Annotated in this window: 101 protein-coding genes, 4 tRNA genes, 1 other RNA gene, 1 pseudogene and 1 riboswitch (1 of these 108 running past the window's edge); of the genes and pseudogenes, 22 read left to right on the forward strand and 85 right to left on the reverse strand. The window is 65.7% G+C overall.

What is annotated here, in order from left to right; all coding sequences use genetic code 11:
* The 34 genes from rbfA to ASD68_RS06470 form a co-directional block, all read right to left on the reverse strand.
* Positions 1-47 carry the beginning of a 30S ribosome-binding factor RbfA gene (rbfA, locus tag ASD68_RS06305; RefSeq protein WP_056604622.1) on the reverse strand. It extends 334 nt beyond the left edge of the window, so the window shows 47 of its 381 coding nt (coding positions 1-47); its start codon is at positions 45-47; its stop codon lies off the left edge, out of view.
* 135 nt (positions 48-182) lie between these two features.
* Entirely contained in the window at positions 183-2,996 is a 2,814-nt protein-coding gene (gene infB / locus ASD68_RS06310) for a translation initiation factor IF-2 (protein ID WP_056604626.1), read from the reverse strand.
* 127 nt (positions 2,997-3,123) lie between these two features.
* Positions 3,124-4,629 (reverse strand): transcription termination factor NusA, encoded by a 1,506-nt coding sequence (nusA, locus tag ASD68_RS06315; protein ID WP_056080194.1) that lies wholly within the window; start codon positions 4,627-4,629, stop codon positions 3,124-3,126.
* A gap of 105 nt (positions 4,630-4,734) precedes the next feature.
* Entirely contained in the window at positions 4,735-5,268 is a 534-nt protein-coding gene (rimP, locus tag ASD68_RS06320) for a ribosome maturation factor RimP (protein WP_056080196.1), read from the reverse strand.
* Between the two features lie 196 nt (positions 5,269-5,464).
* Positions 5,465-5,541 (reverse strand) — tRNA-Met (locus ASD68_RS06325).
* Between the two features lie 80 nt (positions 5,542-5,621).
* Entirely contained in the window at positions 5,622-7,076 is a 1,455-nt protein-coding gene (gene nuoN / locus ASD68_RS06330) for an NADH-quinone oxidoreductase subunit NuoN (protein ID WP_056604629.1), read from the reverse strand.
* Positions 7,077-7,094: 18 nt separating this feature from the next.
* Complete coding sequence (locus ASD68_RS06335) at positions 7,095-8,603, reverse strand: NADH-quinone oxidoreductase subunit M (protein ID WP_056080203.1); 1,509 nt, start codon at positions 8,601-8,603, stop codon at positions 7,095-7,097.
* 14 nt (positions 8,604-8,617) lie between these two features.
* Entirely contained in the window at positions 8,618-10,657 is a 2,040-nt protein-coding gene (gene nuoL / locus ASD68_RS06340; RefSeq protein ID WP_056080206.1) for an NADH-quinone oxidoreductase subunit L, read from the reverse strand.
* 127 nt (positions 10,658-10,784) lie between these two features.
* Positions 10,785-11,090 carry an NADH-quinone oxidoreductase subunit NuoK gene (gene nuoK, locus ASD68_RS06345; protein ID WP_007081808.1) on the reverse strand — a complete coding sequence of 102 codons (306 nt, stop codon included), beginning with the start codon at positions 11,088-11,090 and terminating at the stop codon, positions 10,785-10,787.
* Complete coding sequence (locus tag ASD68_RS06350; protein ID WP_056604632.1) at positions 11,087-11,731, reverse strand: NADH-quinone oxidoreductase subunit J; 645 nt, start codon at positions 11,729-11,731, stop codon at positions 11,087-11,089. The genes nuoK and ASD68_RS06350 overlap by 4 nt, the downstream gene beginning before the upstream one ends.
* 9 nt (positions 11,732-11,740) lie before the next feature.
* Positions 11,741-12,232, reverse strand: a complete 492-nt coding sequence (nuoI, locus tag ASD68_RS06355; RefSeq protein WP_056080215.1) for an NADH-quinone oxidoreductase subunit NuoI — start codon at positions 12,230-12,232, stop codon at positions 11,741-11,743.
* Positions 12,233-12,235: 3 nt separating this feature from the next.
* Positions 12,236-13,264: an NADH-quinone oxidoreductase subunit NuoH gene (gene nuoH / locus ASD68_RS06360; RefSeq protein ID WP_056081034.1), complete on the reverse strand. Its 1,029-nt coding sequence runs from the start codon at positions 13,262-13,264 to the stop codon at positions 12,236-12,238.
* A 5-nt stretch (positions 13,265-13,269) separates the two neighbouring features.
* Positions 13,270-15,597 (reverse strand): NADH-quinone oxidoreductase subunit NuoG, encoded by a 2,328-nt coding sequence (gene nuoG, locus ASD68_RS06365; protein WP_056604634.1) that lies wholly within the window; start codon positions 15,595-15,597, stop codon positions 13,270-13,272.
* Complete coding sequence (gene nuoF, locus ASD68_RS06370; protein WP_056604636.1) at positions 15,594-16,904, reverse strand: NADH-quinone oxidoreductase subunit NuoF; 1,311 nt, start codon at positions 16,902-16,904, stop codon at positions 15,594-15,596. The genes nuoG and nuoF overlap by 4 nt, the downstream gene beginning before the upstream one ends.
* The gene (nuoE, locus tag ASD68_RS06375; RefSeq protein WP_056604637.1) at positions 16,904-17,470 is read right to left on the reverse strand and encodes an NADH-quinone oxidoreductase subunit NuoE; all 567 of its coding nucleotides are present in this window, start codon (positions 17,468-17,470) and stop codon (positions 16,904-16,906) included. The genes nuoF and nuoE overlap by 1 nt, the downstream gene beginning before the upstream one ends.
* A 187-nt stretch (positions 17,471-17,657) precedes the next feature.
* The gene (locus tag ASD68_RS06380) at positions 17,658-18,911 is read right to left on the reverse strand and encodes an NADH-quinone oxidoreductase subunit D (RefSeq protein ID WP_056604638.1); all 1,254 of its coding nucleotides are present in this window, start codon (positions 18,909-18,911) and stop codon (positions 17,658-17,660) included.
* 2 nt (positions 18,912-18,913) lie between these two features.
* On the reverse strand, positions 18,914-19,642 hold the full coding sequence (locus ASD68_RS06385) for an NADH-quinone oxidoreductase subunit C (protein ID WP_056604647.1): 729 nt from the start codon (positions 19,640-19,642) through the stop codon (positions 18,914-18,916).
* Positions 19,643-19,650: 8 nt separating this feature from the next.
* Positions 19,651-20,208 carry an NADH-quinone oxidoreductase subunit B gene (locus ASD68_RS06390; protein ID WP_056080241.1) on the reverse strand — a complete coding sequence of 186 codons (558 nt, stop codon included), beginning with the start codon at positions 20,206-20,208 and terminating at the stop codon, positions 19,651-19,653.
* Positions 20,199-20,555 carry an NADH-quinone oxidoreductase subunit A gene (locus ASD68_RS06395; RefSeq protein ID WP_007081798.1) on the reverse strand — a complete coding sequence of 119 codons (357 nt, stop codon included), beginning with the start codon at positions 20,553-20,555 and terminating at the stop codon, positions 20,199-20,201. Before ASD68_RS06395 ends, ASD68_RS06390 begins: the two co-directional genes overlap by 10 nt.
* Before the next feature lie 296 nt (positions 20,556-20,851).
* The gene (locus tag ASD68_RS06400) at positions 20,852-21,205 is read right to left on the reverse strand and encodes a PilZ domain-containing protein (protein ID WP_007081797.1); all 354 of its coding nucleotides are present in this window, start codon (positions 21,203-21,205) and stop codon (positions 20,852-20,854) included.
* A gap of 84 nt (positions 21,206-21,289) precedes the next feature.
* The gene (locus tag ASD68_RS06405) at positions 21,290-23,677 is read right to left on the reverse strand and encodes an EAL domain-containing protein (RefSeq protein WP_235577543.1); all 2,388 of its coding nucleotides are present in this window, start codon (positions 23,675-23,677) and stop codon (positions 21,290-21,292) included.
* Between the two features lie 176 nt (positions 23,678-23,853).
* Positions 23,854-24,795, reverse strand: a complete 942-nt coding sequence (locus ASD68_RS06410) for a PIG-L family deacetylase (RefSeq protein ID WP_156458367.1) — start codon at positions 24,793-24,795, stop codon at positions 23,854-23,856.
* A 2-nt stretch (positions 24,796-24,797) separates the two neighbouring features.
* On the reverse strand, positions 24,798-25,739 hold the full coding sequence (holB, locus tag ASD68_RS06415; protein WP_056604654.1) for a DNA polymerase III subunit delta': 942 nt from the start codon (positions 25,737-25,739) through the stop codon (positions 24,798-24,800).
* Positions 25,736-26,386 carry a dTMP kinase gene (gene tmk, locus ASD68_RS06420; RefSeq protein ID WP_056080250.1) on the reverse strand — a complete coding sequence of 217 codons (651 nt, stop codon included), beginning with the start codon at positions 26,384-26,386 and terminating at the stop codon, positions 25,736-25,738. The genes holB and tmk overlap by 4 nt, the downstream gene beginning before the upstream one ends.
* Complete coding sequence (gene mltG, locus ASD68_RS06425) at positions 26,383-27,420, reverse strand: endolytic transglycosylase MltG (RefSeq protein ID WP_056604657.1); 1,038 nt, start codon at positions 27,418-27,420, stop codon at positions 26,383-26,385. Before mltG ends, tmk begins: the two co-directional genes overlap by 4 nt.
* Positions 27,417-28,244: an aminodeoxychorismate lyase gene (pabC, locus tag ASD68_RS06430; protein WP_056604660.1), complete on the reverse strand. Its 828-nt coding sequence runs from the start codon at positions 28,242-28,244 to the stop codon at positions 27,417-27,419. The genes mltG and pabC overlap by 4 nt, the downstream gene beginning before the upstream one ends.
* Entirely contained in the window at positions 28,244-29,593 is a 1,350-nt protein-coding gene (locus ASD68_RS06435; RefSeq protein WP_056604662.1) for an aminodeoxychorismate synthase component I, read from the reverse strand. The genes pabC and ASD68_RS06435 overlap by 1 nt, the downstream gene beginning before the upstream one ends.
* A 2-nt stretch (positions 29,594-29,595) precedes the next feature.
* Positions 29,596-30,885 carry a beta-ketoacyl-ACP synthase II gene (gene fabF, locus ASD68_RS06440; RefSeq protein ID WP_056605237.1) on the reverse strand — a complete coding sequence of 430 codons (1,290 nt, stop codon included), beginning with the start codon at positions 30,883-30,885 and terminating at the stop codon, positions 29,596-29,598.
* 229 nt (positions 30,886-31,114) lie between these two features.
* A complete protein-coding gene (gene acpP, locus ASD68_RS06445) occupies positions 31,115-31,354 on the reverse strand; it encodes an acyl carrier protein (RefSeq protein WP_007081788.1) in 240 nt (79 codons plus the stop codon).
* 196 nt (positions 31,355-31,550) lie between these two features.
* Positions 31,551-32,294: a 3-oxoacyl-ACP reductase FabG gene (fabG, locus tag ASD68_RS06450; protein WP_056604665.1), complete on the reverse strand. Its 744-nt coding sequence runs from the start codon at positions 32,292-32,294 to the stop codon at positions 31,551-31,553.
* A 65-nt stretch (positions 32,295-32,359) separates the two neighbouring features.
* Complete coding sequence (gene fabD, locus ASD68_RS06455) at positions 32,360-33,307, reverse strand: ACP S-malonyltransferase (protein ID WP_056081042.1); 948 nt, start codon at positions 33,305-33,307, stop codon at positions 32,360-32,362.
* A 146-nt stretch (positions 33,308-33,453) separates the two neighbouring features.
* Positions 33,454-34,428: a beta-ketoacyl-ACP synthase III gene (locus ASD68_RS06460; protein WP_056604668.1), complete on the reverse strand. Its 975-nt coding sequence runs from the start codon at positions 34,426-34,428 to the stop codon at positions 33,454-33,456.
* A 158-nt stretch (positions 34,429-34,586) separates the two neighbouring features.
* The gene (gene rpmF / locus ASD68_RS06465; RefSeq protein WP_007081784.1) at positions 34,587-34,781 is read right to left on the reverse strand and encodes a 50S ribosomal protein L32; all 195 of its coding nucleotides are present in this window, start codon (positions 34,779-34,781) and stop codon (positions 34,587-34,589) included.
* A gap of 80 nt (positions 34,782-34,861) precedes the next feature.
* Positions 34,862-35,377, reverse strand: coding sequence for a YceD family protein (locus ASD68_RS06470; protein WP_235578649.1), 516 nt, complete (start codon positions 35,375-35,377; stop codon positions 34,862-34,864).
* Between the two features lie 152 nt (positions 35,378-35,529).
* On the opposite strand from ASD68_RS06470, the gene ASD68_RS06475 reads away from it, so the two are divergent.
* The 6 genes from ASD68_RS06475 (at position 35,530) to ASD68_RS06500 (ending at position 41,180) form a co-directional block, all read left to right on the forward strand.
* Positions 35,530-35,976: a hypothetical protein gene (locus tag ASD68_RS06475; protein WP_056081047.1), complete on the forward strand. Its 447-nt coding sequence runs from the start codon at positions 35,530-35,532 to the stop codon at positions 35,974-35,976.
* Positions 35,973-36,563: a Maf family nucleotide pyrophosphatase gene (locus ASD68_RS06480; protein WP_056604672.1), complete on the forward strand. Its 591-nt coding sequence runs from the start codon at positions 35,973-35,975 to the stop codon at positions 36,561-36,563. The genes ASD68_RS06475 and ASD68_RS06480 overlap by 4 nt, the downstream gene beginning before the upstream one ends.
* Before the next feature lie 96 nt (positions 36,564-36,659).
* Positions 36,660-37,601, forward strand: a complete 942-nt coding sequence (locus ASD68_RS06485; protein WP_056604675.1) for an AAA family ATPase — start codon at positions 36,660-36,662, stop codon at positions 37,599-37,601.
* Positions 37,601-38,554: a DUF58 domain-containing protein gene (locus tag ASD68_RS06490; RefSeq protein ID WP_056604678.1), complete on the forward strand. Its 954-nt coding sequence runs from the start codon at positions 37,601-37,603 to the stop codon at positions 38,552-38,554. Before ASD68_RS06485 ends, ASD68_RS06490 begins: the two co-directional genes overlap by 1 nt.
* Entirely contained in the window at positions 38,551-40,527 is a 1,977-nt protein-coding gene (locus tag ASD68_RS06495) for a DUF3488 and transglutaminase-like domain-containing protein (protein WP_056604681.1), read from the forward strand. The genes ASD68_RS06490 and ASD68_RS06495 overlap by 4 nt, the downstream gene beginning before the upstream one ends.
* Before the next feature lie 47 nt (positions 40,528-40,574).
* Positions 40,575-41,180, forward strand: coding sequence for a Slp family lipoprotein (locus ASD68_RS06500; RefSeq protein WP_056605243.1), 606 nt, complete (start codon positions 40,575-40,577; stop codon positions 41,178-41,180).
* A gap of 64 nt (positions 41,181-41,244) precedes the next feature.
* On the opposite strand, the gene ASD68_RS06505 is transcribed toward ASD68_RS06500, so the two are convergent.
* From ASD68_RS06505 to ASD68_RS06535, 8 genes are all read right to left on the reverse strand, one after another.
* Complete coding sequence (locus tag ASD68_RS06505; protein ID WP_056080280.1) at positions 41,245-41,589, reverse strand: histidine triad nucleotide-binding protein; 345 nt, start codon at positions 41,587-41,589, stop codon at positions 41,245-41,247.
* A gap of 16 nt (positions 41,590-41,605) precedes the next feature.
* Positions 41,606-42,205, reverse strand: coding sequence for a recombination mediator RecR (recR, locus tag ASD68_RS06510; RefSeq protein WP_056080282.1), 600 nt, complete (start codon positions 42,203-42,205; stop codon positions 41,606-41,608).
* A 96-nt stretch (positions 42,206-42,301) separates the two neighbouring features.
* Positions 42,302-42,625: a YbaB/EbfC family nucleoid-associated protein gene (locus ASD68_RS06515; protein ID WP_056080285.1), complete on the reverse strand. Its 324-nt coding sequence runs from the start codon at positions 42,623-42,625 to the stop codon at positions 42,302-42,304.
* Positions 42,626-42,645: 20 nt separating this feature from the next.
* Positions 42,646-44,337 (reverse strand): DNA polymerase III subunit gamma/tau, encoded by a 1,692-nt coding sequence (gene dnaX / locus ASD68_RS06520; protein WP_056604684.1) that lies wholly within the window; start codon positions 44,335-44,337, stop codon positions 42,646-42,648.
* Between the two features lie 324 nt (positions 44,338-44,661).
* Positions 44,662-44,758, reverse strand: an RNA gene (gene ffs, locus ASD68_RS16570) — signal recognition particle sRNA small type.
* 65 nt (positions 44,759-44,823) lie between these two features.
* Positions 44,824-44,913: transfer RNA gene (locus tag ASD68_RS06525), tRNA-Ser, on the reverse strand.
* 285 nt (positions 44,914-45,198) lie between these two features.
* A complete protein-coding gene (locus ASD68_RS06530) occupies positions 45,199-45,957 on the reverse strand; it encodes an MBL fold metallo-hydrolase (RefSeq protein ID WP_056604686.1) in 759 nt (252 codons plus the stop codon).
* Entirely contained in the window at positions 45,954-46,685 is a 732-nt protein-coding gene (locus ASD68_RS06535; protein WP_056604689.1) for a 3-deoxy-D-manno-octulosonic acid kinase, read from the reverse strand. Before ASD68_RS06535 ends, ASD68_RS06530 begins: the two co-directional genes overlap by 4 nt.
* 34 nt (positions 46,686-46,719) lie before the next feature.
* On the opposite strand from ASD68_RS06535, the gene ASD68_RS06540 reads away from it, so the two are divergent.
* Positions 46,720-47,775 carry a glycosyltransferase family 9 protein gene (locus tag ASD68_RS06540; RefSeq protein ID WP_056604692.1) on the forward strand — a complete coding sequence of 352 codons (1,056 nt, stop codon included), beginning with the start codon at positions 46,720-46,722 and terminating at the stop codon, positions 47,773-47,775.
* 81 nt (positions 47,776-47,856) lie between these two features.
* Here ASD68_RS06540 and ASD68_RS06545 read toward each other — a convergent pair whose 3' ends face one another.
* Positions 47,857-48,255, reverse strand: coding sequence for a DUF6165 family protein (locus ASD68_RS06545; RefSeq protein ID WP_056080301.1), 399 nt, complete (start codon positions 48,253-48,255; stop codon positions 47,857-47,859).
* A 104-nt stretch (positions 48,256-48,359) separates the two neighbouring features.
* Positions 48,360-49,733: a histidine--tRNA ligase gene (hisS, locus tag ASD68_RS06550; RefSeq protein WP_056604695.1), complete on the reverse strand. Its 1,374-nt coding sequence runs from the start codon at positions 49,731-49,733 to the stop codon at positions 48,360-48,362.
* Between the two features lie 163 nt (positions 49,734-49,896).
* On the opposite strand from hisS, the gene ASD68_RS06555 reads away from it, so the two are divergent.
* Positions 49,897-49,973 (forward strand) — tRNA-Pro (locus ASD68_RS06555).
* A gap of 77 nt (positions 49,974-50,050) precedes the next feature.
* Here the strand turns inward: ASD68_RS06555 and ispH are convergent.
* The 5 genes from ispH to murJ form a co-directional block, all read right to left on the reverse strand.
* Positions 50,051-51,013 carry a 4-hydroxy-3-methylbut-2-enyl diphosphate reductase gene (gene ispH, locus ASD68_RS06560; RefSeq protein WP_056604698.1) on the reverse strand — a complete coding sequence of 321 codons (963 nt, stop codon included), beginning with the start codon at positions 51,011-51,013 and terminating at the stop codon, positions 50,051-50,053.
* 98 nt (positions 51,014-51,111) lie between these two features.
* Positions 51,112-51,609, reverse strand: coding sequence for a signal peptidase II (gene lspA / locus ASD68_RS06565; RefSeq protein ID WP_056080307.1), 498 nt, complete (start codon positions 51,607-51,609; stop codon positions 51,112-51,114).
* Positions 51,610-51,785: 176 nt separating this feature from the next.
* A complete protein-coding gene (gene ileS, locus ASD68_RS06570; RefSeq protein WP_056604702.1) occupies positions 51,786-54,647 on the reverse strand; it encodes an isoleucine--tRNA ligase in 2,862 nt (953 codons plus the stop codon).
* A 98-nt stretch (positions 54,648-54,745) separates the two neighbouring features.
* Positions 54,746-55,696: a bifunctional riboflavin kinase/FAD synthetase gene (locus ASD68_RS06575; RefSeq protein ID WP_235578650.1), complete on the reverse strand. Its 951-nt coding sequence runs from the start codon at positions 55,694-55,696 to the stop codon at positions 54,746-54,748.
* A 61-nt stretch (positions 55,697-55,757) separates the two neighbouring features.
* Complete coding sequence (gene murJ / locus ASD68_RS06580; protein ID WP_056604708.1) at positions 55,758-57,368, reverse strand: murein biosynthesis integral membrane protein MurJ; 1,611 nt, start codon at positions 57,366-57,368, stop codon at positions 55,758-55,760.
* 249 nt (positions 57,369-57,617) lie between these two features.
* Here murJ and rpsT point away from each other — a divergent pair, with 249 nt between their 5' ends.
* The gene (gene rpsT, locus ASD68_RS06585; protein ID WP_007081762.1) at positions 57,618-57,881 is read left to right on the forward strand and encodes a 30S ribosomal protein S20; all 264 of its coding nucleotides are present in this window, start codon (positions 57,618-57,620) and stop codon (positions 57,879-57,881) included.
* Between the two features lie 155 nt (positions 57,882-58,036).
* Here rpsT and cgtA read toward each other — a convergent pair whose 3' ends face one another.
* The 3 genes from cgtA to rplU form a co-directional block, all read right to left on the reverse strand.
* Positions 58,037-59,116, reverse strand: coding sequence for an Obg family GTPase CgtA (gene cgtA, locus ASD68_RS06590; protein WP_056080319.1), 1,080 nt, complete (start codon positions 59,114-59,116; stop codon positions 58,037-58,039).
* Between the two features lie 200 nt (positions 59,117-59,316).
* On the reverse strand, positions 59,317-59,574 hold the full coding sequence (rpmA, locus tag ASD68_RS06595) for a 50S ribosomal protein L27 (protein WP_056080323.1): 258 nt from the start codon (positions 59,572-59,574) through the stop codon (positions 59,317-59,319).
* A gap of 19 nt (positions 59,575-59,593) precedes the next feature.
* Positions 59,594-59,908, reverse strand: a complete 315-nt coding sequence (gene rplU, locus ASD68_RS06600) for a 50S ribosomal protein L21 (protein WP_056384909.1) — start codon at positions 59,906-59,908, stop codon at positions 59,594-59,596.
* Between the two features lie 193 nt (positions 59,909-60,101).
* Here rplU and uvrA point away from each other — a divergent pair, with 193 nt between their 5' ends.
* The 4 genes from uvrA (at position 60,102) to ASD68_RS06620 (ending at position 65,822) form a co-directional block, all read left to right on the forward strand.
* Positions 60,102-63,053 carry an excinuclease ABC subunit UvrA gene (uvrA, locus tag ASD68_RS06605; protein WP_056604711.1) on the forward strand — a complete coding sequence of 984 codons (2,952 nt, stop codon included), beginning with the start codon at positions 60,102-60,104 and terminating at the stop codon, positions 63,051-63,053.
* Between the two features lie 35 nt (positions 63,054-63,088).
* Positions 63,089-63,502, forward strand: coding sequence for a thioesterase family protein (locus tag ASD68_RS06610; RefSeq protein ID WP_082545972.1), 414 nt, complete (start codon positions 63,089-63,091; stop codon positions 63,500-63,502).
* A gap of 98 nt (positions 63,503-63,600) precedes the next feature.
* On the forward strand, positions 63,601-65,055 hold the full coding sequence (locus tag ASD68_RS06615) for a DUF4139 domain-containing protein (RefSeq protein WP_056604716.1): 1,455 nt from the start codon (positions 63,601-63,603) through the stop codon (positions 65,053-65,055).
* A gap of 11 nt (positions 65,056-65,066) precedes the next feature.
* A complete protein-coding gene (locus ASD68_RS06620) occupies positions 65,067-65,822 on the forward strand; it encodes an enoyl-CoA hydratase/isomerase family protein (protein WP_056604717.1) in 756 nt (251 codons plus the stop codon).
* 153 nt (positions 65,823-65,975) lie between these two features.
* Here ASD68_RS06620 and ASD68_RS06625 read toward each other — a convergent pair whose 3' ends face one another.
* The 5 genes and pseudogenes from ASD68_RS06625 to ASD68_RS06650 all read right to left on the reverse strand — a co-directional run bounded on the left by ASD68_RS06625 (position 65,976) and on the right by ASD68_RS06650 (position 73,665).
* Positions 65,976-67,628, reverse strand: a complete 1,653-nt coding sequence (locus tag ASD68_RS06625; protein WP_200945332.1) for a DUF5597 domain-containing protein — start codon at positions 67,626-67,628, stop codon at positions 65,976-65,978.
* A gap of 271 nt (positions 67,629-67,899) precedes the next feature.
* Positions 67,900-70,881, reverse strand: a complete 2,982-nt coding sequence (locus ASD68_RS06630) for a TonB-dependent receptor (RefSeq protein ID WP_056605246.1) — start codon at positions 70,879-70,881, stop codon at positions 67,900-67,902.
* Positions 70,882-71,239: 358 nt separating this feature from the next.
* Positions 71,240-72,088, reverse strand: coding sequence for a sulfurtransferase (locus ASD68_RS06635; RefSeq protein ID WP_056604723.1), 849 nt, complete (start codon positions 72,086-72,088; stop codon positions 71,240-71,242).
* Positions 72,085-72,872 (reverse strand): annotated as a pseudogene (locus ASD68_RS06640) (DUF1289 domain-containing protein). The gene ASD68_RS06635 and the pseudogene ASD68_RS06640 overlap by 4 nt, the downstream one beginning before the upstream one ends.
* Positions 72,873-72,909: 37 nt before the next feature.
* Entirely contained in the window at positions 72,910-73,665 is a 756-nt protein-coding gene (locus tag ASD68_RS06650; protein WP_235577558.1) for an FKBP-type peptidyl-prolyl cis-trans isomerase, read from the reverse strand.
* Positions 73,666-73,806: 141 nt separating this feature from the next.
* Here ASD68_RS06650 and ASD68_RS06655 point away from each other — a divergent pair, with 141 nt between their 5' ends.
* The gene (locus tag ASD68_RS06655; RefSeq protein ID WP_056604729.1) at positions 73,807-74,589 is read left to right on the forward strand and encodes an enoyl-CoA hydratase-related protein; all 783 of its coding nucleotides are present in this window, start codon (positions 73,807-73,809) and stop codon (positions 74,587-74,589) included.
* A gap of 88 nt (positions 74,590-74,677) precedes the next feature.
* Here the strand turns inward: ASD68_RS06655 and ASD68_RS06660 are convergent, their stop codons facing one another.
* The 3 genes from ASD68_RS06660 to rnr are packed head-to-tail and all read right to left on the reverse strand — an operon-like array spanning position 74,678 to position 78,278.
* Positions 74,678-74,950 (reverse strand): hypothetical protein, encoded by a 273-nt coding sequence (locus ASD68_RS06660; protein ID WP_056604731.1) that lies wholly within the window; start codon positions 74,948-74,950, stop codon positions 74,678-74,680.
* Complete coding sequence (rlmB, locus tag ASD68_RS06665) at positions 74,947-75,693, reverse strand: 23S rRNA (guanosine(2251)-2'-O)-methyltransferase RlmB (RefSeq protein WP_056080357.1); 747 nt, start codon at positions 75,691-75,693, stop codon at positions 74,947-74,949. The genes ASD68_RS06660 and rlmB overlap by 4 nt, the downstream gene beginning before the upstream one ends.
* Entirely contained in the window at positions 75,690-78,278 is a 2,589-nt protein-coding gene (rnr, locus tag ASD68_RS06670) for a ribonuclease R (protein WP_056605249.1), read from the reverse strand. Before rnr ends, rlmB begins: the two co-directional genes overlap by 4 nt.
* 263 nt (positions 78,279-78,541) lie before the next feature.
* Here rnr and ASD68_RS06675 point away from each other — a divergent pair.
* A tRNA-Leu gene (locus ASD68_RS06675) sits at positions 78,542-78,628 on the forward strand.
* 233 nt (positions 78,629-78,861) lie between these two features.
* On the opposite strand, the gene ASD68_RS06680 is transcribed toward ASD68_RS06675, so the two are convergent.
* Positions 78,862-79,329 carry a VOC family protein gene (locus ASD68_RS06680; protein WP_056604734.1) on the reverse strand — a complete coding sequence of 156 codons (468 nt, stop codon included), beginning with the start codon at positions 79,327-79,329 and terminating at the stop codon, positions 78,862-78,864.
* A 168-nt stretch (positions 79,330-79,497) separates the two neighbouring features.
* A riboswitch (glycine riboswitch) is annotated at positions 79,498-79,599 on the forward strand.
* 37 nt (positions 79,600-79,636) lie between these two features.
* On the opposite strand from ASD68_RS06680, the gene gcvP reads away from it, so the two are divergent.
* Positions 79,637-82,561, forward strand: coding sequence for an aminomethyl-transferring glycine dehydrogenase (gene gcvP / locus ASD68_RS06685; protein WP_056604736.1), 2,925 nt, complete (start codon positions 79,637-79,639; stop codon positions 82,559-82,561).
* Between the two features lie 81 nt (positions 82,562-82,642).
* Here the strand turns inward: gcvP and ASD68_RS06690 are convergent, their stop codons facing one another.
* The 4 genes from ASD68_RS06690 to ASD68_RS06705 all read right to left on the reverse strand — a co-directional run bounded on the left by ASD68_RS06690 (position 82,643) and on the right by ASD68_RS06705 (position 87,425).
* Positions 82,643-83,590, reverse strand: coding sequence for a sensor domain-containing diguanylate cyclase (locus tag ASD68_RS06690; RefSeq protein ID WP_056604740.1), 948 nt, complete (start codon positions 83,588-83,590; stop codon positions 82,643-82,645).
* A 115-nt stretch (positions 83,591-83,705) separates the two neighbouring features.
* Positions 83,706-84,998, reverse strand: a complete 1,293-nt coding sequence (locus tag ASD68_RS06695; protein ID WP_056605252.1) for a hypothetical protein — start codon at positions 84,996-84,998, stop codon at positions 83,706-83,708.
* A 76-nt stretch (positions 84,999-85,074) separates the two neighbouring features.
* Positions 85,075-86,148, reverse strand: a complete 1,074-nt coding sequence (gene alr / locus ASD68_RS06700; RefSeq protein WP_056605255.1) for an alanine racemase — start codon at positions 86,146-86,148, stop codon at positions 85,075-85,077.
* Positions 86,148-87,425: a D-amino acid dehydrogenase gene (locus ASD68_RS06705; protein ID WP_056604742.1), complete on the reverse strand. Its 1,278-nt coding sequence runs from the start codon at positions 87,423-87,425 to the stop codon at positions 86,148-86,150. The genes alr and ASD68_RS06705 overlap by 1 nt, the downstream gene beginning before the upstream one ends.
* Before the next feature lie 141 nt (positions 87,426-87,566).
* On the opposite strand from ASD68_RS06705, the gene ASD68_RS06710 reads away from it, so the two are divergent.
* Positions 87,567-88,097, forward strand: coding sequence for a winged helix-turn-helix transcriptional regulator (locus ASD68_RS06710; protein ID WP_056080372.1), 531 nt, complete (start codon positions 87,567-87,569; stop codon positions 88,095-88,097).
* A 93-nt stretch (positions 88,098-88,190) separates the two neighbouring features.
* Here the strand turns inward: ASD68_RS06710 and ASD68_RS06715 are convergent, their stop codons facing one another.
* The 13 genes from ASD68_RS06715 to ASD68_RS06775 all read right to left on the reverse strand — a co-directional run bounded on the left by ASD68_RS06715 (position 88,191) and on the right by ASD68_RS06775 (position 101,384).
* The gene (locus tag ASD68_RS06715; RefSeq protein ID WP_082545973.1) at positions 88,191-89,492 is read right to left on the reverse strand and encodes a type II toxin-antitoxin system HipA family toxin; all 1,302 of its coding nucleotides are present in this window, start codon (positions 89,490-89,492) and stop codon (positions 88,191-88,193) included.
* Positions 89,422-89,676 (reverse strand): helix-turn-helix transcriptional regulator, encoded by a 255-nt coding sequence (locus ASD68_RS06720; protein WP_056604749.1) that lies wholly within the window; start codon positions 89,674-89,676, stop codon positions 89,422-89,424. The genes ASD68_RS06715 and ASD68_RS06720 overlap by 71 nt, the downstream gene beginning before the upstream one ends.
* A gap of 287 nt (positions 89,677-89,963) precedes the next feature.
* Positions 89,964-91,256, reverse strand: coding sequence for an adenylosuccinate synthase (locus ASD68_RS06725; RefSeq protein WP_056081068.1), 1,293 nt, complete (start codon positions 91,254-91,256; stop codon positions 89,964-89,966).
* An 80-nt stretch (positions 91,257-91,336) separates the two neighbouring features.
* Entirely contained in the window at positions 91,337-91,519 is a 183-nt protein-coding gene (locus ASD68_RS06730) for a DUF2065 domain-containing protein (RefSeq protein WP_056080380.1), read from the reverse strand.
* Positions 91,520-91,528: 9 nt separating this feature from the next.
* Positions 91,529-92,398: a protease modulator HflC gene (gene hflC / locus ASD68_RS06735; protein WP_007081727.1), complete on the reverse strand. Its 870-nt coding sequence runs from the start codon at positions 92,396-92,398 to the stop codon at positions 91,529-91,531.
* The gene (gene hflK / locus ASD68_RS06740) at positions 92,395-93,471 is read right to left on the reverse strand and encodes an FtsH protease activity modulator HflK (protein WP_056080384.1); all 1,077 of its coding nucleotides are present in this window, start codon (positions 93,469-93,471) and stop codon (positions 92,395-92,397) included. The genes hflC and hflK overlap by 4 nt, the downstream gene beginning before the upstream one ends.
* Before the next feature lie 228 nt (positions 93,472-93,699).
* Entirely contained in the window at positions 93,700-94,998 is a 1,299-nt protein-coding gene (gene hflX / locus ASD68_RS06745) for a ribosome rescue GTPase HflX (RefSeq protein WP_056080387.1), read from the reverse strand.
* A 58-nt stretch (positions 94,999-95,056) separates the two neighbouring features.
* Positions 95,057-95,350, reverse strand: coding sequence for an RNA chaperone Hfq (gene hfq / locus ASD68_RS06750; protein WP_056604752.1), 294 nt, complete (start codon positions 95,348-95,350; stop codon positions 95,057-95,059).
* Between the two features lie 148 nt (positions 95,351-95,498).
* Entirely contained in the window at positions 95,499-96,458 is a 960-nt protein-coding gene (gene miaA, locus ASD68_RS06755) for a tRNA (adenosine(37)-N6)-dimethylallyltransferase MiaA (RefSeq protein WP_056604754.1), read from the reverse strand.
* Between the two features lie 9 nt (positions 96,459-96,467).
* Positions 96,468-97,181: a pseudouridine synthase gene (locus ASD68_RS06760; protein WP_056604758.1), complete on the reverse strand. Its 714-nt coding sequence runs from the start codon at positions 97,179-97,181 to the stop codon at positions 96,468-96,470.
* A 13-nt stretch (positions 97,182-97,194) separates the two neighbouring features.
* Positions 97,195-98,265 carry a class I SAM-dependent methyltransferase gene (locus ASD68_RS06765; RefSeq protein ID WP_056604762.1) on the reverse strand — a complete coding sequence of 357 codons (1,071 nt, stop codon included), beginning with the start codon at positions 98,263-98,265 and terminating at the stop codon, positions 97,195-97,197.
* A gap of 149 nt (positions 98,266-98,414) precedes the next feature.
* Positions 98,415-100,418, reverse strand: coding sequence for an oligopeptide transporter, OPT family (locus ASD68_RS06770; RefSeq protein ID WP_056604765.1), 2,004 nt, complete (start codon positions 100,416-100,418; stop codon positions 98,415-98,417).
* A 51-nt stretch (positions 100,419-100,469) separates the two neighbouring features.
* Positions 100,470-101,384 (reverse strand): pseudouridine synthase, encoded by a 915-nt coding sequence (locus ASD68_RS06775; RefSeq protein WP_056605258.1) that lies wholly within the window; start codon positions 101,382-101,384, stop codon positions 100,470-100,472.
* A gap of 59 nt (positions 101,385-101,443) precedes the next feature.
* On the opposite strand from ASD68_RS06775, the gene ASD68_RS06780 reads away from it, so the two are divergent.
* Entirely contained in the window at positions 101,444-102,001 is a 558-nt protein-coding gene (locus ASD68_RS06780) for a YaeQ family protein (protein ID WP_056080408.1), read from the forward strand.
* 24 nt (positions 102,002-102,025) lie between these two features.
* Positions 102,026-102,460: an FKBP-type peptidyl-prolyl cis-trans isomerase gene (locus ASD68_RS06785; RefSeq protein WP_056080411.1), complete on the forward strand. Its 435-nt coding sequence runs from the start codon at positions 102,026-102,028 to the stop codon at positions 102,458-102,460.
* A gap of 121 nt (positions 102,461-102,581) precedes the next feature.
* On the opposite strand, the gene ASD68_RS06790 is transcribed toward ASD68_RS06785, so the two are convergent.
* Both ASD68_RS06790 and ASD68_RS06795 read right to left on the reverse strand, forming a co-directional pair.
* Positions 102,582-103,439, reverse strand: a complete 858-nt coding sequence (locus tag ASD68_RS06790; protein ID WP_056080414.1) for a PA4780 family RIO1-like protein kinase — start codon at positions 103,437-103,439, stop codon at positions 102,582-102,584.
* A 58-nt stretch (positions 103,440-103,497) separates the two neighbouring features.
* Positions 103,498-104,484, reverse strand: coding sequence for an LLM class flavin-dependent oxidoreductase (locus ASD68_RS06795; RefSeq protein ID WP_056604768.1), 987 nt, complete (start codon positions 104,482-104,484; stop codon positions 103,498-103,500).
* Positions 104,485-104,615: 131 nt separating this feature from the next.
* On the opposite strand from ASD68_RS06795, the gene ASD68_RS06800 reads away from it, so the two are divergent.
* Together ASD68_RS06800 and ASD68_RS06805 are read left to right on the forward strand one after the other, a co-directional pair.
* Positions 104,616-105,338 (forward strand): rRNA pseudouridine synthase, encoded by a 723-nt coding sequence (locus ASD68_RS06800; RefSeq protein WP_056604773.1) that lies wholly within the window; start codon positions 104,616-104,618, stop codon positions 105,336-105,338.
* Positions 105,339-105,851: 513 nt separating this feature from the next.
* Complete coding sequence (locus ASD68_RS06805) at positions 105,852-106,838, forward strand: HDOD domain-containing protein (RefSeq protein ID WP_235578651.1); 987 nt, start codon at positions 105,852-105,854, stop codon at positions 106,836-106,838.
* Between the two features lie 24 nt (positions 106,839-106,862).
* Here the strand turns inward: ASD68_RS06805 and ASD68_RS06810 are convergent, their stop codons facing one another.
* Together ASD68_RS06810 and ASD68_RS16575 are read right to left on the reverse strand one after the other, a co-directional pair.
* Positions 106,863-107,546 (reverse strand): ion channel, encoded by a 684-nt coding sequence (locus ASD68_RS06810; RefSeq protein ID WP_056080428.1) that lies wholly within the window; start codon positions 107,544-107,546, stop codon positions 106,863-106,865.
* A gap of 83 nt (positions 107,547-107,629) precedes the next feature.
* On the reverse strand, positions 107,630-107,830 hold the full coding sequence (locus tag ASD68_RS16575) for an oxidoreductase-like domain-containing protein (RefSeq protein WP_082545974.1): 201 nt from the start codon (positions 107,828-107,830) through the stop codon (positions 107,630-107,632).
* Between the two features lie 299 nt (positions 107,831-108,129).
* On the opposite strand from ASD68_RS16575, the gene ASD68_RS06815 reads away from it, so the two are divergent.
* A complete protein-coding gene (locus ASD68_RS06815; RefSeq protein WP_056080431.1) occupies positions 108,130-110,274 on the forward strand; it encodes an EAL domain-containing protein in 2,145 nt (714 codons plus the stop codon).
* Positions 110,275-110,298: 24 nt separating this feature from the next.
* On the opposite strand, the gene ASD68_RS06820 is transcribed toward ASD68_RS06815, so the two are convergent.
* The 3 genes from ASD68_RS06820 to ASD68_RS06830 all read right to left on the reverse strand — a co-directional run bounded on the left by ASD68_RS06820 (position 110,299) and on the right by ASD68_RS06830 (position 113,950).
* Positions 110,299-111,072: a pseudouridine synthase gene (locus tag ASD68_RS06820; RefSeq protein WP_056604779.1), complete on the reverse strand. Its 774-nt coding sequence runs from the start codon at positions 111,070-111,072 to the stop codon at positions 110,299-110,301.
* Positions 111,073-111,195: 123 nt separating this feature from the next.
* A complete protein-coding gene (locus ASD68_RS06825) occupies positions 111,196-112,314 on the reverse strand; it encodes an OmpA family protein (RefSeq protein ID WP_056604781.1) in 1,119 nt (372 codons plus the stop codon).
* 184 nt (positions 112,315-112,498) lie between these two features.
* Positions 112,499-113,950 carry a bifunctional 2-methylcitrate dehydratase/aconitate hydratase gene (locus ASD68_RS06830; RefSeq protein WP_056080440.1) on the reverse strand — a complete coding sequence of 484 codons (1,452 nt, stop codon included), beginning with the start codon at positions 113,948-113,950 and terminating at the stop codon, positions 112,499-112,501.
* Positions 113,951-114,191: the final 241 nt, after the last annotated feature.

The raw sequence follows: 114,191 nt of genomic DNA on the forward strand, positions 1-114,191 counted from the left end.
AGTTCGGCACCTATGCGGTCGGTACGTTTGAAATCGCGGGAGGGCATAGAGGGGCCGGGAATGGGGAATGGAGAATAGGGAATGGCAAGAGCCAGGAACGCGCGAAGCCGGGAATCGAGGGAGAACCGGCTTTTACGATTCCCGATTCCCCATTCCCGATTCCCACGCTGTAACGCTCCGCGTTACAGCGTACGAGCCACCTCGGTACGCTCGAAGCATTCGATCTGATCGCCGGCCTTGACGTCGTTGTATTGCTTGACGGCGATACCGCATTCCATGCCGTTGCGCACTTCGTCCACCAGCTCCTTGAAGCGGCGCAGCGATTCCAGTTCACCTTCGAAGATCACCACGTTGTCGCGCAACACGCGGATCGGCTTGCTGCGCTTGACCGTGCCTTCGGTGACCATGCAACCGGCCACGGCGCCGAACTTGGAGCTGCGGAACACGTCGCGCACCTCGGCGATGCCGATGATGTCCTCGCGCACTTCCATGCCCAGCAGGCCGGTAGCCGCCTGCGTCACCTGATCGATCACGTCATAGATGATCGAGAAGTAGCGCACGTCCAGGCCATTGGTTTCGATGACCTTGCGTGCCGACGCATCGGCGCGCACGTTGAAGCCGATGACCAGCGCCTTCGATGCGGCCGCCAGGGTGGCGTCCGACTCGGTGATGCCGCCGACGCCGGAGGAAACCACGTTGACGCGCACGCGCTCGTTGCCGATCTGCGTGAGCGACTCGCGCAACGCTTCGACCGAGCCCTGCACGTCGCCCTTGACCAGGATGTTGAGCGTCTGCTGCTCTTCGCCCTGACCCATCTTGGCAATGATGTCCTCGAGCCGGTTGGCCTTGCTGACCATGCGCGTTTCGCGACGCTTCTGCTGACGTTCCTCAGCCACTTCGCGGGCCAGCCGCTCGTCCTCGACGCAGACAAAGTCGTCGCCGGTTTCCGGCACGCCAGACAAGCCGAGCACCTGCACGGGAATCGACGGACCAGCTTCAGCAACCTGCTTGCCCGATTCGTCGATCAGCGCGCGCATGCGGCCGTATTCGATACCGCAGACGATGAAATCACCCTTCTTCAACGTGCCCTGCTGCACCAGCACGGTGGCCACCGGACCGCGGCCGCGATCGAGGCTGGACTCAATCACCACGCCCGAGGCGCGGCCATCGACTACGGCACTCAGCTCCATCACTTCAGCCTGGATCGAGATGGCGTCCAGCAGATCCTCCACGCCCATGCCGGTCTTGGCCGACACCGGCACGAACTGCACGTCGCCGCCCCAGTCTTCCGGCACCACTTCCTGCGCCACCAGACCCTGCTTCACGTTGTCCGGGTTGGCGCCGTCCTTGTCCATCTTGTTGACGGCCACGATCAGCGGCACCTTGGCGGCGCGCGCATGCTTGACCGCCTCGATCGTCTGCGGCTTCACGCCGTCGTCGGCGGCCACCACCAGGATCACGATGTCGGTCGATTGCGCACCACGGGCGCGCATCGAGGTGAACGCCGCGTGGCCCGGGGTATCGAGGAAGGTGATCACGCCCTTCGACGTTTTCACGTGATACGCGCCGATGTGCTGGGTAATGCCGCCGGCTTCACCGGAAGCCACCTTGGTGCGGCGGATGTAATCGAGCAACGAGGTCTTGCCGTGGTCGACGTGGCCCATGATGGTGACCACCGGCGGGCGAGTGCTCTTCTCGCCTTCCAGCTCCACGTTCTGGGTGTGTGCGGCCAGCGTTTCCTCGGCGTTGTTCTGCGTATCGGCCACTGGCACGTGACCGAGTTCTTCGACCACAAGCACCGCGGTGTCGTGGTCGATGGTCTGGTTGATGGTCGCCATGACGCCCATCTTGAACAGTGCCTTGACCACCTCCGAACCCTTGACCGCCATCTTCTGCGCCAGCTCGGCCACGATGTTGGCATCGCTGACGATCACCTCACGCACCACCGGCGCGGTGGGGCGCGAGAAGCCATGCGGGCCGCTGGGCGCGCTGTGGCTGCTGCGCATGGCATCGCGACCGCTGCTGCGGCCGGGCTTGCCACGCTTGTTGTTGCTGGAACGGCGGGCGCGATCGGCCTCGCTGAGGTGCAGCTCGCCGCCGGCGAAACGCTTGCCGCTCGCATCGCCACGCTCGCCGCCACGGGCGTGCTTGGCCTTGCCGCGCCCGGCATCGCTGGCGGGTGCTGCTGCCGTATCGCTCGCGCCGGCTGCGGGGCGCGTTGCCGCCGCACGCGCGGGGGCTGGCGCTGGCGCCGGAGCGGGTACCGGGGCCGGCTTGACCAGCTTTTCGCGCTTGCGCGGCTCGTGGATGCGCGGAAGGATCATGCCCAGCTCGCGCTGGTCCATCCGCTGGACCACGGACGAATCCGCGGCATCATGTGCGGGCTCGACCTCGGGAGCTTCAGGCGCCGCTGCGGCAGCCTCCGCTGCAACCGGTGCCTGCTCGGCGGCGGCTTCCGCCTCGGCCTGCGCCCGGCGCTGGGCTTCGGCAGCCTGCTGTTTCTGCTCTTCTTCCTGAGCGCGCTGCTGCGCTTCTTGCTGGCGCCGTGCTTCCTGCTCGCGACGATCGTTCTCTTCCTGCTCGCGCTGCTGCTGCGATTCCTGCAGCTTGCGCGTGGCCTCCTCGCGCTCGGGCTCGGCACTGGCTTCCTCGGCGATCACGCTGCGCTTGACGTAGGTGCGTTTGGCGCGCACTTCGACATTCACCGTCTTGGCGGTACCGGCAGCGCCGCGCGCACCGGGCGTGGCGACCTTCAATTCGCCAACCGTGCGTCGCTTCAGCGTGATCTGCCTGGGTGCACTGGCGTCGGCCTCCGCCGCGGTGTCGCCCTTGCCATGCGTGCGACGCAGGAAGCCCAGCAGCTTCACCTTCTCGGTGCTGCTGATGACCTGCTCCTGGTCGGAAAATTTCATGCCCGCTTCGCCAAGCTGCGTCAGCAGCTTGTCCACCGGCATGCCCAATACCTGGGCGAGTTGTTTGATCGTGACGTCCGACATCGTTTTGTTGCTCCGCCGTTCCCGCGCTTATCGTCTGTGCGGCATTGTCTGCGCCGCCACCTCCATCCGTGGTGAAAGGCCCGAAGGCCTTTCCTGGTGCGCCCGTCCAGGGCGCCGCCAACCGCGGTTAGCCGCCCTTCTCCAGTCGCTCGATCATCGGTGCGCGCGCGGACATGATCAGCGCCGCCGCGCGCGCCTCGTCCATGCCCTCGATATCGATCAGGTCGTCCACGGCCAGGTCGGCCAGGTCGTCCACCGTGAAAACTTCGCGCGCGGCCAGTGCCAGCGCCAGCGATTCGTCCATGCCTTCGAGCGCCAGCAGATCACCGGAGCCCTCGCCCTCATCGACACCCTCTTCCGCTGCCAGCGCCTCGGTCAGCAGGGCATCGCGGGCGCGCGCACGCAGTTCCTCGACGATGTCCTCGTCGAAGCCTTCCACGGCAAGCAGCTCGGCGCTGGGCACGTAGGCAATTTCCTCGACGCTGGAGAAGCCTTCCTGCACCAGGATGTTGGCGATTTCCTGATCCACTTCGAGCTTGTCCATGAACAACTGGCGGGCGGCGTCCTGCTCGCTCTCGCTCTTGGCGGTGACCTGGTCCTGCGTCATCACGTTGAGCTGCCAGCCGGTCAGCTTGCTGGCCAGGCGCACGTTCTGGCCACCGCGGCCGATCGCCTGGGACAGCTTGTCCTCGGCCACCGCGATATCCATCGAGTGCTTTTCCTCGTCCATGATGATGGACTGCACTTCGGCCGGCGCCATCGCATTGATGACGAACTGCGCCTGGTTCTCGTGCCACAGGATGATGTCGACGCGCTCGCCGTTGAGGTCGTTCGACACCGCCTGCACGCGCGAGCCGCGCATGCCGATGCAGGCGCCGATGGGATCAGTGCGGCTGTCGTGGGCCAGCACGGCGATCTTGGCGCGGTCGCCCGGATCACGGGCGCAACCCTTGATCTCGACCAGGCCCTGGCCGACTTCCGGCACTTCCAGCTTGAACAGCTCGATCATGAATTCCGGCGCCGCGCGCGACACGAACAGCTGCGGGCCGCGCGGTTCCGAACGCACTTCATACAGGTAACCGCGCACGCGATCGCCGACGCGGGCCGATTCACGCGGAATCGTCTTGTCGCGCGGAATGAAGGCCTCGGCGTTGCTGCCCAGATCCAGATAGATGTTGCCGCGCTCGACCCGCTTGACGATGCCGGTGACCAGCTCACCCACGCGATCGACAAACGCATCGACCACCTGCTGGCGCTCGGCTTCGCGTACGCGCTGCACGATCACCTGCTTGGCGGCCTGCGCTGCGATACGGCCGAACTCGGCGTTCTCGACCTGCTCCTCGATGTATTCACCCACCTGGGCATCCGCGCGCACGTCCAGCGCATCCATCAGGCGCAGTTGATACGACGGCGATTCCATCTCGCCATCGTCGGCAATGATTTCCCAGCGGCGGAACGTCTCGTACTCGCCGGTGTCATGGTCGATCGACACGCGCACGTCGGGCTCTTCTTCGGGGTAGCGCTTCTTCGCGGCCGAAGCCAGCGCGGCCTCCATCGCCTCGAAAATCACTTCCAGCGGCACGCCCTTTTCATTGGCGACCGCGTCGACGACCAGCAAAAGTTCTTTGCTCATTGCAGCAACTCCGTAGGCATCACGTGCGGATACCGATGGTTGAAATTGTTGTGTTCGTCCCGGAACACAAAACCTGGAACGCGGCCATGGTCAGGCCGCATCGAATCACTTTTTGCCGGACACCTTGCCGCCGGGCTTGGGCTGCGGCGCATAACCCAGCGCTACCCAGTCCGGCACCACACGCGCACTTTCCACCAGTGCATGATCGAATTCGAATGTCTTGCCTTCGGCTTCCAGCACGATGTGCTCGCCTTCCACCGATGCCAGCTTGCCGCGCAGGCGACGGCGCCCTTCCAGCGGTGCCTTCAGCAGCACCTTCACTTCCTGCCCATCGACCTTCGCAAATTGCGCGGCGGTGAACAGCGGGCGATCAATACCGGGCGAGGAAACCTCCAGCACGTAATGGCCGGGGATCGGATCCTCCACATCGAGCAGCGCCGACAACTCGCGGCTGGCGCTTTCGCAATCCTCGATGCCGACCTCACGACGCTCACCATCGGCGCCGCTCTTGTCCAGCAGGTCCACGTAGATGCGCAGGGTACTCTGCCCTTGCGACGGGTTGAACTCCACGCCAAGGCATTCCAGGCCCAGATCGGCCAGAACCTCGTTGAAACGCTGTGCCAGTGCCTGTGTATCCATGGGTCGTTATTCCCGGCTCACTCTCAGAACGGCAGAAACAAAAAATGGGCTCCAACGGCCCATTTCCCTGTGTCGCCGATGTTCCTCCTCGTGCAGCTCCTTCCGGTGCCCTGGCGAAACTTGCCGCCCGGCACTACGCATCCTTGCGCCCAACAAAAAAGCCTCACGAGGAGGCTTTCTTGCATCAAGAAAGATCTGGTAGCGGGGGCAGGATTCGAACCTGCGACCTTCGGGTTATGAGCCCGACGAGCTGCCAGACTGCTCCACCCCGCATCAGAGTCCGAAGATATTAACGTAATGGCCGGTTTCTTGCAAGCTTCAGTGCCATTATTTCCGCAAATCGCCGCATTCCCTTACACGCCGAACGCGCGACGGCACCAGGCCAGCAACGGCCCCCAGTACAGTCCCAGCGCCAGCAGCGAAAGTGCGTTCAGCGACAGCACCAGGCGCAGCGGCTTGTCCTGCTGCACCTGCAGTGCGCCACCCTCTTCCGGCGCATCGAAATACATCACCTTGATGACGTAGAGGTAGTAGTACAAGCCGACAATGGCGAACACGATGCCGACGATCGCCAGCCACAGCATGTCCGCATGGATGGCCGCTTCCAGCACCAGCACTTTGGCCCAGAATCCGAACAGCGGCGGCACGCCGGCCAGCGAGAACATTGCCAGCAACATCAGGAACGCCATCCAGGGTGCCTTGCGGGCAAGACCCTTGAAGTCGGCGATCTCCTCGCACTCGAACCCGGCCCGGCTCATCGCCAGGATCACGCCGAACGCGGCCACACCCATCAATGCGTAGCAGATCGCGTAGAACAACGCCGCGGCGTAGCCTTCCGGGCCGGCTGCGGACAGGCCCAGCAGCAGATAGCCCATGTGCGAGATGGTGGAATAGGCCAGCATGCGTTTCAGGTTGGTCTGTACGATGGCAACCAGGTTGCCGATCGCCAGCGACAACACCGCCAGCACCGCCAGGATCAGTTGCCAATGCTGCGCCAGATCGCCCATGCCGTCCGCCAGCAGGCGATACGCCATGCCGAACGCGGCCAGTTTCGAACCGGCGGCGACAAAGGTGGTCACCGGCATGGGCGCGCCCTGGTAGACGTCGGGAATCCACATGTGGAACGGCGCGGCACCCAGCTTGAAGCCGATGCCGACGATCATGAAGATCAGGCCGAACAGCAGCAGCGTGGGTGCCGTGGTGTAGCCCATCACATGGCTCAGTTGGGCCAGCTCCAGGGTGGGCGTGCCGCCCATGCCCGACGCACCGTAGACCATCGACATGCCGTACAGCAGCATGCCCGACGCCAGTGCGCCCAGCACGAAGTACTTGATCGCCGCCTCGGACGGCAGCTTCGCTTCGCGGTTCAGGGCCACCAGCGCATACGACGACAGCGAGAGCAGTTCCAGTCCCAGGTAGACGGTGACCAGGTTGCCCGCCGAAACCAGCAGCATGATGCCGATCACGGCGAAGATCATCAGCGTGTAGAACTCGCCACCGAGCAGCTTGCGGTCGATCAGGTACGGACGCGCATAGACGAAGATCATGGCCGTGGTGCCCAGCGCGAAGACCTTGATGATCTCCGCCACGTCATCACGCACGAACATGCCGCCGAATGCGGTCACCGCCCGATCCGGCTGGCCCGCGATCACCAGGTAAATCGCCACCAGCAACACCGCGATCGAGATCCAGTGCAACAACGGACGCTGCGCCGGTTTCATGAAGGCGTCCAGCAGCAACAGCAAGCACGCTGCCGCCACCAGGTAGAACTCCGGCAGCAGGATCAGGATGTCATTCAAAGTTGGCATGGTGTGTCCGTGTCCCGATCAAATCTTGTGAATGGCGAGCTGCTGCACCAGCTGCGACACCGAGCTGTCCATCAGGTGGATCAGCGGTTGCGGCCAGATGCCCAGCGCCAGCACGGCGGCGGCGAACGCCACCAGCACGAAGGTCTCGCGACCATTGATCTCCTTCATTTCCGCCACGTGCGGGTTGGTGATCTCACCCCACAGCACGCGCTTGACCAGCCAAAGCGTGTAGCCCGCGCCGATGATCAGGGTGAACGCGGCGAACAACGCGATCCACGGGCTGGCGGCGAAGCTGGCCAGGATCACCATGAACTCGCCCACGAAACCGCTGGTACCCGGCAGGCCGCAGTTGGCCATCGCGAACAGCACATAGAAGAAGCCGAACCACGGCATCGCATTGATGACGCCGCCGTAATCCTTGATCTGGCGCGTATGCATGCGGTCGTACATCACGCCGATGCAGGTAAACATCGCGCCCGAAACGAAACCGTGCGAAATCATCTGCACCATGGCGCCCTGCATGCCGAGCAGCGCCATGTCGGTGCTGCCCTGCTCGCGCACCAGTGCGAAGGCGATGAAGATGCCCAGCGTGACGAAGCCCATGTGCGCCACGGACGAATACGCCACCAGCTTCTTCATGTCCTCCTGCACCAGCGCCACATAGCCGATGTAGACGATCGCGATGAGGCTCAGCACGATGATCAGCCAGGCGAAATGCGCGCCCGCGTCAGGCACGATCGGCAAGATGAAACGCAGCATGCCGTAGGTACCGACCTTCAGCATCACCGCCGCCAGCACCACCGAGCCGCCGGTCGGCGCCTCCACATGGGCATCCGGCAACCAGGTGTGCACCGGCACCATCGGCACCTTGATCGCGAACGCGATCAGGAACGCGAAGAAAATCCAGGCCTGCTCCTTGAACGTCAGCGGCAGCGCCGCCAGCGTGGCCAGGTCGAACGTGCCGGCCTTCTGGTACAGGTACAGCAGCGCGATCAGCATGAAGACCGAGCCGAAGAACGTGTAGATGAAGAACTTCAACGTGGCATACACGCGCCGCGGGCCACCCCACATGCCGATCAGGATGAACATCGGAATCAGGATGGCTTCGAACAACGCGTAGAACAGCAGCGCGTCGGTGGCGCAGAACACGCCGATCAGCAGGCCTTCGAGGATCAGCATCGCGGCCATGTACAGGTGCGGCCTGTCCTGGATGACTTCCCACGCGCCGGCGATCACCAGGATGCCCACGAAGGTGGTCATCACGATCAGCGCCACCGAGATGCCGTCGACCGCGAGGCCGTAATGCACGCCCCACGAAGCGATCCACAGATAGCTTTCGGTGAGCTGCATGCCGCCGGTATCGGCGTTGTACCGCACCAGCAGGAACAGGCTGGCGACGAAGGTCAGCACGGCCACCAGCATCGACAGCCAGCGTGCAAGGTTGGGTCGGGCCGAGCCGGCAAACAACACCGGGATGGCACCAACGACGGGTAGCCAGATCAGCAGGCTGAGCAAGTGATTGAACATCGATCCCGTTTCCCTTATTGCCCGGCCAGCCCGGGACCCACCAGCCAGTACCCGCCAAGCAGCAGGATCAGGCCGAGAATCATCGCGAAGGCATAGTGATAGAGGTAGCCCGACTGCAGCCGGCGCATGGCAGCGGCAATGCGATGCACCACGCCCACCGAACCGTTGACCATCGCGCCATCGATGACGCCACGCTCGCTCGCCTTCCAGAACCCGCGGCCGAGCATGACGCCGCCACGGGCGAACAGCGCGAAGTACACGTTGTCGACCCAGTATTTGCGGTCAAGCACCGTCCACAGCGGCTTCAGCGCCGCCTTGATCTTGCCGGCCATGGCCGGGTTGAACAGGTAGATGTAGGTGCAGATGATGAACGCCGCCAGCAGCAGCCAGAACGGCATCTGGGTGAAGCCATGCAGCGCCATCGCCAGCGGGCCATGGAACTCGGCGCCCATTTCGGCCAGCACGTCGTTGGCGGCCTCCACGTGGATCGCGCTGCCGAACCAGTTGCCGAACAGCAACGGCCCGATGGTGAAGAAGCCCACCAGCAGCGACGGAATGGCCAGCAGCACCAGCGGCAACGTCACCACCCACGGCGATTCCTTCGGCGCATGCGCCAGCACGCCCGGCTCGTGGTGGCCGTGATCGTCATGATCGTGACCATGGCCATGATGCTCGGCGATGGTGAAGCGCTCCTTGCCGTGGAACGTCAGGTACATCTGGCGGAACGTGTACAACCCGGTCACCAGCACGCCGGCCATCACGCAGAAATAGGCGTAATGCGCACCCCATCGATGGGATTCACCCACCGCCTCGATGATCGCGTCCTTGGAATAGAAGCCCGAGGTAAACGGCACCGCCACCAGCGCGATCGAGCCCGCCCACATGGTGATCCAGGTGATCGGCATGTACTTGCGCAGGCCGCCCATGTAACGCATGTCCTGCTCGTGGTGCATCGCGATGATCACCGAGCCGGCGCCCAGGAACAGCAGCGCCTTGAAGAACGCATGCGTCATCAGGTGGAACACCGCGCCCGAATACATCGACACGCCCAGCGCCACCGTCATGTAGCCCAACTGCGACAGCGTGGAATACGCGATCACCCGCTTGATGTCATTTTGGACTATGCCAATCAACCCGGTGAACAGCGCGGTGGTGGCACCGATGACCAACACGAAGCTCAGCGCGGTGGACGACAGCTCGAACAGCGGCGACATGCGCGACACCATGAAGATGCCGGCGGTCACCATGGTGGCCGCGTGGATCAAGGCGGAGATCGGCGTGGGGCCTTCCATCGAGTCGGGCAGCCACACATGCAACGGCACCTGCGCCGATTTGCCCATGGCGCCGATGAACAGGCAGATGCAGATCACCGTGGCGGCGTCCCACTGCGTACCGGCCGTGATCTGCAGCGTGCGGCCGACCAGGGATGGCGCGTTGGCGAACGCGGTGGCGTAATCCAGCGTGCCCAGGAAATACAGCACCGCGGCGATGCCCAGCAGGAAACCGAAGTCGCCCACGCGGTTGACCATGAACGCCTTGAGATTGGCGAAGATCGCGGTGGGGCGCTTGTACCAGAAGCCGATCAGCAGGTACGACACCAGGCCCACCGCTTCCCAGCCGAAGAACAGCTGCATGAAGTTGTTGCTCATCACCAGCATGAACATCGAGAAGGTGAACAGCGAGATGTAGCTGAAGAAGCGCGTGTAGCCCGGGTCATCGCGCATATAGCCGATGGTGTACACGTGCACCAGCAACGACACGAAGCTCACCACCACCAGCATCATCGCGGTGAGGCGGTCGACCATGAAACCGACGCTGGCGTTGAAGTGGCCGATCTGGAACCAGGTGTAGAGGTTCTGGTTGTATTCGGCCGCGCCGCCCACGGTCAGCTGGTAAAGCACCAGGAACGACAGCGCGCAGGACACCGCCACGCCGAGGATGGTGACGCTGTGCGCGCCGATGCGGCCGATGAAGCGCGCCAGGAAGCCGGCCAGCAGGCAGCCCACCAGCGGCGCCAGCGCGATGATCAGCAGGATGTTTGTGGATATCGCCATTGTTCTTCCATTGCTGCGTGACCCGGAGTTTCTTGCGAGGAACCGTCCATGGTGCTGGGCGCCGGGCCGGACGTCCTGTCCGGCCGTTCGGCCTGGCGCGACATGCCACAGGCATGTCGCTCCGGCCTCACCCCTTCATGCTGTCGATGTCGGCGATATTGATCGTGCTGCGGTTGCGGAACAGCAACACCAGGATCGCCAGGCCGATGGCAGCTTCCGCCGCAGCCACGGTGAGAATGAAAAACACGAACACCTGCCCCGAGACGTCGCCCAGAAACCGCGAGAACGCCACGAAGTTCATGTTCACGGCGAGCAGCATCAGCTCGATCGACATCAACAGCACGATCACGTTCTTGCGGTTGATGAACAGGCCGGCGACGGCGATGCAGAACAGCACCGCGCCCAGCACGATGTAGTGCGCGAGCGAAATCATGACTGCGGCTCCTGGCTGGCGGTCGGTTCATCCGGACGGACGGCGGCCATCTTCACGATGCGCACGCGGTTGCGCGGATCGACCCTGACCTGCTGGCTCGGCGTCTCGTAGCGGGCGTCGCGACGCTCGCGCAGCGTCAGCGCCACGGCGGCGACCACGCCCACGGTGAGGATCAACGCGGCGATCTCGAACGGCAGCAGGAACGTGGTGTACAGGGCATGGCCCAACCACTCCGTGTTGGACATGCCCGCCGCCACGGCCGGGTTCTCCCCCAGCACATGGGCGTTCATCGCGCGCACGCCGACCAGCCCGAGCATTTCCACCAGCATCACCACCGCCACGATCAGGCCAACGGGCAGAAACTTGACGAAGCCTTCGCGCATTTTTTCCTGGTCGATGTCCAGCATCATCACCACGAACAGGAACAGCACCATCACCGCGCCGACGTAGACCACGATCAACGCCAGCGCCAGGAACTCGGCCTCCAGCAGCAGCCACAGGCAGGCGGCACTGAAGAACGTGAGCACCAGCGCGAGCACGGCATGCACGGTGTTCTTCAGCGAGATCACCGACAGCGCCGCGGCCACGGTGACGAAGCTGAAGGCGTAAAAACAGATGAGTTGCAGCGTTTGGGGATTCATCAAAAGGCCTCAGCGGTACGCCGCGTCTTGCGCGCGATCGGCGGCGATCTGCTGTTCAAAGCGGTCGCCGATGGCAAGCAACTGCTGCTTGTTCACCACGTTCTCGCCGCGGTTCTCGAAGTGGTACTCGTGGATCGAGGTTTCGACGATGGAATCCACCGGGCAGCTTTCCTCGCAGAAACCGCAATAGATGCACTTGAACAGGTCGATGTCGTAACGCGTGGTGCGGCGTTGCCCGTCGCTCTCGCGCGGCGCCGAGTCGATGGTGATCGCCAGCGCCGGGCACACCGCCTCGCACAACTTGCAGGCAATGCAGCGCTCCTCGCCGTTCGCGTAGCGACGCAACGCATGCAGGCCGCGGAAGCGGTTCGACTTCGGGATGTGCTCCATCGGGTAGCGCACGGTGTACTTCGGCTTGAACATGTAGCGCATGGTCAGGCCCATGCCCTGGAACAGCTCGATCAGCAGCAGGCTCTTGAAAAAACGGATCATCGTATTCACGGCTTACGCTCCCATCCCGACGGTCACCACGTCGAAATACTTCAGGCATCCGGCCACCATCACCCAGACGATCGCGATCGGGATCAGCACCTTCCAGCCCAGCCGCATGATCTGGTCATAGCGATAACGCGGGAACGTGGCGCGGAACCACAGGAACAGGAAGCTCATCATGAAGGCCTTGATGAACAGCCAGATGAAGCCGCCGTGCCCGATGAAGCCCCACGACGCCGGGAACGGCGACAGCCAGCCGCCCAGGAACAGGATCGAGGCCAGGAAGCTGATCAGGATCATGTTGGCGTATTCGGCCAGGAAGAAGATCGCGAACGCCGACCCGGAATACTCCACGTGGAAACCGGCCACGATCTCCGACTCGCCCTCGGCCATGTCGAATGGCGCGCGGTTGGTCTCGGCCACGCCGGAGATGAAATAGATCACGAACACCGGCAGCAGCGGCCACATGAACCACTCGAGGATGCCCTTGCTGCCGGCCTGCGCGTTGACGATCTCGGTCAGGTTGAGGCTGCCTGCCAGCACCAGTACGCAGACCAGGCACAGGCCCATCGCCAGCTCGTAGGAAATCACCTGCGCGGCGGAGCGCATCGCACCCAGCAACGCGTAGCGCGAGTTGGATGCCCAGCCGGCGATGATGATGCCGTACACGCCCATCGAGGTCATCGCCAGCAGGTACAGGATGCCGGCGTTCGCGTTGGACAGCACCATCTGGCCACTGAACGGAATGACCGCCCACGCGGCCAGCGCCGGTATCAGCGCGATCAACGGCGCCAGGAAGTACAGGAAGCGATTGGCCTTGGTCGGCAGGATCACTTCCTTGATCAGCAACTTCACCACGTCGGCGAAGGCCTGCAGGATGCCGAACGGGCCGATCTTGTTCGGCCCCAGGCGCACGTGCATCCAGCCGATGACCTTGCGCTCCCAGTACACGAACATGGCCACCGCGATCACCAGCGGCAGCACGATGCACAGGATGTAGATCACCGGCCACAAGACCTGGTTGATGAGTTGATCAGCCATGATGCTCAAGCCTTGCTCAAGGTGATGGTCGCGCCATACGGCGGCAACGTGGCAGTGAGGTCCTGTGCCGCTTCGATCCAGGTGGCCCCATCGGGAACCGCCACATCGATCCGCAACAGCAGCGACGCATCACCGACGCGAACCTGCTCGCCATCGGCAAGACCCAGCCGTGCCGCTTCATTCGCGTTGATCCGGACAGCGGGCGCCCGGTTGAGCGGATGCGCGTTCAGTGCCGTCGCGCGGCGCAACACGGCATCGCTGCGGTAGATGGGCCAGGTGGCGACGCGGGTCAGCCCCGCCGGGGCGCTGGCGCGCGAAGCCATGCCATCGCGCGCAACCACCGCACGATCGGTGATGCCGTTGCGCAGGCCGGCGATATCGTCGAACTCGAAACCAGCCAGCTGCAGCGAGCCGCCAAGCGCACGCAATACCTTCCAGCCCGGTCGCGCCTGCCCCGGTGCCTTGGAGCCGGCGAGCACGCCCTGCGCCAGGCCGTCGACATTGACCAGGGTGGCGTCGATCTCGGGCAGCAAGGCGATCGGCAGGATCACGTCCGCCACTTCGCGCAATGCGTCGCTGGCAAAGGCACTGAACGCCACCACCTGCTCCGCCCCGCGCAACGCCTTCAGCGTGGCGGCGCCGTCCGCGAAATCATGCGGCGGCTCCACGCCATACAGCAGATAGCTCTTGCGCGGCTGCGCCAGCATCGCCTGCGCATCCAGCCCGCCATTGCCCGGCACCACGCCGAGGCGTGCCAGGCCCACGGCATTGGCGCCAACCGGCAGTTCGTTGTAGCCCGCGCCGGTGGCGTCGGCGATGAAGCGTGCGATGGCACGCAACCACGACGCCTGCGGATGGGTTACCGCCGCTTCGCCCAGGATCACCACCGCCGCACCCGACTTCAGTGCCGCCACGGCATCGCTGTCGCCCTGGTCGCTGGTCGCGCCGTTGATCGCGTCGGCCAGCGGTGCGGGTGCCGAAGCGCCCGCGCTCACGGCGGCTTTGGCCAAGGCCAGCAAGGCGCCGACCAGTTCGTGCGGCGCGGCGATCGCCTCACCGGCCAACTGGTAATTGAAGTCGAAATGCACCGGGTTGACCGCATAAACCCGCGCGCCCTTCTTCACGGCCTGGTGCAGGCGGTGATTGAGCAACGGCAATTCGAGGCGCAGGTCGGAACCGACCAGCAAGGCGGCCTTGAGCTGATCCACCTGGGCCACCGGCGTACCAAAGGTGGTGGCCACGGCGTTGTCGGCAAAATCCAGCTGACGCAGGCGGTGATCGACGTGTGCACTGCCCAGTCCGCGCGCCAGACGCATCAGCAGATCGCCCTCTTCGTTCGAGGTGGCCGGATGCACCAGCACGCCTAGCTCGCTGCCGGGTGACTTCTTCAGCGCCTCACCGGCAAACGACAGTGCGTCTTCCCAGCTGGTCTCCTGCCACTGCCCGTCGCGCTTCACCTGGGGAGCAATGGCGCGGTCGGCGGCCGTCAGGCCCTGGTGGCTGTAGCGATCGCGATCGGACAGCCAGCATTCGTTGACCGCCTCGTTGTCGCGCGGCACCGTGCGCAGCACTTCGCCGCGGCGCGTATGCAGCCACAGGTTGGAACCCAGTGCATCGTGGTAGCCGATGGACGGCCGGGCAATCAATTCCCACGCACGCGCCTTGAACTGGAACACCTTGTCGGTCAGTGCGCCCACCGGACACAGGTCGATGATGTTGCCGGACAACTCGGTTTCCACCGTCTTGCCGATATAAGTGCCGATCTGCAGGTTCTCGCCGCGATTCATGCCGCCGAGTTCAAACGTGCCGGCAATCTCGCTGGTGAAACGCACGCAACGTGTGCAATGGATGCAACGCGTCATCTCGGTGGCGACCAGCGGCCCGATGTTCTCGTCGGACACGGTGCGCTTGCGCTCGGTGAAGCGAGACACGCTGCGGCCGAAGCCCAGCGCCACGTCCTGCAGTTCGCACTCGCCGCCCTGGTCGCAGACCGGGCAATCGAGCGGATGGTTGATCAACAGGAACTCCATCACGTCACGCTGGTATTGCAACGCCAGCTTGGAGCGCGTCTGCACCTTCATGCCGTCGGTGACCGGCGTGGCACACGCGGGCAGGCCCTTGGGCACCGGGCGGCCGCCCATTTCCACCTCGACCATGCACATGCGGCAGTTCGCGGCGATCGGCAGCTTGCGGTGATAGCAGAAGCGCGGAATCGTGATGCCGACCGTGTCCGCCGCCTCGATGATCATGGCGTTCTTGCGGATCTGGACCGGCTTGCCGTCAATCTCGATGCTGACCAGATCGGGCGCGTTGTTGGTTGGCTGCGCACTCATGCCGTCACTTCCTCGCGAGAATCCACTATCGAGTGACCGTGCTGCACGAAATACTCGAATTCGTTCCAGAAGCGGTTCAGGAAACCCTGCACCGGCCACGCGGCCGCCTCGCCGAACGCACAGATGGTGTGGCCTTCGATCTGGCCGGCGATGGCCTTCAGGCGATGCAGGTCCTCTTGCGTCCCCTTGCCTTCGACGATGCGGGTCAGCACGCGATGCATCCAGCCGGTGCCTTCGCGGCACGGCGTGCACTGGCCGCAGGACTCCGCCTTGTAGAAGCGCGAGATGCGGTGGCAGACCCTGACCATGCAGGTGGTCTCATCCATCACGATGACGGCGCCGGAGCCGAGGCCCGAGCCGGCCTTTTGCAGGCAGTCATAGTCCATGGTGCTTTCGAGCATGATGTCGGCTGGCAGCACCTTCATCGACGAACCACCCGGAATCACCGCTTTCAGCTTGTGCCCGTTGCGCACGCCGCCGGCCATTTCCAGCAGGTCCTTGAACGACGTTCCCAGGCGGATTTCATAGTTGCCCGGCCGGTTGACGTGGCCGGACACCGAGAAGATCTTCGGGCCGCCGTTGTTCGGCTTGCCCAGGTTGAGGAACCAGTCCGCGCCGTTGCGAATGATGGCCGGCACCGAAGCGTAGGTCTCGGTGTTGTTGATCGTGGTCGGCTTGCCATACAGGCCGAAGTTGGCCGGGAACGGTGGCTTGAAGCGCGGCATGCCCTTCTTGCCTTCCAGCGACTCCATCATTGCGGTCTCTTCGCCGCAGATGTAGGCGCCGGCACCCAGCGCGGCATAAATGTCCACGTCGAGGCCGGTACCCTGCACGTTCTTGCCCAGCAGGCCGGCGGCATACGCCTCGGCCAGCGCGGCCTCGAAGTGCTCGAACGGCTCGTGGTGGAACTCGCCGCGCAGGTAGTTGTAGGCCACCGTGGTGCCGGTGCAATAGCAGGCAATGGCCAGGCCTTCGATCACCGCATGCGGGTTGTAGCGCAGGATGTCGCGATCCTTGGCCGTGCCCGGCTCGGACTCGTCCGAGTTGCACAGGATGTACTTCTGCATGTCGCCCTTGGGCATGAAGGACCACTTCAGGCCCGTCGGGAAGCCCGCGCCACCGCGGCCGCGCAGGCTGCTTTTCTTGATCTCCTCGATCAGCGACGCCGGATCCGGCTTTTCGGCCAGGATCTTGCGCCAGGCCTTGTAGCCATCGACCTGCTCATAGCTGGCCATTGCCCACGGCTTGTCGAAATGCAAGGTGGTGTAGACGACCTGGTGTTCCTGCGGTGCGGCTCCGACGGCCATCAGTGCGCCTCCCCTGCGTGCCCGTGATCCGGGCCATCGACGCTCAACCCGTCGAGGATGGCGTCCAGCTTCTCGATGGTGAGGTGCTCGTGGTAGTGACCGTTGACCGTGGCCGCCGGCGCGTAAACGCAGGCCGCGATGCATTCTTCTTCGTTCTTCAGGTACACGCGTCCGTCCGCGGTGCTTTCGCCCAGCTTGATGCCGAGCTTCTGTTCGCAATGACGCACCAGATCCTCGGCACCATTCAACCAGCACGAGATGTTGGTGCAGATCGCCACGTTGTTGCGCGCCACCGGTTTGGTTTCCAGCATCGAGTAGAAGCTGGCCACCTCGTAGGCCCAGATCGCCGGCACTTCCAGGTACTTGGCCACCGCCGTGATCAGCTCGTCGGTGAGGAAGCCGTTGTTCTGCTCCTGCGCGCCGAACAACGCCTGGATCAGCGCCGAACGCTTGCGGTCAGGCGGGAACTTGGCCACCCACTTGTCGATGTGGTGACGGGTTTGCTCGGTCAGTACGACCGTCGGATCGACGTGCCTGACCTGCTCGAAATGTCCGGTGGCTTTCATGCGTTGAACTCCGGGATTCGGGATTCGGGATTGGGGATTCGCAAAGAACCCATCCCGCTGCCGGCGAACCTCGATTCGGTGTGAAATTTGCGGCGGTAACAACGAATGGAATTCGAAGCCTGAAGCACCGGGCCGCCGCGCGCTGCTTCAACAAATCCCGAATCCCAAATCCCGAATCCCGTGTCCATCATCGATCCACTTCGCCGAACACGAGGTCGTAGGTTCCGATCATGGCCACCACGTCGGCGAGCATGTGGCCGCGCACGATGGTGTCCATGGAGGAGAGGTGGGCAAAACCCGGTGCACGCAGGTGCACGCGGAACGGCTTGTTGGCGCCGTCGGACACCAGGTAGCAGCCGAACTCGCCCTTGGGCGCCTCGACCGCGCAATAGGTTTCGCCGGCCGGCACGCAATAGCCTTCGGTGAACAGCTTGAAGTGATGGATCATGGCTTCCATGTCCTCCTTCATCTCGACCCGCGACGGCGGCGCGACCTTGAAGTTCTTCACCATCACCGGGCCGGGGTTGGCCTTCAGCCACTGCACGCACTGCTGGATGATGCGATTGGACTGGCGCATCTCCTCGACGCGGCACAGGTAGCGGTCGTAGCAGTCGCCGTTGACGCCGACCGGGATGTCGAAATCCATCTCGGCATACTTCGCGTACGGCTGCTTCTTGCGCAGATCCCATTCGACACCCGAGCCACGCAGCATCACGCCGGTCATGCCCCATTGCTGGGCCAGCTCCGGGGAGATCACGCCGATGCCGACGGTGCGCTGCTTCCAGATGCGGTTGGTGGTGAGCAGCTCCTCGTACTCGTCGACCTTGGTCGGGAAATCCGCCGTGAAGGCCTCGAGGTAATCCAGCATCGAACCTTCGCGCCAGCTGTTGATGCGCTTGAGGTCGTTGCCCTTGTGCCACGGCGACTCGCGGTACTGCGACATCTGCGCCGGCAGGTCGCGGTAGACGCCGCCGGGGCGGTAGTACGTGGCGTGCATGCGCGCGCCCGACACGGCCTCATAGACGTCCATCAGCTCCTCGCGTTCGCGGAACGCGTACAGGAACACCGCCATGGCGCCCAGGTCGAGCCCGTTCGAGCCGATCCACATCAGGTGGTTCAGGATGCGGGTGATCTCGTCGAACATGGTGCGGATGTACTGCGCGCGCACCGGCGCCTCGACGCCCAGCAGGGTTTCGATGGCGCGCACGTAGGCGTGCTCGTTGCACATCATCGACACGTAGTCGAGACGATCCATGTAACCGATGGACTGGTTGAACGGCTTGGACTCGGCCAGTTTCTCGGTGCCACGATGCAGCAGGCCGATGTGCGGATCGGCGCGCACGATGGTCTCGCCGTCCATCTCCATCACCAGACGCAGCACGCCGTGGGCGGCCGGATGCTGCGGGCCGAAGTTCATCGTGTAGTTGCGGATTTCCTGCATGCTCAATTCTCCCGCCACTGATCGCCGGCTTCGGCCCGGGCCTGCATCAGGTCGGCGTCGTCACGGATGGTGCGCGGTACCAGCACGCGCGGCTCGATCGACACCGGCTCGTAGATGACCCGCTTCTGTTCGGGGTCGTAGCGCACTTCCACGTTGCCGATCAGCGGAAAATCCTTGCGGAACGGATGGCCCACGAAACCGTAGTCGGTGAGGATGCGGCGCAGGTCCTGGTGGCCATCGAAAATGATGCCGTACAGATCGAACGCCTCGCGCTCGAACCAGTTCACCGACGGCCAGACCAAAGTCAGCGAGGGCAGCAGCGGCATGGTGTCGTCGTCGCAGAACACGCGCAGGCGCAGGCGCCGGTTGTGTTCGATCGAGAGCAACTGGATCACCGAGGCGAAGCGACGCGGATGATCGTTGTCGCGCGGGCGCCCGGCCCAGGTGAAGCGGCCCATCGCCTGGCCTTCCACGCCGCGCGAGAAGCCGGTGCCGGAAACCGATTCGGTGTTCCACTCGGTCTGGCCATAACCGAGGTAATCGATACCGCACAGGTCGATCAATTCGCTGAAGCGGAACGCGGGCTCGTCACGCAGCGCGGTGGCCACGGCGATCAGGTCGGCGGCGGCCAGTTCGGCGGTGGTTTCGTTGCGGACGGTGCTGAGGGTGAGCGTGTCGCCGAAGCGGGCGGCGAGTTGGTCGGACAGCGAGGTCGCGGATGTGTCGGTCATATCGGGGCCTACGAACGCGCGATGGTGCTGGTGCGGCGGATTTTCTTCTGCAGTTGCAGGATGCCGTGGATCAGCGCCTCCGCCGTGGGCGGGCAGCCGGGCACGTAGATGTCCACCGGCACGATGCGATCGCAACCGCGCACCACCGAGTAGGAGTAGTGGTAGTAGCCGCCGCCGTTGGCGCAGCTACCCATCGAGATCACCCATTTCGGATCGGGCATCTGGTCGTAAACCTTGCGCAGCGCAGGGGCCATCTTGTTGACCAGGGTGCCGGCCACGATCATCACGTCGGACTGGCGCGGGCTGGGGCGGAAGATCACGCCGTAACGGTCGAGGTCCAGACGCGCCGCGCCGGCGTGCATCATTTCCACCGCGCAACAGGCCAGGCCAAACGTCATCGGCCACATCGAGCCGGTGCGCGCCCAGTTCATCAAGGCGTCCACGCTGGTGGTGGCAAAACCGCGCTGCACCACCGGGTTGTCACCGGCCGGGCGCAGGATGTCGTCCACCAGGTTCAGCGGCTGCGGGTTGTGCATCACCCCGCTGACGGATTCCATCATTCCCATTCCAGTGCTCCCTTCTTCCACACGTAGGCAAAGCCGATCACCAGCAGCAGCAGGAACAGGCCCATCTCGATCAGCGCGATCAACCCGATCTGCTTGAACACCACCGCCCACGGAAACAGGAAGGCGATTTCCAGATCGAAGATGATGAACAGGATGGCGAGCAGGTAGTAGCGCACGTCGAAACGCATGCGGGCGTCCTCGAACGCCTCGAAACCGCATTCGTACGGCGCCAGCTTCTCGGCTTCGGGACGACGCGGGCCGGCCAGCAGGCCAACCGCCAGCAGCACCAGCCCGAGGCCGGTGGCAACGCCGATGAACAACAGGACAGGCCAATATTCGGCAAGCACGGTGCAACGTACCTCCGCGCCCTCGGGCGCATCAGTGACCGCGGGGTTCAACCCAGCAACTTACGGTCCGGCGACTTCGATTCGACAGGCCACGTGGGCTCTGGGCTTACCAGCCACGTCGGCGGATGAATCCGCTGGCGCTCGACGTTCCGCGAAGCGAGTTCGCGAATCTCGCCATTGTATCAGCGCGCATGGGGAGAACGACAAGCCTTGACGAAGCCGCAACGGCCTCGAACGTTGGAACGACGGAAGACATGCGACGAAAAGCGCGCAACGTCCGCGGGATTGCCGCCTTTTCACATCGTGTTGGTCGGGCGCTCGGAATTGAGTGTGCCGGCCAGGATGTTCTCGATGCGGCTGCGCGCGGCTTCCGCGTCGCTGGATTCGTTGAAGTGGATACCGATGCCCGCCGCACGATTGCCCTGCGCACCGGCCGGGCTGATCCATACCACCTTGCCCACCACCGACAGGCGCTCGGTTTCCTCGGCCAGGGTAACAAGCAGCACCACTTCGTCGCCCAGCGCATAGACGTGTTCGCTGGGGGCGAACAATCCGCCATGTTTCAGAAAGGGCATGTACGCGTTGTACAGCGATACGGCGTCCTTGATCTTCAACGAGATGATGCCCTGCCGGGCGGCCACGGGTTTCATGTTCGACTCCTGGATGGCGGCTGCACCGCCCGCTCAATGGCCATGATGGTAGATGCTGCCGGGCGATCGCACCACCGCGCGCGATCAGCGCACCGCAGGGGGCTGCACGGCTTGCTGGTTCCGCCGCTCGCCGACCAGTCGCTCCCAGGACGCAGGGGGCTTCCAGTCCGCCACCCAGCCAGGCACCGCCTCGGTGGGCATCGGGCGCGAAATGGAGAAACCCTGCAACTGGTGACAACCCAGCATGGCGAGCAGGTCACCCTGCTCCGGGGTTTCCACCCCCTCCGCGATCACTGTCTTGGCCAGCATGCGGGCGGTGGTGATGACGCCGGCGGCGATCGCCACGTTGCGTTCGTCACTCAGGATGTCGCGCACGAAACTCTGGTCAAGCTTGATGTGCTCGATATCCAGTTTCTGGATGTGGCTGAGCGATGCCGTGCCGGTGCCGAAATCATCCAGACCGACGCGGATGCCGCGGCGACGGCACTCCTCGATGACCACCTTGGCCCGGGCATGGTCCATCGTCGGGCCGGTCTCGGTCACCTCGATGCCGAAGCCGACATCCATCACGCCCGGATAGCTGTCCAGCGCCGTGTCGATGTCGGCGAAAAACGCCGGATGCAACAAGTGCCGGGTACTGATGTTGATGGAGACGGGAATAGAGACGCCCAGGCGCATCCACGCCTGGCATTGCTTCAGCGCCTCGTCCAGCACATAGCGGCCGATGGGCCGGGCCAGTTGCGGGTCATCCAGCACGTGCATGAAATGCACAGGCTCGATCAGCCCGTCTTCACCATCGCGCAAGCGCAACAGCGCCTCCATCCCGGCCACGCCGTGCAGGCCGGGAAGTCCGTCGATGTACACGATCGGCTGGAACAACAGTTGCAGGCGCGACTGCAGCAGCGCCTGCGCCATCCGTTCGCGCATCGCCTGCAGGCGCACCTGCTCCTCTTCCATCGCCGGCTCGTACAACAGGCCGCGATCCTTGCCCTCTTCCTTGGCCGCGTACATGGCCATGTCCGCGTGGCGCAGCAGGCCCTCGGCGTCCGAGGTATCCAGCGGATAGAGCGTCCATCCGATGCTGGCCGAAAGATAGAGCTGCTCCCCCAGCAGATCGAAAGGCGCGCGCAGCGCCTGCAGGATGCAACGACTGATCGCGTCCAGCTGCTCCTTGCTGTCCAGGCCCGATATGACAAGCCCGAATTCATCGCCACCAAACCGGGCCAGCACGTCCGCCTCGCGCAGCAAGGCGGCGACGCGCGACGAGGCCTCCGCCAGCACGTGGTCGCCGCCGGCATGCCCGACGCTGTCGTTGACGCTCTTGAAGCGATCCAGGTCGAGCACACCCACCGCGATCAGCGAGCACTGCGTGGTTGCCAGCACGCGCCCCTGCTCCAGCCGTTCGAACAGCAGGCGCCGGTTGGGCAGCCCGGTCACCACGTCATGGAAGGCCAGTCGCTCGACCCGCGCCTCGTACATCTTCCGCTCGGTGATTTCGTGCTGATGCCAGATCCGCCCGTTTGGCCGGCCGTGAGTGGTGATCGGGGTGAAGTCGCGCAGAAAGATGCGCCCGCCCTTGACCTGCACCTCGTCGCCCCGCACCGTTTCGCCCCGGGCCACGATCTCCCGGACGCGGGCCCACTCCTGCTCGGGATCGGCGTACGCGGACCACATGCGCTCGTACAGGCTTTCCGCCGGCATGTTCTCCAGCGCGATGGGTGGGTCGGTGATGCCGAACAAGGCGCAGAACGCCTCGTTCGCCAGCACCACGCGATTATCCTCGGACATCACCAGCACGCCGGTGTACTGGCTGGACAACACCGCCCGGACATACGCCGCACTGAAGGGCAGGTCAGACCTGTGCGGCAGTCTCGCCGGGGGCGAGCCAGAGGATGGCAGGGCCCGGCCCAGTTCCTCGGCGATCTCCGAAAAAACCGACATGCCCACCCCGGCAAGCGCATCGGCCTGATGGGCGCCGATGACGAAAACGCCATCGACAACGTGATCCCGGTGCAGCGGCAAGGCCAGCAACGCACCGATCGGCGCGAGGCTTGCGTCCCACGCATCCGCCACCTCGGCGGGCGCGACATGCGTGTGCCACGCGGGCTTTCCGCTGTCGATGGCCATGCTGGCGACGCTGGCCAGGCGACCGGAGCCGGCAAGGTCGGCGGTGGTATCGGCATCCCATGCCAGCCCGGCCGTTGTGCGCAACCGCAGCGTACCGGACGGCTCGCGCAAGGCGATCAGCGCGACCGGGCAATCATCAAAGCTTGCGGCCAGGCGGCAGACGTCGCCGAACATGGTCGACTCGTCGCGATGGGCATGGATGGCCTTGACCACGTCGCTGAGCAGGCGCAACGCGCGTCGCTGCCGGGCTTCATCGTCCACCGACCGGGACGACGGACCGTGCTCCGCCATCGCTACCGGCAAACCGGTTGCTGCTGGCATCAGATGCTGGTCCCCGTCGCGCATGCTTGTTGTCCGGCGAATGGACAGCACCGGCAGTCCTGCTTTGCCCGTCGCCCCTTCCTCCCTGAACACCGGTGAGCGGAACGCTGCGGTCGCAAATCCGGGCCCCCAGCGCACCCTGTACCGTCACAAGCTAGCGGGGTGACCCCGGCGTGTAAAGCGTTCGACCCGGGGCTGCGTCACACTTCACACCATCCCCAATGATCAAATATCCAGGGCGACGGAACCGCCAGCGACAGGCGTGCGAAACGGGGCGAGGCCACCGGCTCGCCATGCCGCGACGACAGCTGATACCCGCCAGCATCGCTGCGCTGAAGCGGAGCCTCGTGCCAACGCCAGGTGTGGGCACCGGCGGCGTCGACCAGACTGAGTCGCAACCACGGGTGCAGCACCGCCGGCGGCCGCCAGGGCAAACCGCCATCCGGCCGGGGAACGACAGAAAACTGCTCCGCCCGCCCGGAAAGACGTTGCACCCTGCCCCCGCTGAGCACCAGTTGGCTGTGATGCGCCGACAGCGCAAACCGCTTTGCCGTCTGCTCCGCGGGCGACCCTTCAAGACGAAGCGTGGGCGCACCGCTCTGTGGGCCATGCACCATGTACGTCAGCAACGCAGGGGCCGACGGCATCTGGGTCAGTGCCAGGCGCGCCAGCACGTGCGCCGAGCCATGATCGGGATGACGATCCCCCAGCGCGGGAGCCACCACGATATCCGGGCGGAACGTGGTGATGGTGGTGGTCAACGCGGCAACAGCGGCCTGGTGCGTCGAAAGCAGGCGGGAGGTCACCCCCAGGTCGGGCCAATGCAGTTGCTGCAGTGCCGTGGCCGGAACACCCAGCCGCTGCATCGCCTGCAGCAGCTCGGCACGACGCCGCGCGCCCCAGCGCCGACGTTCCCCGGCGCCGATGTACAGGCGCCGTTCCACCCAGCGTTGCGGCCAGGGATTGTTGTCGCCGTCGGTCAACAGCACGATGCCGACCTCGCCACCGGCGGCGCGCACCTGCTGGATCAGCAAACCGTTGGCGATGGTCTCGTCGTCGGGATGCGGTGCCACGATCAGCAGGCGTGTGCGCGCCGAAAAGTTCGTCAGGGCGTCCGCTGCTGGGGGTTCGGCGGACGGCATTGTCACCGCCACATCGCCAGCAACTCCAGCAGCAGCAGGTCGTCGCGCAACGGGCCGCTCAAAGCCTGGCGGGTGCGGTTGGCGGCGGCGTACCACTGCGCCAGCATGTCGGCATCCATCGCGCTGGACAGTGGCGGGGCCTGTCGATCGGCCCGCGCTTTCATTTCGTCGGCCGACGCCTGCGCGGCAAACCACAGCCGCTGCGCGGGCTCGTCGTCCAGCCAGCGCTTGACGACGTCAGCCGTCTGCCCGCGCCCTGCCGCCAGCGCGGCGAGATCCTTGCGTACTTCGCGGCGGCGGTCGAGCGCGCCCTGCGCCGTCCAGTCACGCGCCAGCCCCGGGTTGCCACCGGCCGCCTGCAGCGCGGTGGCCGCATCGGCGACGCCTTCGGCCTGCAGCCAGGCCAGCGCCTGATCGGGCGCAGGCAGGTGAAACTCGATGCGCTGGCAACGGCTGCGAATGGTCTGCGGCAATTGCCAGGGCGCGTCGGCCAGCAGCACCAGCATGGTCTGCGCGGCTGGCTCCTCCAGCGTTTTCAGCAAGGCGTTGGCCGCCGCCGCGTTCATTGCATCCGCCGGGTCGATGACGGCAACCTGCCAGCCGCCGAACTGGCTGCTCATCGCCAGCCGTGCCGACAGGTCGCGGATCTGTTCCACCACGATTTCGCTGCGCTGCACGCCATCCTTGCGCAGGCCGTAGGTCAAGCTGACAAGATCCGGATGGCTGCCCGCCGCCAGCAACAGGCAGGCGCGGCAGTGGCCGCATGCGACGCCGGTATTCCCGTCCGGCTGTTCGCACAGCAGCCCCTGGATGAAGCGCTGCGCAAACGCGCGCTTGCCCAATCCGGTCGGGCCACACAGCAGCAAGGCGTGAGGCAGCGCGCCACGCGCCCGCCGCGCCTGCAGGCGCGACCAGTGCTCCGCATGCCACGGCGGGGTGCTCATGCGTTGCTCCGGGTCAATTCGGCCACGGCATCGATGGCATCGGCGAGTACCTTCGCTGGCGATTGGGTCGCGTCGATGACCCTGAACCGCGAAGGCTCGGCCGCGGCGCGCTCGCGGTAAGCGGCGCGTACCCGTTCGAAGAAGCCATCCGCCTCGACCTCGATGCGGTCGGGCGCACTGCGCCCCGTGGCACGGGCACGACCGGTGGCCACGGGAAGATCCAGCAGCAAGGTCATGTCCGGCGTCACGCCGGCGCAAGCCCACTGCTCCAGCGCGGCGATACGTTGCATGGGCTGGCCGCGGCCGCCGCCCTGGTAGGCGTAGCTGGCGTCGGCGAAACGGTCGCACAGCACCCACTGGCCGGCGGCCAGCGCCGGTTCGATCCGCTCGCGCACCAACTGCGCGCGCGAGGCGAACATCAGCAGCAATTCGGTTTCGGCGGCCAGGCCGTGGTGCCGCGGATCGAGCACGATGGCGCGCACCGCCTCGCCCAGTTCGGTGCCGCCGGGTTCGCGCGTCTGCACCAGACTGACGCCCTGCTGCCCGATCCAGTCGCGCAGCCCCGCCAACAAGGTGCTTTTACCGGCACCCTCGCCGCCTTCGAGGCTGATGAAGCGGCCGCGTGCTGTCGATGATGGCGCGTTCATGGGCAGCGTTTCCGTTGATAGCAATCGACGTTGCGATTGTGTTCCGCCAGCGTGCTGGAAAACACGTGGCCACCATCGCCGCGCGCCACGAAATAAAGCGCATCGCCGGCCGCCGGGTGCAGTGTCGCCTGCAGGGCCGCCTTGCCCGGCAGCGCGATCGGCGTCGGCGGCAATCCGGGGCGGGTGTAGGTGTTGTAGGGCGTATCGGTGGTGAGGTCGCTGCGGCGGATATTGCCGGCGTAGCGCGCGCCCATGCCGTAGATCACGGTGGGGTCGGTTTGCAGCAGCATGTGATGGCGCAGGCGGCGCACGAACACCCCGGCGATCTGCGCCCGCTCGTCGGGCTTGCCGGTTTCCTTTTCCACGATCGAGGCAAGAATCAGCGCGTCGTAGGGCGTGGCCAGCGGCAGGTCGGGAGCACGCCCGGCCCACAGGCTGGCCAGGGTCTTGACCATCGCCTCATGCGCGCGGCGCAGGATGTCCAGGTCGCTGTCACCTTTGACGTAGGCGTAGGTCTCGGGCAGGAAACGGCCTTCCGGATTCTCGCCCGCCGCACCGATGCGCTGCATGACGGCCGCGTCGTCGAGGCCGCTGCTGTCGTGTTTCAGCTTCTCGGCGCGCGCCAGTGCCTGGCGCAGTTCCTGGAACGTCCAGCCATCGACGATAGTGAGATTGCGCTGCAATACGCGGCCGGCGGCCATGTTGGCCAGCAACGCGCGCGGGGTGATGCCCGGGGTCAGCGCGTACTCGCCGGCATGCAGCTTGCCCGCTACCCGCATCTGTTCGGCCAGCACCCGCCAGTACAACGGATGGGCGCGGGTGACGCCGTGCTGGCGCAGGTCGGCCACGATCGTCTTGAAGCTGCTGCCGCGGGCGATGTCGATATGGTCGCCAGTGGCCGCCACCTGCAGTGGCGTGCCGGCGAAACGGTTGAAATCGTGCCAGCCCCAGGCGGCGGCCGCGACCAGCGCCAGCATCGCGAGCCACATCAGGCCGCGTCCCAGCGCGCGACCGCGTGTTCGATGCTGATTCATGCCGCGCGCTCCATCGGAAAACCCAACTGCCGCCAGTGACTTTGCCATTGCCGCGTGACCGGGCCCGGCGCCCAGCGCCATGCATCTAGTGACTGTACCGGCACCACGCCGCGCACGCTGGAGCTGAGGAAAACCTCGCTGGCGCGCTGCAGGTCAGGTAACCGGATGTCGCGCTCCGTAACGCTTTCGGCGTGGGCCAGGATCTCCGCGCGCGCCACGCCGGCCACGCCGCAGCGCTCCAATGATGGCGTCACCAGTTCGCCATCGATCACGGCAAACAGGTTGGCCATGGTCGCCGAAACCAGCCGGCCGTCACCATCGCACAACAGGCCGTCGGCGATCGCCGGATCGTTCCATTCCGCGCGTGCAAGTACTTGTTCCAGACGGTTGAGGTGTTTCATGCCTGCCAGTTGCGGTTGTTCGGCCAGCCGCAGCGTGCACAGCCGCGTGCGCACGCCGCGTGCATATACGCCGTCATCCACCGATGGCGCCGGGAAGGCCGCCACGACACGCGTGGGCGTGGCGGCCGCTGGCGGCGAATAACCGCGTGCGCCCACGCCGCGGGTCCAAGCGATACGCACCACCGCGTGCGCCATGGCGTCACGCACCTGCCGCGCCTCGCGCAGAAGCTGTGCGGTATCGGGCAGCGGCAGTTGCAGGCGGCGACAACTGTCGGCCAGCCGTTGCATGTGCCGATCCCACAAGGGCGCCGTCTCGCCCACGAAGCGGATGCTTTCGAACAGGCCGTCGCCATACGAAAAGCCGCGATCGGTGGCGGACACCACCTCGGACGCAACGCCGTTGACCAGCATGCGGCTCGCCATCAGCCGGCCACGCCCAGCGCGCGCAACAGGCCGCGCGCCTTGGCGCGCGTTTCCTCCAGTTCCAGCGCGGCCACCGAGTCGACCACGATGCCCGCGCCGGCGCGCAGGCTCGCCTGCGTGCCGCTCAAGGTCAGCGTGCGAATCAGGATGTTCAAATCGAGGTCGCCATGTCGATCGAGGTAACCCAGCGCGCCGGTATAGGCGCCGCGTGGTGCGTCTTCCAGGGCGGCGATGATTTCCATGCAACGCACCTTGGGGCAACCTGTGATGGTACCGCCCGGAAAAGTTGCTGCAATCACCTCGCCCGGTGTCACGCCGGCGCGCAGCCGGCCACGCACGTTGGACACGATGTGGTGGACATGGGCGTAGCTCTCCACCGCCATCAACTCGTCCACCTCGACCGTGCCTGGTATGCAAACGCGACCCAGGTCGTTGCGCTCCAGGTCGATCAGCATGACGTGCTCGGCGCGTTCCTTCGGGTGACCGCTCAATTCGCGGATGCGGGCAGCGTCGTCATCACCGTCGGTGCGTGGCCGCGTGCCGGCGATGGGCCGCGTCTGCGCCTGGCCGTCGCGCACTTCCACCAGCCGCTCGGGCGACGAGCTGACCAGCGACCATCCCGGCTGCTGCAGCAGGCCGGCGAAAGGCGCCGGGTTGGCCTGGCGCAAGGCGGCATACAGCGACGCGGCCGCGGGCGGCTTCGCGTAGCGGGCGCGCCACTCGCGCGACAGGTTCACCTGGAAAATGTCGCCGTCACGCAGGTGTTCGTGGACCCGCGCCACGCCGGTGAGAAAGTGTTGTGGGTCGTCTTCTTCCCACGAGGCTGGTAGCGGTGCGGCATCGATCGCCAGCGGTGTGTCGAGATCGGCCTGCATCGCATCGAGCAGCGCCTCGCCGCCGGTTTCCGCCACCAGCGTGGTGCAGCCGAGCTGGTGGTCGACGATGATCGCGGCCGGGCAACGCACGGCCAGTGCCTGCGGCAACAACGTCGATCGCTGCAACGACAACGTGGGCTCGATTTGCGCGGCCAGCTCGTAGGCCAGCATCAATACCCAGCCACCGTGGAACGGCAAGTCGTCCGACGGGCTGCCCGGCAACTGTTCGCTTTTCCAGGCGGCATCCAGCGCGTCGAGGAAATGGCCGTCCAGCGCGCGCCCTGCTTCGTCGCGCAGCGAACCGTCGGCGTGCAGGGTCAGGGACTCGCGGGGAAACGCGAACAGGATGTCGTAGCGTGCCTGCCGCGTGCCATGCAGCACGCTTTCAAGCAGGCAGGGATAACGCTGCGGAAAGGCCGCGGCGGGCGCGAGCAGATCGCGCCCGCCGGGCAACAGGCGGCGGAGGCAGGTCACGCTCAGGCGCGACGGAAGACCAGCGAGCCGTTGGTGCCGCCAAAGCCGAACGAGTTGGACATGGCGATGTCGATGCTGGCCTTCTCCGCCTGGTTCGGCACCAGATCCATGCCGAGCGCGGCGACCTCCGGATCGACGTCCACCAGGTTCATCGTCGGCGGCAGCACGCCTTCGCGCAGCGCCATGATCGAGAAGATCGCCTCCACACCGCCGGCAGCGCCAAGCAGGTGGCCGGTGACCGATTTGGTGGAGCTGACCGCGAACTTGCCCTTCTGCGTGGCGTGCTCGCCGAAGACGCTGCGGATGGCCTTGGCCTCGCCCAGGTCGCCCACCGGTGTGGACGTGCCATGCGCGTTGACGTACTGCACGTCGGACGGCTGCAGATGCGCGTCATGCAGTGCATTGCGCATGGCCAGCTCGGCGCCATCGCCACTCGGCGAGGTGATGTGGTACGCGTCGCCGCTCATGCCGAAGCCGGTCAGCTCGGCAAGGATGTTGGCGCCACGCGCCTTGGCGAATTCGTATTCCTCGAGCATCAACATGCCTGCGCCATTGGACAGCAGGAAGCCGTCGCGACCGATGTCCCACGGACGGCTGGCGTGGGTGGGATCATCGTTGCGGGTGGACATGGCCTTGGCCGAGCAGAAGCCCGCCATCGCCGTGGGCGTGGTGGCGAACTCGGAGCCACCGGCCAGCATGGCGTCGGCATCGCCGTACTGGATCAGCCGCATCGCCATGCCGATGTTGTGCGTGGCCGTGGTGCACGCCGAAACCAGGGCGATATTCGGGCCCTTGATGCCGTGGTAGATCGACAGGTTGCCGGCCACCATGTTGATGATCGAGCTGGGCACGTAGAACGGCGACACCTTGCGCGGGCCCCTCTCGGCCAACTCCAGCGCGGTCGTCTCGATGGTATGCAGGCCGCCGATGCCGGCGCCCGCGGCGATGCCGATGCGCCCGGCGTTCTGCTCGGTGACCACCAGTCCGGACTGCCGGAATGCATGCGTGCCCGCCACGATGCCGTAGTGGATGAACGGGTCCATCCGCTTGAAGTCCTTGGCGATCGCACGGCGCTCGTCGTCCGGCGTATCGGTGCCGGCAAAATAGGCGTCGACCGGATCGAAATCACGGACCTCGCCCGCAATGCGGGTGGCGTAGGCACTGGCGTCGAAGCTGGTCACGGGACCGATACCGCTGCGGCCTTCGACGATGTTCTGCCAAGCGGTGGCGATGTCGTTGCCGACCGGCGAAATGATGCCCATGCCGGTCACTACCACTCGTCGCTTGCTCATGCTGTTTTCCTTCAAGGTTGCGTGGCGCTGCCCATAATCGGAACAGGCCCGTGCACACCGCGGATATGGCGCCCGTCACCGCAGGCGCGCCTGGCGCACCATACGGGATCGGACGTTACAAAACGCAGAAACGAAAACTGCGCCAGAAGGCGCAGCATTCGCTATCACCACGGGAGCGGCAGGCTCGGGTATCGAACGCCGCCGACCGATGGGATCAAACCCGGATCATTCAATCCTTGGAGTGGGCCTTGATGTAATCGACGGCCTGCTGCACGGTGGTGATCTTCTCGGCTTCCTCGTCGGGAATCTCGGTTTCGAACTCTTCTTCGAGGGCCATCACCAGCTCCACCGTGTCCAGCGAATCTGCGCCCAGATCGTCCACGAACGAAGCATTCGTCGTGACTTCATCCTCTTTCACGCCCAGCTGCTCGATGACGATTTTCTTGACGCGCTCTTCGATGGTGCTCATGTTGCCCATACCTCTCAAGGAGTAGTTGTTTGTCTGTGCCGGCACCGTGCCAGCAAAAGGCCGGCGCATTGTAATGGCTAAGCAGTGATGCCGCCATCGCCGGCTGGTGAAACCACAGCACAGGCCACGATGGCCGGCGCGAAGGGGTAATTGTCGCCTAAAAACCGTCTGCTGGCGACAACCGGTGTGAGAATCCTCACGCCATGTACATGCCGCCGTTGACGTGCAGCGTCTCGCCGGTGATGTAGGCGGCCGCCGGAGAGGCCAGGAAACCCACTGCCTTGGCGATGTCATCGGCCTCGCCGAGACGGCCCAGCGCGATCTGCCCCAGCAGGGCTTCCTTCTGTGCTTCCGGCAAGGCGCGGGTCATGTCGGTGTCGATGAAACCGGGTGCAACCACGTTGACCGTGATGCCGCGGGTGCCGATCTCGCGCGCCAGCGATTTGGAGAACGCGATGATGCCGGCCTTGGCCGCCGCGTAGTTCGACTGGCCCGGATTGCCGGTAAGGCCGATGACCGAGGCGATCGAGATGATGCGGCCCTTGCGCGCCTTCATCATGCCGCGCATCACCGCCTTGGAGGTGCGGTAGACCGAGGTGAGGTTGGTGTCGATGATGGCCTGCCAGTCGTCGTCCTTCATGCGCATCAGCAGCTGGTCGCGGGTGATGCCGGCGTTGTTGACCAGGATCGACACCGCGCCGAATTCCTTGCCGATGGCATCGATCAGGCCTTCGACGGCATCGCCGTCAGTGACATCCAGCTTGCGACCGTGGCCACCGTTCGCCGCCAGGCGCTCACCGATCGCCGCGGCGCCCGTGTCGCTGGTGGCGGTGCCGATGACGGTGGCGCCCATCGCCGCCAGTTCATCGGCAATCGCCGCGCCGATGCCGCGGCTGGCGCCGGTAACCAGGGCGATCTCGCCTTGCAGGGACTTGCTCATCGTGTGGAATCCTCAACGTTCGATAACAGAAATCGTGTGCGGCGAATGACGCGTCGAGAGCGCGTTCAAACCCATTCGGCGCGTGCGGCGTCCAGCTCGGCGGGGGTGCCGATGGCGCGTGCCTCCAGCGTCTTGTCGATGCGCCGGATCAGGCCGGCCAGCACCTTGCCGGGGCCGCACTCGGCGATGCGCGTGGCGCCGCCGGCAGCCAGCGCCTGCACGCATTCGGTCCAGCGCACGGGCAGATACAGCTGGCGCTGCAGCGCGCCGCAGATGTCCTCGACGGTGTCGTAGCTGCGCGCCTCGGCGTTCTGGATCACCGGGATCGACGGCAACTGCCATGCGATCGAGGCCATGCGCTCACCCAGGCGATCGGCGGCGTCGCGCATCAGCGCGCAATGCGACGGCACCGACACCGCCAGCTTGATGGTTTTTTTCACACCCAGTTCGGCCAGCTTCGCCAGCGCGCGATCGACCGCCTCCGCATGGCCGGCGATCACCAGCTGGCCGGGCGAATTGAAGTTGGCCGGCGCCACCACCTGCCCTTGCGCCACTTCATCGCACACCGCGGCGATCTGCGCATCGTCGCCACCCAGGATCGCCGCCATCGCGCCGACGCCCGCCGGAACGGCCGCCTGCATCAAGCGACCGCGCTCGGCCACCAGCGCCGCGGCGTCATGCAGCGACAACGCGCCGGCGCACACCAGCGCGCTGTATTCACCGAGGCTGTGGCCGGCGAGCTGCGCCGGCTGCGCGCCGCCCAGCGCCTGCCATACCCGCCACACCGCCACGCTGGCAGCCAGCAACGCCGGCTGGGTGTTCTCGGTGCTGTTGAGCTGATCTTCGGGGCCCTGCGCGCTCAGTTTCCACAGATCGATGGCCGCGCCCTGCGAGGCTTCGTCGAACGTCGCGCGCACTTGCGGATGCGCCTCGGCGAGGTCAGCCAGCATGCCTACGGACTGCGAGCCCTGGCCGGGAAATACGAAAGCGAGCGAAGGAGAAATCGAACTCATGATGCGCGAACCATCGATGGAAAAACGGCATGGTGCCATGCCGGGCTATCCGTGCGCAGCGGTATCGGATCATCCTGCCCGATATGACGATGCCGCCTCAGCGGCGGCATCGATTCAAACGAACACAGTCAGCAAGCGTGCCGGGATCAGTAACGCAACAGCGCCGACGCCCAGGTAAAACCGCCGCCGAACGCTTCCAGCAACAGGTTCTGGCCACGCTGCACCTTGCCCGAACGCACGGCGTAATCGAGCGCCAGCGGCACCGAACCGGACGAGGTGTTGGCGTGCTTGTCGACCGTCACGACGACCCGGTCCATCGACATGCTCAGCCGCTTGGCGGTGGCCTCGATGATGCGCAGGTTGGCCTGGTGCGGGATCAGCCAGTCGATCTGCGATTCCACCATGCCGGCGGCCTCGAGCGTTTCGCCGACCAGCGCGTCGAGCGTTTTCACCGCAACCTTGAACACCTCGCGGCCGGCCATGTTGATACGCACGCCGTGGTTGGGTTCGTCCTTGAAACCGGCCGACACGCCCACCGGGTTGTACAGCAGCTCCTTGAAGCCGCCGTCGGCGTGAAGGCAGGTGGCGTAAATGCCCGGCTCGCTGGAAGCCTCCAGCACCACGGCGCCGGCGCCATCGCCGAACAGCACGCAGGTCTGGCGGTCGCTCCAGTCGACCATGCGCGTCAGCGTCTCGGCGCCGATCACCAGCACCTTTTTCGATTGCCCGCTGCGGATGAACTTGTCGGCCACGCCCAGCGCATAGACGAAGCCCGAACAGGCCGCGTTGACGTCGAACGCGGCGCAACCGTTGGCGCCCAGCCGGTGCTGCACCAGGCAGGCGGTGGACGGGAAAATGATGTCCGGCGTGGTGGTGCCCAGCACGATCAGGTCCAGCTCGGACGCCTTGACGCCCGCCGCCTCCAGCGCGTTCTGCGCGGCCCGGAAGGCGAGGTCGCCGGTGGTCTCGCCATCGGCGGCGATGTGCCGCTGGCGGATGCCGGTGCGGCTGTGGATCCACTCGTCGCTGGTGTCGACGATCTTTTCCAGGTCGACATTGGTGACCACTCGCTCCGGCAAGGCGCTGCCGGTGGCGATGATGCGGGAATATATCTGCGGCATTCGGCTATCCATCCCATGACTGCAAAGGATTCGGTCGGCTGGGCGGCGACACGACATCGCCACGTTACGTTTCAGCCGCCGGGAACGCAAAACGGCGCGTCACCGCGCCGTTTGCCTGGGGTCGTGACTACCGGAACCTCGGGCCCCGGAACACGCGGTCAATCTTCGACCGACACCGCACCCTTGGTTTCGATGACTTTCTTGCCGCGATAGTAGCCGTCCTTGGTGACGTGGTGGCGCAGATGCACCTCGCCGCTGGTCGGATCGGTGGACAGCTGCACGGTCTTCAACGAGTCGTGCGAACGACGCATGCCGCGGGTGGACGGGGTACGGCGGCTCTTGGCAACTGCCATGGTAGTTCTCCAGCTAAAGCAATGATTTGCTAGGTATGTTCTGAATCGGTATGGACCGGATCACTGACCCGGCCCGATGGTTATTTCTTCAGCTCGCGCAGCACCGCGAACGGATTCCCGGCATGCCTTTCGCCGGAATCCTCTTCGGCGTCATGGCCTGTCACTTCGTCGGGCAGGCTGCTGTCCGGGTTGACCGGTACCAGCGGCAGCGCCAACAACAATTCGTCCTCAATCACGTCCGCCGGATTCAGCCGCCCATCCTCGGGCACCAGCAGCGCCTCGTAGTCCGGTGGCAACCCGGCCTCGTCGCGCTCGTGCCTGATCAGGCCCAGCCGCGTGTCCACGACCACCGGCAGCACGAACGGTTCAAGCGTGCGCTGGCAGGTCAGGGTAAGCCGGGCCTGCGCCCGTACAGCGACGTAATCCGTTCCGAGGCTGTCGCGTCCAAAATCCAGCTCGAATTGCACCAACCCGTCGGTGCCGGCCAGCGCCTCGCTGAGGCGCGACAGGGTCGCGATGGGGAGTGTTCCTTCGAACGAACGCCGCGCCGAAACCACGCGCCAAGCGTCCAGGGACTCTGGCAGTGTCACGGACATAGTCGCGGAATGGTAGGTTTGAACCCGATCGAAGTCAACCGGCACGCCACAACGGACGGCTGGCCGGGGCCGGCCATTCACCCATTTTGCCTGATCCGCCCACGATACGGCAGACTGAGGCCTTTCGACCCCGTGTCGCCTGGATGCGCACCTTGAATGTCTACCTGACGCTCGGCGCCGCCGCGTTGCTGGCGCTACTTGTTGCCGCGACGGGCTGGCTGCTGCTGCGCCGCCCGGGCCGCGCTGAAAGCCTCACCAGCCTGCTCGACCTGGCCGACCGGCTGGAGAGCGACCTCAAGACCTGCCGCAGCGGCTTGCAGCAGGCCTACGCCGTGATGTCGATCAACCCCGACCTGCCGGCCGCGGGCGAGGAAGACGCACAGCACGCGATCGACGCCGGCCTGCGCGCCCTGCTGCAGCAGCGGCTGTGGATCCGCGACCGCCTGCCCCACGCCAAGGCGCATGAAGTCGACGAGGCACGCAACTCGCTGCTGAGTGCGCGCGAGCGCCTGCGTCCGCTGCTGCAGGCGTTGAACCAGGCCCAGACCGACCTGGACAGCGCCATGCGCGACCACATCCGCCGCGATCCCGACGCATGACCGACACGGCGGTCCGATTGGTACTCGCCTCCACCTCGCGTTACCGCGCCGAACTGCTGCGCCGGCTGGGCGTGGATTTCGAGCCCCGCGCCCCCGGCACCGATGAAGCACCAGTGGCCGGTGAAAGCCCACACGCACGGGCGCTGCGGCTGGCCATCGCCAAGGCCGAGGCGGCGGCCGGCACGCGACGCGACGCGGTGGTCATCGGATCGGACCAGGTAGCCGAGCTGGACGGAACGCTGCTGGACAAGCCCGGCACAGCGTCGCGTGCACGCGAGCAACTGCTGGCCAGCTCGGGCCGTCAGGTGGATTTCCATACTGCCGTCTGCGTGCTGGATACCCGCGATGGCCGCCGGCACGTGCACGTCGATCTCACCCGTGTGCACTTCCGTCCGTTGCGGGACGAGGAAATCGCCCGCTATATCGAGCGCGAGCAACCGCTCGATTGCGCGGGCAGTTTCAAGTGCGAGGGCCTGGGCATCAGCCTGTTCGAGGGCATCGACAGCAGCGATCCCAGCGCGTTGATCGGCCTGCCGCTGATCGCCGTGGCCAGGTTGTTGCGCAACTGCGGCGTCGCCCTGCCCTAGGAGCCTGCCGGGCGCGCGGCAAATTGCGGCACGGTCGCTGGACGGTTCCGACTCGGCATGGGTAAGGTCACACTACCCTTCCCGCATCGACAGCCCATGCCAGCCACCACGCCGCTTCGTGATTCCTCCCTGCAGCAGCGGCTGGACGCCGCCATCGCCCAGGTCAACCAGGTCCTGCTGGGAAAAGCTCGGCAGGTGAAGCTGGCGTTTGCCTGCCTGATCGCGGGCGGCCACCTGCTGCTGGAAGACGTGCCTGGCGTAGGCAAGACCACGCTGGCGCACGCGCTGGCGGCGACCTTCGCGCTGGAGTTCCAGCGGGTGCAGTTCACCAGCGACCTGCTGCCCTCGGACATCATCGGGGTCAGCGTGTACGAGCGCGAAACCGGCCAGTTCCGCTTTCATCCGGGTCCGATCTTCACCGGCCTGCTGCTGGCCGACGAGATCAACCGCGCCAGCCCCAAGACGCAAAGCGCGCTGCTCGAAGCGATGGCCGAGGACCAGGTCACCGTCGACGGCCAGACGCACGCGCTGGCCCAGCCATTCTTCGTGGTGGCCACGCAGAACCCGCTCGATCTCAACGGCACCTTTCCGCTGCCCGATTCGCAACTGGACCGCTTCATGCTGCGGCTGTCGCTGGATTATCCGGACGCGGCGGCCGAACGCGCGCTACTGACCGGCAGCGATCGACGCGACCTGTTGGCGCAACTGACACCGCAACTCGACGGCGCGGCCCTGGCCGCATTGCATCAGCAGGCACAATCGATCACCGCCAGCGCTGCCTTGCTCGATTATCTGCAGGCCCTGCTCACGGCCAGCCGCCGTCATCCGGACATTCGCGCGGGGTTGTCGCCACGCGCGGGGTTGGCGTTGCTTGCGGCGGCACGGGCGTGGGCCTTGCTGAGTGGTCGAACCCACGTGCTGCCCGAGGACGTGCAGGCCTTGTTCGTGCCCCTGGCGGCACATCGGCTGCTGCCCGTACGCGGCGCCAACGGCGAAACGCTGGCGCGCCAGCTGCTGGCCGAGGTGGCGGTGGATTGATGGCTCCGCTGCTGCAGCGCGCACAACAACTGGCCGAGCGCCGGCTGCCGTCCCTCACCCGCTACCGACGGGCCGAAAAGCTGCCGATCGAATTGCACCGGCGGCGCATCTACATCGTACCGACCGGTTTCGGCCTGGGCTTTTCGGTCTTGCTGCTGGTGATGCTGGTGGGCGCGCTCAACTACGCCAACAACGCCGCCCTGTTGCTGACCTGCCTGCTGGGCGCGGCCAGCGCCGCCAGCATGCTGGTGGCGTTCCGCGATCTCGATGGACTGCGGCTGGGCCATATCCGTGCCGGCCATGCCGTGGCGGGGCAACCGATCGAGCTCACGCTCGCTTTCGATTCATCACGCGTGCGCCAGGCGATCCGGGTGGAACTCGGCCGGGATGCCACTGCCTTCGCGATCGAGGCCGGTGCGGTCGTGCACCTGAAATTGATGATGCCGACGACGCGGCGCGGCTGGCAGCCGCTGGCACGCCTGCGGGTCTGGAGCAGCTGGCCGCTGGGGCTGTTTCGGGCGTGGAGCTGGTTGCACCCGGAGCAATCCGTGCTGGTGTGGCCACGCCCGGAAGAGGCCGGCCCACCACCGGTCGCACCGGCCGAGGATGCGCGGTACATGCGCCTGCTGCAGGGTGACGAGCTGGCGGCACTGCGCGAGTACCGTGTCGGCGACCCACAGCGCCACGTCGCCTGGAAAGCCAGCGCGCGCCACGACAACCTGCTGGTGAAGGATTTCGAGCGGGCGCAAAACCGCCCGCAATGGCAACTGGACTGGCGCCGGCTCGACGGGCTCGACGCTGAATCACGCATTTCCCGGCTGGCCCGCTGGGTCAACGAGGCACAGGCGCAACAGCGTCATTTCAGTCTGTGGCTGCCCGGCAACATCATCGCCAACGGCAGCGGACCGGAGCATTACGCCCACTGCATGAACGCCCTGGCGCAACTGCCATGAAACGCACACCAGGCCCGAAAGCCACCATCGATGCACCCATCGACAGCCGTGCCTTCGACCTGCTGAGCGCCACCCTCGCCCTGGTCCTGGCGCTGCATGCGTCGCATCTGCCGTGGTGGCTGAGTGCAGCGCTGGCATTGATACTCGGCTGGCGCTGGTGGCAGCGGCGGCGGCAAACCGGCCGGGTGCCGGCCTGGCTGAAGTTGCCAATGCTGGTGTTGCTGACCCTGGTGGTGATTGCCTGGTACGGCAGCATCTTCGGTCGCGAACCGGGCACTGCACTGGCGGTAGGCCTGCTGGTGCTGAAACTGCTGGAGAGCGAAACCGAACGTGACGCGCGCGTGGGCATCAGCTTCGCCTGCTTTGCGCTGATGGTTGCCTTGCTGTTCGACCAGGGCCTGATCGCCACCCTCGTGGTGGCGCTGGGCCTGTTGCCGGCGTTGGCCACCTTGCGCGCGCTGCAACCGGCGCGCCTGCCCGCCAGTGCGCGCGGCACCGTGATGTCCAACCTGGGGTTGTTGTTCGCCGCGCTGCCACTGGCGCTGCTGGCGTTTCTGCTGGTGCCGCGGTTGAGCACGCCGTTGTGGGGTGCGCCTTCGCCGCGCCAAGCGACCACCGGCCTCAGCGACAGCATGACGCCGGGAAACTTCACCGAGCTGCTTACCGACGACCGGCCCGCTATGCGGGTGAGTTTTGACGGACCGCCGCCGGCCGCCGATCTGCGCTATTTTCGCGCCTACGTGATGGGCTACTACGACGGTCGCGGCTGGCACCGCCGGCCACCCGATCCGCGTGAAGCCGTCGCCTCGATCGAGGCCGGCACGACAGTCAGCTACCGGATCACACTGCAGCCCACCCGCCAACGAGTACTGCCAACCCTGGACGTACCGCTGCAGGCGCCGGCGCAGTCGCAGATGCAACCCGAGCGCGAAGTGCTTGCGGACAAGGCCGTGACCGAGGCGATCAGCTACGCCGGCACGTCGGCGTCGCGATACCGGCTGCAAGCCGTGCTCGATCCCGCATCGCGACAACGCGGCCTGCAGCTTCCGGCGGGATTCAATCCGCGCACCCATGCGCTGGCAGCGCAATGGCGCCAGCGCTTCGGCAGCGACGATGCGGCGATCGTGGATGCAGCGCTGGCGCGGTTCCACGATGGCGGTTTCCGCTACACCCTGGCGCCCGCGCCGCTGGGCCGCGACTCCATCGACGACTTCCTGTTTTCCACGCAGGAGGGTTTCTGCGAGCACTACGCGTCGTCTTTCACCGTGCTGATGCGCGCCGCCGGCATTCCCGCGCGGGTGGTCACCGGTTACCAGGGCGGCTACTGGAACAAGCTGGCCGACTACCTGCTGGTGCGCAACTCGGACGCGCACGCATGGAGCGAAGTGTGGCTGGCCGGGCGTGGCTGGATTCGCGTCGATCCCACCGCGGCCGTGCGGCCAGAGCGCGTGACCCTGGGCGCGGCCGCGGCGGCCGGCGATCAACGTGACTGGTACCGCAACGACTGGTTGCAGGACGTGCGCAACCGCTGGGACATTGTCAACCGATGGTGGGATCAGGCCGTTGTGGGTTTCGATGCCTTGCGCCAGCGGGGCTTGTTGACGCCTTTCGGCATACGCGACACGGATACCGGGATGCTCGGCCTGCTGCTGGCGATCAGCAGCGTGCTGTTTGTAGCCCTCGGGTTGGGCTGGGCGCTATGGCGGCGTGAAGCGCGCGACCAGCTGCGCGCCGCCATGCACCGGCTTGAAAACAAGCTGGCGCGTCGCGGGATCACGCGGCGTTCCAGCGAAGGGCCGCAGCATTATTTGAGCCGCGCCGCGAGAGCCTTGCCCGCGCAGCGCCATGAACTGGAAGCACTGATGAATCTGTATCTGTCATTGCGTTATGCCCAGGACCATCCACCGACTGAATCCGTGCGGGCGTTTTCTGTTGCCGTACGGGAATTCCGCCCCCTCGACGTGGTCAAATGAGCATCGAAGTGATCGCGCACGCCATCGCCCCTGCCGGAGAAACCGTCATGTCCCCCTATCGCCCGCTTGCCCTCGTCGCGGCTATCGCCCTGCTGGGCGGCTGCGCCACCATTCCGCAACCGCTGCAGGGCACCTATTCCAGCGTCAGCACCTCGGCTGCCCAACAGGGCGGTGCCGGCGGCACGCATGTGCGCTGGGGTGGCGAAATCATCAAGACCGAGCCGGGCCCGCAGCAGACCTGCTTCTACCTGTTGTCCCGCCCACTCGACGATCAGGCACGCCCGAAGGCTGGTGTCGAAGGTGAAAACCAGGGCCGTTTCGTCGCCTGCCGCAACGGCTTCTATGACCCCGAGGTATTCACCCGCGGTCGCGAGCTGACAGTAACCGGCACGCTGCACGGCATCGTGTCGCAGAAGGTTGGCGAATTCGATTACGCCTACCCCCGGGTGGAGGCCGACGTGGTTTACCTGTGGCCGAAGCGGGTCGCGCCGCAGCGTTACGGACCAGGGTTCTACGACCCGTTCTGGGGCCCGGGCTTTGGCCGCTATTACGGCCCCGGCTTCGGCGGCTACGGTTGGGGCAACCCTTACTGGAACCAGCCACGGGTGATCATCGTGCGGCCTCCGCACCAGCATCCGCCTCGCGGGAAATAACAGGCCCCAAAGAAAACGCCGGCTTCGTGCCGGCGTTTTCGTATTGCCATGCCGTCTAGCCGGCTCAGCCCGGGGGCCACGCCAGGCGACGGCCAGCCAGCAAATGGACATGCAGATGGAATACCGTCTGCCCGCCATCGTCGTTGCAATTGATCACCGTTCGATAACCCTGCTCGGCAACCCCTTCCTGGCGCGCGTAATCCGCGCAGGCAAGCAACAGCTTGCCCAGCAACGTCGCATCGCCCGGCTCGGCGTCGTTCAAGGTGGCCATCGGCCGCTTCGGGATGAACAGCACGTGGATCGGCGCCTGCGGATTGACGTCCCTGAAACCCAGCACATCGTCATCTTCGTAGACGATATCCGCGGGGATTTCGCGGCGGATGATCTTGCTGAAAATCGTGTCGCTCATGGTGCTTTCCCTTTAGTCACTCAACGATCTGTCGACGACCAAACGCGTGCGCGAGGGTGCCGCGGTCGACGAATTCAAGTTCACCGCCCAGCGGCACGCCATGCGCCAACCGGGTCGGCCGGATACCGCCGGCGCGGGCCAGTTGCGCCAGGTAATGCGCCGTGGCCTCGCCCTCGACGGTGGGGTTGGTGGCGATGATCATCTCCTCGATCTCGCCCTCGCCCAGGCGCTGGGTGAGCAGCCCCAGGCCCAGCTCCTCCGGGCCGAGCCCGTCCAGCGGCGACAACCGCCCCATCAGCACGAAGTATTGGCCGCGATACCCGGTCGCCTGCTCGATCGCCGCCACGTCCACCGGCGACTCCACCACGCACAGCACCTGGCGGTCACGACTGCTGTTGGCGCATAGCGCGCACAGCGGGTCTTCGCTGAAATTGCGGCAGCGATTGCAATGCCCGATGCGCTGCATCGCCTGCTCCAGCGCCGCCGCCAGTTTCAGCCCGCGCTCGCGATCGCGCTCCAGCAAATGGAAGGCCATCCGCTGCGCACTCTTGCCACCCACGCCAGGCAGGCAGCGCAGTGCTTCGATGAGGTCGGCGAGGAGGGGGGAGCTGCTCATTGAGTGTCCGGGATTGGGGATATGGGATTGGGGATTCGGAACGTCAAGAGCATCCGCTTTTACCCATTCCCGATTCCCTATTCCCCATTCCCTGCATCAAAACGGCATCTTGAAACCAGGCGGCAAGCTCATGCCCGCCGTGACGCCGCCGAGCCGATCCTTGCTGGCCTGCGCCACCTTGTTCACCGCGTCGTTGACCGCGGCGGCGACGAGGTCTTCGGCCATTTCCGGGTCATCAGCGAAGGTTTGCCGGTCGATCTGCACGCGACGTACTTCGTGCGCACCGGTCATCACCACGCTGACCAGGCCGCCGCCGGCACTGCCGGTGACTTCCAGTTTGGCCAATTCTTCCTGCGCGCGCTTCATGTCTTCCTGCATGCGCTGGGCCTGCTGCATCAGCTGGCCGATCTGTCCTCTCATGGCATTACTCCGCTCTTCAGTCAGGATCGACTGTCAACTATGGGCTTGATCGATTGCGGCACCACCTTGGCGCCGAAATCGCGTTTCAATGATTGCACCAGCGGATCACCCTCGATCGCCTGTTCGGCGGCCGACTGCGCCATGTCACGCGCATGGGCGGCCCGTGCCGCGGGTGTCTCCACGGCCGCATCCGCGCTGCTGCCGACGAAGCGCAGGCGGATGTGTTCGCCCAGCGCCTGGCCGATCCGCTCCTCCATCTGGCTGACCATCGGCTCGACCGCCAGATGCATGTGCACCGGCTGCAATGCCAGCACCAGGGTTTGCCCGTCGCGTTCACGCAGCACGGCGTTCTGCGCCAGCAAACCCAGCGGGCCGCGCAAGCCCGCCTGGGCAATCAAGGCCTCCCACACCGGCAAGCCGTTGGCATCGCGCGGCACCGGTGCGGACGGCGCGGGTGCCACCGGCGGTGGCGGCGACGACACCGCGGCATTGCGCGGCGGCGATGGAACCGTGGCGGGAGGTACGGGAGTGGCGCGGTGCTCCGTCCGAGCTGGTGCCGGCCTGGGCGCTGGCACGGGTGCCGGAGTGTGGCTGGTCGAACGCTCCGTGCCCGTGGGCGACGCATCCCCCGGCCGGAACGCCAGCATGCGCAACAACGCCATCTCGAAGCCGGTGCGCGCATCCGGCGCCAGCGCCAGATCGCGGCGACCCGAGGTGGCGATCTGGTAATAAAGCTGCACATCTTCCGGCGCCATGCGCTCGGCGAGCGCCGGCAACGCCTGGTCGTCGTCACTGCCCTCTTCCGCCCGGTAACCGGGAATCAGCTGGATCAGCTGCACGCGATGAAGCACGCTGGCCAGATCGTCCAGCACGCTGCCGAAATCCGGCGAATACGAGGCGATCTGCGTGGCTTCGGCCAGGAGACGCTCACCGTCGCCGGCGGCCAGTGCGTCGAGCACGCCCAATACCTGGCCACGCGCCACGCTGCCCAGCATGGTCCGCACGTCGTCGCCACGCAGCGCACCGCCGCCATAGGCGATTGCCTGGTCGAGCAGCGACAGCCCGTCGCGCAACGAGCCATCGGCGGCACGCGCCAGCTCACCGATGGCGGCTTCCTCGTACGTCAGGTTCTCGGCGCCCAGGATATGCCGCATCTGGCCGGAGATCTGATCCGGCAGCAGGCGCTTCAGGTTGAACTTCAGGCAGCGCGACAACACCGTCACCGGCAGTTTCTGCGGGTCGGTGGTGGCGAGCAGGAATTTCACGTGCGGCGGCGGCTCCTCCAGCGTCTTCAGCAACGCGTTGAACGCGTTCTTCGACAGCATGTGCACCTCGTCGACCAGGTACACCTTGAAGCGGCCCCGCGAGGGTGCGTACTGCGCGTTCTCGATCAACTCGCGCACGTCGTCGACGCCGGTGTTGCTGGCCGCATCGATCTCCAGCAGATCCACGAAGCGGCCTTCGTCCACCGCCGTGCACACCGAACACTCGCCACACGGATCGGCCGACTGCCCGCGCTCGCAGTTCAATGATTTGGCGAAGATGCGCGCGATCGTGGTCTTGCCCACGCCCCGCGTGCCGGTGAACAGGTAGGCATGGTGCATGCGTCCGGTATCGAGCGCATTGGTGAGTGCGCGCACCACGTGTTCCTGCCCCACCAGCTCGGAAAATTTACGGGGGCGCCACTTGCGTGCGAGTACCTGATAAGACATGGCAACCAACGTTGGGGCAAAGGTCGATTGTGCCAAGTCGGGCGGGGTAAGTCAGTAAAGGGCTGGGCGCTCGTACGATTGCCCTCTCCCCAACCCTCTCCCGCGAGCGGGGGCTAGCGCGGTGGGCGGGAATCACACTTGCGGGGTCGCCGCTGGCGTGCGGTTACGGGATTGGGGAGTTGCGGGGCCAACAGGCCCTCTCCCCAACCCTCTCCCGCAAGCGGGAGAGGGAGCGAGCGTGCCGTGCGGGAATCGCACTTGCCGGGTCGCGGCCGGTATGAGGCTGCGGCCCAAGGAAAAAATGCGGAGATGAAATGGTGGCGGCCCCGCCAACCACACCCCGGCACCCGAATCATTCGCTACCGTTGCTTCCTTCCGGACCTGGCGGAGTTTGCGAACTATCGTCGCGGGGGGACCGACGGGGCCACCATGGACGCGGGCTTCTGGAGCCCAGCACGCCGGCCGTAGCCGTCGCGCTTTTTTAATTGGCGGAGAGAGCGGGATTCGAACCCGCGATAGGTTTTACCCTATACACACTTTCCAGGCGTGCTCCTTCAACCACTCGGACACCTCTCCGTAAAACTCTTTCGTACCACAACCCACGAGCGGGATTGTTCGACTCATCCTGAGTCTCACCCCTCACTGGCGTTCGGGGCCAGCCTGCGGCTGTCCAAATTTGTTCCAGACAAATTTGTCGAACCCGCGATAGGTTTTACCCTATACACACTTTCCAGGCGTGCTCCTTCAACCACTCGGACACCTCTCCGCAGGGTGAAACCGTCTTTGCAGGCAACGCCGCCCGACAAAGAAGCGGAAGGATAGCCGCTGGCTTGGGGTACAGGCAAGCGAATCGAGAGCGTTTCAGCCGGCGCTGGCGCGCGGCACGGCGGGCGACGCCAGCGCAATGCGCTCGCCCGATATGGCGATGCGGTAGCCGCGCGCCGCGAGTGCGGCACCGTCGGCGGCGCTGCCGTAGTGGTAGAGCATCATCTGCCGACGCAGCGCCTCGGAGTACTCGCGCTCGATGTCGTCGACGCCGGTGTGCGACGGGTTGCCGACCAGGCCGCAATCATGCGCGATCAGCATCGATTCGCCGACCAGTGCGTCGAGCACTTCGGGGATCGGCCGCGTGTCACCGGTGTAGGCAAAGCTGCCGTCCAGCGCCAAACCATACGAGGTACCGGGGACGTGGTGGCGGGTGGCGAAGACGTCGAACCACAGGCCGTCCAGCCAGAAACCGCGCGTGCATGGCACCAGGTGGAACGCCTCCCAGAAATTGACGCCGCCTTCGGCCAGCGCGCCGGGATAATCGGCCACCCGCGTCTGCAGCCACGGCAGCAGCGCGGCATGCGCGAAGACCCGAGTGCGACCGCGCAGGCGCTCGTCGAACCACAGTCGGGTGAACAACCGCTCCATGCCACCCACGTGATCCATGTGCGTGTGGGTGATGAAGATCGCCCGCGGCAAGCTGCCATAGGCGGCCTGGTAGCGGTCCAGCGTATCGGGCCCGCAGTCGATCAACAGCAGCGGCTCGCCGTCGCGCTCCAGCACCACGGCGGAGGAACCCAGTTCCACCGCGTGGGCGGCGCCCACTCCCAGAAAATGCAAATGCCAGTTCATGCCGACATCGTACGACGGTAGCCGCGTAGCAGTGGCTGCCACAGCTCGCGGTCGAAAGCGCTTTCATCCCCCGCCGCCGCACCCAGCTTCAGCAGCGAACGGCGCAGACGTTGCAGGTTGGCCTGTTGCCATGCCGCCTGGGGCACGCGCTTCCGGCCGCGATCGAAATCGATCAGGAACAATGCGTCCCCGCTCACCATCACATTGTGCGCGTTCAGATCCGCATGCCAGATGCCTTCGCGATGAAAGCGCGCCACCAACATACCCACGGCTTCGGCAAGCGCACCATCCAGTTGCCCCGCGGCCAGGCGTTCGGCCAGCGTGTGCGCATCGGCGATACGGCGGGTGATCAGGTCGGCGGTGTAGAACGCCCCCTGGCGGCAGTAGCGCGCGGCGACCGGTGTGGGGCCGGGCAACCCAAGCCGTTCGATCTCGGTAAGCAGATGGAATTCGGCGAAAGGGCGTGTGCGCATGGCGCCGCGCCAGAGGTAGCGATCACCCATCAGTGTGGCGACCAGTCCGCCACGGCGGTAATGGCGCAGCACGCATTCACCCGCCGGCGTATCGATCACCGCGACGCCACCGCGACCGCCGGCTTGCACCCGCAACGCATCGCGCTCACGCCAGTACGTCGGCGCAAACCAGTCGTGCGTGACTTGTGCCGACAGCGCGGCGTCAAAGACAATCGCGCCGCCCGCCTCGTTAAGCGTCTCTTCCTGCATCATCATGCCCGGTGATCCTTCACGATTCTAACCCAGGCCCATGACCCCCACCCCGACGACTCCCGCCTCGATCTGCCTGCTGCGCACCTCCGCCATCGGCGATGTCACCCACGTGGTGCCGCTGGTGCGCACGCTGCAACAGGCGTGGCCGGAGGTGGCGCTGACGTGGGTGGTCGGCAAGCTCGAACGCAAGCTGGTGGGCGACCTTCCCGGCGTAACGTTTGTCACGTTCGACAAGGCCGCCGGCTGGTCGGGCATGCGCGCGGTGCATCAGGCGCTGCGCGGGCAGCGATTCGACGCGTTGCTGCAGATGCAGGTGGCGATGCGTTCCAACCTGTTGAGCCTGGGCATCAAGGCCAAACGCCGCATCGGCTACGACCGTGCACGTGCGCGCGATCTGCATGGCCTGGTGATCAACGAACGCATCCCGGCGCGGCGCGGTGAACACGTGCTGGATGCGATCGGCAGTTTCTGCGAGCCGCTGGGGCTGCAACAACGGCAGGTGCGTTGGGATATCCCGGTGCCTGACGAAGCGCATGCATGGGCCGCCACGCAATTGCCCGGTAACACACCAACCCTGCTGGTAAGCCCTACGTCCAGCCATGCGCTACGCAACTGGCGACCGGAGCGCTACGCCGCCGTGATGGATCACGCCAACGCACGAGGCTGGCGCGTGGCGCTGGTCGGCGGGCCCTCGCCGATCGAGCGCGACATGGCCGACGCGGTGCTGGCAGCCTGCAAACACGCGCCACTCGACCTCACCGGCAAGGACACCTTGAAGCGGTTGATGGCCCTGCTTGGCCGCGCGCACTTGCTGCTGACGCCCGACTCGGGCCCGATGCACATGGCCAACGCGGTCGGCACCAAGGTGCTGGGATTGCACGCCGCCAGCAATCCCGACCGCTCCGGCCCGTATTCCGACCGCCGCTGGTGCGTGAACAAATACGACGAGGCCGCCCGCCAATACCTGGGCAAACCAGCCAGCGAGATCGCCTGGGGAAGCAAGATCGAAAAGCCCGGCGTGATGGATCTGATCACCATCAACGACGCGATCGAACGCTACGAAGCCGCCGCCCACGAGATGGGTTTGCTGTAGGAGCGACTTCAGTCGCGATGCTCTTGCTCTGAGGTCTCGTAGCAAAGGCATCGCGACTGAAGCCGCTCCCACAGGAGCTCGTCATTTCTGGCGGTAATCCTGGTACGACTTTTCCTCGACCAGTTCCGAGCCCAGCTTCTGGTTGATCTCGCGCTTGAACGCGGCGCGTTCGTCGTTGCGGAAATACACCGAACGCGCCAGCTCGATGAAGGCCGCATCGAATGTCTGCGCGCGCTCCATCAGGCGGATGTTGTCCTCGATGTCCCACAGCGCTTCGTTGACCGCCAGCAGGCGCGCGCGCTCATCGCTGATGTCGGTTTGCGACGCGGCGCTGTTGGCCCAGGTGGCGTTGAGCATGTCCAGCTCGTTGCGCACGTTGGCCAGCTTGGCCTCGTCGGTGATGCGGCGCGACTTGATTTCGAGGATGGTGATCTTGTCGATGAGTTCGCCATAGGACACCGGCGTCTGGATCAGGCTCATGGCTGGGGATTCCTTTGGGAAATTGAGGGTTCGGCTTGCTGGTGCCAAACCCGTTGTTCTTATCGCGGAGTGGAAAGCGAAGGCAGCCGACATCCGGCCCGCCTTCAGCCCATCGCAGCGGCCTGCTCCAGCTCCACCCGCAACGTCTTGATCAACTCGCCGCGCGCCACCTCGAACTGATCCTGGCGGCGCAGGTCCTTCACGGTCACCACGCCCTTGGCTAGCTCGTCCTCGCCCAGCACGACCACGAAACGGATACCGGCGCGGTCGGCGTACTTGAATTGCTTGGCCAGCTTGCCGCCCTCCAGCACCACTTCGGTGGCGATGCCGGCGCTGCGCAGCTCGTTGGCCAGAGCCAGATAGGCTGGCAGTTGCGCCGGGTCCATCTGCGTCACCAGCACGTCCACCGTGCTCTGCGCAGTGTTGATCAGCCCAGCGTCGCGCAACTGCCAGTACAGCCGGGTCAGGCCGATCGAGATGCCCACGCCGGGCAGGTGCGACTTGGTGTACTGGCCGGCCAGGTTTTCGTAGCGACCACCCGAGCACACCGAGCCGATCTGCGGGTGATCGTTCAGCGTGGTCTCGTAGACCGTGCCGGTGTAGTAATCCAGGCCGCGCGCGATCGACAGGTTCAGCACGAAGTGCGATTCGGGCACGCCGAAATCGCGGATCATCGCCAGCACTTCCTTCAACTCGGCGCGGCCCTGCTCCATGATTTCCGGGCCGGCACCCAATGCGTCGAGCTTGTCGAAGGCGTCCTGCAGCGAGGTCGAACGCACCTGCACAAAAGCCAGGATCTTCTGCACCACGGCGGCGTCGAGACCGAAAGCCTCGCCCACCAGGGTGTCGCGCACGGCGTCGGCGCCGCGCTTGTCCAGCTTGTCCACTTCACGCAGCACCAGCATCTGCCGCTCGCCGTCGACGATGCCCAGGCTCTCGAAGTAACCGCGCATCAGCTTGCGGTTGTTCAACTGGATGGTGAACGCGCCCACGTTCAATTCGCGGAACACGCTGTAGATCACCGCCGGGATTTCGGCGTCGTAGCGAACCGAGAGCGCGTCCTTGCCGATCACGTCGATGTCGCACTGGTAGAACTCGCGAAAGCGTCCGCGCTGTGCGCGTTCGCCGCGATAGACGCGCTGCATCTGATAACGGCGGAACGGGAAACTCAGCTCGCGCTCATGCTCGGCAACGTAGCGGGCCAACGGCACGGTCAGGTCGAAACGCAGCGCCAACTCGGGCGCGCCCTCCTTGTCCAGCGCGCCGGTCGACTGCACGAAATACACCTGGCGCTCGGTTTCGCCACCGGTCTTGGTCAGCAGCACATCGGAGTGTTCGATGGCCGGCGTTTCCACCGGCAGGAAGCCGAAGCGCTCGTAATTGCGACGGATCACATCGAGCATGCGTTGAAACGCGATCTGGTCGAGCGGCAGCAGCTCGAGCACGCCGGGCATGGTGCGGGCCAAGGTAAGCGCCATGAAAGCCTCTGCTGGCAAGGGAGAAGATACCGTCCCGTGGAGTCCGTGACGGAGCCGCCTAGATTAGCAGAACGCCCTGTCCTCTCGCCGCCGCATCCATCCGGTTGCTGCGCAAAACCTGTTGCCAAGCACCCGCGCGGCGATTAAGATACGCGGCTTCCCACGGGGTGTAGCTCAGCCTGGTAGAGCGCTACGTTCGGGACGTAGAAGTCGCAGGTTCGAATCCTGTCTCCCCGACCAAATTCGATGAAAAAGCCGGCTTTACGCCGGCTTTTTTGTGCCCCGATTTCGCCGCCTGATGCGGCGATGCGTGGAGCTCAGGGCGTCGCGGAATCCGTGTCGTTCACCAGCCGCAATTCCTTGGGCAGGGCGAAGGTGATGTTTTCCGGCTCACCATCCAGCTCGCGCACGGCGCCGGCGCCCCAGGATTGCAGGCGCTCGATCACGTCGAGCACGAGTTTCTCCGGTGCGGATGCGCCGGCGGTGAGGCCGATGCGGTTCACCCCGTCCAGCCAGCTGCGCTCGATGTGCTCGGCGCCGTCGATCAGGAAGGAACGCACGCCACGCTTCTGCGCCAGCTCGCGCAGGCGGTTGGAGTTGGAGCTGTTGACCGAGCCGACCACCAGCATCAGGTCGACCGAGTCGGCCAGCCGGCGCACGGCGTCCTGCCGGTTTTGCGTGGCGTAGCAGATGTCGTCCTTGCGCGGCCCTTCGATGTCGGGGAATTTCTGGCGCAGGGCGTCGATGATCGCCTTGGTGTCGTCCACCGACAGCGTGGTCTGGGTGACATAGGAAAGCTGGTGCGGGTCGCGCGGCGCAAGCTTCGCCACGCACTCCAGCGATTCCACCAGCAGGATCTCGCCTGCGTTGGCGGCGTTCCACTGCCCCATCGTGCCTTCGACTTCCGGATGGCCGGCGTGGCCGATCAACACCACGCTGCGGCCGATGCGGCCCAGCCGCGCCACTTCCATATGCACCTTGGTGACCAGCGGGCAAGTGGCGTCGAACACCTTCAGGTGACGCTGGGCGGCCTCCTCGCGCACGCCCTGCGATACGCCGTGCGCGCTGAAGATCACCGTGGCGCCGTCGGGCACCTCGTGCAGCTCCTCGACGAACACCGCGCCGTCGGCGCGCAGTTTCTCCACCACGTAGCGGTTGTGTACCACCTCGTGCCGCACGTAGATCGGCGGCCCGTAGGATTCCAGCGCACGATCGACGATGGCGATGGCGCGATCGACGCCAGCACAGAAGCCACGGGGGTTGGCGAGCAGGATGTCCAATGAATGTCTCGATGCGTTGAGGTGCACCTGTAGGAGCGACTTCAGTCGCGACATCCGGCTACCCGTCGCGGCTCAAGCCGCTCCTACAAGAACGCCGATTATCGCACGCCGTCCCCAGACTTGCCGCCGAACATGCCGAACACGATCAGCAGCACCGCGCCCACGGTGATGCCGCAATCGGCCACGTTGAACACTGGGTAGTCCCACTGGCGAAAATAGACATGGATGAAGTCGGTCACCTGCGCCGCGTGCAGCCGGTCGATCAGGTTGCCCAGCGCGCCACCCACGATCAGGCCCAGCGGCAGGCCGGTGCGCCAGTCGCGTCGCGGTGTGCGCGCCAGCCACACCAGCAGCACCGCGCAAATGACCAGCGCCAGCACCACGAAAAACCAGCGTTGCCAGCCGCTGCCATCGGCCAGAAAGTTGAAAGCGGCGCCACGGTTGAAGGCCAGCGTCCAGTTGAGGAACCCGGGAATCACCGGATGCGGCACACCCATCGGCTGCAGCGCGTGCAGCGCCCACCATTTGCTGAGCTGGTCGAGCGCGATGACGATGGCGGAGAGCCACAGCCACGGGAGTGCGTTGGGTTTTGTCATGGGTGGCTCGTGTGTGGGTTAGTGGAGAGCGCCGCGGAGCGAGGCCCCCATCCGGCCTGTCGACCACCTTCCCCCGCAGGCGGGGGAAGGAAGCTTGCTACTTCGCGAGGTCCGACCACTCCCTTCCCCCGCCTGCGGGGGAAGGTGCCCGAAGGGCGGAAGGGGGCGCCCCGAGATCAGAACCAGCGCCGATCCTCCCCCGGCCCTTCGACGTTGCTGACACAGCGCCCGCACAACTCCGGATGCTCCGCATGGCTGCCGACGTCATCGCGGCGATGCCAGCAGCGCACGCACTTGGCGGCGTCGCTGACGCTGGCCGAGACCCAGGCCTCGGCGCCTTCCAGATCGACCTTCACGGCATCCTCCGGCCGCGGCAGCAACGGCGCCACGTGCAGGTCGGAAACGATGAAGAAGAAGCGCAGTTCGTCGGCGGTGTCGGCCAGGCGCGCCTGCGTGGCGTCATCCGCATGGATCACCAGCTTCGCCTCCAGCGCGGCGCCAATGCGCTCGGCCTTGCGCATGCCTTCCAGCACGCGCGAGGCGGTATCGCGGATCGCCAGCAACTCGGCCCAATAGCGGCGCTGCGCGGGCGAATCCTGGGTGGCGACCAGGCCGTCGTACCAGGTTTCGAACAGCACGCTGTCGCCGCGTTCACCGGGCAACTGCTGCCAGATTTCCTCGGCAGTGAACGCCAGCACTGGCGCCAGCCAACGCACCAGCGCCTCGGCAATGCGGTACATCGCGCTCTGCGCGCTGCGCCGGCCGCGGCTGTCGGTCGGCATGGTGTAGAGCCGGTCCTTGGTGATGTCCAGGTACAGCGCACCGAGCTCGTTGGTGCAGAAGTTCTGGATGCGCGCCACCACTTCGGGGAAGTCGTAACGCTCATACGCCGCCAGCACCGCCTGTTGCACGTCGTATGCCTGCTGCACGGCCCACTGGTCGAGCAGCAGGCTGTCTTCGACCGGCAGCAGGTGCACGGCGGGATCGAAACCGTCGAGGTTGCCGAGCAGGAATTTGGCGGTGTTGCGGATGCGGCGGTAGGTGTCGGAGACGCGCTTCAGGATCTCGTCCGAAACGGTCATCTCGTTGCGGTAATCGGCCGAGGCCACCCACAGGCGCAATACGTCGGCGCCCAGCGTGTCCATCACCTTCTGCGGCGCCACCACGTTGCCCAGCGACTTGGACATCTTGCGGCCGTTGGCGTCCACCGCGAAACCGTGGGTCAGCACATCCTGGTACGGCGCGCGGCCGAAGATCGCCGACGAGGTCAGCAGGGACGACTGAAACCAGCCGCGATGCTGGTCGGAGCCTTCCAGGTACATCACCTTGTAATGCGAGGCAGTGCCCTGCTGCAGTTCCGGGCGCTGGCCGATCACGGCGAAATGGGTGACGCCGGAATCGAACCACACGTCCAGCACGTCGGTGACTTTCTCGTAGTTGGCCGCGTCGTCGCCCAGCAGTTCGGCCGGGTCCAGCGTGAACCAGGCATCGACGCCGCCCTGCTCGACTTTCTTCGCCACCTGCTCCAGCAACGCCACCGAATCGGGATGCGGTTCCTGCGTGGCCTTGTGCACGAACAGCGCGATCGGCACGCCCCAGGTACGCTGGCGCGAGATGCACCAGTCCGGGCGGCCGGCGACCATGCCGGCGATGCGCTCCTCACCCCAGCCCGGCACCCAGCGCACGGACTTGATCGCGGTGAGCGCGGTCTCGCGCAGCTTCGCCTGCTCCATCGAGATGAACCACTGCGGCGTGGTGCGATAGATCACCGGCGTCTTGTGGCGCCAGCAGTTCGGGTAGCTATGCTCGATCTTCGCGAACGCCAGCAGCACGCCGCGCTGGCGCAGCAGGTCGACGAGGGCGTCGTTGGCTTTCCAGATGTGCATGCCGCCCAGCTCGAGGCCATCGGCGGCCGGCGTATCGGCACGGTAGGTGCCGCGCGGCTCGATGTAGTTGAGCAACTCGATGCCGTATTCGCGGGCCACCACGAAATCCTCGACGCCGTGATCGGGCGAGGTGTGCACGGCGCCGGTACCGTCTTCGGCGCTGACGTGATCGCCGAGGATCACGGGGACTTCGCGCGGGTAGAAGGGATGGTGGAGTTTCTGGCCTTCGAGCGCCTTGCCTTCGGCGTGGCCCAGCACGATCGCCTGTTCCAGCCCGTAACGCTGCGTCACCTTTTCAACCAGCGCGGACGCGACCACCAGCAGCACGCGCTTGCCACCGCGCTGCGGCCCTTCAATCAACGCATATTCCAGCTCCGCACCCAGCGAAACCGCCTGGCTTTCCGGCAGCGTCCAGGGCGTGGTGGTCCAGATCGGGATGGCCACGATGGCGTCGCCCGCGTCCACGCCGAATGGCGCCGCCAGCGCCTTGGCGTCGACGGCGTCGTAGGCCACGTCGACGGCGGGCGAGACCTTGTCGCCGTATTCGATTTCCGCCTCGGCCAGCGCCGAGGCGCAGTCGAAGCACCAGTACACCGGCTTGGCGCCGCGCAGCACATGCCCGTTGGAGACGATGCGCGCCAGCGCGCGCAGCATGTCGGCCTCGTAACTGAATTCCATCGTGCGGTACGGGTGCGACCAGTCACCCAGCACGCCCAGGCGCTTGAAATCGGCGCGCTGGGTGTCGACCTGTTCCGCAGCGTATTCGCGGCATTTCTGCCGGAACGCGGCGGCGTCGAGCTTCACCCCGGGCTTGCCGAATTTCTTCTCCACCGCGATCTCGATCGGCAGGCCGTGGCAATCCCAGCCAGGCACGTACGGCGCGCGATGGCCGGAGAGCAGCTTCGACTTGACCGTGATGTCCTTCAGGATCTTGTTGACGGCGTGGCCGATGTGGATCGCGCCGTTGGCGTACGGCGGGCCGTCGTGCAACACGAACACCTTGTCGCGGTTGGCGGTTAGCTGCTGGATCTGCGCATAGCGATCGACCTGTTCCCACTCCGCCAGCCAGCCCGGCTCGCGCTTGGGCAGGTCGCCGCGCATCGGGAACGCCGTCTGCGGCAGGTTGATGGTGCTCTTGTAATCGTGGGTCATTGCGGGGTTGCCATGGCTAGCGGTTGCCGCCCGCCTTGGGCGGGCAAAGGGTTCAACGTTAATGGATTACGCGGCGTGCGGGAATCCGTGGCGAGGTTTCACGGGGCACTCAATCGTGGGTTCATGCCCAGCAGCTCGCGCGCCCGGCAGGCGTCCAGATGCATCTGCGCCTTGAGCGGTTCGAGCCCGTCGAATTTCTGTTCGTCGCGCAGCTTGGCGACAAACTCCACCGCCATGCGCTGGCCGTAGAGGTCGCCCTCGAAATCAAAAAGATGCACTTCCAGCAGCGGCTGGCTCACCTCGTTCACCGTGGGCCGCACACCCAGGCTGGCCACGCCCGGCCAACTGCATTCGCCTTCGCCCAGGCCCACACGCACGGCAAAGATGCCCTGCACCGGGCTGACCCGCTGCTGCAGGTGGATATTGGCGGTGGGGTAGCCCAGCGTGCGGCCCAGCTGGTTGCCGTATTCCACCTTGCCGTCGATCACGAATGGACGGCCAAGCAACGGCTCGGCGCCGGTGAACTCGCCCGCGGCCAGCAGCGCGCGCACGCGGCTGGCGGAGACCCGCGCACCGTGCAGTTGCACCGCCGGCATGGTGCAGGCGGCAAAACCCAGCTCGCGCCCCATGCGCTCCAGCAGCGGCACATCGCCGCCGCGCTTGTGCCCGAAGCGGAAATCACCGCCCACCCACACCTCGCGCGTGGCCAGCCGGTCGCACAACACGCGGCGCACGAAATCCTCGGCGGGCATCGCGGTCAGCGCGCGGTTGAAGCGCAGCAACAGGGCCTGCTCCATGCCCGCGGCGGCAAAGCCCTTGATCTTCTCGCGCACGCTGGACAACCGCGGCACCGGTTCAGGCGAGAAAAACGTGCGCGGCAACGGCTCGAAACTCACCACCGCCGGCGTGCAACCGAGCGCCCGGGCGCGCTCGCGCACTTTGGCCAACAACGTCTGGTGCCCGCGATGGAGGCCGTCGAAGGCGCCCACGGCAACCACACTGCCGTGTGGCGCCAGGCAAGGGCCCGCGACATCCCTGGAAAGTCTCATCATGGCGCCAGTATAACGGGCGCACCCGCCGCGATTGAGCGCAAGCGCCGCGTCGACGCCATCACGCGCCGCGCAGATCGCGCAGGCGGAAGCCGGTGGCGAACAGCATGCCGACATACGTCAGGCTGCCGCCGCAAACCAGCAGCGCCAGATGCCACAAGCGGTCCACCACGGATACGCCGACCGTCCAGTCCGGCCACACCCAGCGCCCCAGCAACAGCACGGCCACCATCGCCGTACATGCCACCGCCAGCCGCAGCAGGTGGCGCGCCCAGCCGGGCTGGCGCTGATACACGCCGGCGCGCTTCAGCCAATGCCACAACAGCCACAGGTTGACGTACGCCGCCACCGCGCTGGCCATGCCCAGCGCCATGTGCAGGCCGGGCAGCCGCGCCAGGCCATCCAGCAAGGACAGCTGCTTCAGCGCGGGCGGCGCCCACCACTCGAACAGCAGCAGCAGGAACACCACGTTCAACACCATGTTGGTCAGCAACGATGCCACCGCCGCGCGTACCGGCGTGCGGGTGTCCTGGCGCGAATAGAACGCCGGCAGCAACACCTTCACCAGCGCGAACGCCGGCAGGCCGAAGCTCAGCGCGGTGATCGACAAGGTCGCCATATGCGTGTCGTGCGCGGTCCAGTGGCCGTGCTGGAACAGCGTGGCCACCAGTGGCCCAGCCAGCAGCAGCAGCGCGAACATCGCCGGCACCGCAATCAGCAAGGTGATGCGCAGGCCCCAGTCCAGCGCCCGCGAAAAACCCGCGGTGTCGGTGGTGACGTGATGGCGCGACAGCGACGGCAGGATCACCGTGCCCAGCGCCACGCCAAACACGCCCAGTGGCAGTTCCAGGAACCGATCAGCCTGCGACAGCCAGCTCTGCGAGCCGGCGATCAGCAGCGAAGCGATCACCGTATCGAACAGCAGGTTGATCTGCGCCACCGACGAGCCGAACAGCGTGGGCACCATCAGCCGCATGATCTTGCGCACCTCGGGATGGCTCCAGCCCCAGCGCGGCAAGGTCAGCAGATCCAGCCCGCGCAACGCCGGCAACTGGAACAGCAACTGCAGGATGCCGGCGGCCAGGATCGCCCAGCCCATCGCCATGATCGGCGTATCCAGCCGCCGCGACAGCCACAGCGCGCCGCCGATCATGCACAGGTTGAGGATCACTGGCGTCAACGCCGGCAAGGCGAAACGATGGAAACTGTTGAGCGCGCCACCGGAAAGCGCGGTCAGCGACACGAACAGCAGGAACGGAAACGTCAGCCGCAGCAGATCGACGGTCAACTCGAATTTGCGCGGCTCGTCGATCGCGCCGGGCGAAAACAGCACGGTGACCTGCGGCGCGAAGAAAATGCCCAGCGCCGTGATCAGCAGCAACACGCCGCCGAGCGTGCCCGACACCCGCGACATCAGGTTCTTCAGCTCCGCATGCGTGCCCTTCTCCTTCACCTCGGTGAACACCGGCACGAAGGCGGTGGAGAACGAACCCTCGGCAAACAGCCGGCGCATGAAATTGGGGATGCGAAACGCCACCCAGAACGCGTCGGTGGCCCCGTTGGCGCCGAAGGCCGCGTTGATCGACATGTCGCGCACCAGCCCGAGCACCCGCGAGATCATCGTCATGCTGCTGAACGAGAGCAGCCCGCGGAACATGCTGGGAGACTTCATGCGCCTGATATCGCCTTGTGCTGAGCGGAGGGAGGCGCCCGGGCCAGCCGGGCGCGGCGCGTAGTTTGACAGCGGCCGGCGCCAAGTTGACAGCCCGGCGCGGGCAGAATCCGGGCATCCTGGCGGCAAGGCCATGGCCGGGGCTCGACGATGGCCCGGCCATGGCCTGCATTCAATTGACGCACGGCCGAATCACCCGCATAATTGGCGTCTTTTTCCAACCCCAACACTGCATTCCGGAGTTCTACCTTGGCCAACATCAAGTCCGCGAAGAAGCGCGCGCGCCAGTCCGAACAGCGCCGCCTGCGCAACATCAGCGCACGTTCCATGGTCCGCACCGCCCTGAAAAAGGTCGTCAAGGCCATCGAGGCCAAGGACAAGGCAGCCGCCGTTGCCGCCTTCACCGTCGCCCAGCCGGTGATGGATCGTTACGCCGCGCGCGGCCTGATCCACAAGAACAAGGCCGCCCGTCACAAGAGCCGCCTCAACGCGAAGATCCGCGAACTGGCGTAAGCCAGCCACCGCGATCCGGGTTGGCAATGGCGGGGAAATCCCCCCGCCATTGAAACGATAAAGCCGGCGCGAGCCGGCTTTATTCATGGGCCAGTTTTATTCATGGCCTGAAGCGGAGCCGGCGCGCGCCGGCTTTTCGCGTTTACGATGGGACCTCAGCCCTGCGGCTCTTCCCCGCGCAGCCGCACGTCGCCGGCCAGCATGTCGGTGCGGCCCTGGTGCTCCTCGCGCTGCGCGTCGAAGAACTGCTGCACCTGCTGGCACACCGCCAACGTATTCTCGCGCGTCGCCGCCGACACCAGGAACCACGGCTGCGTCCAGCCCAGCCGCTGCACGATATCGGCAGCCACCGCATCACGCTCGTCCGGCGCCAGCATGTCGGCCTTGTTCAGCACCAGCCAGCGCGGGCGCTCCAGCAACTCGGGATTGAACTTGGCCAGCTCGTTCTCGATGGCGCGCACCTGCGCCACCACATCGGTGTCGTCGATGGGCGCGATGTCGACCAGGTGCAGCAGCAGCGACGTCCGCGCCACGTGGCGCAGGAACTGGATGCCCAGGCCGGCACCGTCGGCGGCGCCCTCGATCAGGCCGGGAATGTCGGCGATCACGAAACTCTGGTCGGTACCGAGGCTGACCACGCCCAGGTTGGGATGCAGCGTGGTAAACGGGTAATCCGCCACCCGCGGCGTGGCCGCCGACACGGCCCGGATGAAGGTGGACTTGCCCGCATTGGGAAAGCCCAGCAGGCCCACGTCCGCCAGCAGGCGCAGCTCCAGCTTCAGTTCGCGCGCGTCGCCCGGCGTGCCCGGCGTGGCCTTGCGCGGCGCCCGGTTCACCGAACTCTTGAAGTGGATATTGCCCAGGCCGCCCTTGCCGCCCTGCGCCACCAGCATGCGCTGGCCGTGGCTGGTCAGGTCACCGATCACCTCGTCGGTATCGACATTGGTGACCATGGTGCCGACCGGCACGCGGATGACCGTGTCTTCCCCGCCCTTGCCGTACATCTGGCTGCCCATGCCGTTCTCGCCGCGCTTGGCCTTGAAGCTGCGCTGGTGGCGAAAATCGACCAGCGTGTTCAGACCTTCATCCGCCACCAGCCACACCGAGCCGCCATAGCCACCGTCACCGCCATCGGGCCCGCCGAACGGGATGAATTTCTCGCGGCGGAAACTGATGCAGCCATTGCCGCCATTGCCCGCCTGGACCGTGATGTTTGCTTCGTCGACGAATTTCATTGAGGGGCCGGGATTGGGGATTTGGGATTGGGGATGACCAGACATTCGTCTGTTGAAAATCGACTCGAAAGAGCTTGCTATCACCGACATGGTACGGGACGCGGGGTGATTCGGCTTTTACAAATCCCGAATCCCAAATCCCGTCGCAAAAACGAAAAACCCCGCCGAAGCGGGGCCTTCGCTACCGCGTCGCGGGAGGCTTACGCCTGCACGACGTCGACGAAACGGCGGTTCTTGTCGCCGCGCACCTTGAACTGCACGGTGCCATCGACCAGCGCGAACAGCGTGTGGTCGCGGCCCAGGCCGACGCCCACACCCGGGTGGAACTGGGTGCCGCGCTGACGCACGATGATGTTGCCGGCTTCGATGGCCTGGCCGCCGTAGATCTTCACGCCCAGGTATTTCGGGTTCGAATCGCGACCGTTGCGGCTGGAACCTACGCCTTTTTTATGTGCCATGACTCAATGCTCCAGTTGCTCAGGCGTTGATGCCCGTGATCTCGATTTCGGTGAAGTGCTGACGGTGACCCTGCTGCCGCTTGTAGTGCTTGCGGCGGCGGAATTTGATGATGCGGATCTTGTCGGCGCGGCCGTGCTTGCGGACGGTGGCGCTGACGGTGGCGCCTTCCACGACCGGCGCACCGACGGTGACCGACTCGCCGGAACCGACCAGCAACACCTGGTCGAAGCTCACGGTGGCGCCTTCTTCGGCGGTCAACAGCTCCACGCGCAGGACATCGCCCTGCTGAACGCGGTACTGCTTGCCGCCAGTCTTGATGACTGCGTAACTCATGGGAATGCCCTTCTGTCGTTATTCTCTTGGGTATCGCCATGACCCCTTCAGGTCTGGCGAACTGCGGATTATAGCGACCCGCCGCCGCGCTGGTCAATTACTGACCACAGGCCGGACGATCCCGCCGCTGCCCACAAAAAAAGACCATCTGAACGCCTTGGTATAGTAATCGGCTCCCCCATATTCAGCCGTCATGGACAACATCAGCATTCGCGGCGCCCGCACGCACAACCTCAAGAACATCGACCTGGATCTGCCGCGCGACAAGTTGATCGTGATCACCGGCCTGTCCGGCTCCGGCAAATCCTCGCTGGCGTTCGACACCATCTACGCCGAGGGCCAGCGACGCTATGTGGAATCGCTGTCCGCGTATGCGCGACAGTTCCTGTCGATGATGGAGAAGCCCGATGTCGACCACATCGAGGGTCTGTCGCCGGCGATCTCGATCGAGCAGAAATCCACCTCGCACAACCCGCGCTCGACCGTGGGCACGATCACCGAAATCTACGATTACCTGCGCCTGCTGTACGCCCGCGTGGGTACGCCGCGCTGCCCCGACCACGGCATCGCGCTGGCGGCGCAGACGGTGACCCAGATGGTGGACGCCACGCTGGCACTGGATCCGGAGAAGCGCTACATGCTGCTGGCGCCAGTGGTGCGCGAGCGCAAGGGCGAGCACGTGCAGGTGTTCGAGCAACTGCGCGCCCAGGGTTTCGTGCGCGCCCGCGTGGATGGCGCGGTCTACGACCTGGACGCCGTGCCGCCGCTGATGCTGCGCCAGAAGCACACCATCGAGGTGGTGATCGACCGTTTCCGTCCGCGCGAGGACATCAAGCAGCGCCTGGCCGAATCGTTCGAGACCGCGCTGCGGCTGGGCGAGGGGCTGGTGATCCTGGTGGACATGGACGCCCAGGCGGATGCCAGCGGCGAGGTTCCGGCCGAGCAACTGCTCTCCTCGCGCTTCTCCTGCCCGGTGTGCGATTACTCGCTGCCCGAGCTGGAACCGCGCCTGTTCTCGTTCAACGCGCCGGCCGGCGCCTGCCCGGCCTGCGACGGCCTCGGCATCACCCAGGTATTCGACCCGATCCGCGTGGTCAGCCACCCCGAGCGCGCGCTGGCCAGCGGCGCCGTGCGCGGCTGGGATCGGCGCAATGCGCATTATTTCCAGCTGATCCTGTCACTGGCCGCGCATTACGGCTTCGACGTGGATACGCCGTGGCAGGAGCTGCCGAAAGACGTCCAGAAGGCCATCCTGTTCGGCAGCGGCAAACAGCGCATCGCATTCCGCTACCTCACCGAGCGCGGCGGCAAGGTCACCCGCGAGCATGCGTTCGAGGGGATCGTGCCGAACATGGAGCGGCGCTACAAGGAGACCGAATCGGCGGCGGTGCGCGAGGAACTGGCGCGCTTCATCAGCGACCAGCCCTGCCCCGAGTGCGAGGGCCAGCGGCTGAACCGTTCCGCCCGCAACGTGTTCGTGGCCGAGCAGGCGCTGCCTGCGCTCACCCGCCGATCGATCGACGACGCGCTGGCGTTCTTCGACAAGCTGGCCCTGCCCGGCTGGCGCGGCGAGATCGCGGTGAAGATCATCAAGGAAATCCGCGAGCGGCTGAGCTTCCTCAACGACGTGGGCCTGAACTACCTCACCCTGGACCGCCAGGCCGATTCGCTTTCCGGCGGCGAGGCGCAGCGCATCCGGCTGGCCTCGCAGATCGGCGCGGGCCTGGTCGGCGTGATGTACGTGCTGGACGAGCCCTCGATCGGCCTGCACCAGCGCGACAACGAGCGCCTGCTGGGCACGCTGACCCGACTGCGCGACCTGGGCAACACGGTGATCGTGGTGGAGCACGACGAGGACGCCATCCGCATGGCCGACCACGTGCTGGACATCGGCCCCGGCGCGGGCGTGCACGGCGGCGAGATCGTGGCGCAAGGCACGGTGCAGGACATGCTCGATTCGCCGCGCTCGGTCACCGGCCAGTTCCTGTCCGGCGCCCGCAGCATCGAAGTACCCGAAAAACGCCGCCAGCCCGCCGACAGCGAAGCATGGCTGCACCTCAAGGGCGCCACCGGCAACAACCTCAAGGATGTTGACCTGGCGATTCCGGCCGGGTTGTTCACCTGCGTCACCGGCGTCTCCGGCTCGGGCAAATCCACCCTCGTCAACGACACGCTGTTCCGGCTGGCCGCGGCCGAGTTGAACGGCGCCAGCACGCAGCCGGCGCCGCACCGCTCGGTCGAGGGCATGGAGCTGTTCGACAAGGTGGTGGACATCAACCAGTCACCGATCGGCCGCACACCGCGCTCCAACCCGGCGACCTATACCGGCCTGTTCACCCCGCTGCGCGAGATGTTTGCGCAGGTACCCGAGGCGCGCGCGCGCGGCTATACGCCGGGGCGCTTCAGCTTCAATGTGCGTGGCGGCCGCTGCGAGGCCTGCGAGGGCGACGGCCTGATCAAGGTGGAGATGCATTTCCTGCCCGACGTCTACGTGCCCTGCGATGCTTGCCACGGCAAACGCTACAACCGCGAGACGCTGGAAATCCTCTACAAGGGCCACACCATCGCCGACGTGCTGGACATGACGGTGGAGGACGCACTGAAGCTGTTCGAGAACGTGCCCACCGTGGCGCGCAAACTCGACACCCTGCGCGCCGTGGGCCTGGATTACATCAAGCTGGGCCAGAGCGCCACCACGCTTTCCGGTGGCGAGGCGCAGCGCGTGAAGCTGTCCAAGGAGCTGTCCAAGCGCGATACCGGGCACACCTTGTACATCCTCGACGAGCCCACCACCGGCCTGCATTTCCACGACATCGAACAATTGCTGGACGTGCTGCACCAGCTGGTCGACCAGGGCAATACGGTGGTGGTAATCGAGCACAACCTGGACGTGATCAAGACCGCCGACTGGATCGTGGATCTGGGCCCCGAAGGTGGCGCCGGCGGCGGTCGCATCCTGGTGACCGGAACGCCGGAAACCGTGGCGGCCACGGCCGGTTCGCATACCGGGCATTTCCTGGCACCGCACCTGAAGATCGCCAAGGCGGCGAAGCCGGCCGCCACCAAGCGGGTCAAGTCGGCCGCCAAGCACATCGCCTCGGCCGACAAGTACAAGCCGATGCCGCGGAAGAAGAAGACATCGTGAGCGAGCAAGCCTCAGCACCGTTAACCGGCGCGCCCATGTTCGCGGCCACGATCACGGTGCGCTGGCGCGATCTGGATGCGTTCAACCACGTCAACAATTCCACCTACCTCACCTACCTGGAAGAGGCGCGGTTGCAGTGGATGCAATCGATGGGCGATGCGTTCGAGCCGGCTGCCACGCCCGTGCTGGCGGCCAGCGAACTCAATTACCGCCGGCCGATCGCATGGCCGGCGCAACTGCAGGTGCAGTTGCTGTGCGAGCGCGTAGGCAACAGCTCGATCACCATCGCCCATCGCATGGTCGATGCCGGCGACCCGCAAACGCTGTATTGCGACGGCCGCGTGGTGATGGTGTGGATCGATCCGTCCACCGGCAAACCGGTGCCGTTACCGCCTTCCGTGCGACAGGCAGCGCAGCATCCCGCACCATCGGCAGGCACCGCGCAATAACGCAACCACCCAAGTCGCGACGCCGCTCACATACGCAAGCGCACGGTGTTCACACAGCATCGTTATGATGTCCGTCGATGCCTCGATGGAGCACACCGATGACGCCACGCCACACCCTTCTCGCCCTCGCCTGCCTGACCACCCTGGGCGTAGCCGCCACCGCCCACGCCGCCGACGACACCGAGCTGACCCTGTATCGCAGCGACAGCAGCGCGCTGTACGCCAGCAGTGGCGACGGCTCGGTCGACGACGGCTATGCCGTGGTGCGCGAACAGCGCTCGTTGACGCTGGCCGCCGGCAGCCATGACGTGGTGATCGGCGACCTGCCGAACCACATCGATCCCGAAGCGATGGCGCTGGGCTTTCCTGGGGGCAACGCCAAAGTCGTATCGCAGCGCCTGCTGCTGGGCCAGGGCCAGAACGCGGCGTTGACCGGCCTGGTCGGCCACACGGTGGAGGTATTGGGCGACAACGGCCAACCGCTGGCCAATGGCAACCTGCTGCGCGCCGGTGACGGCCTGCTGGTGCGCGGCGGCAACGGCAGCACCACGCTGGTGCGCAACTACGCCGCGGTACGTACCACCGGCGCCAGTTTCCCCACGGGCTCCAGCCTCAGCCTGCGCGTCGACGCAAAGCGCGCGGGCACCGCCAACGCCGTGCTCAGCTATCCCACCGCCGGACTGGGCTGGCGCGCCGCGTATGTCGGCACACTGCAGCCGGGCAGCGCCTGCCGCATGCAGCTCGAGTCGCGCGCCAGCATCGCCAACCGCAGCGGCCGCGACTGGCACGATACGCAACTCACCTTGATCGCCGGCGAGCCGCACTTCGCCAAGGCCTCCGCACCGCGGCCGATGATGGCCATGGCGCGTGGTTACGCCAAGGCCGAAAGCGCCGACATGCCCGCGCAATCCACGCTCGCCGATTACCGCAGCTACGCCTTGCCCGCGCCGGTCGACCTGCCCGATGGCAGCGTCAGCCAGGTGCCGCTGTACGCCACTCGCACGCTGGATTGCGAACGCACCGCGCTGCTGGAAAACGGCAACAGCTACCAGCCGCCGCAGCCGATGCTGGACGCCAATTTCAATACGGGAAGCAACGATTCCATCATCAGCACGCTGCGTGTGAAAGCGTTCGACAGCCTGCCCGCCGGTTATCTGCGCGTGCTCAGCGCCGACCGCAACGGCACGCCACAATTCATCGGCGAAGGCCGCATCGACGACACGCCCAAGGGCGGCGATGCCACCATCACGCTGGGCACCGCGTTCGACCTGCGCGCCCAGCGCGAACGCACCGCATTCCACGTCGACAAGGCCGGCCGCACGATGGACGAGGCGTACCGCATCACGCTGACCAACGCCGGCGACAGCGCGCGCGTGGTCACCGTGCGCGAGCATCCCAACCGCTGGCAGCAGTGGACGCTGGCGTCCTCGTCGAGCAAGCCCAGCAAGCAGACGCCCGACGCGCTGGAATTCCGCATCAACGTACCGGCTGGCGGCAAGGCCACGCTGGATTACGCCGTGCGTTACCAGTGGACCGCCGAACAGACGCCTTGAGGACATCAACCATGTTCGACATTTTCCCGCACGAGCACGACATCACCGAGATCCGCCTGAACCGGCCGCCGGTCAACGCGCTGGATACCGCCTTGCTGGTGGCCCTGCGCGAAGCGTTCGAGCAAGCAGCAGCGAACGGCCAGCGCGGCCTGGTGCTGTCCGGCGCGCAAGGGCTGTTTTCGGCGGGCGTGGATATTCCCGCCCTGCTGGCGCTGGACCGTGATGGCGTGCGGCGGTTCTGGCAGGAATTCTTCGCGCTGTGCTCGACGCTGGCGCGGCTGCCGATCCCGATCGTGGCCGCCATCACCGGCCACAGCCCCGCCGGCGGCGCGGTGCTGGCGTTGTTCTGCGATTACCGGGTGATGGCGCAGGGGCCGTACCGGATCGGCCTCAACGAGGTGCAGGTGGGCTTGATCGTGCCGGACAGCATCCAGCACGCACTGCGCCGCGTGGTCGGTACCTATCGTGCAGAGCGGCTGCTGGTGTCGGGCGCCATGATCGAATCGGACGCAGCGCTGGCCTGCGGTTTCGTGGACGAGCTGACCGTGGCCGAACAGGTCACCACCCGTGCGTTGCACTGGCTGGGCGAATTGCTGGCGCTGCCTTCGCAGGCGATGCTGGCCACGCGCGCACTGGCACGCGCGGATCTGGTCGCCGCGGTCGATCCGGACACGCTGCCGCTGGACTATTTCCTCGATGCGTATTTCAGGCCCGAGGCGCAGGCCACCTTGCAACAGTTGGTCGCGCGGTTGAAGAACAAGGGCTGAGCAGCATCCGCTTTCGCTTCCCCCGCAAGCGGGGGAAGAAACCTCATTGCGCTCCCGCACTGGCCTGCATTCTTCACAGGCACCACCGCCGGCCGCAAAGATCCGAGTCGCTGGATCCCGGCTTCCGCCGGGATGACGTCTTCCGGATGCTGCCTAGTCGTAGTGATAGAGCGTCACCCGACGAATCGAGAATTCGTCATCCGGCAAGCTCAGGTGGCGGCCCTGGTTGGTGTCGTCGCCATTCATTTCGCGACCCGGCACCCACTGCCCGTTGATGAAACGCCCTTCCCGGATCGACTCGATGCCCACGGCGGATCGCCCTTTGCCGGGCGGCTCGAAATAAACCGTGATGCCGGTGCCGGCGAACCAGAAATCGTTCGGACCGGTCTGGATGATCAGGCCGCCATGCGTGGTCGACGTGTCGGCGTCGATCTTCGCGCCGATCGATGCGGAACCCGGCTTGCGGTAGCTCGCCGTCACCTTGTAGTCGCCGAAAACGAAAGTCTGCGGGCTCAGGTCGACGCTGCCGTCGAACTGGGTGCGCGGCAGCATGCCGACCATTTTTCCGCTGCCCTGGTGGGCGAGAATCAGCGGCGTCAACTGCTCGACCACGTCATACGCCTGCCCCAGCGCCTTCGCGTCATCGGGCGACAGGAATTCAGGCGCGTAGGGTGAATAGCCCATCGCGTTCAAATGCGCATACGCGTACAGGCCATTGGCGCCCATTTGCGCACCCGAGACGCGGCCGGTCTCGGGGATCAGGAAGGGCTTGCCGGGGAGCGCGTACTTTTCCGCCCACTCGGTGAAATTCGGGAAATAGATATCCGGCGCCAGAAAGTCCACCGCCGGGGCCGCCGCGCGCCACACGTCGAAAAGATGCGGCAGCGGGCCGCCGCTGGGATATTCACCGGGATGCTTGCCGGGCCGGATCAGTGCCGCATTGACGTACAGGGGCAGCGGGTAAACCGCCTTGCCCGCCGCCGCGACCTCCCCCGTGTAACGGCCTTCCGTCCACGCGGTGAACAGCTCGTCGGTCTGCTCGCCGGCACCGAACGTGTCTTCCCAATCGGCACCGGTCTTGAACCCCTTCGCGCGCCACGCCGCCTTGAGCCCCGGCGCCAGGATTTCCTTGTGCTTCGACAGATAGTCGGTCAGCGCCGTCGGCACCGGCGCATGGAAAGCGGCATCGGCCAGCGGGCCGTGGTCACGCGGTTCCGGGATCATGCCGACCTCGTTTTCCACCTGCACCATCACCACGGTGTGCCGCTCGCCATCGGTCTGCTTCAGGTGTTTCATCAACGCCACGAACGCGGCGCTGTCTGCCTGCAGGTTGGACTGGTCCAGCGCCGACAGTATTTCCATCGGCGTGCCGTCGGAGCGCCGGGCGCGTGGATAGCGACGGGAATCGCGCTTGACCCATGCCGGGACGTAGCTCGACATGCTGTTTTTCCAGCTGCCGAACCACAGCAGGACGAGGCGCATGTCGTGAGCGCGCGCGCCCTCGATGAGTCCATCCACAGTACTGAAATCGAACTGCCCCTGCTGCGGCTCGATCAGGTTCCAGTAAACGGGAGCGATGAGCGAGTTGAAATGCATGGCCTCGAATTTGGGCCACAACGTTTCCAGGTAAGGCAGGCTCGATGCGGAGGAGTTCTCAAGCTCCCCCGCGCGCATCAGGAATGGCTGGCCGTCCACGATGAGTTGCGTGGCACCGTGGCGCTGCGCCAGGTGCGGCATGCCCGGCACATCCCCGGCCTGCGCCGAAAGCGCCAGGCCCGGCAACAAGATGAGGACAACGGCAATCATGCCGCTCATGCACCACCGGCTTTTTCGCGCAACCACTCGTCTCACCGTGCTGTGCATTCAATCCCCCTTTCCAGCTTTTCAGCCACGACCGTCTTGCGCATGTTCATGCCGCGAAGCCGCGATGTCGATGCGATCACGCAGCCTGCCCCATCGCGCGGATGCATGTACCCAGGCGCGCACGGAGCGGAAGTCAGCGAAGCGCTCCACGTTCACGGCCGTCTGCCGGCCTTGAGCGTGGAGTTTTCTCCCGGGGATCCTCGCCCCATCCAGGTCAGAACGTGCCGCGAACGCCCAAGGTGATCGTACGGCCCGGGTTGTAGATGCTGTAGGCCGCGTTGGAATACTGGAACGTCGAACGCAGCGGTTCGTCGGTCAGGTTGGTGGCATCCAGCGTAATCTGCGGCGACGTGGGCAGATGCTCGAACGTGTAGCTGGCCGACAGGTCGAACTCGCCCCGCGCATCGGTCTTGATGCGTGCAAACGAAATACCGTTCTGATTGGCGCCGGAGGAGATCTGGTTGTCGGTCCAGTTGTAGGAAACGCGCGCCGATACCGGCCCCTTTTCCCAGTACACCGTGCCATTCCACAAGTTCGGCGCGACGCCCACGGCAACCGCCGACACACCCGAGCCCGACGACGTTTGCCGGATGTGGGTGTAATTGGCCGTGAAACCGAGGCCATCCACCATCCAGTCGAGTGGTTGCACCCAGTCGATTTCCTCACCGCGGATCTTCAGCTTGCCGTCTGCGTTGACCTGGCTTTGTACCAGCACGGTCGCCACATCAGGGCCGCCACGCTGCTGGATCGCCGCCTGTTGATAAGGCTGCAGGCTGTCGTAGGAAACGCCCAGCTCGCCGAACGGGATCGTGCGGATGCCGTTGACAGTGAAGCCGGTGATTTCCTTGTTGAACAAATCCACGGCGACATACCCGGCGCCACCGGTATACCACTCGCCAGCCAGGTCGAGGTTGTCCGACGTGTACGGCTGCAGGTCCGGATTGCCCTGGCTGGCATTCTGCGCGGAGGGATCGCTGAAGTTGGTGTTCGGCAACATGTAACTGGGGTTGGGTCGGGTCATCGAGCGCGACCCGGCCAGCCGCAGCACCACGTTGTCCCGCACGCTCCAGGCAAGGTTGAACGATGGCAGGGTATTGGACAGGTCCGAATCGAACGAGCGCACTTCGGTGGTGCTGCCATTGGTGACCGGCCCACTGATGTTCTGGTCGGTGGTGACGTAACGCAGGCCGGCATTCAGGCGCAGGGGACGGCCAAGTACCTCGGTGGTGGCGTTGGCCTCGATGTAGTACGCCCAGCTCTTTTCACGGAAGCCGCCGGTCGTCGCCCCGGTGAATACCGACCCGGCAACGGGCGCGCTCTCGAGCAGGTTGCGGTAATTGGAGGCCGCATAAATGCCGGCGTAATCCACCGCAATGAACCCCGCCGGGCCTGGCCTCAGATAGGACGCGATGTCGGACTGCGGCACAGCCGAACCCGGGCCACCATCGCACACGCCCGTGGCCGTGCCCTGGCAGATGACCTGCGACCAGGCCTTGCTGTTGTCGTAGCCCGTGATCTGGCGGCCTTGCTGATCGAAGGAGAAACCGGCCTTGAGGTTGTTGTCGTCCTCGCCAAACTGCAGATAGGACCCCACGCCCTTGGTCGTGGTGACACGACGCTCGGCCTGGATGTTGACGCGGTTCCAGCTCCATCCGCTGGCGGGGTCGTTGAGGTCGACGTCCGTGCTCAGGGTCGGGTGCGAGCCACTGTCGTTGCTGTACTGGACGGTGGTGAACGGCGAATTGAACAGGATGCTGGGTACTTCCTCGTACATCCAGCTGCGATTCACGTGCGCCTGGACGTGGAGTTTGATGTCGGCGTCGTCGCCGAAATAAATGTCCGCGCCCGGATTGGCCGACCAGAACTTGGTCGTCTGGTGGCGCAGGCTGGCTTCGAGAAAGTACTGCGCGTTGGTGAACGTGGCCGAGGTGACCACGCCATTGCCGTCGACCTTTTCGTTGAGCGGGATCATGGTGCCATTGCGGCCGATCAGGTTCATGTCGGTGCTGTCGGTATCGCGCTTCTGTTTCGTGAACAACGTATCCAGGTAGAAGTGCATGTTGACGTCAGGCCGGTATTCCAGCGACATGACGGCGGCCTTGCGGTCGCGGACATCGGTCAGATGGAGCGGTCGGCTCAGGCGCGGGATCAGCGAGTTGCTGATCTGCTCGATGGTCAACCCGGGGTTGTTCTGCAACAGGAACGCGTCGTCGATGGGCTGACCGGCGACCAGCCCGGCACCGGCCGTGATCGGCACGATGTCGGGAATGCGCCAATTGCCGCCGCCATACGAGTTGCATCCAGTCGTCCCGCTCACCTGCGTATTCGCCGCCGTGCCGGCCGGCGGGGTAAGGCCGCATTGGTCGTAGGTGAGGCCAGGGGTCGTCCAGCCGATGGTTTCGTAACCTGTCTCCAGCGCCCTCTCATGCTTGGTGGCGACACCGGCAACCACGCCGAACGTGTTGTCGGCGTTGGTCCAGCTACCGATCAGGCTCGCGCTGGGGCTGTACAGCCCGCCCTGACTGTTCCAGCCCTCTTTCACGTTGTACGTGAGATGGGTCCCCGGGTTGTCGAATGGCCGCACCAGGCGCAGGTCGACGTTTCCGGAGATGCCGCCCTCAAGCATGCTCGCCACGGGCGTCTTGCTGACGGCCAACTGGCTGAAGAACTCGGTGGGGAACAGATTCAGGTTGATTTCGCGGTCCTGATTCTGCTGGTTGCGATCGGTGTACGCCGTGGCGACGCTGCCACCATCGAGCGTGACCCGCGTGAAGCTTGGCCCCAGGCCGCGAATGGAAACCTGCATGCCCTGCCCGCCGACACCGCGCGACAACTGCACGCCAGGGATGCGGTTCAACGACTCCGCGATGTTGTTGTCGGGGAATTTGCCGATGTCCTCGGCAAAGACCGTATCGGTGATGTTGGTGGCATCGCGCTTGGCATCGGTCGCGAACTGCAGGCTGTGCAGATAACCCGAGGTGACCGTCACCGTACCCAGGTTGGTGGCCTGCGACTTGTCGTCCTGCGTTTTGACCGGTTCGCCGTTCTTAGCGCCCGGCGACGGGGCGACCTGCGAAGCTGGCATTTCCTGCCGGGCCGCCACGGACGCGGTGGCGGCGATGGCGCCGCCGGCCGTGCCCAGCAGCGCCAGCCCCAATGCCTGCGCCAGCGCCGCCTTCAGGTAGATATTCTCGATCATGGCGTCTCCACGTTTCACCAAGTGATGGGATGCCTCGCGATGTTCAATCGCGATGGCGTACCTTGACCGGTGGTGACGGCGCGGCATGACTGACGCGACGCTCCTTGCCGATTCATCTACCTGGATTACGCGTCCCCCGACGCCTGGGCTCACTGATACTGGGGCGTGATCTTGCGGGCTGGCAATTATGAAAATTGCCAGGGCGCGTTATGTTTCTTGTATCCATTGCTGGCGTTTGGCGCTGACATGCCGGCCATTGGCGATGGCGTTTGGCGCCAGACAGTCGAAAGCCGGATACGGTCGCTACGGCCTCAAAGCCGCTTGCACAAGCAGTCGGCGAACGCTTGCCAACGATTCACCCTTTCGCCACGGGTCGCGAGGCATCGCTGATCCAGCCGCTCCACGACGGCGCATACAACCGTGAGCCGTGCAGGCCCGCATGCTCCATCGCCAGCAGGTTGTGGCACGCGGTGACGCCGGAGCCGCACATGTGCACCACATCGGCGGGCTTGGTGTCGCCCAGCACCGCGGAGAACTCCGCACGCAATTGCGCCGCCGGCTTGAAGCGGCCGTCGTCGGCAAGGTTGTCGGGGAACGGCCGGTTCAAGGCACCGGGCACATGGCCGCCGACGCGGTCCAGCGGCTCCACGTCGCCGCGGTAGCGCGGCGCGGCGCGGGCATCCAGCAATTGCCGCGAACCTTGGCCCAGCGCGGCGTGGTCGGTGAGTACCTGGGTTTCGTCGTAATGCAGTGCCACCTCGGTGGCGGTGCGCGGCGCGGGTTCGCCCTCTTCCACCGGCAAACCGGCCTTTTTCCAGGCGGCAAAGCCACCATCCAGCACGGCCACGTCGCGCACCCCGGCCAGCCGCAACAACCACCACAGCCGCGCCGCCGTCAGCGCACCACTGCCGGCGTCGTAGCTCACTACCGGCATGCCGGCGCGCCAGCCCCAGCGCGACAGCACGGCGCTGAAGGCGGAGGCCAGCGGCAACGGGTGGCGACCCAGTCCTTCGTGCTGGCGCGAAAGGTCGGACAGGTCGCGATCGAGGTTGGCGTAGACCGCGCCGGGAATATGGCCCAGCCGGAATTCGCGCTCGCCCTTGCCGGGGTCGGCCAGGTCGAAGTTGCAGTCGACGATCAACACCTCGCCCGGCGCCATGGCCGACAGCGTGGCCGGATCGATGAGTGTGGTGAGCAAGGTCATGCGCGTCCCATCCTCTGCAGCAAGTTGAGAAGTATCGCCGCGGTGGCGCCCCAGATGCGGTGGCCGCCGTGCACGAATTCCACCATCGGCCGCTGGTGTCCGCGAAATTCCATGGTGTAGCGGCGCAGGTTGGCCGGCTCCATGAAAAACGCCAGCGGCACCTCGAACACCTCGGCCACCTCGTCGGGCGCCGGGTACAGTTGCGCCTCGGTCGCGATCCGCGCCACCACCGGCGTGATGCAGAAGCCGCTGATGGTCTCGAAACGGTCAAGGAAACCCAGCGGCGTTACCAGCCGCCGTTCCAGCCCGATCTCCTCCTCGCTCTCGCGCAGCGCGGTGGTGATGGCGTCGCCATCATCCGCCTCACTGCGTCCGCCGGGGAACGCCACCTGGCCTGCATGCGCATGCAGGTGATCGGTGCGTACGGTGAGCACCATGCGCGGCTGCACGCCCTCGCGCAGGCCGATCAATACGGCGGCCGGCTGGCGCGGTGCGTCGCCCAGCAGTTCGGCCATGTCCGCATGGTTCCAGGCCCGCTCGATCGGCGGCGCCGACAAGGGCCGCAGCGCGTCGGTCAGTCCGTCGATCATGGCTGTTTGGCCAGGGTGCGCAACGGCAACACGTCGCGCATGAGCCGCCACCGTTCGGCATCATCCAGTGCGCTCCAGCGGCCGATTTCCTCGCCCGTGCGGCGGCAGCCGATGCAATACCCGCGCGCATCGAGGCGGCATATCTGGATGCAGGGCGTCAGCGGTGCGGGGGGAGAGGGGCGATCGTTCGACATGCTCCGGCCATGGTACCGCGCCGGTGCCGGCGCGCGGTCAGCTTTTGATGTCGAGCAGCTCGATCTCGAACACCAGCGCCTCGTTCGGCCCGATGCGTGGCAACTGGCCGTATTCGCCATAGGCAAGCTCGGACGGAATCACCACTTTCCAGCGATCGCCCACGCGCATCCGCGGTATCACGTCCTGCCAGCCGCGGATCACCTTGTTCACGATAAAGCTCACCGGCGCGCCGTGCGCCCAGGTGCTGTCGAATTCGGTGCCGTCCACCAGCATGCCGCGGTAGTTCACCACCACCCGGCTGGTTACCGTGGGATGGACCTTGCCACTGCCCTTCTTCAGCACCGCGTACTGGATGCCCGAGGGCAGTTGCACCACGCCGGGCTGCTTCCGGTTTTGCGCCAGGTAGGCGGCGCTTTTTTTCGCGTTCTCGATCGCCATGCGCTTGAAGGTGGCCACCGCATCGGCGTGCATCTGCTGGTCGAGCCATTGCAGTTGCTGGTGCATGTCCTGCATCGACACGCTGGGGTCGCGCTTGTCGTAGGCATCCTGGATCGCTCGCTGCATCGCGGCGATATCCAGCGATGGCTTGCGGTCGGCAAACTGGCTGCCGATCTTGTAGCCGATGGCATACGACAGCTTGGCCTTGTCCAACCCCGGCGGATGCGCGGCTGGCGTCTGTGCCTGCGCGGCGCCTGCCAGCAGCAACGCGCCAAGCGACAGCCAGCACCATGTGCGCAGGGCTCGCTCCAACGCGGGAAAAGCCCGGCGCGATTGTCGATACGGTAGGTTCATGCCAAGCCGATTCTGCCAGTGTCATGCGCCCCGCGGGTTTCCTGCAGGGCGCGTGGTTTGAGGACGCATGGCTGAGAAACCGGGCCGGCACAAAGGTTCCCGCTGCTACCATCGAAGGCCCGCAATCGGCCGGAGTCAGGCATGGCTTACCGCAATCTGGAGATCACGAACCGCGGCGCGGTGAACGTGATCACCGTCAATCGCCCCGACAAGCTCAACGCGCTGAACCGGGAGACGCTCAACGAACTCGGCCTGGCCTTCACGCAGGCGGCGTACGACGACGCGGTACGTGTGGTGGTGCTGGCGGGCGCGGGCGAGAAAGCCTTCGTGGCCGGCGCCGATATCGCGGAGATGCATGGCTACACGGCAACCCAGGCGCAGGGGTTTTCGCGCGCCGGCCAGCAGTTGATGACGTCGATCGAGCGGCTGGGCAAACCGGTCATCGCCCGCGTGCAGGGCTTTGCGCTGGGCGGCGGCATGGAGCTGGCGATGGCCTGTCATTTCCGCATTGCCAGCGAGAAGGCGAAGTTCGGCCAGCCGGAAATCAACCTGGGCCTGATCCCCGGCTTCGGCGGCACCCAGCGATTGCTGCGGCTGGCCGGCCGCGGCGCCACGCTGGAGCTGTGCCTCACCGGCACACCGATCACCGCGCAGCGCGCTTATGAACTGGGCATCGTGACGCGCGTGGTGGCGCCCGAAGCGCTGGACGAAACCGTGAACGCCCTCGCCGATCAGCTGGCGGCCGCCGCACCGCTGGCGGCCCGGCGCATTCTCGACGCCGTGCTGGAAGGCGGCGAGAACGCGATCGACCAGGGCCTGGCATTCGAAACGCAGGCGTTCGCGCTGAGCTTTTCCACCGAGGACATGCGCGAGGGCACCACTGCCTTCCTGGAGAAGCGCAAGGCCGTCTTCCACGGCGTCTAACCTTGGCCGTGGGAGCGGCTTCAGCCGCGATGCTCCTGGGTGAATCCGGGAGTAAAAAGCATCGCGACTGAAGTCGCTCCCACAGCGATCAGGAAATGTCGCGTTTCTCGCGACGCAGACGCGTGCCGCGCACGATGCCGTAGATGCTGATCAGCAGCCACGCCGCCTCCATCACGAAGGCGGAGGTGTTGAAGCTGCCGAACACCAGCGACAGCAGCACGCCCAGCGCACCGAACGCATTCAGCAGCTGATACGTCAGGCCGTTGCCGTGCAGGCGATGCGCCTGCAACAGCAGGAACGCCAGCAGCACCAGCACCACGCCGATGTAGCCGGACCAGTCGTGCCAGTAAAGTGTCGTCATCGTTTGGACGTCCGTTGGCGCAAGGCTTCGAACAGCGCCACGCCGGTGGCGACGGAAACGTTGAGGCTTTCCATCGTGCCGGGCATGGGGATTTTCGCCACGAAATCGCACAGCTCGCGGGTGAGCCGGCGAATGCCTTCGCCCTCGCTGCCCAGCACGATGGCCACCGGGCCATTGAAGTCGACGCCATAGATCGAGGTGTCGGTATCGCCGGCCAGGCCGGTGATCCACACGCCGGCGTCCTTCAATTCGCGCAGCGTGCGGGCCAGGTTGGTGACGGCGATCAGCGGCACCCGGTCGGCACCGCCGGCCGAAGCACGGCGCACCACCGGGGTGAGCCCCACCGCGCGGTCCTTGGGCACGATCACCGCGGTGACTTTGGCCGCCGCCGCACTGCGCAGGCAAGCACCCAGGTTGTGCGGATCGGTGACGCCGTCGAGCACCAGCACCAGCGCGGTGTTGCCGTCGCGCTCCAGCAGGCCGGCGAGGTCACTCTCATGCGCGGCCGGTGCCGCTTCGTAACGAGCGACCACGCCCTGGTGGCGCGCTTCGCCGGCCAGCCTGTCCAGTTCGTCGCGCGGGCGATGTTGCACCGGGATCTTCAGCTTTTTCGCACGCTCGGCCAGCTCCAGCACGCGCGCGTTGCGCTGGCCGTTTTCCACCAGCACCTCGCGCACGCGCTCGGCATCATTGCTCAGTGCACCTTCGACCGGATTGATGCCTACGATCCAGCTTTCGCTCATTGCTCGCCCTTCGGTTTCTGTTTCGATCGACGCCGGCTGCTGTTGCCGGGCGCGGCTTTTTTCGATGCGCCGGCCGGCTTGGCTTTCGGCGCGACCGCCGCCTTTTCACGCTTGCCCACGGTTTCCCCACCCTGCTTGCGCGGGCGGCGGGCCGTAGCGTCGCCTGTCTTCTTCGCAGAGCGCGGGCGCTGGCTGGTGTCGGCCTGCTGGCGTGTGCGCCGTGCGGGCTCGGCAGTGGTGGCGGCGGGCGCTGCCGCCTCGGGCGCCGCCGCGGCGTCCTTGCGACCGAATGCGCGGCCGATCGCCTTGGCGGCACGACCGAACATGCCCTGCTTCTTGGCTGCCGCCGCTTTCGGCAGCGAGTAACGCTCGCCGCTGGCGGCATAGTCGTAGGCCTTGCCGCTGGCGACAGGCGCCGCCATGGCGCGCGGTGCCACCAGCCGGAAATCGATCTTGCGATCCTCCAGGCTGGCGCGAAGCACCTGGATGCGCACGTGGTCGCCCAGGCGGAACTGCGCGCCGGTGCGCTCGCCCTTCAGCAGTTTGCGGGTGGCGTCGAAGTGGTAGTAGTCGTTGGCCAACTGGCTGATGTGGACCAGGCCGGAGACTTTCGATGCGTCCAGCTCCACGAACAGCCCGAACGAGGTGACGCCGGTGACCACACCGTCGAATTCCTCGCCCACGTGCTTGGCCATCCAGGCGCACTTGAAGCGCTCGTCCACGTCGCGCTCGGCTTCCTCGGCGCGGCGCTCGCGCTGCGAGCAATGGATCGCCATCGCCGCCATGTCGCTGGGGCTGTAGGTGTAATCGGCGGGTTTGCGGCCGGTCAGCGCGTAACGGATGGCGCGATGCACCAGCAGGTCGGGATAGCGGCGGATCGGCGAGGTGAAGTGCGCGTACGCGGTGAGCGCCAGGCCGAAGTGGCCGCGGTTCTCGGGCTGGTAGGCAGCCATGCTTTGCGAGCGCAGCAGCACGTTCTGGATCAGCTCGCGCTCGGGGCGGTCGTGCACCAACGCCAGGATTTCGGAGAAATCCGCGGGGGTCACTTCATCCACCGGCGGCATGCGCAACTTGAACTCGCGCAGGAACTGCTGCAGATCCTCGTACTTCTCCGCCGGCGGCGGCTCGTGGGCACGGAACAGCGCGGGGATTTTCTTCTTCTCCAGGAACAGCGCCGCCTGCACGTTGGCGGCGATCATGCATTCCTCGATCAGCTTGTGCGCGTCGTTGCGCTCGGTGGCGCCCATCGACTCCACGCTGCCTGTCTGGTCGAGGCGGAACTTCACCTCGGGCGTCTCGAAATCGATCGCACCACGACGCTTGCGCTGCGCCGCCATCGCCTTGTACAGCGCGTGCAGGTTTTCCAGCTGCGGCAGCACGTCGGCCACTTCGTGGCGTGCATCGGCGTCTTTCAGACCCACCGCCTGCCACACCTTGTCGTAGGTGAGCCGCGCGTGCGACAGCATCACCGCGTCATAGAACTTCGCCTTGCTGACCGCGCCATCGGCGTCGACCACCATGTCGCAGACCATGCACAGCCGGTCGACCTTCGGGTTCAGCGAGCAAATGCCGTTGGACAGCGTCTCCGGCAACATCGGTACCACGAAGCCGGGGAAATAGGTCGAGGTACTGCGTTCGTAGGCCTCGCGATCCAGCGCGTTGCCCACCTGCACGTAGTGCGACACGTCGGCGATGGCCACGATCAACCGCCAGCCGCCACCGCGCTTCGGCTCGGCGTATACCGCATCGTCGAAATCGCGGGCGTCGGCGCCGTCGATGGTGACCAGCGGCAGCTTGCGGATATCGGTGCGGCCTTCGCGCTCGGCGGCGGTCACCACCGATTCCACCTGGGCCGCATCGCGCAGCACGGCGGCCGGCCATTCGTGCGGCAGGTCGTGGCTGGCGATCGCCATTTCCACCACCAGCGACGGCTGCAGGCGCTCGCCCAGCACGGCGCGGATCACGCCCATCGGGCCACGCTGGGCCGTGGGCGGATCGGTGATTTCCGCCACCACGATCTGGCCGGACTGTGCGCCCTGGTCCTCGCCCGGCTTGATCAGCACATCAAGATGCAGGCGGCGATCGTCGGGCGTCACCAGGGTCACGCCGTTCTCGATCACCACGCGACCAACCAGCCGCGGCGAGCGACGCTCCAGCACTTCGGCGATGGCGCCCTGCCGGCGACCGCGGCGATCGATGCCGACCACACTGGCCAGCACGCGGTCACCATGCATCACTGCGCGCATCTGCTGCGGCGACAGATAAAGATCTTCGCCGCCTTCGTCCGGGCGCAGGAAGCCGTAGCCCTCGGCATTGGCCAGCACGCGGCCGGCAATCAGGTCGAGCTTCTGCGTCGGCGCGTAGCCGCCGCGGCGGCCCAGCAGCAACTGGCCGTCACGCACCATGGCAGCGAGACGCTTGCGCAGCGCTTCGAGGTCGATTTCCTCAATGATCTGCAACGCCTCGGCGATGCGCGCCTCGGTCAGCAATTCGCCGCGTTCTTCGAGCAGGGCGAGGATCGCCTCGCGGCTGGGGATGGGCCGGTCGTAGCGACGGGCCTCGCGCTCGGCTTGCGGGTCGCGCACGGCGCCGACGGCAGCCCGGTTGCGCTTGTCCGCGGGAGCGTTGGCGCGCGGCGAGCGGCGGGCCGGTTTCTTCGCGGGCGAGGATTCCGGCGGCTTGCCGGAATGGGGAGGGGTTTTTCTGGTCACTCAGTGTCCTTGTGATGTACGCGACGCGGAGAATGCCACGGCGCGAGGGAAAGGGGGGTGGAAAAGTGTTGACAAGCTATCGGCAGGTGCCTACATTACGCGGCTCACGCAGCTGCTGCAGCGACGTGAGACCCACTGCCCAGGTGGCGGAATTGGTAGACGCACTAGCTTCAGGTGCTAGCGGGGGCAACTCCGTGGAGGTTCGAGTCCTCTTCTGGGCACCAATTGTAAACGAAGGCCGCCTAACAAGGCGGCCTTCGTCTTTTCCGGGTTCGATTAAAGTCAGGAAGGCCGCCTAACAAGGCGGCCTTCGTCTTTTCCGGGTTCGATTAAAGTCAGGAAGGCCGCCTTTCAAAGCGGCCTTCGTCTTTTCCGGGTCTGATTGAAGTCACGAAGAACCTGCGCCCTGCTCCCTCCCCTGCGCAGCGGGGGAGGATTGGGGAGGGGTCGCTCTTCGTCAATCCAGGGCAGAAGCCTCACCCTTCCTGACCTCCCCTGCACGCAGGGAAGGAGCCGCGCCCGTAACCGCCGGCCCCTTCAACTCGATCATGTTGTCCTGCGGGTCGTACAGATAGATCGACGGCCCCTCGCCACGCGCGCCGTAGCGCGAACCCGACTCACCGATGCGCACACCATGCGACTTGAGATGAGCCAGGATTGCCGCCTCGTCGTACGCCTCCACGCGCAGGCAGATGTGGTCCACGTTGTGACTCTCGGGGCCGGGCGCCGCGCCACCCTGACGACCCAGCTTGCCGTCCATGCTGACCAGGTCGATCAGCGATGCGCCCGCGCGCAACTGCACCAAGCCGATCTCGTCCTGCCGGCGCTCCTCATGGCATCCCAGCACCTCGACGTAGAAGCGCTGCATGGCTTCAATGTCGATGGCGCGAAGCACCACATGGTCGATTTCGCCAATACGGATCATCACCTTTTCCTTGCATGAACCGGTGTCCGAGGATAGCGCCGTCGCGCCGCCAGCCCCTGTATAATCGCCGCGGTAAACGCATGGTGGGAGAAGCGGTCGTCCCTTGCTGGAATTGACTGCTGCCGAAGACGCAACGCCCGTAATCGCTCAGGCCCCCATACCACCGCGCGCAAACACTCTGGAGAGACCGGTTGAATCCGGCGCCGAAGGGGCACGAAGCGACCACAACGGTGCTTCCAAACTCTCAGGCAAAAGGACAGAGGGGCGCCCCGCGTGCGGCACGCACGCTGTCTTCGGATGCCCTGACATGAGCCACCCCTCCCATGCCTCGTTGCGCGACCTGGAACACCATGGCGCGTTCATCGAACGTCACATCGGCCCGGACGACGCCGAAATCGCCCGCATGCTGCACACGATCGGCCACGCTTCGCTGGAGTCGATGACCGACGCCATCGTACCCGGCTCGATCAAGTCGACCGCGCCGCTGGCCCTGCCCGAGGCGATCACCGAAGAGGACGCACTGGCCCGGATCCGCGTCATCGCCGACAGGAACCAGGTATTCCGCAGCTTCATCGGCCAGGGCTACTACGGCACGTTCACGCCCAACGTCATCCTGCGCAACATCCTCGAGAACCCGGCCTGGTACACGGCATACACGCCGTATCAGGCGGAAATCTCGCAGGGCCGCATGGAGGCGCTGATCAACTTCCAGACGCTGTGCGCCGACCTCACCGGCATGGACATCGCCAACGCTTCGCTGCTGGATGAGGCCACCGCCGCGGCCGAGGCGATGACCCTGGCCAGGCGCTCGGCCAAGGCCAAGGGCAACGTCGTGGTGGTGTTCGGCGACGCCCACCCGCAAACCATCGAGGTGATGCGCACGCGCGCCGAGCCACTGGGCCTGGTGATCAAGCTGGCCGACTCGGCCGAGGCGTGGGACGCCGCGATCGCCGCGGACGACTACTTCGCCGCGCTGATCCAGTACCCGGCCAGCAGCGGCTGGCTGATGGACTGGAGCGAAGAGACCGCGAAGATCCATGCGAAGCATGCGCTGGCCATTTTCGCCACCGATCTGCTGGCGCTGACCCTGCTCAAGACGCCCGGCGAAATGGGCGCCGACATCGTGATCGGCAACTCGCAGCGCTTCGGCGTGCCGTTCGGTTTCGGCGGCCCGCATGCCGCCTTCATGGCCTGCCGCGATGCGTACAAGCGCTCGATGCCCGGCCGGCTGATCGGCGTGTCGGTGGACGCGCAGGGCAACACGGCCTACCGCCTCACCCTGCAAACGCGCGAGCAGCACATCCGCCGCGAGAAGGCCACCAGCAACATCTGCACCGCCCAGGTATTGCTTGCCGTGATGGCCTCGATGTACGCGGTCTACCACGGCCCGGACGGGCTGGTGCGCATCGCCTCGCGCGTGGCGCGGCTCACCGCGATCCTGAAGGCCGGCCTGCAGCAGCTCGGCTTCAGCGCCAGCCACCACGACAGCGCGTTCGACACGATCAGCCTGAAGACCGGCGACCGCACCGACGCCCTCGCCGCCCGCGCGGTGACGCTGGGCGCCAACCTGCGCAAGGCGTGGGACGAATACCTGTGCATCTCGCTGGACGAAACCACCACGCGCGCCGACATCGAACTGCTGTGGCGCATCTTCGGCGGCGATGACGCGACGCTGCCCAGCATCGATGCACTGGACGCCAACGCGCCGTCGCTGATCCCCGAGACGCTGCGGCGCACCTCGCCCTTCCTCACCCACCCGGTGTTCAACAGCCACCACAGCGAGCACGAGATGCTGCGCTACATGCGTGCGCTGGCCGACAAGGATCTGGCGATGGATCGCACGATGATTCCGCTGGGTTCGTGCACCATGAAGCTCAACGCCACCGCCGAGATGATCCCGGTCACCTGGCCGGAATTCGCCAACATCCACCCGTTCGCACCCGCCGCTCAGACGCAGGGCTACCAGGAACTGATCACGGGGCTGGAAGCGCAGCTGGCGGAGATCACCGGCTACGACGCGGTGAGCCTGCAGCCGAACTCCGGCGCCCAGGGCGAATACGCGGGCCTGCTGGCGATTCGCGCGTATCACCAGTCGCGCGGCGAAGGCCATCGCGACATCTGCCTGATCCCCGAATCCGCCCACGGCACCAACCCGGCGTCCGCCCACCTTTGCGGCATGAAGGTGGTGGTCACCAAGTGCGACGCGAACGGCAACGTGGACCTGGAAGACATCCGCGCGCAGGCCGCGAAGCACTCGGCCAACCTCGCCGCGATCATGCTGACCTACCCGTCCACCCACGGCGTGTTCGAGGAAGACGTGGTCGCCATCTGCGACATCGTCCACCAGCACGGCGGGCAGGTGTACACCGACGGCGCCAACATGAACGCGCTGGTCGGCGTGGCCAAGCCCGGCAAGTGGGGCTCGGACGTCAGCCACCTCAACCTGCACAAGACCTTCTGCATCCCGCACGGCGGCGGCGGCCCCGGCGTGGGCCCGTGCGCGGTGCGTTCGCATCTCGCCCCGTTCCTGCCGGGCGCGCTGGGCAACGACGGCGCGCGCACCCAGGGCACCGGCAACGGCGCGATGGTCAGCGCCGCCACCTTCGGCAGCGCGTCGATCCTGCCGATCAGCTGGATGTACATCACCCTGATGGGCCAGCAGGGCCTGCGCAAGGCCACGCAAGTGGCGCTGCTCAACGCCAACTACATCGCCAGGCGCCTGGAAGCGCATTACCCCACCCTGTACACCGGCCGCAACGGACTGGTGGCGCATGAGTGCATCCTCGACCTGCGCCCGCTGAAAGACAGCACCGGCATCAGCGCCGAGGACGTGGCCAAGCGGCTGATCGATTTCGGCTTCCACGCACCCACGCTGAGTTTCCCGGTGTCGGGCACGCTGATGGTGGAGCCGACGGAAAGCGAATCGCAGGGCGAACTGGATCGCTTCATCGACGCGATGATCCAGATCCGCGACGAGATCCGCGCCATCGAGAATGGCCAGCTCGACCGCGAGGACAACCCGCTGAAAAACGCGCCGCACACTGCCACCACGGTCACCGCCAGCGAATGGACGCACGCCTACCCGCGCGAACTGGCCGCCTTCCCGCTGGCCAGCCTGAAGCTGCAGAAATACTGGCCGCCGGTAGCCCGCGTCGACAACGTCTACGGCGACAAGAACATCATGTGCGCCTGCATTCCGGTGGACGCGTACAAGGAAGACGTCGAGGCGTAAACCGCCGTTGCATCATCGGAAACGGCAAAGGCCCCGCATGCGGGGCCTTTGCTTGTTGACGCCTGTCGACCATGTCGCCCGCTACGGTTCGTCGGCCATCGCGATGCGGTTGCGGCCCTGCAACTTGGCCTGGTACAGCGCGCGATCCACCGCATCGATCAACGACAACGGCTCGTCGGCCATGTCGGGGACCACCGCACCCACACCCAGGCTGACTGTCAGCACCGGGGCCGCGCTGGATTTCTCGTGCGGCATCTGCGTCTGCTCGATCAACTCGCGGCAACGCTCGGCCATGCTGCGAGCGGATTGCGCGTCGGTCTCGGGCAACACCAGCACGAACTCCTCGCCGCCGTAGCGGGCCAGGAAATCGCGCGGCCGGGTGGCTATGGAGTCCAGCAAGGCGCCCACCTGCTTGAGGCAGTTGTCGCCCTGGATATGGCCGTAGTGGTCGTTGTACTGCTTGAAGTAATCGATATCGAGCATCACCAGCGACAACGGCTGCCGGCTGCGCTGGGCGCAGCTCCATTCGTTCTTCAGCACCTTGTCGAAACAGCGCCGGTTGCCCACGCCGGTGAGGCCGTCCTTGAACGAAAGCCGCTCCAGCTCGCGCTGCATGTTGAGCAGCTTCTCCTCGGTGCGCTTGCGTTCGCTGATGTCGAACATGAAACCGACCAGCGCCTCGACCTCACCCTCGGCGTTGCGCACCACGTGCACCACGTCGCGGATCCACACGTATTCGCCGCTCTTGCTCAGCGCGCGGTAGTCCGCCTCGTGGTCGACGCCGTCCTTCGACTGCGCCACGCAGAAATCCACTACCCAGGCGCGGTCTTCCGGATGCATGCGGTCGACCCAGTCCTGCACGCTTGCCCAGCTTTCCGGCGTCCAGCCGAGCAGGCTCTCGATCTGCGGCCCGATGTAAGCAAACGCCATCGTGGCCCAGTCGATCTTCCAGGGAATCGCGTTGGTGGATTCCAGCAACGTCCTGTAGACGTCACCGTCGAGCTCGGCCCTTGTTCCGATGTCCACCATCGTTCCCTCCATCCGATCCAGAACCGGCATGCCGACGTTTTTTTGATCTTGCAGGAGCCGCGAATCAGGCGATGAGACGCACCGCTGCATGCCGCCCATCCGCCCAAAGTACACCTCAGGGCTGTCCGGCGCGAGCCAGCAAGGCCAGCAGTTGCTGCGGCTCGTCATAGTCAATGCGCTCGCCGGCGCGCAAATCGCGGCGCATCAGGCGAATCATCTGCCGGGTGATCTCCTCGGGGAAATCGCTCGCCGGCTGCCCGGTCACTTCCGCCAGCCGGCCCGCGATCACCGTCGGATCGCTGACTACCGGGCAGACCCGATAACGGTAGCTTCCACCGATCACCCGTGGCGCCAGATCCATGAAGCGGCCCGGGATCTGCCTGAACGAACTCAGGGTGAGGCGGTACGCGTTGTGACCCAGCACCGGCAGGTCGTCGGGCACCGGTTTCAGGTCGTCCAGCTCCTGCAGCCCGGTCGCCAACGGCAACAGCTGGTCCAACTGGTAATCCTGCACATGCGGATTGCCCACGCGCGCCAGGTTGGCGATCAGTTCACCCAGCGAGGCATGGCCGATGATCGCCGCGCGCTTGGGCAACCCGCCCCAGATGCCATCGGCGCCATTGAGCAGCGCCTCGATCACCGAGGCATTCTCGAAACCGGCACCGGCATGGATATGCACCAGCAATTTCAGCGGCGGCGGCAACAGGCTGCGCGCCACCGCCACATAGGCGCCGACCTGGAACGGCAGGTAGCTGCCGCGGTCGTCCTCGAAGGTGACGCCCTCGATCGGCAGCCCCGCCAGGAGGTCGATGATGGAACCGGTCACCTCGGGACATTCGGCGAAGGCATCGCAGCCGTCGACAATATTGACCAGGATGCGCGGCCGCGTGCCGTCCTCGCCGCGGATGTTCTGGCACAGCCAGTCGATGCTCGCCGGCAGGCTGCGGCGCAGGGTTTCCAAGTCGTATTGCGTACCCCTGCCCGCCTTGGTGATGGAGATCTCTTGCACCGTGTTGGGCACGCCGTACGCACGCAACTTCAACTGCGACGGATCGGGCGTGAACACGCCATCGGCCGACTGGATCCCCATCGCGGTGAACGCGAAGCAGCCGGTCATGTCGGCCTGCTGGTCACGCAGGTGTTGCATGAAATCGTCGTCGACCTCGAGCTCCTCCGGCATCGCGTAATCGAGCGTGCCGAGCGAGATATTCCGGAAACCGAACTCGCGCAGCTTCGGCAGGATCGCCAGTTTGTCCGCCAGCGTCTGGCCCAGGTTCGAGCCCACCGGATTTTCCCGCAGTGACAGATCGATCAGGTACGGCTCGATGCGGCGCAGTTGGTCCAGCTTGGCGTCCGCCCGGGCCAGGATGGCATGGGCACGCTCCAGCGCTTGCTGTGTCAGTGGCACGATGGTCCCCTTGTTGACGTCGACGCACGATCGATCGCGGCGCCCGAGATCATACAAGCGGTGTTTGACGCCGCGCTTACTCCTCCACGTAAGTACGCGGCACCCGCTTCAGCGCACACAGCAACTGGTACGCGCTGGTCTCGCAGCGCGCAGCCAGGTCATGCACACGCACTTGCGCACCCCACAACTCGACCCGGCTGCCCAGGCCGGCAGTCGGATGATCGGTGAGATCCACCGTCAGCATGTCCATCGACACGCGGCCGACCAGGTCGCCGGGCCGGCCATCGATGGCTACCGGCGTGCCATTGGGAACGAATTGCGGATAGCCGTCGGCATAACCCATCGCCACCACACCGATGCGGCTGGGCCGGCGGGTGACGAAGCGCGCGCCGTAGCCCACCGGTTCGCCCACGCCGAGGTCACGCACGCTGATGATTCCCGACTCCACCGTCATCACCGGGCGCAAGCGGTCGGCCACGGGATGGGTGCCGGCAAACGGCGAGGCGCCGTACAGCATCAGGCCAGGCCGCGACCAGTCGCCATGCACATCCGGCCAGCCCAGCAGTGCGGGCGAGTTTTCCAGGCTGGTCGGCAGCGACGCCTCCGCGCAAACCTGGTTGAACAGCGCCAGCTGCTGCCCGGTGCGGTCACAATCCAGTTCGTCGGCGCGGGCGAAATGAGTCATCGCCACCACTTCACCAACGTGCGGCATTGCCTGCAGGCGATGCAGCGCGGCGCCGTAATTCTGCGCCGCCAGACCCAGCCGGTGCATGCCCGAATCAAGCTTCAGCCATACCGTGAACGGCTTCGCGGGCCGCGCGCGCTCGATGGCGTCGATCTGCCAGTCTGCCTGCACCACGAACCACAGGTCGTGGGCTTCGATCAACGCCAGCTCGGACGCTTCGAAAAAACCCTCCAGCAGCAGGATCGGCGCGCGTATGCCGGCCTCGCGCAATTCCAGCGCTTCCTCGATGCAGGCCACGCCAAAACCATCGGCTTCGGGTTCCAGCGCGCGGGCACAGCGCACCGCACCGTGACCATAGGCGTCGGCCTTGACCACGGCCAGCGCCTTGCGGCCGCCCAACTCGCGTGCGAGGCGATAGTTGTGGCGCAACGCGGCCAGATCGATGAGCGCACGTGCCGGGCGCATCAAGCGTTCGCCCCCGCAGCACGCGTGCCGTAGCGGGAAATATCCAGGCCCTCGCCGCTGATCTGCGGCGGCCGCCCGGTCATCAGGTCGGACAGGTAGCGACCCGAGCCGCAGGCCATGGTCCAGCCCAGCGTGCCGTGACCGGTGTTGAGGTAGAGGTTGTCGAGGCGGGTGGCGCCGACCACGGGCGTGCCGTCCGGCGTCGCCGGGCGCAGGCCAGTCCAGAACGAGGCGCGGGTCAGGTCGCCGCCATGGGGGTACAGGTCGTTGATCACTTTCTCCAGCGTCGCGCGCCGGCGTGGCGACAGCGACAAATCGAAGCCGGCAACCTCGGCCATGCCGCCAACGCGGATGCGCTGGCCAAGCCGGGTCACGGCGACTTTGTAGGTTTCGTCAAGGATAGTGGAGGTTGGGGCCATTGCCGGGTCGGTAATCGGCACTGTCAGCGAATAGCCCTTCAACGGATAGACCGGCAACCGGATGCCCAGCGGTACCAGCAGCCGCGGCGAATAGCTGCCCAGCGCCAGCACGTAGCGATCGGCGCGTTCCGTTTGGCCGTCTATCCGTACGCCGGTGATGCGGCCGCCATCCTGCTCGAACCTCTCGATGGTGGCACCGAAGCGGAACTCGACACCGGCCGCCTGCGCGCGCTCGGCCAGGCGCCGGGTGAACAGCTCGCAATCGCCGGTTTCGTCGTGAGGCAGGCGCAAGGCGCCGCTCAACTGGTCGACCACGCCGGCCAGCGCCGGCTCGGCCCGCACGATGCCGGCGCGGTCCAGCAGTTCGTACGGTACGCCGTACTGATCGAGCACGGCCGTGTCCTTGTCCGCCCCGTCAAGCTGTGCCTGGGTGCGGAACACCTGCATGGTGCCCAACTGGCGGCCTTCGTATTCCAGCCCCGTTTCCTTGCGCAGCTCATCCAGGCAGTCGCGGCTGTACTCGGACAGGCGCACCATCCGCGCCTTGTTGATGGCGTAGCGGCTGGCCGTGCAGTTGCGCAACATCTGCAGCAGCCACAGGTATTGCTGCGGATCGAGGCCGGGCCGGATCGCCAGCGGCGCGTGACGCATGAACAGCCACTTCAACGCCTTCAGCGGCACCCCCGGGGCGGCCCATGGCGACGCATAACCGGGGGAAATCTGGCCGGCGTTGGCGAAGCTGGTTTCCAGCCCGGGCCCCGGCTGGCGATCGACCACGGTGACCTCGAACCCCGCACGCGCCAGATACCACGCGCTGCATACGCCGATCACGCCACTGCCCAATATCAATACCCGCATTGCCCTCGCCCGCCCTGTCGTTCGCCCGCACCTGCGCGGGAATCGGAGGCGAGTATAGGAAGGTTCGACCAGGCTTGTTTTCCGTCTTTTGTGCCAATGACAGGTAAAATCACTGCCAAACAGGCAAGCAACGGAGCTTTCATGGCCGGCCAACGCCGCAACTTCGACAAAATCGACCGGAAAATCCTGCGCGTGCTGCAGGAAGAGGGCCGCATATCGTTCACCGACCTGGGCGAGCGGGTCGGCCTTTCCACCACGCCCTGCACCGAACGCGTGCGCCGGCTGGAACGCGACGGCGTGATCACCGGCTACCACGCGCGGCTCGATCCGCAACTGGTCGGCGCCGGCCTGCTGGTATTCGTGGAGATCAGCCTGGCCTACAAATCAGGCGACATCTTCGAGGAATTCCGCACCGCCGCGCTGCGCCTGCCCAACGTGCTGGAATGCCACCTGGTTTCCGGCGCGTTCGATTACCTGATCAAGGCGCGCATTTCCGGCATGGCGTCGTACCGCAAGTTGCTCGGCAGCACCTTGCTGACGCTGCCCAACGTGCGCGACTCGAAAAGCTACATCGTGATGGAAGAAGCCAAGGAAACCCTGACCCTGCCCATCGGCGACCGCATCGGTCGCGCCGAGGGCGGGCGGGATGGCAAGGGCGACTCAGGGCCATGAGCGGCCGAGGTTGTCGCTCACAGCGTCTGAAAATCCTGCCCATGCCAGGCAGCATGTACACGTGGCTGGATGCAGCGTGCACAAACCCCGGAATCAACGCGACGCCAGCGGACGACTGAAACCCGCCTCCATTCGCTGCATGCAGTGATGCAAGGCCTGCTTCACGACAGGTGCTTCCTCAAGCAGGTCGGCGTGGGTTTGCAACTGCTGCGCGCAGGCCTCCAACAATTGCCGAACCCGTTCGCGCGGCTGCTCGATATCGCAGCGTCCGGCCAGCTCCAGCAGATGCAGTCGCGCGGCCTGGAAGCTCTTGCTGCCTCCGAGAGTGAGCGCCAGCGCATCGTCGGGAAGGTACGCGGTGGTGTTGACGATGTCATAGGCCGGCGCAATGCGGCAGTCGGCTGCGGCGGGGTGGGTGTAGAGCAAACCGAAGTTCTTCAAGTGTGCATCACCGTTTCCCACGATCACCGACAGCGCCACCATGTCGAACAACTGGTTGAGCGCCGCCCGTACGTTTTCGGCCGGGCAGTTGTTGCGGATGACCCTGGCCAGGCGCTCATAGCTGCCTTCATACTTTTGCGGCGTACCCAGCCCCATCAGCGTCGCCATGTCCTCGAAGCCCAACGGCATCCCATCGTCATGTCGGCGATCGAAACGACGCATCACGAACAGGTCGTGTCGGTCGGACAGATAAAACTCGGGCACGGGAATGTTGGCGGCGCGCGCGATCGACATGCATACGAACTCATTGATCGCCAGTCCCGGGTACTGCACCTGGCCGCTTTTCACGATCAGGTCGCCGGCGATCAAGGTGGCTTTCGATGCCGGAGGCTCGAACCGCTCGGGTACCAGTACCTTCGGCTGCACGCCCGAAACGCCAGTGCGCAACAGATAGCGTTCCACCAATTCGGTAAACAGATTCTCGGTGCCGTCCCACGCGAGGATCTCTGCCAACCGCTCACCTTTCGCCGCCGTTTTCGTCTTGCCGAACAGATGCTCGATCTCCGGCGATTGCACGCACAAACGACCGATCGCGCCATCGTTCCCGGTGAGCGCAAGCAGCAACATGGGATCGAAATGGCTGAGTTTGGCCAGGCGCAGGCGCAGCTGCTCCAACACGAAACCCTCTGGCAGGCTTTGCTGAAAGATCGGCAGCAGTTGGGTGGCGCGGTACTGATCGCGCCGCACCGGCATGGTCAGGCTTACCGCGACATCAGGGGTGCTGCCCGAATAGCGAAATTCATAGTGCCCGGCTTCATGATGCAGGTCGCCGCTCACGCCCTGCGGCGTCAACACCTGCGCAAGCACGACGGTGGCCGTTTGCCTACTCACGGTAATGCTCCGCGAGCTCCTCAAAGGCCGGGCGTTGCGCCGGCTCCAGCCGGAACGCCACATCCAGCGCCGCCGCGATCCGGGCGTAACTTTCGAAAGCCACCGAGCCCCTGCCCTGTTCCAGCAGCACGAGCTTGGAGCGCGCCATGCCGGCGCGCTCAGCCAGAGCAGCCTGGGTAAGGCCCCGGCGTTTGCGCAATTCGCGGATCTGGCGGCCCGTGTCGCGTAGAAGGAACTCGATATCCATGTCTCGAATATCAGACATCCATCTCTAAATGTCCAGTTTGACAGTCATTTAGTTTATGAATCCAGAACACCTCCGCCGCGGCGGAAAAACGAAGCCATTCCCAGGGTGCGGCGATGAGTTCGATCAACATGCGATGTCGATCAACCTTCCGCACCGCATCACATGGGAATGGGTGATCCGCGGCCTGCACGTCCGACCCAAAGAAAAACCCCGCGTTTCCACAACGCGGGGTTCGTCAGTCCTGAGCCTCGCGGCGCAAGACCCGCCTGTCGCGCGATCAGCCGTGATCAGGCGAACGGATCGTCCAGGCTGATGGTGTCGTCGCGGTCGGCACCGGTGGCCACCAGGGCCAGGCGGCAGCCGGAGAGTTCCTCCACCGCGCGCAGGTAGGCGCGGGCGGCGGCCGGGAGCTTGTTCCAGTCGCGGATGCCAGCGGTGGATTCCTCCCAACCGGGGAACTCCAGGTACACCGGCTTGCACTCTTCCCAGCCGTCCGCGTCCAGCGGCGCCAGTTCGCGGCGCTTGCCGCGGTATTCGTAGGCGACGCAGACCTTGATGCTGGGCAGGCCGTCCAGCACGTCGAGCTTGGTGATGGCCAGGCCGTTGATGCCGTTGATCTGCACGGCGCGCTTCAACGCCACCAGGTCGATCCAGCCGCAGCGGCGCGGACGACCGGTGCTGGCGCCGAACTCGTTGCCCTTCTTGCGCAGCAGCTCGCCCATCTCGTCATTGAGCTCGGTGGGGAACGGGCCGCTGCCCACGCGCGTGGCGTAGGCCTTGCAGATACCCAGCACGTAGTCGATGTCGCCCGCGCCCACGCCGGTGCCGGCCAGCGCGCCACCCACGGTGGTGTTGGACGAGGTGACGTAGGGATAGGTGCCGTGGTCGATATCCAGCAGCGCGCCTTGCGCGCCTTCATACAGGATGTTGCCGCCGTCACGGCGCACGTCGTGCAGGATGGTGGCGACGTCGTCGACCAGCGGACGGATGTATTCGCCCCAGGCCAGCGCGTCCTTCAGCACGGTGTCGTAGTCGACCGGTTCGGCCTTCAGCCACTGGGTGAGGATGAAGTTGTGGTACTCGACGGCAGTCTTCAGCAGTGCCGGCAGCTCGTGCGGGTACATCAGGTCGGCCACGCGCACGCTGCGGCGGGCCACCTTGTCTTCGTACGCCGGGCCGATGCCGCGGCCGGTGGTGCCGATGGCCTTGCCGCCGGCGGCAATCTCGCGCGCCTTATCGACCGCGATGTGGTACGGCATGATCAGCGGCGTGGCCGGGCTGATCTTCACGCGCGAACGCACCTCGACGCCGTTGGCTTCCAGCTCCGCGATCTCGCTGATCAGCGCTTCGGGCGACAGCACCACGCCATTGCCGATCAGGCACAGCGCGTCGTCGCGCAGGATGCCCGAGGGGATCAGGTGCAGCACGGTCTTCTTGCCCTTGATCACCAGCGTGTGGCCGGCATTGTGGCCACCCTGGAAACGCGCCACCGCGCTGACCCGCTCGGTCAGCAGGTCGACGATCTTGCCCTTGCCTTCGTCGCCCCATTGCGCGCCAAGGATTACGACTGACTTGCCCATGATCTTCTCGCTCACTATGCGTTGATTCCACGCGGGAACCGGGAAATAACTCGCGCATCCGGGCTAGCCCGCGATGCACCTCAATGGAACCACCGCAACAGCACCAGGCCGATGATGACGGCGCACGCGCCGAACAGTCGCAAGGTCCGCGGAGACAACGTCAACGCCTGTCGCATCATCGCCTGCCAGGATGCCGGTGCCGCAAACAGCAGCAGACCCTCGAGCACCAGCACCAGGCACAGCGCGGCCGCCAGCTGATGCATCGATCCCGCCTAGCGCTTCTGTACAGGCTGGTTGAAGTAGCGCATGAACTCCGAGTCGGGCTTCAGGATCAGCATGCCCTTGCCGTCCTCGAACGACTTACGGTAAGCCGCCAGGCTGCGGTAGAAGGTGAAGAACTCGGCATCCTGACCATAGGCCTTGGCGTAGATCGCCGCGGCCTGCGCATCGCCCTCACCACGAATCTTGGCCGCGTCACGCATTGCATCGGCACGCAGGACCTGGCCCTGGCGATCGGCGTCGGCCTGGATCTTCTCGGCCGCTTCCTGACCGGTGTAACGCAGTTCATTGGCCAGTTGCAGGCGCTCGGCACGCATGCGCTTGTAGACCGATTCGCTGACCTCGTTGGGCAGGTCGATGCGCTTGATGCGCACGTCGACCACGGCAATGCCGAGGTTCTTGCGGGCCGACGCATCGGTTTGCGCACGCACGCGCTCGGTGATGTCCTTGCGGCCGCCGGAGATCAGGTCGGGCAGCGTGCGGGCGTTGAACTCGAAGCGCAGCGCATCCTTCACGATCGGGGTCAGCCGCTGCGCCGCCTGCAGCTGGTCGCCGCCGGTGGCGCGGTAATACGCGGCGTTGTCCAGCACGCGCCACTTCACGTAGAAGTCGACGTTGACGCTCTTTTTCTCGGAGGTGAAGTAACGCTCCGGCGGCGCGTCCAGCGACAGGATGCGCTTGTCGAAATGCATCACCTGCTGGATCACCGGGATCTTGAAATGCAGCCCCGGCTGGTAATCGGTGTGCACGATGCGGCCGAATTGCAGCAGCAGCGCGCTGTGCCCTTCGCGAACCACGAACATGCTGTTGAGCCCCAGCAGGATCAACAGCACCGCGACGACGCCTGCGGCTATCCGGCTCATGGCTGCGCTCCCTTGTCGGCTGAATTGCTGCTGGCGGCGGGCACCACGACATTCGCGCTGGATGAATCCGCATTGGCCGAAGTGGCCGTGCCGCCCTGTTGTGCCGGCAGGTTGATGATGTTGCGGCCGTCGGAGCCGTCGATCACCTTGGGGTTGTCAGCCATCACCTGTTCCATGGTTTCCAGCCACAACCGCTTGCGGGTGACCTCCGGTGCCGCCTGGTACTGCTTCAGCATCAGGTCGAAGCGGTCGGTGTCGCCTTCGGCGCGGGCAATACGCTCGGCCTTGTAGCCGGCCGCCTCGGCCGCGATGCGCGCCGCGTCGCCGCGTGCCACCGGTACCACCTTGCTGGCGTAGGCCAGGGCGCCGTTCTCGATGCTCTGCTTGTCTTCGCGGGCGTTGTTGACGTCGTCGAAGGCATCCTTCACCTCGTTCGGCGGCGCCACGTTCTGGAAGCTCACCTCGGTGACGCGCAGGCCCGAGTTGTAGCTGTCCAGCGTTTTCTGCAACGCCACCTGCGCCTCGCTGACCAGGCTGGCGCCGGCCGCGGACAATATCTGGTCCATGTCGCTGCCGCCGATCACCGAACGCACTGCCGCCTCCGCCGCGGCGCCCGTGGTGCCATCGGGATCGTTCAGCGAGAACAGGTATTTGCGGGCATCGTCCACCTGGTATTGCACGGTGAAATCGATGGTGATGATGTTTTCATCGCGGGTCAGCATGGCGACCTTGTCGGTCACCGAGCGGATGCGGGTGGCTTCAACCTTGGTGATCGTCTCGAACGGCACCGGCAGCTTCAGGTGGAAGCCCGGCGGCAACGTGCGCGAATACTGGCCGAAGCGCAGCACCACGCCTGCCTCGCGCGCACCGACGATGGTGTAGCTGCTGAACAGCACGCTGAGCACGATCAACACCACCACGACGGTAATGATGCCGCCCGCGCCATTGCCGAACTTGCCGAAACGGCTCTTCAGCTGCTTGAGCAGGTCGTCCAGGTTCGGCGCGCCGCCCGAGGGCCGCTTGCGGTTCCATGGATCGCCCTGTTGTCCCTTACCGGGTTCATTCCACGCCATGAGTCAGTCTCCTTGGGACCGCTGGAGGCCGGCAGCCACGGCCGGAGCACACGTTGAAAGGGGAAACCACATGATGTCTGCCATAACGGTGGGGGCATGTGCCGACCCGGTCAGGCGGCAGCACAAACGCCGGACAGTTTAGCAGAGCCTGACGCATTGATCCCCTGCCCGCGACCGTCTCGACCGGGCCACGCCGGCGCCGCCAGGCGCCTTGAACGGGGAGCACCGCTAGGACGCCGGGGCCAGCAGATCACGCAGCATGCCGGCCTCGGTCGCATCCGCGCCCAATGGCGCCAGCACGCTGCGTGGCGCATCGATTCGCAGGCGCCAGCCGTGCTCGTCGACCGTTTCCTCGGCAATCGCGCCGGAGGCCTTGAGCCGGGCATGCAGGCGCCCGGCGGTCAGTGGCAGATGCAGCGACGACTGCACCCGGTCGCCACCCAGCAACTCGCCCAGCGCCTGGTGCAGCAGCTCCACCCCCGCGCCGGTGGCGGCTGACAGCCACACCCGATACGGGCGCCCGTCGCCATCGCGGTCGATCCGCGGCTCAAGCCCGGCCAGGTCGATCTTGTTCATCACCTGCAACTGCGGCAGGTCGCCGGCGTCGATCTCCTGCAGCACCTTGTTGACCACCCGATGCAACGGCTCGCGCTCGTCGTCGGCGGCGTCGCTGACATGCAACAGCAGGTCGGCCTCGCGCGCCTCGGCCAGGGTGGCGCGGAACGCGGCCACCAGGTCATGCGGCAATTCGCGGATGAAACCGACCGTGTCGGCCAGCACGGCGGGGCCGCAGCTGAGGCCGTCGATCTTGCGCACGGTGGGGTCCAGCGTGGCGAACAATTGGTCGGCGGCGTAGACCTCGCCGGTGGTGAGCGCATTGAACAACGTGGATTTGCCCGCGTTGGTGTAGCCCACCAAGGCCACGCGCGGCACCGTGTTGCGCAGCCGCGCGCGGCGCTGCTGGGTGCGCTGGGTCTGCACTTTCTCCAGCCGCTTGCCGAGAATCTTCACCCGCTCGTTGAGCAGGCGGCGGTCGGTTTCCAGCTGGGTTTCGCCGGGGCCGCGGTTGCCGATGGCACCACCGCGCTGCGCGTCCAGATGGGTCCAGCCGCGCACCAGCCGGGTGGCGATGTGCTTGAGCTGGGCCAGTTCCACTTCCAGCTTGCCTTCGTGCGAGCGGGCGCGCTGGGCGAAGATGTCCAGGATCAGCCCGGCGCGGTCGACCACGCGCACCTTGAGCTGCTTTTCGAGGTTGCGCTCCTGCACCGGGGTCAGTTCGTGATCCACCAGCACCAGGTCGGCCTCCAGCGCGGCCACCGCCTCGGCCACTTCATCGGCCTTGCCGCTGCCGATGTAGAAGCGCGGGCTGGGTACATCGACACGGGCGGTGATGGCCGCCAGCACCTCGGCGCCGGCCGACTTGACCAGCTCGGCGAATTCCTCGGCACGGCGGGCGCTGTCGCCCTCACCGCGCGAATGCGGCATGACCAGTACGGCGCGGTCGCCTTTCTTCTGTCGATCAAACACGAATGGGGTGGGCCTTTGCGGAAACGAACCTACTTCATGCGGGCCAACACCCCATCAATCAAGCGCCTGCGTCGGCCGGCGTGCCGGCGGCGGGCGCGGCGTCGTGGTCGGTGTGGCCCTCGTGGTCATCCGCGCCACCGCTGATACGCACGTTGCGGCTGGGTACCACGGTGGAGATGGCGTGCTTGTAAACCATCTGGCTTACCTGATTGCGCAGCAGCACCACGAACTGGTCGAACGATTCCACCGTACCCTGCAGCTTGATGCCGTTGACCAGGTAGATGGCCACCGGCACGCGTTCGCGCCGCAATGCATTGAGAAACGGATCCTGCAGCGATTGTCCCTTGGACATGTTTTGTTCCCCTGGCGACGGACGGGTCCGGAAAAAAACGCCTGCGGCGTCCGGCCCAACTCCGGTGATGGTAACCGCTTTCAAATGCTTGATGAAAGGTGGTTTTCAACCTGCCGACGCAAATGAGCAGGGGTTGGCAAAAGCACGTTCAGCGAGGCCTGGCGACACCGTCCAGCAGCAGTTGCACAGCGTCGGTCGCACGGAGCGTGCAGCCCGATTCGTCGGGGTCGAAAAACCGCGCACCGAGGTCGCTGCGCAGCCAGGTGATCTGCCGTTTCGCCAGCTGGCGGGTGGCGAAAATGGCCTGGTCGCGGAAGGCGGCTGCGTCGATCTTTCCTTCCAGGTACTGCCACGCCTGGCGGTAACCCACCGCGCGGATGGCCGGCAGGTCGGCATGCAGGTCGCCGCGCTCGCGCAGCGCACGCACCTCGTCCAGAAAACCGTCCGCCAGCATGATGTCGAAACGCCGCGCGATGCGTTCGTGCAGCACGCTGCGATCGCGAGGCATCAGCGCCAGTTTCAGCACGCGCCAGGGGAAAGGTGTTTCGTGGCCGCGCTGTTGCAACTCGGACAGCGGGCGGCCGCTGAGCTCGATCACCTCCAGCGCCCGCTGCAACCGCTGCGCGTCATTGCTGCCGATACGCGCGGCCGCCGCCGGATCGAGCTGCGCCAGCCGCGCATGCAGCGCGGGCCAGCCGAGTTGCAGCGCCTCGGCACCGAGCCGCTGCCGGATCGACGCGTCGGCCTGCGGCAACGCCGACAGCCCCTGTTGCAAGGCCCGGAAATACAGACCGGTGCCGCCGACCAGCAGCGGCACCCTGCCCCGCGCGCTGATCGACTGCATCGCCACCAGCGCGTCGTCGCTGAAATCCGCCGCCGAGTACGGCTGCGCCGGGTCGCGGATGTCCACCAACGCGTGCGGGTAGCGCGCCAGCGTCGCCGCGTCGGGCTTGGCCGTGCCGATGTCCATGCCGCGATAGACCAGTGCGGAATCCACGCTGACCAGATCCAGCGGGAACCGCTCGCTCAACTCACAGGCCAGCGCGGTCTTGCCCGAGGCGGTGGGGCCCATCAGGAAGATGGCGAGGGGGCGCTGGTCGATGGGCATGGCAGTCAATCAGCCAAACGTCGGCGGCGCGAAAACGGCGGCCACCTCGTCTGCATCCAGCGCCCGCCATTCGCCCAACGGCAGCTCGCCCAGCGTCAACGCGCCGACCGCCACGCGCTGCAGGGTTTCCACGTGGTTGCCGGCAGCGGCAAACATCCGCCGCACCTGGTGGTAACGCCCTTCGGTGACGGTGAGCCGCGCATGGCGCGGGCCCAGCACCTGCAGTTGCGCCGGTGCCAATGGTTCCTTTTCCGACTCCAGCATCAGGTTGCCGCTGGCGAACAGCACGCCTTCGTCGCCGCGCAGATCCTGCGCCAGCGTGGCCTCGTACACCTTGGCCACGTGTGCCTTGGGCGAAATGATCCGGTGCAGCAACGCGCCATCGTCGGTGAACAGCAGCAGGCCGGTGGTATCGCGATCGAGCCGGCCCACGCTGGACAAGGCCGGCGTGCGCACGTTGAACCGCGGCGGCAGCAGGTCGTACACCACCCGGCCCGGGTCCTTGCGCGAACAGGTGACGCCCAGCGGCTTGTTGAGCATCAGCACCAGGCCGGGCGGCGGATCGAGCGGTTCGTCATCGACGCGGATGTTTTCGTGTGGCACCACGTCGTCGGCGTACAGCACCTCGCCATCGGCGTCGGTGATGCGCCCGGCACGGAACAACTGGGTCACATCCTTGCGGCTGCCGTAGCCCAGGTTGGCTATGAGTTTGACCAGTTTCATGGCTTGACCCGTTTCATTGGCGCACTCCGTTCGCTTCGATCACTTTGAAACCGTCCTGCGTGGTCACCGTGGTGACGTGATGAAAACGCGCCGCCAGGATCGCCTCATACGGCAGGTGCCGGTTCGCCACCAGCCACAGCCGGCCATCCGGCCCCAGCGCGTCGGCGGCGCTGGTGATGAAGGCGCGGCCCAGTTCGGGCAGGTCGGCGCGGCCCTGGTGGAACGGCGGATTGCTGACGATGGCGTCGTAACGCCGCGGCAAATCGCGGGTGACATCGTGCCAGTGCACCGCAATCTCGACATCACGGCCACTGGCCTGTTGCGCACGCGTCAGGTTGATCCGCGCCGGTTCCAGCGCACGCGCCTCCGCTTCGTACAGATCGATCGATGACACCTGCGGACAGCGGGCGATGATCTGTGTGGCCAGATAACCATAGCCGGCCCCCAGGTCGGCCACCCGCCCACGCAGGTCGGCCGGCAGGTGCGCGGCCAGCAAGGCGGAGGCGGGATCGATGCGGTTCCAGGCAAACAGCCCGGGCCGGCTGACGAAGCCATCGTCGGTTTCGCGCGGTGCATCCAGCGCCAGCCATTGCGTCAGCAGATCGCGGTCGACGTTGTCCGCCGTGGGCGTGGTCCAGAACACGCGGCATTTGTGCTTGGAAAGATGCTGCACGGCGCCGGCCAGTTTCACCAGGTCGGCCTCGCCGGATTTCGCGCCTTCCGCATTGGGCATGCTGACGAGCACGGTACCGCCCGGCGCCGTGTGTTGCAGCGCGCGGGCAAACAGCGCGCGCGCCTCGTCGCGCTGGCGCGGCGGCAGGATCAACACCAGCGGAAAAAGCTCACCCACGGATGCCTCGCCCACGTGCAGGCCACAGCGGCCCAGCTCATCGGCGAACGGCATGAAGCCCTGCTCGCACAACCAGGCAGGTTGCGCCATCTCGCGCAGGCGCACGCCGGCCCGCGCACGCAGGAACAGCACGCGGCCGTCGGACGGCAAATGCAAGTATCCCAACTCGAAGGGAACGAACAAGGCGGCCAGCGCCGTGTCGGGCGCGGCCGCGGAGAATCCGGATGCCGTCACGTCATTACTTCAGCAGGCGATTGATGCGCGCATTGTACGTGGCCGAGGGAAGCGCTTCCCTGTGTGGGAGCGACTTCAGTCGCGATGCTCTTGCTTTGAGGCTCAATGCAAAAAAGCATCGCGACTGAAGTCGCTCCCACATAACGGCGTTACGCCATTCCGCTGGACTGGTTGCGCCCCAACCGCGCCACCCACCGGTACAGCGCTGCATTGACCAGCACGAAGGCGATGCCGCCGATCCAGATCGCGGCGGCGCCGAAATCATCGCCCACCAGCGCCAGCGGCGTGCTCTTGCCGGAGAACACCACGATCGCGGCGATCACCACGCCGATGATGCTTTCGCCCACGATCATGCCCGAGGCCAGCAGCACGCCCAGTTGCTTGGTGCCTTCGGGGTTGGCGCCGCGGTCGGCGCGCTTGTCGAAGTACCAGCCCACGATGGCGCCGACCACGATCATCAGCGTGGTGGAGCTGGGCAAGTAGATGCCCAGGCCCACGGCCAGCGGCGGCAACCTGGCGGTGCGCGTCATGCGGCCCAGCATCTCGTCCAGCACGATCAGCGCCACGCCGATGGCGGCGCCCAGGCCGATCAGGCTCCAGTCGATATTGCCCTGGATCACGCCTTGCGCCAGCGCCGAGATCAACCCGGCCTGCGGCGCCGCCAGCGCCCGCGTGGGATCCACGCCGGGCATGCCGGCAAAGCCGTACGCTTCGTTCAACAGATCCAGCACCGGCGGGATCACCGCCGCGCCCACCAGCACGCCCACCACCAGCGCCACCTGTTGTTTCCACGGCGTGGCATCCACCAATTGGCCGGTTTTCAGGTCCTGCAGGTTGTTGTTGGCGATGGTGGCCACAGCGAACACCACCGAGGTGGCGAACAGCGCGAACGCCACCATGCCCTTGCCGGCGTCGCCGGTTTGCGCCTGCACGCCCAGCATCAGCAGCAGCGCGGCGATGATCACCACCAGGATGCCCACGCCCGACAGCGGACTGTTGGACGAGCCGATCAGCCCCGCCATGTAACCGCACACCGCCGAGACCAGAAAGCCCATCACCACCACGAAAACCAGGCCGCCGATCACCAGCAGCCACAAATGCTCGCCAAGCCCGGTGGCGAGGCTGAAATCGCCCAGCAACCAGGCGATCGGCAACAGGCAGGCCACGCTGATGAGGCCTACCAGGCCAATCGGCATGTCGTGTTCGGTGCGCGGCAAGGTGGATCCCTGGCCCGCCTTGCGCGCCCGCGACGAGGCCATCGCCGAGGTCAGGCCACTGATCACCGGCTTCACCAGTTTGGCCAGCGTGTAGATGGCCGCCACGCCGATCGTGCCGGCGCCGATGAAACGCACCTTGGCGCTCCACGCGGCCTGCGCCACGTCGGCCGCGGCGCCGGCGGTCGCCGCCAGCATCGTGTAATGCGGCACCGCCCAGCCCCACGCGATCACCGCGCCCAGCAACATCGCCAGGCCCACCCACAAGCCCACCAGATGACCCACCGCCAGCAGCGCGAACGACAGCGCGAAGTCGTAACCGGTGGCGCCGCCGCGATCGCCGAAACGGAAATACTGCGCCACGTTGCCGGCGAAAACGCGGGTCGCCACCACCACCGCAAACACTGCCGACACCACGGTGCCGGCGGCCACGGCCAGCAAGCCGGCGCGGCTGCTTTCCTCGGACGTGGCAGCCGCATCGTCGCCACCGCCCACCTTCAGCACCTCGGCGCAGGCCACGCCCTCGGGATACGGCAGGTCGGAATCGGTCACCAGCGCGCGGCGCAGCGGGATCGTGTACATCACGCCCAGGATGCCGCCGGTGGCGCAGATGCCGAAGGTGATCCAGAACGGAAAGCCGTTCCACCAGCCGATCATCACCAGCCCGGGCAGCACGAAGATGATCGCCGACAGCGTGCCCGCCGACGAGGCCACCGTCTGCACGATGTTGTTTTCCTGCATCGTGGAATTCTTGAACGCGCGCAGGATCGCCATCGAGATCACCGCCGCGGGAATCGAGGTGGCGAAGGTCAATCCCGCCTTGAGTCCGAAAAACACATTGGCCGCGGTGAATACCAAGGTGATCACGATGCCGATGATCAGGCCGCGTACGGTGAGCTCGGTGCGCGGCGTGGCGCCGGACAGGGGTTGTGCATTCACGACGGCTCTCCCGCGCCAATAGTGCGCGCAACGATAACGCGGAATGGTCGCTTACCGCGCGTCGGCGGAACCAACTTCTGGCACTGGCCACGCAAGCTCCAGCCCGCTCTGGAAGTGGCGCCGCTCGCCCGACAGCGGGTCGTCGAACGCCAGGTTGCGCGCCAGCAATTGCAGCGGGCGGCGATGGTCGTCATCGGCCGCGGGCGCAAGTTCGGGATACAACGTATCGTGCAGGATCGGCGCGCCCAACGCGGCCATGTGCAGGCGCAACTGGTGCTTCTTGCCGGTGACCGGTCGCAGCGCATAGCGCCAGATATCGACCCCGCGCTCGATCACCTCGATCAACGTCTCGCTGTTGGGTTCGCCCTCGACCTCGCGCATGCGGAAAAACGGCTCGCCCGCCACGATGCGCGAACGGCGATGCTGCGGAAATGACAGCTGCGGCAAACCCGGCGCCAGCGCGTGATAAAGCTTGTCGATGCGCCGTTCGCGGAACAGCGCCTGGTACGCCGCGCGGCTGGCCGGGTTGGCCGAGAAAAGCACCAGCCCCGCCGTGGCCCGATCGATCCGGTGCAGCGGCACCAGGTCCGGATTGTCCAGCCGACGGATCAGTCGCCGCAGCAAGGTCTGCTCCACGAAGCCGCCCGCCGGCGTCACCGGCAGGTAGTGCGGCTTGTCCGCCACCACCAGATGCGCATCGACATGCAGCACGGTTTCGACGCCGGGAATCGGCACCTCCTGCGCCACCTCGCGGTAATAGTGGATGCGCAGCCCCGCGCGGTATGGCGTTTGCGGCGTGATCGCCTTCCCCTGCGCATCCAGCACACGCCCGCGCTCGATCCGGTCCAGCCATTGCGCAAGGCTCACACTGGGGAAATGCGCGCACAGCGCGTCCAGCACCGTGGCCCATTCGCCGGCAGGCAGGTGCACGGTGCTGGCGTGGGGATCATGGAAGGCATCAATCATCAGCACCGCAGTCTAGAGCCAGCGCGTAGAATGGCCGGCTGTTGTCTCAAGGCTGGCTCATGGCGCTCAACTCCACCATCTACAAAGTCGAACTGCAGATCAGCGACATGGATCGGCATTACTACGCCACCCACGCGCTGACCCTGGCGCGGCACCCCTCGGAAACCGAGGAGCGCCTGATGGTGCGGCTGCTGGCGTTCGCGCTGTACGCGGACGACCGGCTGGAGTTCGGCAAGGGCCTCAGCGACGAGGACGAACCGGCACTGTGGCGCAAGGCGTACACCGACGAGATCGAACTGTGGATCGAGCTGGGCCAGCCCGACGAAAGCCGCATCCGCAAGGCCTGCGGCCGCTCGCGCCAGGTGGTGGTGATCAGTTACGGCGGCAACGCCGCGGAGATCTGGTGGAGCAAGGTCGGCTCCGCGCTGGCGCGCAACAGGAACCTCACCGTGCTCGACATTCCCGCCGCGACCGTGACCGAACTGGTTGCGCTGTTGCAGCGGGGCATGCGGCTGCAGTGCCTGATCCAGGATGGCCAGCTGCAATTGATGAACGACACCGACGCGGTGGCCGTGGACCCGGTGAAGCGCATGCTCGCCACGGACGCGTCGAAATAACCCTCACCTTTTCCGGAGATATCCATGCGCTGGTTGCTGCCCCTGCTCACCGTCTTCACCCTCGCCGCCTGCGGCGGCTCGCCCCAGGTCCGCACCCACGGCCACGTGGACAAGCTCACCACCATCGACCACACCGTCGGCAGCGGCGCCGAGGCGAAGGCCGGCATGGACGTGTTGGTGCACTACACCGGCTGGCTGTACGACGACACCGCCACCGACAAGCACGGTACGAAATTCGACAGCTCACGCGACCACGGCACGCCGTTCAATTTCCAGCTGGGCGCCGGCCGCGTCATCGAAGGCTGGGATCAGGGCGTGGCCGGCATGCGCGTGGGTGGCAAGCGCACCTTGCTGATCCCCGCCGCGCTCGGTTACGGCGCCCAAGGCGCCGGCGGCGACATCCCGCCGAATGCGTCACTGGTGTTCGATGTGGAATTGATCGACGTCAGCAAGCACTGACACCTGTAGGAGCGACTTCAGTCGCGATGCTCTTGAAAGGGATTCGGGATTCGGGATTCGGAAGAGCAAGAGCATCGCGACTGAAGTCGCTCCTACAAGAGCCACCGGTTCCACCCTCCATTCAATCCTCCTGCGCCGCAGCCTCCCGCCCCTGCTGGCGGATGATCGCCTCTTCGCGCGCATCGATGATCGACTGCATCACGCTGTCCACGTCGGCGATGCTTTCGTCGAATTCGAACTGGCCGGTCAACTCGGTGTCGGGGTGCAGTTCGCCCAGCTCGTACAACGCCCACATCTCCTCGCCGTAGTACGTGTCCAGCAATTCCGGCGCAAAGCGCGACAGGCTGATGGTGATGTTGCCCACGTCACGGCGCAGCATGGCGCGCGCCGCGTTGTTGCCCGACGCGCTGACCACCTGCGGCAGGTCGATGATCACCGGACCCTCCGGGCCCACCAGCACGTTGTATTCGGACAGGTCGCCGTGGATCAGGCCGATGCACAGCATGCGCGCCACCTGTTGCATCAGGAAGCGGTGGTAGTCGCGCGCCGTGTCGGCCGACAATTCCACCTCGCCCAGTCGCGGTGCCGAATAACCGTCCGCGTCGGTGACCAGCTCCATCACCAGCACGCCGCTGAAATAACCGAACGGCCGCGGCACCCGCACGCCGGCGGCGGTGAGCTGGTACAGCGCGTCGACCTCGGCGTTCTTCCAGTTCTCCTCCATCTCCTTGCGGCCGAACTTGCTGGCCTTGCCGATCGCGCGCGCCTGGCGGCTGCCGCGCACCTTGCGGCCCTCCTGGTATTGCACGCGCGCCTGGAAACTGCGCTGCCCCATGTCCTTGTAGACCTTGGCGCAACGCGTTTCATCGCCGCAGCGCACCACGTAAACGGAGGCCTCCTTGCCGCTCTTGAGCGGGCGGAGCACCTGGTCGATCACGCCTTCCTCGATCAATGTCTGCAGGCCCTGGGGTGTCTTCATGCGTTGGAAAGCTTCAAGTCGTCGTGGAAAGGTCGCGATTATGGCCGATCGGATGTTGCTATTTGTTCGACGCGCACACGGCGGCGATCTCGAACGAGCGCCGGCGGGCGGCGTGGTCGAACACGTTCGCGGTGATCAGCACCTCGTCCGGCCGATGCCGCTCGATGAATGCGTCGATGCCTTGCCGCACGGTCGCCTCGTCGCCCACCACCGCGCAGGCCAGCGCGCGCTCCACGCCGATCTTCTCCACCGGCGACCAGTAGGTCTCGATGTCGTCGATCGGCGGCGGGATCAGCCCCGGCCGGCCGCGACGCAGATTGATGAAACTTTGTTGCTGGGTGGTGAACAGCCGCCGCGCCTCGGCATCGCTGTCGGCCGCCACCACGTTCAGGCCCAGCATGGCGTACGGCTGTTGCAGCCGCGCCGACGGCCGGAAATCGCGACGGTACAGCGCCAGCGCCTCGTCCATCGCATCGGGCGCGAAATGCGAGGCGAACGCGAACGGCAGGCCCAACGCCGCCGACAACTTGGCGCTGAACAGGCTGGAACCCAGCAGCCACACCGGCACGTCGATGCCGGCGCCAGGCACCGCGCGCACCGGCTGGCCGGGCGTGGCGGGTTCGAAATAGCCGAGCAGTTCCATCACGTCCTGCGGAAACGCATCGGCGCTGTCGAAATAGCGGCGCAAGGCTTTCGCGGTGGGCTGGTCGGTGCCCGGCGCGCGGCCCAGCCCCAGGTCGATGCGGCCCGGATACAGCGACGCCAGCGTGCCGAACTGCTCGGCCACCTGCAGCGGCGCATGGTTCGGCAGCATGATGCCGCCGGCGCCCACGCGGATGGTCGAGGTGCCGCCGGCCACGTGTCCGATCAACACCGCCGTCGCCGCACTGGCGATGCCGGGCATGTTGTGGTGCTCGGCCAGCCAGTAGCGGCGGTAGCCGAGCCGCTCGGCCAGCTGCGCCAGATCCAGCGTGTTGCGGAACGCCTGCGCGGCATCGCTGCCTTCGGTAACCGGCGCCAGGTCGAGTATCGAGAAAGGGATCATGTGGGGACGTCCGCCATGGTGGAGGTTTCCAATCTGGGGGCGCGCACCGGGAATGCCACCGCGGCGGTTTATTTTCGTGCGGTTGCCCACGGATGCCTACAATGGTGGATCCCCCTGCGCTGGCCCTTCCCATGACCGAACCTGTCCGCCTTGCCAAACGGGTCGTCGCCCTGGCGGGTTGCTCGCGCCGCGAGGCGGAGCAATTCATCGAAGGCGGCTGGGTGCGGGTGGACGGCGTGGTGGTGGAAGAGCCGCAGTTCATGGTGGACACACAGACGGTGGTGATCGACCCCGCCGCCCGGCTGGCGCCGCTGGAAGCGGTCACGCTGGTGCTCAACAAACCGGCCGGCATCGACGCCGGGCCGGGACCGGGCGGCGCCGCCACACTGGTCACGCCGGCAACGCGCAGCGCCGACGACGCTTCCGGCGTGCGGCCGCTGAAGCGGCACATGTCCCGCCTCACGGCGCCCCTGTCGTTGCCGACCAAGGCCAGCGGCCTGCTGTTTTTCACCCAGGACTGGCGCGTGGCGCGCAAGCTCACCGAGGACGCCAGCCGGATCGAGCAGGAGTTCGTGGTCGATGTGGATGGCGAGCTGATCGAGAACGGCCTGGCGCTGCTCAACCATGGCCTGCGCTTCAACAACTACGCGATGCCGCCGATCAAGGTCAGCTGGCAAAGCGAACACCGCCTGCGCTTCGCGTTCAAGGGCCTGCAACCGAGCCAGATCGAACCGATGTGCAACGCGGTGGGCCTGAAGGTGGTGGCGATGAAACGGTTGCGCGTGGGCCGTATTTCACTGAGCCGCCTGCCGCCCGGCGAGTGGCGCTACCTGGCGCCGCACGAGCGCATCTGACAGCGGCGCGAGGCGATCGGCATCATCGCCACGACCGCTTCGAAAACGCCAAGCGGCACCGGCTTGGCTTCCACTGCGCCCACCCCTAAACTCCGATCGCGCCGCGCTCGAAGTTTCCGCCGGCGCCCGGATCGGCGCTGCCGCTCCCGTCCAACCTTCCACAGTGCGGAGTTCGACATGAGCAAGGGCATGGATTCAAAGAAAACCGAGAAGAAAAAGCCGGCCAAGACCATGAAGGAAAAAAGGGCGGCCAAGCAGGAAAAGAAGAAAAGCCAGTAACCAGGGCTGAAATCCGGGCAGCAAACCCGCACCATCGCAGGCAGCCGGCTCACCACGGCCGGCTGCGCCAGGCACCGCAGCGGACGATCGGAGTACTCAATTTTTCCGTCGCCCTGCCGTTATCTCCGCAAGTTGTGGGACGCTTGCGTTTTCTCGAAAAGGGACGTTTGCATGGGGAATCTTTGGCAGCGTTTGTTTCGCGGCCAGAAGCCGGTTGCGGGTCGCGTGCGACCCATGGCGACCGGACCCGTGCGGGCGTCCGCGCGGATTCCCGACGATGACGTGGTGGTGGAGCCGGACTTCCCGCTGACTGAAATCGAAGACCGCTTTCACCGTTTCGTACTCGATCTGCCGCCCAGCGAGGCGGGAGAACCCAGTGCTGCCGAGCAGGCCATGCTCAAACGCCTGGACCTGCTCAGCACGCGCTTCGACATGCGCAGCCTGCCGCGCCTGCCCAGCGTGCTGCCGCAACTGCTGCGCACGCTGAAAAACGACAACGCGGCCGGTGGCCAGCTCGCCAAACTCGTGGGCCGCGATCCGCTGATGGTGGGCGAGGTCATGCGGGTCACCAGCAGCTCGTATTACCGCTCCGCCCAGCCGATCAGCAGCCTGCAGCAGGCAGTGGTCCTGCTGGGCCAGGACGGCTTGCGCCGGGTGCTTACGCAATACGTGATGAAACCCATCCTGCAGGCCAATGCCGGCAGTTTCGGCCAGGCTGCCGGCGAGCGCCTGTGGGATCACGCCGAGCGCTGCTCGCACGCGTGCGCATGGCTGGCCCGGCACAACGGCGGCGATACGTTCGAAGCCTACCTGGTCGGCACCATCTGCCACACCGGTACCGGCGCGGTGGTGCGCCTGCTCGACCAGCTGGCGCAGGATTCCGCCCTCACATCGCCCTCGGCGGAGTTCATTGCCAGCTGCAGCGCACTGGCGGCGCGGCTGTCGCTGCAGGCAGCGCAACACTGGGAGCTGCCGCCGCGCGTGGTCGAGGCGATGGCCGATCGCCAGCCCGGCAAGTCAGTCGCCACCAGTTCGCCGCTGGGCAAGACGCTGGCCGCCGCCGATGGCCTGGCGATGGCGCAATTGCTGGGTGAACACGAGCGACTGGATCGCGACGTGGACCTCAGCCACAGCTGGCCCGATGCCTTTGCGCCGGCGCTGCTGGCGCGTTGCCAGCAGGACCTGCGCCGCCATTTCCCCGCGGCCGAGAAGTCGATCTGAGAGCCGCGTCATTCGGCGTGACCGTCAGCGGTGGAGTTCGCGCTCGTCCTCCCGGCTGACGCTCAGTCCGATCAGTCGCGATACCACCAACGCGATATACATCACGCCCACGAACATCTCCAGGCAGGCCAATGCGCGCGCATGCACGGTGATGGGTATGACGTCACCGATGCCGGTGCTCGACATCAGGGCAAAGCTCAGAAACAGCAGTTCGGTCCAACTGCGCGGAGCGGCCGGATTGACCGCGGCGGCAAAGCAGCCCGGCTGCAATACCTGGCAGAGCACGAACAGGTAGGTGAAGCCCCATACAAGCAGGGTGAAAGTGGCGCCGGCGGCGAACATCTCGTCGGTGGTGGCGCGGCGATCGGCCAGCATGTAGGCGATCAGGCAACCGGCCGCATAGAAGTAGAACAGTGCCTCCAGCGCGGCCCACCACGGTTTCAGTGCCGGCATGTCCAGCATCAAACCCATCGCGTTGCACACGACCGCGGGCACGGCGATGGCCACGCTGATCCAGCCCCGGCCGCGGGTCCGCTGCACCATCGAAATAGCCAGTATCAACACCACCACGCCGAAGGCGCCGAACAGCGCGCGTGCCGCACGCGTCTGCTCGATGAACGGATACAGCAGCAACCCGGCCAGCTGCACCAGCAGCAGTGCCGCGGACGGATGACGGATGAGGATGGCGAGCCACCGCAAACGACGCATGCTCCACACGGTATCGCCGTCACTCGTTCGCATGCGTCACCCTTTTGCTCCAAAGGCCGTTTCGAAGACGGCGTTGCCGATATTCAACACGATGGGCCACGACCATCCCCATCGTCGGGATGCCGCGCCTGCCACGCCTCCAGCAACATACGGTAGCGTTCGAGCGACGCCTCGTATACGTCATGGACACAGCGGACGCAGCCTTCGCCACAGCAATCGCCCGGGTCCGGCGCAACGGGCGGAATCGGGGGTGGATCGCTCGGGCCTGCCGGATCGTGCGTCATGGTTTCAGCCCATCGATGGAACGTTTGATGCTCGCATATTCGCGCGTTTCACCGGCACTATCGATGGCGCTTGGAGCTCCCTGGGGCAAAAGGCCGCCGGCTGTCCGATCCAGCGCTGGCAGGCGGAATGAAAGAAAAGAGACGTCCATAAGCATTTCGACCCATGCGTCGCTCCGTCGCAGCGGGAACTGTTCATCTCCGGCCGCACCTCAGTGGGCACCGGTGCTGCAATAGGCTATCGTTCTCCGTGCGTTGCGCGCCGTAGACCCGAGCAGGCGCACGCCAGGGGAAAACCGCGCATGCATGAAATTGCAAGCCAACCGAGCTTCGGCTATTTCACGGCCGCCTTGCTGGCAACGGCAGCCGTGGCGCTGTCGTCGGGCATGCAGTTTCTGGTTATCGGCCTGCGCCATCAGCGTGAACTGATGTACCAGGCGTATGCGGTGTTGTGCATCTGCATCGCCGCCCTCGCCCTCTCCAACGTGCTGCTGGACTGCGCCACGACGCTGGCGCAAGCCACGCTCGCGCTGCGGCTCATGTACGCCTCATCGATTTTCTCGTTCCCGGCCTTCATCGTTTTTGTCAGCACCTACACCCGAAAACCCGTAAGTCGCTTCACCTTCGGCGTGATCCTGATGGTCGCGACAGGCTTCTTCTGGTTCGACCTGCGAGCACCTTACGGACTGCATGCCAGTCTCAGCGCCGGTGCTCCGATGGTGCTTCCATGGGGGGAATCCCTGTTCACGCTGAAGGTGCAGCCATCCGTCGCCAGCCACGCCTTCCACATCCTGACCTACGTGGTTTTCCTCTGGGCGCTGCTGCGTTCGTGGCGGTTTTACCGCGGTGGCCAGGCGCGGCCCGGGCTGCTGTTGGGCATTTGCCTGCTGGTGCAATTCACCGCCATGCTCTGGGGCGATATCGTGATCGATATTTTCGACCAGCCCTACCCCTATCTGGACGCCTTCGCGTTCCTGCCGTTTGTGTTGCTGATGGGCGTTTCGCTGGCCAGCCAGTTGCGCGCCCGCACGCTGCAGTTGGAACAGACCACGCTTGAACTGCGCGCCGAAGCGGAGACGCGGCGCGAAGCCGAGCTGGACCTGCGCCACATCGCCTACCACGATCCGTTGACGGGCTTGCCCAATCGTTCGCGCGCGCTGCATTCACTGGCCGAAATGCTCGCCGACGCCAACCAGTCCGGCCGGCATGGCGCCGTGCTGATGATCGACCTGGACAACTTCAAGACCATCAACGACTCGCTGGGCCACCACGTCGGTGACCGCGTGCTGGAGGCCATCGCCGATTGCCTGCTTGCGGTAGCGCCCGGCGAATCCACCGTGGCCAGGCTCGGGGGCGACGAGTTCCTGGTGCTGCTGGATGCCGGATCGCACGAAGCCATGGATGCGGACGCCACCGCCGCACTCGCCATGGACGTGGCCGAAAGCATGGTGGAACGGCTTTCCGTTCCGCTGCCGATCGACAGCCGCATCCTGGCCATCGGTGCCAGCATCGGCGTCGCGGTTTTCCCCAACGGCGATGCCGAAGCAGCCGACATCGTGCGCTGCGCCGACATCGCGCTGTACCGCGCCAAGGCTGCAGGGCGCAACGGCGCGCGACTGTTTCTGCCGCATATGCAACGGGATGCGGACAACCGCCTGGAACTGGAGCGCGGCCTGCGCACCGCGCTGGAGCGCAACGAGCTGTCGCTGCATTTCCAGCCGCAAGTGAGCATGAGCGGCAAACTGATGGGCGCCGAAGCGCTGCTGCGCTGGCGCCACCCGGAACTGGGCGACGTACCGCCAGACGTCTTCATTCCGGTGGCCGAGGAAACCGGCCTGATCCACGCGCTTGGCAGTTGGGTGATCACGCGCGCCTGCGCGCATATCCAGACCTGGCGCAGCCAGGGCGTGGATTTCGGCGGCCGCCTGGCCGTGAACGTCAGCCCCTGGCAGATTGCCCACCCCCAGTTCGTCGAACACATCCAGGCCATCGTGGTAACTGCCGGCATCGACCCGGAGTGGCTGACGCTGGAGCTTACGGAAAGCGCGCTGCTGAACGATTTCGAGGCGGCGCTGGCCACCCTGCATGCACTCTCGAACATCGGCTTCCGGCTGGCGATGGACGATTTCGGCACCGGCTATTCATCGCTGGCCTATCTGCAGCAATTGCCGTTGGATGAATTGAAGATCGACCGCTCCTTCGTCAGCGCGTTGCAGCCATCGGTTCCCGACCCGTTGGCGGGATTCATCGTGGACATCGGCCGCCGCCTGGGCATGGCCACCATCGCCGAAGGCGTGGAAACGGAACAACAACGCGCGCGGCTGGGCGCCATGGGTTGCGACACGCTGCAGGGTTACCTGATCTGCCGTCCACTCCCCGAAGCGGACTACCTGCGCTGGCTGGCCGCGCGCAAAACCACCGCCAGCGAAAAAAGCACGATCACCTAGAAGCCCGGACGCGCGCCTGCCCGTTTACTTCGCACGCCGCCGGTCCAACATCGCCACTTCGGTGTCGCTCAGGCGACGCCACTGGTTCTTCGGCAGATCGCCCAACGGCAGCGAGCCGATCGCCACGCGGATCAGCCGCAGCACGTCAAACCCCAGCGCCGCCAGCAGACGGCGTATGTGGCGATTGCGGCCCTCATCCAGCATCACCTCCAGCCAGGCGTTCTTTTCACCCTGCCGCAGCACGCTGGCGTGACGCACTTTCAGCCACTCATCGCCGTCCGCGATCCCGGCATGCATGGCGGCCAGGGCAGCCGCATCCGGCTGGCCCGCCACCTGCACGTGATACGTCTTGTCGAGATGGGTGACCGGATCCGTAATGCCGGCCGCCCACGTCGTGTCATTGCTCAGCAACAGCAATCCCTCGCTGGCCTTGTCCAGGCGCCCCACCGGGCCCAGCCAGGGCAAGCCGGCGGCGGCCAGTGCCGTGTAGACCGTGTCGCGGCCGTGCTCGTCGGACGCGCTCACCACCAGGCCGCGCGGCTTGTTGAACATCACATGGACTTTTTCCGCCGATGCCAGCGGCTTGCCGTCGACCGTGATCGGCGGGCCGTCCGGCCGGATGGGAAAGTGCGGATCGCTGACCACGCGCCCGGCCACGCTGACCCGACCGTCGCGAATCCATTGTTCCGCCTGGCTGCGCGAACAAACGCCGGCCTTCGACAATACCCGCGCAAGGCCGTGACGTGGAGTGGCAGCCTTTACGCTGGTGCGGGTGTTGCCGGAAATGGGGGAACGCATCGCGATAGCGTAACGAATACATGCCGCAAACGCCGACCGTGAAGACAAAAAAACCCGGCCGAAGCCGGGTTTTTTCATTCACCGGACTCCGAATGGAGCCCGGCATTTACTGCCACGGTTCGATTACTGCTGAACCTGCAGTTCCGTGCGACGGTTCTGCGCGCGGCCGGCATCGGTCTCGTTGTCACCGATCGGGTTGGTTTCGCCGTGGCCGATCGGGCCTTCCAGACGGCTGGCATCGATGCCATGGCTGGTCAGGTAGTTGTAGACGATCGAGGCGCGACGCTCCGACAGGCTCTGGTTGTAGGCATCCGTACCCACCGAGTCGGTGTAGCCGGCGACGGTGACGTGCACCTGCGGGTAACGCTGCAGGGTGTCGACGGCCTGGTTCAGAACGGCGATCGAATCGGAGCTCGGCTCAGCCAGCGCGCCGGAGATATCGGTCTCGTTCTTCTTCGGGCGATCGAACTTGAAGTTCACGCCACGCAGGTCGATGACGACCTTCTGCGCGCAACCGTCGGGGCCGACGATGGTGCCGGCCGTGGTCGCCGGGCACTTGTCTTCGCAGTCGTTCACGCCGTCGTTGTCGCTGTCCATGGTGGAGCAGTCAGCCACCGGGGCCGGTGCTTCAACCGGGGCCGGAGCCGCGGCCGGTTCGCCAAAGCGCGAAACGATGCTGAAGCCCAGGAACCAGTCACCATAGCCGTCTTCGGCCGGCTGGGACTTGTCATCCCAGTCGTAGCGGTAGCCGGCTTCGATGCGGACATCGGAGCTGTCGGTGATGGTCTTGGACAAACCGCCGCCCAGTTCGGCAGCCGGCGACCAGCCCTTGTCGCCCGCGTTCTGGTGGTAGCTGCCCATGACGCCGGCCAGCACGTACGGACGCCACGAATCCCAGGCGCCAGCGTAGAAACGAACGGCTGCGCCGACCGTGTTGTTGGCCCAGTTGCCGCCGCCATCGACGTCGCGCTTGGTGCGGTCAATGAAAATGTCGATGGACGCATTCGGCGAGATGAAGCGGCCGACACCCAGACCGTAATAAACCTGGCGGCTGTTGGTATTGCGGTCGGTGTCGTTGTAATAGCCACCAACGGTCGGGGCAATGTACCAGCGACCATCATAGTCGGCCGCCGCGGTGGACGAAGAGGCGGTATCAACGGCGCCCGTGGTGTCCTGCGCGTGTACGGCGCCAACGCCGCCCAAAGCCAGCGCAATCAGAAAATACAAGCCCTTACGTTTCATCGGGTGTCTCCTTGTGTGGGATTTTTCGTCCGCTTGACAACATAAATACGGGGATCGAACGAATGGCCAATGACAACGGCTCTTTCACCGATTCGCCGTGCCACGTTCGACGCGAACTTTAGCAAAAAATAAACATACCCGACCGCTTCCGCGACGGCTCGTTCATTTTCCGCTTATGTCGTCTTTACAGTGTGAATAGACCGAGGAAGTCCTGAATCGGCATTTTATCCAGGGCGGCCGCGTCACCGGTTGCCGCCAGGATGGCATTCACCCGGTGCTCGGGCAGATGCCCGCGCAGGGCGGATTCAAACTTCCTCAGCAGCACCGGGATGCCTTCGGCACGGCGGCGGCGATGGCCGATCGGGAAATCGACGGAGACTTTCTCCGTGCTGCTGCCATCCTTGAAGAACACCTGCACGGCATTGCCGATGTAGCGCTTGGCCGGGTCGAAGTAATCACGGGTGAACTGCGGGTTCTCGCTCACCGTCATCTTGTTGCGCAGCGCATCGATCCGCGGGTCGGCGGCCACGTCGTCGCTGTAGTCGCTGGCCACCAGTCGCCCGAAGATCAGCGGCACGGCCACCATGTACTGGATGCAATGATCGCGATCGGCGTAGTTCGCCAGCGGGCCGGTCTTGTCGATGATGCGGCAGCCCGCCTCCTGGGTTTCGATCACGATCCGGTCAATATCGTCCAACCGGCCGGCAACCTGTGCGTGCAGCTGCATGGCGCACTCCACCGCCGTCTGTGCGTGGAACTCGGCGGGGTAACTGATCTTCAGCAGCACGTTTTCCATCACGTAGCTGCCGAACGGGCGCTCGAACTCGAACGGCTTGCCGTTGAACGCCACGTCGTAGTAGCCCCAGGTCTTCGCGCTCAACGCCGACGGATAACCCACCACGCCGCGATGCACCGCGTTGATCGCGTGGGTTACCGCGCGGCGGCAGGCATCGCCGGCGGCCCAGCTCTTGCGCGGGCCGGTGTTGGGCGCGTGCCGGTAGGTACGCAGCGCGCCGTTGTCGATCCAGCTGTGCGAGACCGCCGCGACCACCTGGTCCTTGTTGCCGCCCAGCATCGCCGCAGCCACTGCGGTGGACGCCAGCCGCACCAGGATCACATGGTCCTGCCCCACCCGGTTGAAGCTGTTGAGCAGCGCATAACCGCCCTGGATCTCGTGCGCCTTGATGGCATAACCCAGCACGTCGCGCACGGTCAGCGGCTGGCCGCCCTCACGCACCGCCTGGCGGCTGAGGTAGTCGGCCACCGCCAGGATCGCACCCAGATTGTCGGAAGGATGGCCCCACTCCGCCGCCAGCCAGGTGTCGTTGAAATCCAGCCAGCGAATCTGCGTGCCGATCGCGAACGCCGCCTGCACCGGATCCAGTTCGTGGCTGGTACCGGGCACGCGTGCGCCGCCGGGCAAGCTGGCGCCGGGCACCAGCGGGCCGAGATGCTTCACGCATTCGGGAAATTTCATCGCCAGCATCGCCGTGCCCAGCGAATCGAGCAGGACGTAGCGGGCGGTGTCGTAGGCCTCGGTCGAGTCGATGCGGTAGTCGATCACGTAGTCGGCGATGTCGACCATCGGCTGATCGGGATCGGGACGGATGGCGGAGCGGACGTCGGGCGCACTCATGGGGTCTTCTCGCTAAATCGGAAACCACCATTTTAGCCTGAGCACCCGTCGACCGCTTGCCACGCGGGGGGCACATGGGGACAATGGCCGCTCCCAAAAGGGAGTAGTTCCCGGCGCGGCTTCCCGCATCGGTGCGGTGATCGTCAACACGAGCGACGCTTCGCTCCGGTCATCGCGGCAGCCACGTTGCGAACGAGACTTTTGCGGTGGCTACGGGCCGCGCGCGTCCGTACCCGCTGCA

It is taken from the genome of Rhodanobacter sp. Root627 (assembly GCF_001427835.1).
Lineage (GTDB): Bacteria > Pseudomonadota > Gammaproteobacteria > Xanthomonadales > Rhodanobacteraceae > Rhodanobacter > Rhodanobacter ginsenosidimutans.

What these genes read in the sequence shown, in the direction of transcription:
- infB (WP_056604626.1), bottom strand. Translation starts at nt 2,996, where the DNA reads ATGTCGGACGTCACGATCAAACAACTCGCCCAGGTATTGGGCATGCCG.
- nusA (WP_056080194.1), bottom strand. Translation starts at nt 4,629, where the DNA reads ATGAGCAAAGAACTTTTGCTGGTCGTCGACGCGGTCGCCAATGAAAAG.
- rimP (WP_056080196.1), bottom strand. Translation starts at nt 5,268, where the DNA reads ATGGATACACAGGCACTGGCACAGCGTTTCAACGAGGTTCTGGCCGAT.
- nuoN (WP_056604629.1), bottom strand. Translation starts at nt 7,076, where the DNA reads ATGCCAACTTTGAATGACATCCTGATCCTGCTGCCGGAGTTCTACCTG.
- ASD68_RS06335 (WP_056080203.1), bottom strand. Translation starts at nt 8,603, where the DNA reads ATGTTCAATCACTTGCTCAGCCTGCTGATCTGGCTACCCGTCGTTGGT.
- nuoL (WP_056080206.1), bottom strand. Translation starts at nt 10,657, where the DNA reads ATGGCGATATCCACAAACATCCTGCTGATCATCGCGCTGGCGCCGCTG.
- nuoK (WP_007081808.1), bottom strand. Translation starts at nt 11,090, where the DNA reads ATGATTTCGCTCGCGCACTACATCGTGCTGGGCGCGGTGCTGTTCTGC.
- ASD68_RS06350 (WP_056604632.1), bottom strand. Translation starts at nt 11,731, where the DNA reads ATGAATCCCCAAACGCTGCAACTCATCTGTTTTTACGCCTTCAGCTTC.
- nuoH (WP_056081034.1), bottom strand. Translation starts at nt 13,264, where the DNA reads ATGGCTGATCAACTCATCAACCAGGTCTTGTGGCCGGTGATCTACATC.
- nuoG (WP_056604634.1), bottom strand. Translation starts at nt 15,597, where the DNA reads ATGAGTGCGCAGCCAACCAACAACGCGCCCGATCTGGTCAGCATCGAG.
- nuoF (WP_056604636.1), bottom strand. Translation starts at nt 16,904, where the DNA reads ATGGCCGTCGGAGCCGCACCGCAGGAACACCAGGTCGTCTACACCACC.
- nuoE (WP_056604637.1), bottom strand. Translation starts at nt 17,470, where the DNA reads ATGAAAGCCACCGGACATTTCGAGCAGGTCAGGCACGTCGATCCGACG.
- ASD68_RS06380 (WP_056604638.1), bottom strand. Translation starts at nt 18,911, where the DNA reads ATGCAGGAAATCCGCAACTACACGATGAACTTCGGCCCGCAGCATCCG.
- ASD68_RS06385 (WP_056604647.1), bottom strand. Translation starts at nt 19,642, where the DNA reads ATGACCGACACATCCGCGACCTCGCTGTCCGACCAACTCGCCGCCCGC.
- ASD68_RS06390 (WP_056080241.1), bottom strand. Translation starts at nt 20,208, where the DNA reads ATGGGAATGATGGAATCCGTCAGCGGGGTGATGCACAACCCGCAGCCG.
- ASD68_RS06400 (WP_007081797.1), bottom strand. Translation starts at nt 21,205, where the DNA reads ATGAAACCCGTGGCCGCCCGGCAGGGCATCATCTCGTTGAAGATCAAG.
- ASD68_RS06405 (WP_235577543.1), bottom strand. Translation starts at nt 23,677, where the DNA reads ATGCGCGACGGGGACCAGCATCTGATGCCAGCAGCAACCGGTTTGCCG.
- ASD68_RS06410 (WP_156458367.1), bottom strand. Translation starts at nt 24,795, where the DNA reads ATGCCGTCCGCCGAACCCCCAGCAGCGGACGCCCTGACGAACTTTTCG.
- holB (WP_056604654.1), bottom strand. Translation starts at nt 25,739, where the DNA reads ATGAGCACCCCGCCGTGGCATGCGGAGCACTGGTCGCGCCTGCAGGCG.
- tmk (WP_056080250.1), bottom strand. Translation starts at nt 26,386, where the DNA reads ATGAACGCGCCATCATCGACAGCACGCGGCCGCTTCATCAGCCTCGAA.
- mltG (WP_056604657.1), bottom strand. Translation starts at nt 27,420, where the DNA reads ATGAATCAGCATCGAACACGCGGTCGCGCGCTGGGACGCGGCCTGATG.
- pabC (WP_056604660.1), bottom strand. Translation starts at nt 28,244, where the DNA reads ATGGCGAGCCGCATGCTGGTCAACGGCGTTGCGTCCGAGGTGGTGTCC.
- fabF (WP_056605237.1), bottom strand. Translation starts at nt 30,885, where the DNA reads ATGAGCAAGCGACGAGTGGTAGTGACCGGCATGGGCATCATTTCGCCG.
- acpP (WP_007081788.1), bottom strand. Translation starts at nt 31,354, where the DNA reads ATGAGCACCATCGAAGAGCGCGTCAAGAAAATCGTCATCGAGCAGCTG.
- fabG (WP_056604665.1), bottom strand. Translation starts at nt 32,294, where the DNA reads ATGAGCAAGTCCCTGCAAGGCGAGATCGCCCTGGTTACCGGCGCCAGC.
- fabD (WP_056081042.1), bottom strand. Translation starts at nt 33,307, where the DNA reads ATGAGTTCGATTTCTCCTTCGCTCGCTTTCGTATTTCCCGGCCAGGGC.
- ASD68_RS06460 (WP_056604668.1), bottom strand. Translation starts at nt 34,428, where the DNA reads ATGCCGCAGATATATTCCCGCATCATCGCCACCGGCAGCGCCTTGCCG.
- rpmF (WP_007081784.1), bottom strand. Translation starts at nt 34,781, where the DNA reads ATGGCAGTTGCCAAGAGCCGCCGTACCCCGTCCACCCGCGGCATGCGT.
- ASD68_RS06470 (WP_235578649.1), bottom strand. Translation starts at nt 35,377, where the DNA reads ATGTCCGTGACACTGCCAGAGTCCCTGGACGCTTGGCGCGTGGTTTCG.
- ASD68_RS06480 (WP_056604672.1), top strand. Translation starts at nt 35,973, where the DNA reads ATGACCGACACGGCGGTCCGATTGGTACTCGCCTCCACCTCGCGTTAC.
- ASD68_RS06485 (WP_056604675.1), top strand. Translation starts at nt 36,660, where the DNA reads ATGCCAGCCACCACGCCGCTTCGTGATTCCTCCCTGCAGCAGCGGCTG.
- ASD68_RS06490 (WP_056604678.1), top strand. Translation starts at nt 37,601, where the DNA reads ATGGCTCCGCTGCTGCAGCGCGCACAACAACTGGCCGAGCGCCGGCTG.
- ASD68_RS06495 (WP_056604681.1), top strand. Translation starts at nt 38,551, where the DNA reads ATGAAACGCACACCAGGCCCGAAAGCCACCATCGATGCACCCATCGAC.
- ASD68_RS06500 (WP_056605243.1), top strand. Translation starts at nt 40,575, where the DNA reads ATGTCCCCCTATCGCCCGCTTGCCCTCGTCGCGGCTATCGCCCTGCTG.
- ASD68_RS06505 (WP_056080280.1), bottom strand. Translation starts at nt 41,589, where the DNA reads ATGAGCGACACGATTTTCAGCAAGATCATCCGCCGCGAAATCCCCGCG.
- recR (WP_056080282.1), bottom strand. Translation starts at nt 42,205, where the DNA reads ATGAGCAGCTCCCCCCTCCTCGCCGACCTCATCGAAGCACTGCGCTGC.
- ASD68_RS06515 (WP_056080285.1), bottom strand. Translation starts at nt 42,625, where the DNA reads ATGAGAGGACAGATCGGCCAGCTGATGCAGCAGGCCCAGCGCATGCAG.
- dnaX (WP_056604684.1), bottom strand. Translation starts at nt 44,337, where the DNA reads ATGTCTTATCAGGTACTCGCACGCAAGTGGCGCCCCCGTAAATTTTCC.
- ASD68_RS06530 (WP_056604686.1), bottom strand. Translation starts at nt 45,957, where the DNA reads ATGAACTGGCATTTGCATTTTCTGGGAGTGGGCGCCGCCCACGCGGTG.
- ASD68_RS06535 (WP_056604689.1), bottom strand. Translation starts at nt 46,685, where the DNA reads ATGATGATGCAGGAAGAGACGCTTAACGAGGCGGGCGGCGCGATTGTC.
- ASD68_RS06540 (WP_056604692.1), top strand. Translation starts at nt 46,720, where the DNA reads ATGACCCCCACCCCGACGACTCCCGCCTCGATCTGCCTGCTGCGCACC.
- ASD68_RS06545 (WP_056080301.1), bottom strand. Translation starts at nt 48,255, where the DNA reads ATGAGCCTGATCCAGACGCCGGTGTCCTATGGCGAACTCATCGACAAG.
- hisS (WP_056604695.1), bottom strand. Translation starts at nt 49,733, where the DNA reads ATGGCGCTTACCTTGGCCCGCACCATGCCCGGCGTGCTCGAGCTGCTG.
- lspA (WP_056080307.1), bottom strand. Translation starts at nt 51,609, where the DNA reads ATGACAAAACCCAACGCACTCCCGTGGCTGTGGCTCTCCGCCATCGTC.
- ileS (WP_056604702.1), bottom strand. Translation starts at nt 54,647, where the DNA reads ATGACCCACGATTACAAGAGCACCATCAACCTGCCGCAGACGGCGTTC.
- ASD68_RS06575 (WP_235578650.1), bottom strand. Translation starts at nt 55,696, where the DNA reads ATGAGACTTTCCAGGGATGTCGCGGGCCCTTGCCTGGCGCCACACGGC.
- murJ (WP_056604708.1), bottom strand. Translation starts at nt 57,368, where the DNA reads ATGAAGTCTCCCAGCATGTTCCGCGGGCTGCTCTCGTTCAGCAGCATG.
- cgtA (WP_056080319.1), bottom strand. Translation starts at nt 59,116, where the DNA reads ATGAAATTCGTCGACGAAGCAAACATCACGGTCCAGGCGGGCAATGGC.
- rpmA (WP_056080323.1), bottom strand. Translation starts at nt 59,574, where the DNA reads ATGGCACATAAAAAAGGCGTAGGTTCCAGCCGCAACGGTCGCGATTCG.
- rplU (WP_056384909.1), bottom strand. Translation starts at nt 59,908, where the DNA reads ATGAGTTACGCAGTCATCAAGACTGGCGGCAAGCAGTACCGCGTTCAG.
- uvrA (WP_056604711.1), top strand. Translation starts at nt 60,102, where the DNA reads ATGGACAACATCAGCATTCGCGGCGCCCGCACGCACAACCTCAAGAAC.
- ASD68_RS06610 (WP_082545972.1), top strand. Translation starts at nt 63,089, where the DNA reads ATGTTCGCGGCCACGATCACGGTGCGCTGGCGCGATCTGGATGCGTTC.
- ASD68_RS06615 (WP_056604716.1), top strand. Translation starts at nt 63,601, where the DNA reads ATGACGCCACGCCACACCCTTCTCGCCCTCGCCTGCCTGACCACCCTG.
- ASD68_RS06620 (WP_056604717.1), top strand. Translation starts at nt 65,067, where the DNA reads ATGTTCGACATTTTCCCGCACGAGCACGACATCACCGAGATCCGCCTG.
- ASD68_RS06625 (WP_200945332.1), bottom strand. Translation starts at nt 67,628, where the DNA reads ATGATTGCCGTTGTCCTCATCTTGTTGCCGGGCCTGGCGCTTTCGGCG.
- ASD68_RS06635 (WP_056604723.1), bottom strand. Translation starts at nt 72,088, where the DNA reads ATGACCTTGCTCACCACACTCATCGATCCGGCCACGCTGTCGGCCATG.
- ASD68_RS06650 (WP_235577558.1), bottom strand. Translation starts at nt 73,665, where the DNA reads ATGAACCTACCGTATCGACAATCGCGCCGGGCTTTTCCCGCGTTGGAG.
- ASD68_RS06655 (WP_056604729.1), top strand. Translation starts at nt 73,807, where the DNA reads ATGGCTTACCGCAATCTGGAGATCACGAACCGCGGCGCGGTGAACGTG.
- ASD68_RS06660 (WP_056604731.1), bottom strand. Translation starts at nt 74,950, where the DNA reads ATGACGACACTTTACTGGCACGACTGGTCCGGCTACATCGGCGTGGTG.
- rlmB (WP_056080357.1), bottom strand. Translation starts at nt 75,693, where the DNA reads ATGAGCGAAAGCTGGATCGTAGGCATCAATCCGGTCGAAGGTGCACTG.
- ASD68_RS06680 (WP_056604734.1), bottom strand. Translation starts at nt 79,329, where the DNA reads ATGATCCGTATTGGCGAAATCGACCATGTGGTGCTTCGCGCCATCGAC.
- gcvP (WP_056604736.1), top strand. Translation starts at nt 79,637, where the DNA reads ATGAGCCACCCCTCCCATGCCTCGTTGCGCGACCTGGAACACCATGGC.
- ASD68_RS06690 (WP_056604740.1), bottom strand. Translation starts at nt 83,590, where the DNA reads ATGGTGGACATCGGAACAAGGGCCGAGCTCGACGGTGACGTCTACAGG.
- alr (WP_056605255.1), bottom strand. Translation starts at nt 86,148, where the DNA reads ATGCGCCCGGCACGTGCGCTCATCGATCTGGCCGCGTTGCGCCACAAC.
- ASD68_RS06705 (WP_056604742.1), bottom strand. Translation starts at nt 87,425, where the DNA reads ATGCGGGTATTGATATTGGGCAGTGGCGTGATCGGCGTATGCAGCGCG.
- ASD68_RS06710 (WP_056080372.1), top strand. Translation starts at nt 87,567, where the DNA reads ATGGCCGGCCAACGCCGCAACTTCGACAAAATCGACCGGAAAATCCTG.
- ASD68_RS06715 (WP_082545973.1), bottom strand. Translation starts at nt 89,492, where the DNA reads ATGTGGCGTTCCGGCTGGAGCCGGCGCAACGCCCGGCCTTTGAGGAGC.
- ASD68_RS06720 (WP_056604749.1), bottom strand. Translation starts at nt 89,676, where the DNA reads ATGGATATCGAGTTCCTTCTACGCGACACGGGCCGCCAGATCCGCGAA.
- ASD68_RS06725 (WP_056081068.1), bottom strand. Translation starts at nt 91,256, where the DNA reads ATGGGCAAGTCAGTCGTAATCCTTGGCGCGCAATGGGGCGACGAAGGC.
- ASD68_RS06730 (WP_056080380.1), bottom strand. Translation starts at nt 91,519, where the DNA reads ATGCATCAGCTGGCGGCCGCGCTGTGCCTGGTGCTGGTGCTCGAGGGT.
- hflC (WP_007081727.1), bottom strand. Translation starts at nt 92,398, where the DNA reads ATGAGCCGGATAGCCGCAGGCGTCGTCGCGGTGCTGTTGATCCTGCTG.
- hflK (WP_056080384.1), bottom strand. Translation starts at nt 93,471, where the DNA reads ATGGCGTGGAATGAACCCGGTAAGGGACAACAGGGCGATCCATGGAAC.
- hfq (WP_056604752.1), bottom strand. Translation starts at nt 95,350, where the DNA reads ATGTCCAAGGGACAATCGCTGCAGGATCCGTTTCTCAATGCATTGCGG.
- miaA (WP_056604754.1), bottom strand. Translation starts at nt 96,458, where the DNA reads ATGCCCATCGACCAGCGCCCCCTCGCCATCTTCCTGATGGGCCCCACC.
- ASD68_RS06760 (WP_056604758.1), bottom strand. Translation starts at nt 97,181, where the DNA reads ATGAAACTGGTCAAACTCATAGCCAACCTGGGCTACGGCAGCCGCAAG.
- ASD68_RS06775 (WP_056605258.1), bottom strand. Translation starts at nt 101,384, where the DNA reads ATGATTGATGCCTTCCATGATCCCCACGCCAGCACCGTGCACCTGCCT.
- ASD68_RS06780 (WP_056080408.1), top strand. Translation starts at nt 101,444, where the DNA reads ATGGCGCTCAACTCCACCATCTACAAAGTCGAACTGCAGATCAGCGAC.
- ASD68_RS06785 (WP_056080411.1), top strand. Translation starts at nt 102,026, where the DNA reads ATGCGCTGGTTGCTGCCCCTGCTCACCGTCTTCACCCTCGCCGCCTGC.
- ASD68_RS06790 (WP_056080414.1), bottom strand. Translation starts at nt 103,439, where the DNA reads ATGAAGACACCCCAGGGCCTGCAGACATTGATCGAGGAAGGCGTGATC.
- ASD68_RS06795 (WP_056604768.1), bottom strand. Translation starts at nt 104,484, where the DNA reads ATGATCCCTTTCTCGATACTCGACCTGGCGCCGGTTACCGAAGGCAGC.
- ASD68_RS06800 (WP_056604773.1), top strand. Translation starts at nt 104,616, where the DNA reads ATGACCGAACCTGTCCGCCTTGCCAAACGGGTCGTCGCCCTGGCGGGT.
- ASD68_RS06805 (WP_235578651.1), top strand. Translation starts at nt 105,852, where the DNA reads ATGGCGACCGGACCCGTGCGGGCGTCCGCGCGGATTCCCGACGATGAC.
- ASD68_RS06810 (WP_056080428.1), bottom strand. Translation starts at nt 107,546, where the DNA reads ATGCGTCGTTTGCGGTGGCTCGCCATCCTCATCCGTCATCCGTCCGCG.
- ASD68_RS16575 (WP_082545974.1), bottom strand. Translation starts at nt 107,830, where the DNA reads ATGACGCACGATCCGGCAGGCCCGAGCGATCCACCCCCGATTCCGCCC.
- ASD68_RS06815 (WP_056080431.1), top strand. Translation starts at nt 108,130, where the DNA reads ATGCATGAAATTGCAAGCCAACCGAGCTTCGGCTATTTCACGGCCGCC.
- ASD68_RS06820 (WP_056604779.1), bottom strand. Translation starts at nt 111,072, where the DNA reads ATGCGTTCCCCCATTTCCGGCAACACCCGCACCAGCGTAAAGGCTGCC.
- ASD68_RS06825 (WP_056604781.1), bottom strand. Translation starts at nt 112,314, where the DNA reads ATGAAACGTAAGGGCTTGTATTTTCTGATTGCGCTGGCTTTGGGCGGC.
- ASD68_RS06830 (WP_056080440.1), bottom strand. Translation starts at nt 113,950, where the DNA reads ATGAGTGCGCCCGACGTCCGCTCCGCCATCCGTCCCGATCCCGATCAG.